This is a genomic window from Streptomyces specialis (genome assembly GCF_001493375.1).
In the GTDB taxonomy this organism is placed as follows: Bacteria; Actinomycetota; Actinomycetes; order Streptomycetales; family Streptomycetaceae; genus Streptomyces; species Streptomyces specialis.
Genome location: NZ_LN929894.1, coordinates 56,792 through 146,435 on the forward strand (window position 1 = coordinate 56,792; position 89,644 = coordinate 146,435).

78 protein-coding genes and 4 pseudogenes (1 of these 82 only partly in view) are annotated in these 89,644 nt (G+C 73.5%); 32 read left to right on the top strand and 50 right to left on the bottom strand.

The genetic code is table 11. From position 1 onward, the window contains the following. On the bottom strand, positions 1-270 hold the beginning of the coding sequence (locus tag BN2279_RS12315) for an acyl-CoA dehydrogenase family protein (RefSeq protein WP_059008852.1). The gene continues 903 nt to the left of window position 1, outside the view; 270 of the gene's 1,173 nt are visible here — the first part of the coding sequence; the start codon lies at positions 268-270; the stop codon falls past the left edge of the window. Positions 271-331: 61 nt separating this feature from the next. Further along, complete coding sequence (locus BN2279_RS12320; protein ID WP_234347799.1) at positions 332-862, bottom strand: flavin reductase family protein; 531 nt, start codon at positions 860-862, stop codon at positions 332-334. A 121-nt stretch (positions 863-983) separates the two neighbouring features. On the opposite strand from BN2279_RS12320, the gene BN2279_RS12325 reads away from it, so the two are divergent. Together BN2279_RS12325 and BN2279_RS12330 are read left to right on the top strand one after the other, a co-directional pair. Further along, a complete protein-coding gene (locus BN2279_RS12325; RefSeq protein WP_234347801.1) occupies positions 984-1,775 on the top strand; it encodes a FadR/GntR family transcriptional regulator in 792 nt (263 codons plus the stop codon). A 177-nt stretch (positions 1,776-1,952) separates the two neighbouring features. Continuing rightward, the gene (locus BN2279_RS12330; protein WP_059008855.1) at positions 1,953-4,028 is read left to right on the top strand and encodes a phosphocholine-specific phospholipase C; all 2,076 of its coding nucleotides are present in this window, start codon (positions 1,953-1,955) and stop codon (positions 4,026-4,028) included. Positions 4,029-4,144: 116 nt separating this feature from the next. Here BN2279_RS12330 and BN2279_RS12335 read toward each other — a convergent pair whose 3' ends face one another. Continuing rightward, a complete protein-coding gene (locus tag BN2279_RS12335) occupies positions 4,145-5,128 on the bottom strand; it encodes a BtrH N-terminal domain-containing protein (protein WP_059008857.1) in 984 nt (327 codons plus the stop codon). 153 nt (positions 5,129-5,281) lie between these two features. On the opposite strand from BN2279_RS12335, the gene BN2279_RS12340 reads away from it, so the two are divergent. Both BN2279_RS12340 and BN2279_RS12345 read left to right on the top strand, forming a co-directional pair. Then, a complete protein-coding gene (locus tag BN2279_RS12340; protein ID WP_059008858.1) occupies positions 5,282-5,602 on the top strand; it encodes a hypothetical protein in 321 nt (106 codons plus the stop codon). Positions 5,603-5,734: 132 nt separating this feature from the next. Beyond that, positions 5,735-6,499, top strand: coding sequence for a PRC and DUF2382 domain-containing protein (locus BN2279_RS12345; RefSeq protein ID WP_059008861.1), 765 nt, complete (start codon positions 5,735-5,737; stop codon positions 6,497-6,499). 116 nt (positions 6,500-6,615) lie between these two features. On the opposite strand, the gene BN2279_RS12350 is transcribed toward BN2279_RS12345, so the two are convergent. Together BN2279_RS12350 and BN2279_RS12355 are read right to left on the bottom strand one after the other, a co-directional pair. Then, complete coding sequence (locus tag BN2279_RS12350; RefSeq protein ID WP_059008863.1) at positions 6,616-7,590, bottom strand: alpha/beta hydrolase; 975 nt, start codon at positions 7,588-7,590, stop codon at positions 6,616-6,618. Positions 7,591-7,607: 17 nt separating this feature from the next. Further along, positions 7,608-9,392: a glycoside hydrolase family 3 protein gene (locus BN2279_RS12355; protein ID WP_059008865.1), complete on the bottom strand. Its 1,785-nt coding sequence runs from the start codon at positions 9,390-9,392 to the stop codon at positions 7,608-7,610. Positions 9,393-9,643: 251 nt separating this feature from the next. On the opposite strand from BN2279_RS12355, the gene BN2279_RS12360 reads away from it, so the two are divergent. From BN2279_RS12360 to BN2279_RS27645, 4 genes and pseudogenes are all read left to right on the top strand, one after another. After that, positions 9,644-11,134, top strand: coding sequence for an MFS transporter (locus BN2279_RS12360; RefSeq protein ID WP_159037205.1), 1,491 nt, complete (start codon positions 9,644-9,646; stop codon positions 11,132-11,134). A 110-nt stretch (positions 11,135-11,244) separates the two neighbouring features. Beyond that, positions 11,245-11,856, top strand: coding sequence for a TetR/AcrR family transcriptional regulator (locus BN2279_RS31190; RefSeq protein WP_059008869.1), 612 nt, complete (start codon positions 11,245-11,247; stop codon positions 11,854-11,856). Between the two features lie 138 nt (positions 11,857-11,994). Further along, entirely contained in the window at positions 11,995-12,669 is a 675-nt protein-coding gene (locus BN2279_RS12370; RefSeq protein WP_059008871.1) for an ArsR/SmtB family transcription factor, read from the top strand. Positions 12,670-12,736: 67 nt separating this feature from the next. Then, positions 12,737-14,076 (top strand): annotated as a pseudogene (locus BN2279_RS27645) (MFS transporter). Positions 14,077-14,139: 63 nt separating this feature from the next. On the opposite strand, the gene BN2279_RS12385 reads toward BN2279_RS27645, so the two are convergent. The 8 genes from BN2279_RS12385 to BN2279_RS12420 form a co-directional block, all read right to left on the bottom strand. Further along, the gene (locus BN2279_RS12385) at positions 14,140-14,787 is read right to left on the bottom strand and encodes a dihydrofolate reductase family protein (protein WP_059008876.1); all 648 of its coding nucleotides are present in this window, start codon (positions 14,785-14,787) and stop codon (positions 14,140-14,142) included. Between the two features lie 103 nt (positions 14,788-14,890). Continuing rightward, positions 14,891-17,041 carry an RNA polymerase recycling motor ATPase HelR gene (gene helR, locus BN2279_RS12390; RefSeq protein ID WP_059008878.1) on the bottom strand — a complete coding sequence of 717 codons (2,151 nt, stop codon included), beginning with the start codon at positions 17,039-17,041 and terminating at the stop codon, positions 14,891-14,893. 247 nt (positions 17,042-17,288) lie between these two features. Continuing rightward, positions 17,289-17,927, bottom strand: a complete 639-nt coding sequence (locus BN2279_RS12395; RefSeq protein ID WP_059008880.1) for a class I SAM-dependent methyltransferase — start codon at positions 17,925-17,927, stop codon at positions 17,289-17,291. Between the two features lie 55 nt (positions 17,928-17,982). Then, positions 17,983-18,636, bottom strand: coding sequence for an ABC transporter ATP-binding protein (locus BN2279_RS12400; protein WP_059008882.1), 654 nt, complete (start codon positions 18,634-18,636; stop codon positions 17,983-17,985). Then, positions 18,629-19,540: an ABC transporter ATP-binding protein gene (locus BN2279_RS12405; RefSeq protein ID WP_079032164.1), complete on the bottom strand. Its 912-nt coding sequence runs from the start codon at positions 19,538-19,540 to the stop codon at positions 18,629-18,631. Before BN2279_RS12405 ends, BN2279_RS12400 begins: the two co-directional genes overlap by 8 nt. Positions 19,541-19,632: 92 nt before the next feature. Further along, positions 19,633-20,571 (bottom strand): ABC transporter permease, encoded by a 939-nt coding sequence (locus tag BN2279_RS12410; RefSeq protein ID WP_059008886.1) that lies wholly within the window; start codon positions 20,569-20,571, stop codon positions 19,633-19,635. A gap of 22 nt (positions 20,572-20,593) precedes the next feature. Continuing rightward, positions 20,594-21,562, bottom strand: coding sequence for an ABC transporter permease (locus BN2279_RS12415; RefSeq protein ID WP_059009617.1), 969 nt, complete (start codon positions 21,560-21,562; stop codon positions 20,594-20,596). Between the two features lie 17 nt (positions 21,563-21,579). Beyond that, positions 21,580-23,184: an ABC transporter substrate-binding protein gene (locus BN2279_RS12420; protein WP_059008888.1), complete on the bottom strand. Its 1,605-nt coding sequence runs from the start codon at positions 23,182-23,184 to the stop codon at positions 21,580-21,582. A 700-nt stretch (positions 23,185-23,884) separates the two neighbouring features. On the opposite strand from BN2279_RS12420, the gene BN2279_RS29335 reads away from it, so the two are divergent. From BN2279_RS29335 to BN2279_RS12435, 4 genes are all read left to right on the top strand, one after another. Further along, on the top strand, positions 23,885-24,034 hold the full coding sequence (locus BN2279_RS29335) for a hypothetical protein (protein ID WP_159037206.1): 150 nt from the start codon (positions 23,885-23,887) through the stop codon (positions 24,032-24,034). A 150-nt stretch (positions 24,035-24,184) separates the two neighbouring features. Next, entirely contained in the window at positions 24,185-25,330 is a 1,146-nt protein-coding gene (locus tag BN2279_RS12425; protein ID WP_159037207.1) for a helix-turn-helix domain-containing protein, read from the top strand. Positions 25,331-25,374: 44 nt separating this feature from the next. After that, positions 25,375-25,872: a hypothetical protein gene (locus BN2279_RS12430; protein WP_059008891.1), complete on the top strand. Its 498-nt coding sequence runs from the start codon at positions 25,375-25,377 to the stop codon at positions 25,870-25,872. Positions 25,873-26,083: 211 nt separating this feature from the next. Then, on the top strand, positions 26,084-26,896 hold the full coding sequence (locus tag BN2279_RS12435) for an SAM-dependent methyltransferase (protein ID WP_059008893.1): 813 nt from the start codon (positions 26,084-26,086) through the stop codon (positions 26,894-26,896). 56 nt (positions 26,897-26,952) lie between these two features. Here BN2279_RS12435 and BN2279_RS12440 read toward each other — a convergent pair whose 3' ends face one another. Beyond that, positions 26,953-27,879 carry a helix-turn-helix domain-containing protein gene (locus BN2279_RS12440; protein WP_079032105.1) on the bottom strand — a complete coding sequence of 309 codons (927 nt, stop codon included), beginning with the start codon at positions 27,877-27,879 and terminating at the stop codon, positions 26,953-26,955. A gap of 97 nt (positions 27,880-27,976) precedes the next feature. Beyond that, positions 27,977-28,213, bottom strand: a complete 237-nt coding sequence (locus BN2279_RS12445) for a DUF397 domain-containing protein (RefSeq protein WP_059008897.1) — start codon at positions 28,211-28,213, stop codon at positions 27,977-27,979. Positions 28,214-28,509: 296 nt separating this feature from the next. Here BN2279_RS12445 and BN2279_RS12450 point away from each other — a divergent pair, with 296 nt between their 5' ends. After that, entirely contained in the window at positions 28,510-28,893 is a 384-nt protein-coding gene (locus BN2279_RS12450; protein WP_059008899.1) for a hypothetical protein, read from the top strand. Between the two features lie 347 nt (positions 28,894-29,240). Here BN2279_RS12450 and BN2279_RS12455 read toward each other — a convergent pair whose 3' ends face one another. Further along, positions 29,241-30,512 (bottom strand): methyltransferase domain-containing protein, encoded by a 1,272-nt coding sequence (locus tag BN2279_RS12455; protein WP_059008901.1) that lies wholly within the window; start codon positions 30,510-30,512, stop codon positions 29,241-29,243. Between the two features lie 456 nt (positions 30,513-30,968). Between BN2279_RS12455 and BN2279_RS12460 the strand changes: the two genes are divergently transcribed. Both BN2279_RS12460 and BN2279_RS12465 read left to right on the top strand, forming a co-directional pair. After that, positions 30,969-31,499 (top strand): hypothetical protein, encoded by a 531-nt coding sequence (locus BN2279_RS12460; RefSeq protein WP_059008903.1) that lies wholly within the window; start codon positions 30,969-30,971, stop codon positions 31,497-31,499. Between the two features lie 72 nt (positions 31,500-31,571). Continuing rightward, positions 31,572-32,429 (top strand): oxidoreductase, encoded by an 858-nt coding sequence (locus BN2279_RS12465; RefSeq protein ID WP_234347805.1) that lies wholly within the window; start codon positions 31,572-31,574, stop codon positions 32,427-32,429. A gap of 17 nt (positions 32,430-32,446) precedes the next feature. Here the strand turns inward: BN2279_RS12465 and BN2279_RS12470 are convergent, their stop codons facing one another. From BN2279_RS12470 to BN2279_RS12480, 3 genes are read right to left on the bottom strand one after another with little or no spacing between them, the layout of a single operon-like run. Next, the gene (locus BN2279_RS12470; RefSeq protein WP_059008905.1) at positions 32,447-33,226 is read right to left on the bottom strand and encodes an ABC transporter ATP-binding protein; all 780 of its coding nucleotides are present in this window, start codon (positions 33,224-33,226) and stop codon (positions 32,447-32,449) included. Then, entirely contained in the window at positions 33,223-34,350 is a 1,128-nt protein-coding gene (locus tag BN2279_RS12475) for a FecCD family ABC transporter permease (protein WP_079032107.1), read from the bottom strand. Before BN2279_RS12475 ends, BN2279_RS12470 begins: the two co-directional genes overlap by 4 nt. Further along, on the bottom strand, positions 34,340-35,341 hold the full coding sequence (locus BN2279_RS12480) for an ABC transporter substrate-binding protein (RefSeq protein ID WP_059008907.1): 1,002 nt from the start codon (positions 35,339-35,341) through the stop codon (positions 34,340-34,342). The genes BN2279_RS12475 and BN2279_RS12480 overlap by 11 nt, the downstream gene beginning before the upstream one ends. Positions 35,342-35,448: 107 nt before the next feature. Between BN2279_RS12480 and BN2279_RS12485 the strand changes: the two genes are divergently transcribed. Further along, a complete protein-coding gene (locus BN2279_RS12485; RefSeq protein WP_079032108.1) occupies positions 35,449-37,224 on the top strand; it encodes an MFS transporter in 1,776 nt (591 codons plus the stop codon). A gap of 15 nt (positions 37,225-37,239) precedes the next feature. Here the strand turns inward: BN2279_RS12485 and BN2279_RS12495 are convergent, their stop codons facing one another. Both BN2279_RS12495 and BN2279_RS31195 read right to left on the bottom strand, forming a co-directional pair. Further along, positions 37,240-38,382, bottom strand: coding sequence for an MFS transporter (locus BN2279_RS12495; protein WP_059008911.1), 1,143 nt, complete (start codon positions 38,380-38,382; stop codon positions 37,240-37,242). Next, positions 38,298-38,969 (bottom strand): MerR family transcriptional regulator, encoded by a 672-nt coding sequence (locus BN2279_RS31195; protein WP_079032109.1) that lies wholly within the window; start codon positions 38,967-38,969, stop codon positions 38,298-38,300. The genes BN2279_RS12495 and BN2279_RS31195 overlap by 85 nt, the downstream gene beginning before the upstream one ends. A gap of 98 nt (positions 38,970-39,067) precedes the next feature. Here BN2279_RS31195 and BN2279_RS12505 point away from each other — a divergent pair, with 98 nt between their 5' ends. Further along, on the top strand, positions 39,068-40,066 hold the full coding sequence (locus BN2279_RS12505; RefSeq protein WP_059008913.1) for an alpha/beta hydrolase: 999 nt from the start codon (positions 39,068-39,070) through the stop codon (positions 40,064-40,066). A 151-nt stretch (positions 40,067-40,217) separates the two neighbouring features. Then, positions 40,218-43,223, top strand: a complete 3,006-nt coding sequence (locus BN2279_RS12510) for a bifunctional [glutamine synthetase] adenylyltransferase/[glutamine synthetase]-adenylyl-L-tyrosine phosphorylase (RefSeq protein WP_059008916.1) — start codon at positions 40,218-40,220, stop codon at positions 43,221-43,223. Here the strand turns inward: BN2279_RS12510 and BN2279_RS12515 are convergent. Beyond that, positions 43,211-44,086 (bottom strand): phosphatase PAP2 family protein, encoded by an 876-nt coding sequence (locus BN2279_RS12515; RefSeq protein WP_079032111.1) that lies wholly within the window; start codon positions 44,084-44,086, stop codon positions 43,211-43,213. The two genes, BN2279_RS12510 and BN2279_RS12515, sit on opposite strands and share 13 nt — an antisense overlap. A gap of 333 nt (positions 44,087-44,419) precedes the next feature. Continuing rightward, positions 44,420-45,448: a LacI family DNA-binding transcriptional regulator gene (locus tag BN2279_RS12520; RefSeq protein WP_059008919.1), complete on the bottom strand. Its 1,029-nt coding sequence runs from the start codon at positions 45,446-45,448 to the stop codon at positions 44,420-44,422. Between the two features lie 282 nt (positions 45,449-45,730). Here BN2279_RS12520 and BN2279_RS12525 point away from each other — a divergent pair, with 282 nt between their 5' ends. Genes BN2279_RS12525 through BN2279_RS12540 form a run of 4 tightly spaced genes read left to right on the top strand, consistent with a single transcriptional unit; the run spans position 45,731 to position 50,671 of the window. Further along, on the top strand, positions 45,731-46,990 hold the full coding sequence (locus BN2279_RS12525; RefSeq protein WP_059008921.1) for an extracellular solute-binding protein: 1,260 nt from the start codon (positions 45,731-45,733) through the stop codon (positions 46,988-46,990). Between the two features lie 38 nt (positions 46,991-47,028). Continuing rightward, positions 47,029-48,000, top strand: coding sequence for a carbohydrate ABC transporter permease (locus BN2279_RS12530; RefSeq protein WP_059008922.1), 972 nt, complete (start codon positions 47,029-47,031; stop codon positions 47,998-48,000). Between the two features lie 2 nt (positions 48,001-48,002). Next, entirely contained in the window at positions 48,003-48,950 is a 948-nt protein-coding gene (locus BN2279_RS12535) for a sugar ABC transporter permease (RefSeq protein ID WP_079032112.1), read from the top strand. A gap of 44 nt (positions 48,951-48,994) precedes the next feature. Next, the gene (locus BN2279_RS12540) at positions 48,995-50,671 is read left to right on the top strand and encodes a glycoside hydrolase family 13 protein (protein ID WP_059008924.1); all 1,677 of its coding nucleotides are present in this window, start codon (positions 48,995-48,997) and stop codon (positions 50,669-50,671) included. A 52-nt stretch (positions 50,672-50,723) separates the two neighbouring features. Here BN2279_RS12540 and BN2279_RS12545 read toward each other — a convergent pair whose 3' ends face one another. From BN2279_RS12545 to glnII, 7 genes are all read right to left on the bottom strand, one after another. After that, on the bottom strand, positions 50,724-51,467 hold the full coding sequence (locus BN2279_RS12545) for a peptidoglycan recognition protein family protein (protein WP_059008926.1): 744 nt from the start codon (positions 51,465-51,467) through the stop codon (positions 50,724-50,726). Then, entirely contained in the window at positions 51,467-51,712 is a 246-nt protein-coding gene (locus BN2279_RS12550) for a hypothetical protein (protein WP_104531017.1), read from the bottom strand. Before BN2279_RS12550 ends, BN2279_RS12545 begins: the two co-directional genes overlap by 1 nt. A gap of 183 nt (positions 51,713-51,895) precedes the next feature. Beyond that, a complete protein-coding gene (locus tag BN2279_RS29340) occupies positions 51,896-52,951 on the bottom strand; it encodes a hypothetical protein (RefSeq protein WP_059008927.1) in 1,056 nt (351 codons plus the stop codon). After that, on the bottom strand, positions 52,888-54,030 hold the full coding sequence (locus tag BN2279_RS12560; RefSeq protein ID WP_059008929.1) for a hypothetical protein: 1,143 nt from the start codon (positions 54,028-54,030) through the stop codon (positions 52,888-52,890). The genes BN2279_RS29340 and BN2279_RS12560 overlap by 64 nt, the downstream gene beginning before the upstream one ends. A gap of 77 nt (positions 54,031-54,107) precedes the next feature. Continuing rightward, the gene (locus tag BN2279_RS12565) at positions 54,108-54,770 is read right to left on the bottom strand and encodes a response regulator transcription factor (RefSeq protein ID WP_059008931.1); all 663 of its coding nucleotides are present in this window, start codon (positions 54,768-54,770) and stop codon (positions 54,108-54,110) included. A gap of 61 nt (positions 54,771-54,831) precedes the next feature. After that, positions 54,832-56,121 (bottom strand): sensor histidine kinase, encoded by a 1,290-nt coding sequence (locus BN2279_RS12570; protein WP_059009628.1) that lies wholly within the window; start codon positions 56,119-56,121, stop codon positions 54,832-54,834. A 210-nt stretch (positions 56,122-56,331) separates the two neighbouring features. Continuing rightward, positions 56,332-57,354: a glutamine synthetase gene (gene glnII / locus BN2279_RS12575; RefSeq protein ID WP_059008934.1), complete on the bottom strand. Its 1,023-nt coding sequence runs from the start codon at positions 57,352-57,354 to the stop codon at positions 56,332-56,334. A 181-nt stretch (positions 57,355-57,535) separates the two neighbouring features. Between glnII and BN2279_RS12580 the strand changes: the two genes are divergently transcribed. Then, positions 57,536-58,423 (top strand): Gfo/Idh/MocA family protein, encoded by an 888-nt coding sequence (locus BN2279_RS12580; RefSeq protein ID WP_059008935.1) that lies wholly within the window; start codon positions 57,536-57,538, stop codon positions 58,421-58,423. A gap of 97 nt (positions 58,424-58,520) precedes the next feature. Here the strand turns inward: BN2279_RS12580 and BN2279_RS12585 are convergent, their stop codons facing one another. From BN2279_RS12585 to BN2279_RS12595, 3 genes are all read right to left on the bottom strand, one after another. Further along, positions 58,521-58,919 (bottom strand): DUF2795 domain-containing protein, encoded by a 399-nt coding sequence (locus BN2279_RS12585; RefSeq protein WP_059008937.1) that lies wholly within the window; start codon positions 58,917-58,919, stop codon positions 58,521-58,523. A gap of 172 nt (positions 58,920-59,091) precedes the next feature. Beyond that, a complete protein-coding gene (locus BN2279_RS12590) occupies positions 59,092-59,751 on the bottom strand; it encodes a TetR/AcrR family transcriptional regulator (RefSeq protein WP_059008939.1) in 660 nt (219 codons plus the stop codon). A 95-nt stretch (positions 59,752-59,846) separates the two neighbouring features. Further along, on the bottom strand, positions 59,847-60,383 hold the full coding sequence (locus BN2279_RS12595) for a hypothetical protein (protein WP_059008941.1): 537 nt from the start codon (positions 60,381-60,383) through the stop codon (positions 59,847-59,849). Between the two features lie 111 nt (positions 60,384-60,494). On the opposite strand from BN2279_RS12595, the gene BN2279_RS12600 reads away from it, so the two are divergent. Next, on the top strand, positions 60,495-60,959 hold the full coding sequence (locus BN2279_RS12600; protein ID WP_059008943.1) for an SPW repeat protein: 465 nt from the start codon (positions 60,495-60,497) through the stop codon (positions 60,957-60,959). Positions 60,960-61,022: 63 nt separating this feature from the next. Here BN2279_RS12600 and rsgA read toward each other — a convergent pair whose 3' ends face one another. Then, positions 61,023-62,099 carry a ribosome small subunit-dependent GTPase A gene (gene rsgA / locus BN2279_RS12605; RefSeq protein ID WP_059008945.1) on the bottom strand — a complete coding sequence of 359 codons (1,077 nt, stop codon included), beginning with the start codon at positions 62,097-62,099 and terminating at the stop codon, positions 61,023-61,025. A gap of 206 nt (positions 62,100-62,305) precedes the next feature. After that, positions 62,306-63,568, bottom strand: a complete 1,263-nt coding sequence (locus BN2279_RS12610; protein ID WP_059008948.1) for a PucR family transcriptional regulator — start codon at positions 63,566-63,568, stop codon at positions 62,306-62,308. Positions 63,569-63,697: 129 nt separating this feature from the next. Between BN2279_RS12610 and BN2279_RS12615 the strand changes: the two genes are divergently transcribed. From BN2279_RS12615 to BN2279_RS12630, 3 genes and pseudogenes are all read left to right on the top strand, one after another. Further along, positions 63,698-65,311 carry an aldehyde dehydrogenase family protein gene (locus BN2279_RS12615; RefSeq protein WP_059008950.1) on the top strand — a complete coding sequence of 538 codons (1,614 nt, stop codon included), beginning with the start codon at positions 63,698-63,700 and terminating at the stop codon, positions 65,309-65,311. 767 nt (positions 65,312-66,078) lie between these two features. After that, positions 66,079-66,927, top strand: a pseudogene (locus BN2279_RS12625) (FAD-dependent oxidoreductase); the annotation flags it as partial. A 49-nt stretch (positions 66,928-66,976) separates the two neighbouring features. Then, positions 66,977-68,152 carry a carboxylesterase family protein gene (locus BN2279_RS12630; RefSeq protein ID WP_059008955.1) on the top strand — a complete coding sequence of 392 codons (1,176 nt, stop codon included), beginning with the start codon at positions 66,977-66,979 and terminating at the stop codon, positions 68,150-68,152. A gap of 124 nt (positions 68,153-68,276) precedes the next feature. Here BN2279_RS12630 and BN2279_RS12635 read toward each other — a convergent pair whose 3' ends face one another. After that, positions 68,277-69,104, bottom strand: coding sequence for a DUF1206 domain-containing protein (locus BN2279_RS12635; protein WP_104531018.1), 828 nt, complete (start codon positions 69,102-69,104; stop codon positions 68,277-68,279). A 148-nt stretch (positions 69,105-69,252) separates the two neighbouring features. Here BN2279_RS12635 and BN2279_RS12640 point away from each other — a divergent pair, with 148 nt between their 5' ends. Together BN2279_RS12640 and BN2279_RS12645 are read left to right on the top strand one after the other, a co-directional pair. Continuing rightward, the gene (locus BN2279_RS12640; RefSeq protein WP_159037208.1) at positions 69,253-69,687 is read left to right on the top strand and encodes a hypothetical protein; all 435 of its coding nucleotides are present in this window, start codon (positions 69,253-69,255) and stop codon (positions 69,685-69,687) included. Positions 69,688-69,946: 259 nt separating this feature from the next. Further along, complete coding sequence (locus BN2279_RS12645; protein WP_059008960.1) at positions 69,947-71,044, top strand: DUF6801 domain-containing protein; 1,098 nt, start codon at positions 69,947-69,949, stop codon at positions 71,042-71,044. A gap of 93 nt (positions 71,045-71,137) precedes the next feature. Here the strand turns inward: BN2279_RS12645 and glnA are convergent, their stop codons facing one another. Continuing rightward, a complete protein-coding gene (gene glnA / locus BN2279_RS12650; RefSeq protein WP_059008963.1) occupies positions 71,138-72,553 on the bottom strand; it encodes a type I glutamate--ammonia ligase in 1,416 nt (471 codons plus the stop codon). Between the two features lie 200 nt (positions 72,554-72,753). Between glnA and BN2279_RS12655 the strand changes: the two genes are divergently transcribed. Further along, positions 72,754-73,221 carry an RDD family protein gene (locus BN2279_RS12655; protein WP_079032115.1) on the top strand — a complete coding sequence of 156 codons (468 nt, stop codon included), beginning with the start codon at positions 72,754-72,756 and terminating at the stop codon, positions 73,219-73,221. A gap of 101 nt (positions 73,222-73,322) precedes the next feature. On the opposite strand, the gene BN2279_RS12660 is transcribed toward BN2279_RS12655, so the two are convergent. The 4 genes from BN2279_RS12660 to lipB form a co-directional block, all read right to left on the bottom strand. Then, positions 73,323-74,027 (bottom strand): DUF4191 domain-containing protein, encoded by a 705-nt coding sequence (locus BN2279_RS12660; RefSeq protein WP_059008967.1) that lies wholly within the window; start codon positions 74,025-74,027, stop codon positions 73,323-73,325. A gap of 9 nt (positions 74,028-74,036) precedes the next feature. Then, positions 74,037-74,258: a hypothetical protein gene (locus BN2279_RS12665; RefSeq protein ID WP_059008970.1), complete on the bottom strand. Its 222-nt coding sequence runs from the start codon at positions 74,256-74,258 to the stop codon at positions 74,037-74,039. Positions 74,259-74,325: 67 nt separating this feature from the next. Next, a complete protein-coding gene (gene lipA / locus BN2279_RS12670) occupies positions 74,326-75,303 on the bottom strand; it encodes a lipoyl synthase (RefSeq protein WP_059008971.1) in 978 nt (325 codons plus the stop codon). A gap of 125 nt (positions 75,304-75,428) precedes the next feature. After that, positions 75,429-76,217, bottom strand: coding sequence for a lipoyl(octanoyl) transferase LipB (gene lipB / locus BN2279_RS12675; RefSeq protein WP_059008973.1), 789 nt, complete (start codon positions 76,215-76,217; stop codon positions 75,429-75,431). A 200-nt stretch (positions 76,218-76,417) separates the two neighbouring features. On the opposite strand from lipB, the pseudogene BN2279_RS30590 reads away from it, so the two are divergent. Continuing rightward, a pseudogene (locus tag BN2279_RS30590) lies at positions 76,418-78,169 on the top strand (regulator). Between the two features lie 15 nt (positions 78,170-78,184). Here BN2279_RS30590 and BN2279_RS12685 read toward each other — a convergent pair. The 3 genes from BN2279_RS12685 to BN2279_RS12695 all read right to left on the bottom strand — a co-directional run bounded on the left by BN2279_RS12685 (position 78,185) and on the right by BN2279_RS12695 (position 81,213). Next, positions 78,185-79,480: an FAD-dependent oxidoreductase gene (locus BN2279_RS12685; RefSeq protein WP_059008975.1), complete on the bottom strand. Its 1,296-nt coding sequence runs from the start codon at positions 79,478-79,480 to the stop codon at positions 78,185-78,187. Positions 79,481-79,684: 204 nt separating this feature from the next. Next, positions 79,685-80,644 (bottom strand): TIGR01777 family oxidoreductase, encoded by a 960-nt coding sequence (locus BN2279_RS12690; RefSeq protein ID WP_059009630.1) that lies wholly within the window; start codon positions 80,642-80,644, stop codon positions 79,685-79,687. Positions 80,645-80,661: 17 nt separating this feature from the next. Continuing rightward, positions 80,662-81,213 (bottom strand): DUF4240 domain-containing protein, encoded by a 552-nt coding sequence (locus BN2279_RS12695; RefSeq protein WP_104531019.1) that lies wholly within the window; start codon positions 81,211-81,213, stop codon positions 80,662-80,664. A 99-nt stretch (positions 81,214-81,312) separates the two neighbouring features. Between BN2279_RS12695 and BN2279_RS12700 the strand changes: the two genes are divergently transcribed. Then, entirely contained in the window at positions 81,313-82,242 is a 930-nt protein-coding gene (locus tag BN2279_RS12700) for an SDR family oxidoreductase (protein WP_059008979.1), read from the top strand. 55 nt (positions 82,243-82,297) lie between these two features. On the opposite strand, the gene BN2279_RS12705 is transcribed toward BN2279_RS12700, so the two are convergent. The 6 genes and pseudogenes from BN2279_RS12705 to BN2279_RS12730 form a co-directional block, all read right to left on the bottom strand. After that, entirely contained in the window at positions 82,298-83,266 is a 969-nt protein-coding gene (locus tag BN2279_RS12705; protein ID WP_059008981.1) for a helix-turn-helix transcriptional regulator, read from the bottom strand. Between the two features lie 250 nt (positions 83,267-83,516). Further along, complete coding sequence (locus BN2279_RS12710; protein ID WP_059008983.1) at positions 83,517-84,140, bottom strand: GntR family transcriptional regulator; 624 nt, start codon at positions 84,138-84,140, stop codon at positions 83,517-83,519. Positions 84,141-84,252: 112 nt separating this feature from the next. Next, positions 84,253-85,994 (bottom strand): annotated as a pseudogene (gene sucB / locus BN2279_RS28565) (2-oxoglutarate dehydrogenase, E2 component, dihydrolipoamide succinyltransferase). Between the two features lie 63 nt (positions 85,995-86,057). Then, positions 86,058-87,446: a dihydrolipoyl dehydrogenase gene (gene lpdA, locus BN2279_RS12720; protein WP_059008986.1), complete on the bottom strand. Its 1,389-nt coding sequence runs from the start codon at positions 87,444-87,446 to the stop codon at positions 86,058-86,060. Positions 87,447-87,630: 184 nt separating this feature from the next. Then, complete coding sequence (locus BN2279_RS12725; RefSeq protein WP_059008987.1) at positions 87,631-89,160, bottom strand: leucyl aminopeptidase; 1,530 nt, start codon at positions 89,158-89,160, stop codon at positions 87,631-87,633. An 83-nt stretch (positions 89,161-89,243) separates the two neighbouring features. Then, positions 89,244-89,501 (bottom strand): adenosylcobinamide-GDP ribazoletransferase, encoded by a 258-nt coding sequence (locus BN2279_RS12730; protein WP_059008988.1) that lies wholly within the window; start codon positions 89,499-89,501, stop codon positions 89,244-89,246. Between the last annotated feature and the right edge of the window lie 143 nt (positions 89,502-89,644).

Here is an 89,644-nt window from a genome sequence, read left to right on the forward strand (position 1 = left end):
GAGCCAGTTGCACACGTTGACCAGGGTGACCACCCAGGAGGTGGAGCCGTCGCCCTCCGCCAGCGCGGACGACACGTCGAGCATCGTGCGCATGGACGTCTGGTGACCGCCGTACCGTCGCGGGGTGGCGAGCTTGAACAGTCCGGCTTCGGCGATCGCGTCGATCACCGTGTCCGGCACCCGGCGCTCGTTCTCCGTGGTCGCCGCGTGCTCGCGCAGCAGCGGCTGCAGGGCCTCGGCACGAGCGACGAGCTCGTCATGGGTCGTCATCGTGGTGCGTTCCTTCTGTTCGGCCGTCGGGCGGCGATCCTGGGGTGGGTGAGAGGCCGGGTCAGCGTGCGCAGGCGGCCACCTGGTCGCCGATGGTCCGGGACGGGCGGCGCGCGTAGGCCGAGTGCGTTCCGAACGTGCGGAACCCGTAGACGAGCGGTGGGGCGAGGGTGGCCCGGCCATGGGCCACCGTGCCGAGGAGCAGCAGGTGGTCGCCGCCCTCCACGACGTCGGCCACGTCGCACACCAGCCATCCGGGGGCGGCGCCGAGGCGGGGCAGACCGTGATCGAAGTGCCAGTCGGTTCCCGTGAACCGGTCGGCTCCGCGCCGCGCGAAGAGCACGGCGAGATCGTCCTGTCCCCGGCCGAGGACGTTGACCCCGAAGCGCCGGGTCGCGGTGATGCGGGACAGAACCGCCGAACCGCGGTCGAGGGCCACGGTGATCATCGGAGGGCGCAGCGACAGTGACGCGAAGGAGCTGACCGTCGCGCCGAACGGCAGGTGCTCCGCCGTGGCCGTGACGATCGTGACCGGGGCGCAGACTCCGGCCATGAGATCGCGGAACGCCTGCTCGCCAAGGACCGGGGCCACAGGATCTCCATTCGTCATGATGATTATGGGGATGCTGCACCGGGGTTTTCCGGGCTGTCAAGAGGTGCGAAGCTATTCATCATGATGAATCCGGGACGTGTGGCGGGGAGGCGGAGGGACCGTGGCGGTGTGGGGCGAGGACGCGTGGCGCGCGACGCGGGACATGGCCGGCGACAGGAACGCCGATCCCCCCGCGTTGCGGCGCGCGGAGTGGGGGCGGACAGGAGGCGGCTCACGGGCGGAGGAGGCGGCCGACGTGGTGGCCCGCCTCGCGGCCGGTGTCGAGCCGGGCACCCGCCTGGGCACCAAGGACGAACTCCGGGCCCACTGCGGGGTGTCGGTCGGCACGTTCAACGAGTCGCTCCGGCTGCTGCTGACCCGGGGCGTCGTCACGGTGCACCGCGGGCCGCGGGGTGGGCTGTTCGCCGCCGAGCAGAGCCCCATGGCGAGACTCGCGCAGACGGTCCTGGCGCTGGACGGTGGCCAGGCGGACGTGAACGACGCGCTGCGGATCCGCAGCGCGCTGGAACCCCTGCTGTGGCAGGACGCGTTGCGGCACGGCTCCCCGGCCGACGTGGAGAACCTTCGCGACGTCCTGGCGCGCATGAGGGAGGCCGCGCGGGACGGCGACGCCGACGCGTTCGCGCGAGCCGGCCGGCACCTGCACGGAAGAGTCGCCGGCATCACCCCGAACGCGCTGCTCGGCTCGCTCTACGAGAGCCTGCTCCGGCTCGTCGAACGGCACGCGCCCGGAGTGCGGCCACGCGCCGGGATCTCGCTCGGACAGCACCTCGATGATCGCTACGCGTTGCACGTGGCGCTCGTCGATGCCCTGGACGAGCGGGACCGGGCCGGCCTCGTGCGGCTTGCCGTGCGGCACGACACGACGGGAAGTGTGAACGCGGAGGGGTAGGCGAGGACGGGTACGGCGTTCGTGGGCCGCGTCGGGACGGACCCGGGACTCGCGGCGGCGGCCGGCGCCGGCCGCCGCGGAGCAACGTTCACTGATCGTTCGTGAGCGGCACCCCGGCGGGTCTCGTTCCGGGACTAGCTTCCTGGTCCGCACCATTCAGGCACACAGGAGACTCACATGACCCCGGACATTTCCCGAAGAGGACTGATCGGCGGCGCCGCCGCCGCGGCCGTCGCGGGATCGCTGCTTCCCCCGTCGCTCCAGACGGCCCTGGCCTCCGAGCCGCCGGCCGGCGGCCTGGACGCCATCCGGCATGTCGTGATCCTCGTGCAGGAGAACCGGTCGTTCGACAACTACTTCGGAACCCTGCGCGGGGTCCGCGGCTTCGGCGACCGCAACGCCATCGAACTGCCCACCGGCCGCCCGGTGTTCGAGCAGCCGGCCATCGGCCGCACCGTGCTGCCCTTCCCGGTCCGGGAGGCGGCCGAGGCGCAGCGCCGGGACCTGCAGTACATCGGCGACCTCGACCACAGTTGGAACGGCGGCGCCGCGGCCTGGCGCGACGGCTGGATGGACAACTGGGTGGCCGCCAAGTCCCCCGCGACCATGGCCTACTACGACCGCCGGGACCTGCCGCTGCACTACGAACTGGCGGACACCTTCACTGTCTGCGACGCCTACCACTCCTCCGTCCACACCTCCACCAGCCCCAACCGCAACCACCTGGTCAGCGGCTGGACCGGCTTCGAGGCCGACGGCCGGCGCGCCGTCACCAACGACGCCTACGCCGAGGGCACTCACCCCGGCTACCCGTGGACCACCTACGCCGAGCGCCTGGAGCGTGCGGGCCGCAGTTGGAAGACGTTCCAGGAGTGGGAGAACTTCACCGACAACAACCTCGAATTCTTCGCGTCCTTCAAGGCCGTGGCCCGCAAGGCCCTCGCCCGCGCCGGGGACTTCACCTACATGGAGGCGTTCTACGCCCGGGTGCGCGACGCGGACCCGGCCGAGCGGCAGCGACTGCTCGGCCTCCTCGACGAGGGCGTCGCCCCCCTCACCGACGCGGAGCGCAGCCTCTTCGAACGGGCCCTGCGCCGTGGCGAAACCGGCCGCCTGGCCGCCGACTTCCGCGCGGACGTCGCCGCCGGACGGCTGCCCGAGGTGTCGTGGATCGTGCCCTCGGCCGTCGACTCCGAGCATCCGGGCGCCTCTTCGCCGATCGCCAGCGCTCACCTGGTCTACGACCTCCTCGACGCCCTGGCCTCCCACCCCGACGTCTGGCGGCGCACCGCCTTCTTCCTCACCTACGACGAGAACGACGGCTTCTTCGACCACGTTCCGCCGCCCGTCCCGGCCCCCGACGGCCCCGGCGGCGCGGACGAGATCTGGGAAGGCCGGCCGGTCGGCCTCGGAATCCGCGTCCCGATGCTGGTCATCTCGCCGTGGTCGGTGGGCGGTTACGTCTGCTCCGAGGTCTTCGACCACACCTCCGTCGTGCGCTTCATGGAGCGCTGGCTGGGCATCGCGGAGCCGAACATCACCGACTGGCGGCGCCAGGCCGTCGGCGACCTCACCTCCGCCTTCGACTTCCACCGCGCCCGCCGCGCCCCCGAGGTGGAACAGCCGGGGCCCGTCCCGCCCTTCACCGGCCGCTGGCGTCCCGAGCCGCCGGCCGAGCAGGAGATGCCGGCGCAGGAGCCCGGCACGCGCCCGGCGCGCCCGCTGCCGTACCAGCCCGACGCCCACGGCCGCCTGGACGGCGACACGCTCCGGCTCTCGCTCGCCAACGCGGGCAGCTCCAGCGTGCACTTCGCGCTCTACCCCTACGCCGGCGAGTTCGCCGTCCCCCAGCACCGGGACGTACGCCGCACCGGCACGTGGGAGGTGCCGGTGCGCGGCGGTGCCTACCGCTTCCCCGTCACCGGCCCCAACGGCTTCCGCCGTGAGTTCGCCGGTACCGCCGCCGACCGCGCCGAGGTCACCTCCCGCGTGGACGGGCGCACCCGCGAGATCCGCCTCGCCCTGGTCAACACCGGCAGGACCGGCACCCTCACCTTCACCGTCCGCCCACTGGCCTACACCGGCCGCCCGCGGGAGATCGAGGTCCGCCCGGGCGGCAGCGCGACGTTCACCCACCACACCGCCGACGCCCACGGCTGGTACGACCTGGAGGTGACCGCCACCGGATCCGGCTCGTTCCGCCGCCGTCTGATGGGCCACATCGAGAACGGCCGCCCGAGCGTCTCGGGCTGACCACCGCCGGGCGGGCGGCCGGTGTGTCCCGGCCGCCCGCCGCGGCACGGGCCGCTCGCGGCCCTTCCTCGTGCCGAGAGCGCCGCGACCGCTGCTGCGACGCGGAGCACGGGCCCTCAGAGCATGCTGAGCGCCCGCATCGCGTCGTGTTCGACGCGGTGCAGGTCGTGGAGGAGGGAGCCGGCCCGCGTGAGGGGTTCCGGGTCGCCGGTTTCGCCCGCTGTCGTGATGAGTTCGGCCACCTGGGTCCAGAGGACGGCGGCCTCGGCGTACAGGCGGTGGCCGGTGCGCAGGTGGCCGCTGTCGATCAGTCGGGCGGACTCGGCGAGGAAGTCCCGGTAGAGGTTGCGGAACAGGGCGCCGCCGGTGCCGGCCTTCTCCATGAGGGCGGCGGCCCGTGGCAGGTCCTCCCGCGGATCGGCGGCGCGTCGCAGCCACTTCGGCACCTGCTGGGCGGTCTTCTCGATGCCCCGGTGGCCCAGGTTCACGATGGGCGGGTTCAGGAAGGCGTCGGCGCACGCCTTGATCGCGGGGATGATCCGGTCCCGTGGTGACGGCGGGCCGCTGGGCGCCGTGAGGGTGAAGGAGCGGTGCCTGGCGGTCATGGGGCCGCGCTCGGCCCTGGCCCTGGCCAGGGCGGCGAGGCTGGTCGTGACGGCTCCGCCCTGCGGGGCGGTGTCCACGAGGTAGGCGTGCTGGTCGTCGTAGCCGTACATGGCCACGACGTGTCCGCCGAAGTGCGCCTTGGTGCCGAAGTAGTCCAGGTGGTAGCTGTCGAGCTGGAGGCCGACCGGCCGGCCGGCGTCGAGGGGCGCCGCCACGTTCTGCCATGCCTTGCGCGGGGAGGTGGTCTCCTCGACCCGCAGTTCGAGCCCGAGCGCGGCGGCCAGGTTCCTGGTGAGCTCGAACGGCTTGACCCGGCCTCCGAGGAAGGGGAAGCCCATGTTCTTGCTGTCCCAGTAGATGAAGGACAGTCCGGAGCCGAGCCCGAACAGCATGGGCTCGGACAGGTCGAGTCCCTCGTGCCGCAGCAGCACACCCAGCGCCGTCGTCTCGCAGTGCCGCGTATCGCGGACATCGATGTCCTTCACCATGGCCATGCCACTCATTCTCCGCCCTCACCGGGACGGCCCGCCGGTACGGGACCCCCGTCCGGTGGCCCGCGCGCAGCCCGTTGTGGGGGGCGAGGGCGCCGCCGTAGGGTCGGCGGCATGTCTTTGCGTCTTCGTATGCGTCAAGCACTGCCGGAGGCGATGCGCGCCGGTGACAAGGCCGCGGTGAGCGCCCTGCGCGCGACACTCGCCGCGCTGGACAACGCCGAGGCGGTGCCCGTGGACGAGGCCGGGCTTCGCGGCGTGGCCCTTGAGCACGCGCCGGTCGGTGTCGGTGCCACCGAAGTGGCGCGGCGCGAGGTGAGTGAGCGCGGGGTGGAGGACATCGTGCGCGCCGAGGCCGCCGAGCGGCTGGAGGTCGCGGCGCGGCTGACCGCGCCCGCGCACGCCGGCCGGGCCGCGCGGCTGCGCGCCGAGGCCGCCGTGCTGCTGCGCTTCCTCGACGGCCCCGGCACCGAGTAGCCGGGCTGCCCGCGCCGGTCCGGCCGGTGGTGGGGCGAGATTTCCGGTTTTGTGCTGTTTCGTCTTCCTGGGGGACTGGTTACCCGCACCGCGAGCCCGCAAGGCAGGACCACAGGACAAGGAGACAGCACCATGATCACCAGGGAGCAGATACCCACCGTGATGAACCATCCCGTCCACGGCGCGGGTGGCAGCAAGATCGGCAAGGCCGAGCACGTCTTCATCGACGACGTGACCGGAAGGCCCGAATGGGTCGGCGTGAAGACCGCCATGTTCGGCGGCGGCGACACGCTCGTGCCCATCCGGGACGCGACCGTGGTCGGGGACCACCTGGAGGTTCCCTACCCCAAGGACAAGATCAAGGACGCGCCGCAGGTGGACGTCGATTCCACCGGCCACCTCTCCGAGCAGGGCGAGCACCGCCTGTACGACTACTACGGCATCGACCGGAGCGCGTCCGGGCAGCGTGCCGGCAGGCCGGCCCCCGGTCCCGCTCCGGCGGCCCGGAACACCGACGACGCCATGACGCGCTCCGAGGAGCACCTGCGCGTGGGCACCGAGCGCCGCGCCTCCGGCCGCGCCAGGCTGCACAAGTACGTGGTCACCGAGGAGGAGCAGCAGACCATCCCGCTCCGCCACGAAGAGGCACGTGTCGTGCGCGAGCCCGTCACCGAGGCCAACCGGGGCCCGGCCGAGGCCGGACCCGAGATCTCCGAGGCCGAGCACGAACTGACCCTGCACGCCGAGCGCCCGGTCGTGGAGACCAGGGCCGAGCCCGTGGAACGGGTCCGCCTGACCACGGAGGAGCGCACGGAGCAGCAGACCGTCAAGGGCAAGGCGCGCAAGGAGCGCATCGAGGCCGACATCGAGGAGGAGGGCAAGGGCCGCCGGGCCTGATCAGCCCCCGCTCCCACCGCACGGTCCCACCGGCGGGCGCGCCCGCGCCCCCCGGGGCCGGCGGGGGGCACCCCCGCACCCCCGCCCCGCCGCACCACTGCGCCGCCGCACCCGGGTCACCGCTTCGCGGCCGGTCCGCTCCGGGCGTCGCCGACGACGGTGGCGATCACGTCGAGCGCCGCGTCGACGGGGGGCAGGCCCGCGCCGTGGTGGAGGAAGCCGTGCAGGACTCCGGGAACGGTGAGCTGCCGCACGTCGACACCGGCCAGGGCCAGGGCGGCGGTGAAGGATTCGCCGGAGGGGCGGAGGTCGTCGTACTCGGCGTTGAGGACCAGGGTCGGGCAGAGACCGGCCAGGGCCGCGTGCCCCGGCATCGCGTAGCCGTCCGCGCCGCTCGGCGGGCCGCCGAGGTAGTTGACGACGCACCCCTCGATGTCCTCCGGGGTGAAACGCGCGATGGGTGGCGCCTGTGTCATCAGTCGGATCAACGCCGGCGAGGCCGGAGGGAGGTCGGCGTGGAGCAGCGGGTAGGCCACCACCAGACGCGCCGGCAGCCAGGCGTCCTCGTCGCGCAGCCGCAGCGCGGCCCCGGCCGCGAGGTTCGCTCCCGCGCTGGCCCCGCCCAGGGCGGTCGCCGCCGGATCGGTGCCCAGCCCGGCGGCCCGGTCCCGCGCCCAGCGCACGGCCGCCACGACATCGTCGAGCGGCACCGGGTAGCTGACCTCTCCGACGGCCAGCCGGTAGTCGACGCTGACCACCACGGCGCCCGCCCGGGTGACGATCTCACGGGCGACCCAGTCGGCCTCCGCGATGTCGAGGTCGCCCGCGACGAAGCCGCCGCCGTGCAGCCAGACGAGACACGGCCGCCCGGTGCCGTGCTCCTCGGGTTCGTACACGCGCACCGGCACCGGCCCGTGCGGGCCCGGCGCGTACTCCATCCGGCTCGGGACGGCGGGCGGCTCGACGACGGAGGTCGCGCGGTGGTAGGCCAGGACCCGGCCGAGGATCTCCGGGTCGTGTTCGGCGTCCGCGAACGAGCGCACCCCGTCCAGGAGGTGCAGGTTCTCGGTGAGCAGGGGGTGGAGGGGCATGTCGGACGGCTCCTTTGTCAGGGAAGGGCGGGCAGCCGCAGCCCGGCGGCATGGGGGAACGCCGGGTTCCGGGCGTCGAAGGGGACGTCCTCCCGCTGGCGGCGGACGTCGTCCATGGACGCGGGCAGCTCGAACGGCAACCGGCCACCGGCCGGGGCGCGGCCGAAGAGGACGTCGAGCACGGCGCGGTCCCCGGCGCCGAAGTCCCCGACGAGGGCGGCGACCCGGTCGGTGAAGGGGCTGACGATGGCCGGGCGGTCCAGGAACACGACCAGGACGACGAGCAGGCGCTCCGCGAGGCGCAGGATCCGGTCCCGCTCCTCGCCGGGGAACTCCAGGGACCCGGCGTGGAAGAACGTTTCGAAGCCCTCGGTGCGCGGCTCGAAGGGCGCGCCGACGCGCAGCAGGGCGACGTCGGCGTCGTCCGGGTCCCCGGTCACGTCGGCGTAGGCGGCGGCGACCTCGGTGTCGACGCCCTCGACGTAGAGCCGGCAGCCGTTCCGGAGCGGGACGACGGGCCCGTCGGCGCGCGGGCCGGGGCCGTTGGTGAGGACGACGAGCGAGCGCCGCTGGGCGTCCACGCCGGCGGCGACCGCCGCCGGTGAGCCGACCAGGTCGTCGACGGCGTCGACATCGACCGTGCGCCGTTCGAACAGGCCGAGCCGGAACTTCTCGGCCAGGATCCGGCGGACGGAGTCGTCGAGGCGCTCCTCGGTGATCCGGCCGGCGCGGACGAGTTCCACGACGAGTTCGGGCGCGTACTCGCCGCCGAGCTGGTCGCAGCCGGCGTTCAGGATGCGCTCGACCCGGGCGAGCCGGTCCAGGTGCTCGACGCCCCAGGCCCGGGCCGGCATGGGGCTGCCCAGGATGGTGCCGTCGGTGACCAGTCCCCAGTCGGTGCAGACGATGCCGTCGAAGCCGAGCTTGCCGCGCAGCAGCCCGGTGATGATGTCGTGGTTGAAGCCGAAGCCGACCTCCTCGACGTCGTCGAGGCCGACCGGCATGCCGTAGTAGGGCATGATCTGCGTGGCTCCGGCGGCTATCGCCCGGGCGAACGGTTCGAGGTGCAGGTCGAACCGGCCGCCCGGGTAGACCTGTTCCCGGCCGTAGGGGAAGTGGGCGTCCTCGCCGTCCTTCTGCGGCCCCGCGCCGGGGAAGTGCTTGACCATCGCCGCGACCGACGTCGGGCCGGGCCTGAGCCCTCCGAGCCCTTCCAGGTAGGCGACGGTGAGTCTGCCGGCCAACTCGGCGTCGGCGCCGAACGTTCCGGCCGCGCGGGCCCAGCGGGGGTCGCTGGCCAGGTCGGCCATCGGGCCCAGCAGCACCCGGATGCCCACCGAGGTGAACTCGCGCCGCACGACATCGGCGTGCGCGCGGACGAGGTCCACGTCGCGGGCGGCGGCCAGCCCGAGCGGCTCGGGCCACTGGGAGAACCGCCCGGCGGCGGCGCTGGTGGCCGGGTTGTCGACGAAGCCGTGCCGGGGGTCGGAGGAGAGGGTGACCGGGATGCCCAGCCGCGTCTCGCGGGCCAGTTCCTGAAGGGTGTTGTGCCAGACCGCGATGTCGCGCGGCGTGGCTTCGCCGACCACGTTGAAGTGGGAGATCCGCTGGTCGGTGATCTGTTCGGCGATCCGCTCGACCGGCAGTCCGGCCCCCTGGCCGGGCCCGACGAGCCCGCCGCCGGGGCCGACCGCGGCCAGGCTGTGGAAGAGCAGGCCGGCCTTCTCCTCCAGGGTCATGCGGGGGAGCAGGTCTCCCACCCGCGCGGGCACGGGCAGGGCGGGGTCCTCGTAGGGGTGCACGTTCGGTCTCCCGGTGGCAGGCGAGGCGGCTCAATGCTGAACGGCTGTTTCAGATTAGGGCGCCGAACGTAACCGGTCCGGCGCCGGTTGTCCAGCGCTTCGGCGTCCCCATGGTGAGTGATGAGCCGATTCGGATGTGGTTCTGGACACACCGGGACCGCGCGGCTACCGTCTCCAGCCAATCCCGAACGGCCGTTCAGCATTGGCCTTCGGCTGGACCGGACGGCGACGTCCTGACACTGGAGTCAGCGATGACCACTTCCTCCCTTCCCGACCCCGCCCCGGCCGCCGCTCCACCGCGCACGCCGGAGGCACGACCGGCCGGGTCGGTGGGCACGGCCCGGTTCGCCGTGATCCTGCTGGCCCTGATCTGGCCCGCGCAGCTCCTCACCGCGGCGGGCGTGGCCACCGGGATGACGACGGCGGGCATCACCCAGGCGTTCGCCACGACGCGGGTGGCCTGGTTCGCCCTCGCCTACACGCTGGTCGCGACCCTGCTGATCCCCGTGGCGGCCCGGCTCGGGGATGTCTACGGCAAGAAGCGGGTCATGCTCGTGGGCGCCACCATAGGTCTGGTCGGCGACCTGCTGGTGGTCCTGGCCCCGTCGTTCTCCCTGGTGATCGCGGGCCGGGCGCTGGCCGGCTTCTACGGCCCGATCGGCGCCCTGGTGTACTCCGCGGCACGCGACGTCTTCCCGCCCCGGCACGTGGGGATGGCCAGCAGCCTCATCGGCAGCAGCGTCGGCCTCGTCACCCTGTTCGCCCCCCTGGTCTCCGGGCAGCTCCTGGACCACTTCGGCTTCCGCGGCCCGCTGTGGTTCGTCGTCTTCGGGACCGTGGTGGCCATCGGGCTGCTGTTGCTGCTGCCGGAGACGCCGCGCCGGGCCTCGACGGCGCGCTTCGACCTGCCGGGTTCGGTGCTGCTGGGGCTGGCCACGGCCGCGCTGGTCTGCGGCGTCAGCCAGGGCGAGGAATGGGGCTGGACCGGCGCCCGCGTCCTGGGCCTGTTCGCGTTGACGACCGTCGCCGCCGTCGCGTTCGTCCTCGTCGAACGCCGCCGGCCCGAGCCGTTGATCGACATCCGGTGGGCGCGGCGCCGCGGCGTCGCCACCGTGCTCACCGCGACCGCGCTCCTCCAGGGGACGGTCTACTCGATCGCGCTGCTCGTGACGCTGCTGACCCTGTCCCCGCCCATCCCGGGGGTCTCGGCGGGCCTCGGCTGGACCGGTACGAAGACCGCCCTGGTCATCGCGGCCGGCCAGGTGCTGGTGTTCCTCGGCGGCTTCCTCGTGGGCCGGATGAGCACGCGGTGGGACCCCCGCCGTCCGTGGCTGGCCGGCTCGGCCGTCACCGTGCTCGGCCTGGTCTCCTACGCGTATCTCCATGGCAACGAGTGGGAGGTCGCCTTCTCCGCGATCGTGTTCGGCGTCGGCGTCGGGCTCGTCGCGGGCAGCGTGCCGTTGCTGATCCTGGGCACGGTGAGCCATGAGGAGCAGGGGATGGCCAACGGCACGCAGATTCTGCTCGTCGGGGTGGTCAACGCGGTGACCACGGCGGTGTTCTTCGTGGTGCTGGCCGCCTCCGGTGTCGTGGCCGAGGGCACGCTGTTCTACAGCGACGAGGGCTACCGCGACGCCTACCTGCTGGCCGCCGCCATCGTGGCCGCCTCCCTGCTCATCTCCTGCGCCATCCCCAGGGTGCTGAGAACCCACGAGATCCGCTCGGGCGGAGTGCCGATCTGACGTTCCCCGCCCCCCGCCGGCCCGCCCGGCCCGTCCGCGCGACGGGGCCGGAAGGGCCGGCGCGGCGGCTCCCTATGATGGGGTCCCCGGCGCAGGGACGGAGGAACGACATGGCCGCAGCCGCTTCGCGGGGGCCCCGTGGTCCGTACGCCGCCGGCCGGGAGGCCCAGCGGTGCATCGTCGACGCCGCCCGCGAGGTGTTCGCCGAACGCGGCTACCGCGGCGGCTCGTTGCGGGACGTCGCCGAGCGCGCCGGGGTCAGCGCGGCCAACATCGTCCACCACTTCGGGTCGAAGGAAGGGCTGCTCGTCGCCGTCCTGGAGGCGCGCGACGCGAACACCGACCTCATCGAACGGGGCCGGCGCGGCGACATCGTCGAGGGCATGCGCCTGCTGGTCCGCACCAACCAGACCCAGCGTTCCATCGTGGGCCTGTACGCGGTGCTCTCCGCCGAGGCCACCGACCCCGCCCACCCCGCGCACGACTACTTCCGCGAGCGCTACGCCAGGGTGCTGCGCATCGCGGTCACCGCGGTGGAGGCGGCCCGGGCCAAGGGCAACCTGCCCGCCGGCCCGCCCGCCGAGCAGGTGGCCGCGGGGCTGCTGGCCGTCATGGACGGGTTGCAGAACCAGTGGCTCTTCGACCCGGAGTTCGACATGGCCGCGGCGTTCGACGCCCACCTGCGGATGATCGGCGCCCGCTTCACCTCCGACGACGCCTGAGCCTCGACGCCCCCGCCGGACCGGCGAATCGGACCTGGCCGCGCCGCGCGGAAACGCCCGCGCGGCCTTTTCGTCGTGGTCGCTGGTCACCGCGCCCGGTGTCCTTTACGCTATTCCATGGATTAATGGAGGATGCTCATGGTGGACCCGGAAGCCGAAGCCAAGGCACGGCTGTACGACGCGTTCGCGGCCAGTGGCAAGGCGCTGGCCAGCGGGAAGCGACTGGAGTTGCTCGATCTGCTCGCGCAGGGCGAGCGGACCGTCGACGCCCTGGCCAAGGCGGCCGGGCTGAACCTGACCACCGCCTCGGCGCACCTGCAGACGCTCAAGCAGACCGGGTTCGTCGCGACCCGCCGGGAGGGGGTGCGGATCCACTACCGGCTCGCCGGTGACGACGTCGCCCACCTGTTCACGCTGCTGCGCAAGGTCGCGGAGCGGCACCGGGCCGCCGTGCCCGTGGCCCGCGACGCCTACCTCGGCCGGGACGCCGCCGCCGAGATCACCCGTGAGGAGTTGCTCGCCCGCGTCGAGGCCGGGGGCGTGGTGGTGCTGGACGTGCGGCCGGCGGAGGAGTACACCGCCGGGCACATCCCCGGCGCCGTCTCCATCCCCGTCGACGAACTAGCCGACCGTATCGGCGAGTTGCCCGAGGACACCGAGATCGTCGTGTACTGCCGCGGCGAGTACTGCGTCTTCGCCCACGACGCGGTCCGTCTGCTCACCGACCGCGGACGGCGCGCGATCCGCCTCACCGACGGCATGCTCGAGTGGCGCCTCGCGCGGATGCCCGTCGTGGCGGGGGGCCCGGAGTGACCGGCCTCTCGCTTCCCGACCGTTTCCTCCCCCCGGCTCCGGCCGCGGCACGCCGGGGAAGACGCCCGTGACGAGCACCGCGCCGGCCGCGACCGCCGGCATATCGCCGCCGCCCGCCGTCCAGCGCCGCGTCCTGGCCGTTCTGGTCATCTCCCAGGTCCTCAGCGGGGCCGGGCTCGCCGCGGGCATCACCGTCGGGGCGCTGCTCGCCCAGGACATGCTCGGCTCCACCGACCTCGCCGGGCTGCCCAGCGCCCTGTTCACCGCCGGCTCCGCGCTCGCCGCGGTCGCCGTCGGCCGCCTCTCGCAGACCCGGGGGCGCCGCCCCGGGCTGGCCGCCGGATACCTCGCCGGGGCCGTGGGCAGCGCCGGGGTCATCGCCGCCGCGGTCGCCGACAGCGCCCTCCTGCTGTTCATCGCGCTGTTCGTCTACGGCTCCGGGACCGCCACCAACCTCCAGGCCCGCTACGCCGGGGCCGACCTCGCCGCCCCCGCCCACCGGGCCCGCGCCGTCTCGACCGTTCTGGTCGCCACCGAGACGGCGCGGGCCCGGTGGAGGTCATGCCCGCCGCATCCGCCGACAGCCCCCTCCGCCTGCGCGTCGCGCCGTTCGTCGCCGGCTCCGGGCCCGCCACCAGCCTCCAGGCCCGCTCCGCCGGGGCCGTCCTCGCCGACGCCCTCGGCATCCCCACGCTCGCCGGGCCCTTCCTCCTCGCCGGCGCCGCCTACGCGCTGGCCGCCCTCATCCTGGCCCTCTGGCTGCGCCCCGACCCCCTGCTGCTCGCCCGCGATCTCGACCGGAGGCAACGGACGGCGCCCGCCGAGCACGGCCCCGCGCCCGCCCCCGTCCGCACGCGCGGCCCGGGGCTGATGCCCGGCGCGCTGACCATGATCCTCACCCAGCTCGTCATGGTCGCCGTGATGACGATGACCCCCGTCCACATGCACGACCACGGCCACGGCACGACCGCCTCCGGCCTGGTCATCGCCATCCACGTCGGCGCCATGTACCTGCCCTCGCCGCTGACCGGCCGGCTCGTCGACCACCACGGCCCCACCGTCATCGCCGCCGCCTCCGGCCTCACCCTCCTCGCCGCGGGCATCACCGCCGCAGCGGCCCCCGCCGACTCCGTCGCCCTCCTCGCCTTCGCCCTCGCCCTGCTCGGCATCGGCTGGAACTTCGGGCTCGTCTCCGGCACCGCCATGATCACCGACGCCGTACCGCTCGCCACGCGTGCCAAGACCCAGGGCATGGTCGACGTCTCCATCGCCCTCGCCGGCGCCACCGGCGGCCTCGCCTCCGGCGTCGTCGTCTCCACGGCCGGCTACCCCGTTCTCGCCCTCACCGGCGGCGTCCTGGCCATGGCCGTCCTCCCCGTCATCGCGGCGACCGCACACGGCCGGTGAACGAGCCGGCCCCCCGGCGCCGCCCTGACCGTCGGCGCGGCGGTCAGGGGACGGGCCGGTCGGTCACTTCCGCCAGAACAGATGGTGGGTCACGCCGCTCGGGCTGGGCACGACCTCCAGGTGGAACCGGTCGAGCAGTTCCTCGGGCGACTCCCACAGGCGCAGCCCGGACCCCAACTCCACCGGGGACACCGCCACATGCATGGTGTCCACGAGGTCGGCGTCCAGGAACTGCCGGATGGTGCTGACCCCGCCGCCCAGCCGGACGTCCTTGCCCCGCGCCGCCTCCCGCGCCTGCTCCAGGACCGTGGCCGGGTCGCCGTCGACGAAGTGGAACGTGGTGTCGGAGAGCGTGAACGAAGGCCGCTTGTGGTGGGTCATGACGAACACCGGCGTGTGGAAGGGCGGTTCGTCGCCCCACCAGCCGCGCCACTCGTGGTCGTGCCAGGGCCCGCGCTGGGGCCCGAACTTGTTGCGGCCCATGATCTCGGCGCCGATGCCGTGCGCGAAGTCCCGCGTGAAGTAGTCGTCCAGGCCCCTGCTCCCTCCGGGCTCGGTGCGGTTGGGCCAGCTCGCCGTGGCCCCGGCCCACGCGAACAGCCTGGCCGGGTCGACGGCCCGGCCGAACGGCCTTTCAAGGCTCTGGTCCTCACCGGCACCGATCCCGTCGCTTGAAACGCTGAAGTTCTGGACTCTCACCAACTGAGCCACGTGTTCCTCCCGGTGTGGTCGACAACAGTGATGAGACCCCCCGGACCACGAAAACTCATCGCCACCTCCCGGACCGACCAGAACGCGGAGCGGCCCGGTGGGGTCAGGGCGTGGTGAGGATGACCAGTTGCTGGGTTGCCCGGGTCATCGCGACGTAGCGGTCGACCGCTCCTTCGGTGCCTGCGCCGAAGTTCTCCGGGTCGATGAGGATGACCAGGTCGAACTCCAGGCCCTTCGACAGTTCCGGGGTCAGTGACCGGACGCGGGGGGTCGGGCGGAAGGTGGGGTCGCCGATGACGCAGGCGATGCCGTCGGCGTGGGTGGTGAGCCAGGTGTCGAGGATCGTGTCCAGGTCCGTGACGGACCCGTGCACGACGGGGAGGCCGCTGCTGCGGACGGAGGTCGGCACGTTGGCGTCCGGGAGCACCGTCCGGATGACCTGCTCGGCCTCCGTCATGACCTCTTCCGGCGTGCGGTAGTTGATGCTCAGGGAGGCGACGGTGGCCCGGTCGAGGCCGACCCGTTCGAGCCGTTCCGTCCACGACTCCGTGAACCCGTGCCGGGCCTGGGCGCGGTCGCCGACGATGGTGAAGCTCCGCGACGGGCAGCGCAGCAGCAGCATCTGCCACTCCGCGTCGGTCAGTTCCTGGGCCTCGTCCACGACGACGTGCGCGAACGGGCCGGCCAGGGGTTCCGGGTCGATGGCGGGCAGCGCGCTCTCGTCGACCAGGCTCTCCCGCAGGTCCTCACCGCGCAGCATCGTCACCGCGCCCTCGCCGTCGGCGTCGGCCTGGAGCAGGTTGTCGATGACGCCGGCCATGCGCTCGCGCTCGGCGGCGAGGGAGGCGTTGTGCCGGCGCTTGCGCAGCGCCGTTCTCGGGTCGCCGAGCCGCTGCCGGGCCGCGTCCAGGAGCGGCAGGTCGGACACCGTCCACGCCTGGCCCTCCGCGCGCCGCAGGGCCCGGACCTCGTCGGGGGTGAGCCAGGGGGCGCACATCCGCAGATAGGCGGGGACCGACCACAAGTCGCTGACGAGGTCGGCCGCTTCGAGCAGCGGCCACGCGCGGTTGAGGGTCGTGGTCAGCTCCCGGTCCAGCCTCAGCGCCCTTCGGAACAGGTCGGGCGGGACGTCGGCGTCCAGCTTGTCCCGCAGGATCGTGAGCAATTCCTCCCAGATCTGCTCGCGCGCCTCGTTGTGCGGCGTGCCCGGTTCCACCGCCTCGAACGCCTCGGCCCAGTCGTCGGGGCTCAGCCAGATGTCGGACCAGTCGGTCGTGACCGTCATCCCCTCGGCGGGCGGCTCCTCGTAGAACCTGACGGCCGTCTCGATCGCCTTCACCATCCGGGCGGACGACTTCAGGCGGGCCACCTCCGGGTCGGTCTCGACCGCCGCGTCGGCGCCCTCGGCGACGAGATCCCGCAGGGTGCAGGTCTGCACGCCCTCCTCCCCGAGGCTGGGGAGGACGTCCGCGACGTAGGCCAGATAGGGCTGGTGCGGGCCGACGAACAGGACGCCGCCCCGGCGGTGGCCGAGGCGCGGGTCGGAGTACAGGAGGTAGGCGGAGCGGTGCAGGGCGACGACGGTCTTGCCGGTGCCCGGGCCGCCGTCCACGACGAGCGCGCCCCGCGATCCCGCCCGGATGATGGCGTCCTGGTCGGCCTGGATGGTGGCGAGCACGTCCCGCATCCGGTCCGACCGGTTGCCGCCCAGGCTCGCGATGAACGCGGACTGGTCGTCCAGCGCGGCGTGCCCCTCCAGCCCGTCGGTGGTGAACACCTCGTCCCAGTAGTCACTGATCCGGCCGCGTGCCCAGCGGTACCGGCGGCGGCTGGCCAGACCCATCGGGTTGGCGTGGGTCGCCGCGAAGAACGGCTCGGCCGCGGGGGAGCGCCAGTCGATCAGCAGCCGGCGCCCGGTGCTGTCGGTGAGGCCGAGCCGTCCGATGTAGAGGGGCTCGGGGTCGTCCGCGCCGACCATGTGCCCGAGGCACAGGTCGAGACCGAAACGGCGCAGGGCGCGCAGGCGGCCGGACAGCCGGTGGATCTCCGCGTCCCGGTCCATCGCTCCCCGCCCGACGCCGCCGGGCGCCTTGCGTTCGGCGTCGAGGCGGTCGGACAGTTCGGCGATCGTCTGGTCGAGGGTCTCCGCGATGGCCGCGAAGTGCCGCTCGTCGTCCGCGATCAGCGCCGGATCGGCCTTGGCGGAGAGGCGGTCGGGGAGGTCGAACGCACTGGTGATCTTCCGGGAGTTCATGATCGACGGCTCCGATCCGGGGCCGTTCCCGCCACCGGCGCGACCGCGCCCCGCGAACCATGAACCGACAACAACGTACACACTTCGTGAATCTCCCATTTCCGCAGCTTCTGGCCTCGGCCAGTGATTCTGCGGCACGACCCGGGCCTTGCCGCAAGCCCCCCGGTGCGCTATACGTTGAGAGTGGAAAGGAGTGGGCGCTCCTCCTTTCCCCTCTGATCCCCTTCGCAGCCCCCCGGACGACCGGCTAGCGGGCGCGCAGGAGCAGGTGGCCCCGGCGGAATCGTTCGTCCTTTTCGGGTTCGCGCAGCATCCGGCCGATCTCGGTGAAGCCGGCCTCGTGGGCCAGTGCGGCGAGGTCGTCGATCGGCCAGCGGTAGGCCGTCACCACCTTGTGGTCGAACGGGGTCACCGGCCCGCCCTCGGCCTCGAAGAAGGCCAGCAGGAGCGTGCCGCCGGCGGCCATGACCCGGCGGAACTCGGCGAGGTACAGCGGGAGTTCCGGCGGCGGGACATGGATGACCGAGTACCAGGACACGATGCCGCCCAGCGTGCCGTCGGCCAGGTCCAGGGCGTCCATCGAGCCGGTCTCGAACCGCAGGTCCGGGTGGGCCGCGCGGGCCAGGCCGATCATCACCGGCGACAGGTCGACGCCGAAGACGTCCAGCCCCAAGTCCCGCAGGTGCGCCGTCACATACCCGGGGCCGCAGCCCAACTCGGCGACCGGCCCGGCACCGGCCGCGCGCGCGAGGTCGGCGAAGGCGGCGAGCACCGCGCGGTCCAGGGGAAGCCGGTCGAGCGCGTCGTGGAAGAGCTCGGCGTAGAGAACGGCGACGGCGTCGTAGGCGTCCGCCGTCACGGCCAGGTGCGGGGGGAGTCCGGTCACGGGGACGACACTAGAACGCGACCGGCCACCCCCGCCGACCGGTCCCCGCGCGCCGTCACGGTGTGGTGGGGAACTCCCGGACGCTGTCGCACCAGCGGTTCAGCAGGACCCGGTCGTGGCCGACGGCCAGCAGGGCGGCGTCGTGTTCGCGTCGGTAGTCCTCGACGACGGCGACGAGGGCGGCGGTGGTGGAGGCGTCCAGCATCGCGGTCATCTCGTCGCAGATCAGCAGCCGGGGGCGGAGCAGCAGGGCGCGGGCCAGGCAGGCGCGCTGGAGTTGGCCGTCGCTGACCTCGGGGGGGCGGCGGCGGAGCAGGTCGCCACCGAGGCCGACGGCGTCGGCCAAGGCGTCGGCGCGATCGGCCAGTTCGGTGAACCGCCCGGTGGCGCGGGCGGGGTCGGCGATCAGGGCGCGCAGGGTGAGCCGGGGGTCGGCGGCGAGACGCGGCTGCTGGAAGACGACACCGACGAGGGTGCGGCGCGCCCGGGGCGCCCGGAAGCGGAAACCGCGCACGGGCTCGCCCGCCAGGACGACGGTGCCGGCGTAGGGGCGGTGCAGCAGGGCGGCGACCCGGGCGAGCGTGGACTTGCCGCAGCCGCTGGGGCCCAGCAGCCCGAGCGCCTCGCCGTCCGCGACGGTGAGCGAGAGGTCGCGGACGACGGGGGCGCGGGGGGTGTATCCGGCGGTGATGTGGCTGAGTTCAAGCATGGGCGGCCTTCGGGGCGTGGTGGCAGGCGACGCCGCCGGTGAGGTCGGGCAGTACGGCGCAGCGGTCGGTCGCGCGGTCGCAGCGGGGGGCGAAGGCGCAGCCGTCGGGGAGGGCGTCCAGTTCGGGCGGGAGCCCGGGGATGGGCGCGAAGTCGCGTTCGGGCAGCGCCGCGAGCAGACCGCGCGCATAGGGGTGCCGGGGGCCGGGGGAGCCGAAGAACGGCGCCGCGTCGGTCAGTTCGACGATGCGGCCCGCGTACATGACGGCGATCCGGTCGGCGACGCGTTCGGCGGCGGCCAGGTCGTGGGTGATGACGAGCAGGCCGTGGCCGTTGTCCGCGTGCCGGCGCAACTCGCCGACGGTGCGGTCCACGAGGTCCCGGTCGAGGCCGGTGGTCGGTTCGTCGGCGATGAGCAGCGGCGCGTCGGCGACGAGGGCGAGTGCGGTGGCGGCGCGCTGGGCGAGGCCGCCGGAGAGCTGGTGCGGGTAACGGTCGAGGTGGTCGGTGGGGAACGCGGCCCGCGCGGCGGCGGCTTCGGCGGCGGCCCGCAGTGCGGCCCGTCCGGTGCCGCGCAGTTCGCGGACGGTTTCCTCCAGTTGCGCGCGCACGGTACGGACCGGGGTCAGGTGGGCGGCGGGGCTCTGCGGGATCAGCCCGACGCGGCGCCCGCGCACGGTGCGGGCCAGGGTGGCCTCCCCGGCGGTGAGCACGTCCAGGCGGTCCCCGGCCGGTCCGAGCCACGCGGCGCCCCGGGTCCGCGCGTTGCCCGGCAGCAGCCCGAGCAGCGCGGCGGCCAGCACGGACTTGCCGCAGCCGCTCTCCCCGACCAGGGCCAGGCATTCCCCGGCCGCCAGGTCGAAGGAGACGCCGTTGACGGCGGCGACGTGGCGCCCGCCCGGCATCAGGAACCGTACGGACAACTCCCGGACCGACAGCAGCGGTTCCGGGGCCGCGGTCTCGTGTCCGGCGGTGTTCGCGGCACGTCGGGGGTCGTTCACAGCACCAGCTCCGATCGGCGGCGGGGGTTGATCCGTTCGCGCCAGGCGCCCGCGAGGCCCGCCAGCGCCAGGGTGGGCACGACGATGAAGAGGCCGGGGAACAGCGTGGGCCACCACTCGCCGGTCACCAGCGAGCCGCGGGCGCCGTTGATCATGGTGCCCAGGCTGGCCTCGTGGGCGGGGATGCCCAGGCCCAGGAAGGACAGCGCCGACTCGTGCCAGATGGCGTGCGGGACCATCAGCACGGCGGCCAGGCCGGCTTGCGGGAGCACGCCCGGCACCAGATGCCGGGCGGCGACCCGCAGCCGGGAGGCACCGCCGGAGATCGCGGCGTCGACGAAGGGACGCGCGCGCAGCGACAGCACCTCGGCGCGGACGATGCGGGCGGTGGACACCCAGTGGGTGAGCCCGACCGAGGCGATGACGGGCCAGATCCCGGGACGGAACATGGCCACGATGAAGATGCCCATCAGCAGGTGCGGCACGGCGGTGAACGTGTCCACCAGCCGCATTGTCAGCCGGTCCGCCCGGCCGCCCAGGGCGCCCGCCGCGCAGCCGACGGCCAGGCCGATGCCGCTGGCCACCAGCGCGGCGACGACCCCGACGAGCAGCGAGACGCGCATCCCGTAGACGCAGCGCAGCAGCACGTCCCTGCCGACCTCGTCGGTGCCGAACGGGTGGGCCCAGGAAGGCGGTTCGAGTTTGGCGGTCAGATCGACGGCCTGCTGGTCCAGCGGGAACAGCGGGGGCACCAGCAGCACCGCCAGCACGGTGGCGCCGATGAGGGCGCCCGAGACGGCGACCCGCACGGCGCGGGTGCGGCGGCCGTCGCCGCCGGGGGCGTGCCAGGGCCGGTCAACGGCGGGCCGGGGCGCGGCCGTTCCGTTCCCCGGTGCCGTCTCCACGGTCGCGTCCCCGCCTTCCGGCTTGCCCATGTCGTTTCTCACGTCTCGTCTTTCACATCTCGTCGTGGTCGACGCGCGGGTCGGCCAGCCCGTACAGCAGGTCGGCGAGCAGGTTGCCGGCCAGGACCGCGAGGGCGGAGAGCACGGTCAGCGCGGCGAGCAGCGGGAAGTCGGTGGCGGTCGCGGCCCGGACGGTGGCCGAGGCGATGCCGGGCCAACTGAACACCGTCTCGACGAGCAGGGCGCCGGTGATCAACTCCGGGACGCGGGTGCCGATCAGGGTGAGGACGGGCAGCAGTCCGGAGCGCAGGGCGTGGCCGAGGAGGACGGTCCGCTCGCGCAGTCCCCGGGCGCGGGCGCCCCGCACGGGGTCCTCGTGGAGCGCGTCGGAGACGCCCTGGCGCACGTACAGGACGAACCACGGCAGTTGGGAGATCGCCAGCACACCCGCGGGCAGCGCCAGGTGGCGGATCACGGAGCCCGCGGTGACGGTGTCGCTGCCGGTGTCGGTGAGCCCGCCCGCCGGGAGGACGTCCAGGCGCAGCGCGAACAGCCAGATGGCGAGCAGGGCGAGCCAGAACGGCGGCGCGGCCTGGAGGGTGTAGCTGACCGAGGTCACGACGCGGTCGAGCACGCCGCCCGGTCGCCGGGCGGCCAGCACGCCGAGGGCGGTGCCCAGCAGGATCGCGACCACGAAGGCGACCGAGCACAACAGGACGGACCAGCCGAGGCGTTCACCGATGACCTGGCCGACGGGCTGGCGCAGGGCGAGCGACTGGCCGAGGTCGCCGCCGGCGGCGGAGCGCAGCCAGGCCCACCACTGCTCCACGAAGGTGCCGCTGGTGCCCAGGTTCTCGCGGAGGGTGTCCAGGGTCTCCTGGGAGGCGCCGAGGCCGTCGGAGCCGATGTACTGCCGTACGGGGTCGAACGGTGAGGCGGCGGCGACGGCGAACATGCCGAGGGTGACCAGGGCCAGCACCGGGACGGCGGCCAGCAGCCGCCGCCCGGCGAGCCGGGCCATCCCGGCCCAGGGGGCGGTCACGAGCGGATCCGCCAATCCTCCACGTTCCACCAGGGACCGTGACCGAGGCCGTGGTCGTGCGGCTCGATCTGGGTGGTGACGCCGTCCCAGTGGTCGGCCATGACGTAGACGTGGTCGATGTGGGTGAGGAAGGTGTAGCCGGGGTCCTCGGCGAGTTCGCGCTGCACCGCTTCGTAGGCGGCCTCCCGCTCGGCCGGGTCGCCGCTGCGCCGGCCGGTCTCCAACTGCTCGTCCACGGCCGGGTTGTCGTAGTGGCCCATGTTGTTCCAGCCGTCGCCCGCGAGTTCGGAGTGGAGCAGGCCGTAGAGGTCGAAGTCGGGGTCGGCGGGGTTGCCGCCGCCGCTGAGGACCGCGTCCTGGGCGAGGCGGCCCTCGATGACCTCCCAGGAGCCGGACTCGACGGTGGCGTCGATGCCGATGTCCCGGGCATCGGAGGCGTAGGCGAGGGCGTGTTCCTGCCGCAGCCGGTCCCCGGCCGGGTACCAGAGGGTGAACTCCGCGCGCCTGCCGTCCTTGACGCGGACGCCGTCCTCGCCGGTCACCCAGCCGGCTTCGTCCAGCAGCGCGCGGGCGGCGTCCGGGTCGTGGGGCCGCTCGGTGCCCTCGGCGAACCAGGGGCTGGCGGTCGGCACCGGGCCGTAGGCGGCGTGCCCGGCGCCCTCCAGGATGCTGTCGACCATCAACTCCCGGTCCACGGCCAGGTCCAGGGCCAGGCGGATGTCCTGGTCGCCGGTGACGGGGTGGCCGGTGGGGAGGGTGACGGCGCGGAAGTCGGCGCTCTCGGCGGTATGGGTGACCAACCCCTCCTCGCCGGCGAAGGAGTTGGCGAGGTTGGGCGGCAGCACGGCGGCGTCCAGGTCGCCGGAGCGGAGCCGGGTCGCGCGCACGTCGTCGTCGGGGATGACGGCCATGGTCAGCCGCCGCACCTCGGGCTCGCCGCCCCAGTAGCCGGGGTTGGCCTCGAAGGTGAGCCGTTCGCCCCGGGTCCAGCCGGTGACGACGTAGGGACCGGTGCCGATCGGTTCGGTGTTGTACGGGCCGGTGTTGACGTCCTGGCCGCCGGCGGCGTCGGCGGAGGCGATGGGCAGCACGGTGCGTTCGGCGAAGGGGGCGTAGGGATAGGCCAGGGTGAACACCACGGTGTGGTCGCCCTCGGCGCGGACGCTCTCGACGGCGGCCAGGTCGTCCTTGGCCGGGTTGTTGGTGTCCTCGTCGAGGATGGTCTCGTAGGTGAAGACGACGTCCCGCGCGGTGAACGGCGTTCCGTCGCTGAACTCGACTCCTTCGCGCAGGGCGTAGGTGTACGTCAGCCCGTCGTCGCTGATCTCCGGCAGCGCGGTGGCGAGCGCGGGCTGGAGCTCCAGGTCCTCGTCGTGGCGCAACAGGCCGTCGAAGATCTTCGAGTTGCCGTCCTTGCCGTAGCCGAGGAGCGGGCTCAGCGTCTCCGGCTCGTTGGCTATGCCGACGACGAGTTCGTCGTATCCGCCGTCGCCGCCGCCCTCCTCGCCGGGGGCGGAGCAGGCGGTGGCCGTCAGCAGTGCGGCGGTCACCGCCGTCGCGGCGATCCCTGTCCATGTCCGGGCGGTGATCCGGGCCGTCATCGGGCACACTCCTGCCGGGTATCGTACGTAATTGCGAAGCGCTCGCAATTAAACAGTAGAGGCGACAAGCTTCCTCCAGGGGGCCCGGTCGCGGGCCCCACGGCCCGGTGGCGGCGGTAGGGCGGCCCCGGGGTGACCGAGGGGACGGCCCCGGCCGCGCACCCGGCTCCCGGCGGTGACGAGGGCGGCGTCCGGCGTGGACCGGGCCGGGCGCGGCGACCGGGCGCGGGTTCTACCGGGCGGTTCGCGATACCGCCATGCCTTCCGGCCGCTTTTCTTCGCTCGCATGAGCGAATTGATCGCTTCGGGGCGGAGTGTGGCAGGAATCCGTGGGGAAGGCCCGATCATTCGTGGTCATGAAACGGTCGGAAATAACCACGGATTCGGGCGCGGCGCTCAGCGGGCGACATCCCCACCCCCGCCCCAACGCGACAATCCCGCCTGCGGATTGGCCGACTTTGATATCTGCGGTTCCGGTGATTAGCGGTGGGGTAGGTGGCGCGCTACCGTGCCCATGCGCAAGGCCCCGGCGGTTGTCAGCCAGAAACCGGGGCCCCGCTGGAACGGTTCGAGAACGAAGGAGATTCGCATGCCCGAACACTTTTCCGTGCCATGCCCCGGAGGGGCTGGCACGGTTCATGACAGTAGCAGGGAGCGGGAATCCGGCGCGGGTTTCAGTGCTGTCTCTGTCATCGTGCCGGTGGGGCTGGTGCTGGTGCTGCCGGTGCTCACTGCCGTGGTGATCTGCGGCGCGCGGCCCGCGCTCGCCGACTGGCTGCTGATCGCCGGCCTGGTCGGGGGACTGCCGTCCGGGCACTGCTCCTACCAGCGGATTCGCCGGACCGGGTGATGCCCACGCCGGCCGGCGGAAACGCGACTTCCGCCGGCCGGCGCGCGGGCGCGGCGCCCAGGAAAGAGAGCGGAGGCGGCTCTTCCATTTCTGTCGTCGGGTGCGCGGAACGGAGCGGACACCGGGTGAGAAATAGCGGAGGGGATTCCGATGCCGTCTGACGGTCCAGCCGTCGAGCCTCCCGTCGAGCCGTGCCGCGTCTGCGGTCGCCCGGTACCGCAGCAGCGGCGGGGCCGGACCAAGCTGTACTGCGACCCCGGATGCCGGCGGCGGGCACAGCGCGAACGCGCCGTCTGCGTGGAGAAGGACCCCCTGCCGGCCGCGCGGCGGGCCGAATCCGTCGCGGAGGACCTGCACCTGCTCACCGGGCGCCTGGTGGCGGCCGAGGAGGGGGAGCGGGACCTGGAGGTGCTGCTGGAGTGCGCCCGGCGGCTCGCCCGCGGCGTCGACGTGTACATCGCGGCGGCGGTGAACGACGCCCGCAACGCCAAGATGACGTGGGAAGCGGTGGGGCAGGCGGCGGTCACGACCGCGGCGGCGGCCCGTTCCCGGTGGCACGCGCCGGAGGTGGAACGCAAGCTGGCCCGGTGGGAGGAGGAGAGCGGCGCCTTCCTCCCGCCCCGGCGGAGAAAGCGGGCCGCCGTCCCGGAGGCGGAGGTCGCCACCGAGACGGAGACGGGCGAGAACGGCCGGTCGCGCGCCGCGGGCTATCTGGCGGCGGCGCTCACCCAGATGTACAAGATCAGCGGCCAGTCCCACCGCGAACTCGCCGCCGCCCTCGGGGTGTCGCAGTCCTACGTCACGCGCATCCTCGCCGGCCACCGGGTGCCGGCCTGGCACGCGGTGTGCACGCTGGTGGAGGCCCTGAAGGGCGAGCCGGGGGAACTGCGGGTCCTGTGGGAGATCGCCTGGGGCTTCAACCCCCCGCCGAGGTGGCCCCGGGACGAGGCCGTGGACCGGCTGCACGCCGTGCTGCGGGGCCTGCACATCGCCGCCGGGTGGCCCCCGGCGTCCGTCATCCGCCGGAAGACCGCGAGCGAGGCGGGGATCGAGGTGGACGAGGCGTCCATCGACCGGATGCTCAACGGCCGGGAGGTCCCGGACTGGGAGACGCTCGCCGCCCTGGTCCTCGCCCTCGACGGCCGCGCGGAGGACTTCGTCGGCCTGTGGCAGGACGTGGACTACGCCTACCTGATCGCCACCGATGGCGGCGGCAACGGCGGCACCGAACGCCCGGTGACCAGCCCACGCGCCCGGCGGGGCCGCCGCCCGGTGGGCAAACGCCGAAGGCGCTGACGCACATGACCGAACCCGTACGCGTCTTCCAGGGGAGGCTTCGCATGATTCCGCCGCAGCCCGATCCCGGCCCGTTCCGCACCGGGCCCGCCGGAGCACCCGAGGTCATCGGGGTGGGTTCTCCGCCCGTACGGCTGCGCCTGCCCGTGGAGTTCGCCGCCTTCTGCGCGCTGCACCACGGCCGCTACCTGCGGTACTGCCGGCTCCGGCTGCCCGGGACGGCCGTCGCGGAAGCGGTCGTGGAGAGCGCGCTGGGCGAACTGGCCACCCGCTGGGCCGCCGCCCTCGCCACCAGCCCGGCCGCGCTGGCCTGGCACCTGCTCGGCCGGCGGGTGGACGCCGAGGCCCGGGCGGCCGGCCAAGGCGACGTCCTGCACCGCCTGTTGCCGGCACCGCAGGCCGACGCGGTGCTCCTGCGGCGGCGCCTGCGGATGAGCCTGGCCGAGACCGCCGAGGTGATGGGGCTCGCCCCGCGCGACGTCACCTGGCATCTGCTGCTGGCCGAACGGCGTCTCGCGCCGGGGCTGACCGGCCCGGCCTGAGACGGCGCCCCGCGTTCCGGCGCTTTCACGTACTCCGTGTCGCCCGTGCGCGCGCCCTCGGTGCGCATCCCCGCCGTGTGCGCCGGAGCACACACGTCCCCTCCCGGCCGATCTCACGATTCTCCGCCAACCCGCCTGGCAGCGCTTTACGATGGGCGTTTTCGTATACCGATAATGCCCACTTCAACGATCAGGCGAGGCCCCCCACTGCATGGACGATGACACCCTGCCCCTTTCTCCCCCCGACGTAGGCGTACCGACCATCGCGCGCATGGACAACTACCTGCTGGGCGGCAAGGATCACTACGAGGCCGAACGGCAGGCATCCCACCGCCTCCTGACGATGGTCCCCACCGCGCGGACCGTGGCGGTCCACCGCCGCAGATTCCTCGAACGCGTCGTGCGCACCCTCGCCCGGGAACTCGGCATCCGCCAGTTCATCGACCACGGATGCGGCCTGCCCGCCCTGGACAACGTCCACGAGATCGCCCAGCGCGTCCACCCGCACGCGCGCACCGTCTACGTGGACGACGATCCGGTGGTGGCCAGTTACGGCCAGGCGTACCTGGAACGCGACGAGCGGACCGCCTTCCTGCGCGCCGACATCCGCGAACCGGCGGCCGTGCTGGATCATCCCCGGGTCCGCGAACTGTTCGACCCGCGCGAGCCCGTCGCCGCCCTCTTCGTCTCCGTGCTCCACTGCGTTCCCGACCAGGACGACCCCGCCGGGATCATCGGCACGGTTGCCTCCCGGCTCCCGTCCGGCAGCGCCGTGGTCATCAGCCATCTGGTGAGCGACGAGGAGGACGTCCGCGAGCGGGTCACGGACTTCATGCGGCGCCGCACGCGGGGGAGTTGGGGGCGGGTGAGATCCCGGCAGGAGGTGGAACGTTGCTTCGCGCCGCTGGAGATCCTCCACCCGGGAGTCGTCGACGTCTGTGCCTGGCGCCCCGATTCGGAGCTGGCCCGGGTGGTGGGAAGCGGCCGGTGGATGGAGTACGGCGGCGTCGGCCGCGTGCGCTGAGGGAACGGCGTGTCCTGGGCCGGACGCGGGAAGGACGCGGCCGGCCCGGGGCAGCGTCAGTGATACCGCCAGGCCGCTCGCTTCAGCATGGCCAGGCTCTCCTGCTTCGACTCGGCGCCGCGGCTGATGTCCTCCATGATGCGGAGGTACTCCTCGGTGCGCCGGGGCTCCTCCAGGTACAGCGCGTCCGCCGCCTGCTCCAGGTAGATGATGTCCGGCAGATGCGGCGCCGGGAACCTCAAGTGGGTGATCGGGCCCCCCGCGTGCCCGGGGCCACCGAAGTCGAACGGCACGACCTGGAGCACCACGTTGGGCAACTCGGTCATGGCGATCAGATGGTCGAACTGCTCGGCCATCTCCGCGTTGGTGCCCATCCTGCGCTGGAGGACCCCCTCGTCGAGGATCGCCCACAGGTGCAGCGGATCCCGCTGCCGGGTCAGCAGGTCCTGGCGCGCCAGGCGCAACTCCACCCGGCGCTGCACCTCTTCCCGCGTGACCCGTCGCCTCAGACGCGACAGACCCGCCCAGGTCACGGTCCGCGCGTACCGCTCGGTCTGCAGCAGGCCGGGCACGTGGTGCGCGTCGTACACGCGGATCTGGGAGGCCGCGGACTCCAGGCCGAGGAAGGTCTCGAACCACTCCGGCGTCAGGTCCGCGTAAGCGTGCCACCAGCCCGGCGCGTTGGCGCGCCGGACCAGCTCCCTGACATCGTCCAGCAGCCGCCGGTCCTTCCGGCCGTAGAGGGCCAGGAGGCTGGCCACCTCCTGCCCCGACAACTGGGACTGGCCGTGCGCCGTTTCCATACGGCTGATCTTGGATTCCGAGCAGCCCAGGTGCCTGGCGGCCGCGCGTGCGGATATCCCCCGCTGCTCACGCCAGTTGCGCAGCATGATGCCGAGGGCGACCCGCAGCACCGTTGGCGTATTCGCCGGCCGGCCGAGAAGGTCCACCATCGACGGCACACGGGCTGGCTCGCTCGCCATGCACGTCTCTCCCTTACGTCGTGAGACTCCAACAGTCCCTGGATGTCGCTACATTGAGACACAACAGGAACACAGAGTCCCACGAACCCGGGGGTTTTCAAAGAAGGTCGTCAAATTCCCCCAGCTTCACCCCCTGCACGAAAGCGGCGATCTCCCCGGGCGTGTAAATCAGCGCCGGACCCTGCGGATCACGCGAGTTCCTCACGGCCGCGCCTCCGCCGGGCAGGGCCGCCACCTCCACGCAGTTGCCCAGCGCGCTGCTCGCCCGGCTCTTGCGCCATACCACGCCTTCGATCATGTCCGCGGACACGCCGTTGCTGTATCGCTCACCCATATCTCTCTCCACCGTGCTGAACTCCCAGCCGCTACTGGGTAGTAATTGAACAGATGGTCGCTCTACCGCACCCCCACACGGGTTTATGTACCCGCACTTGCAGCCCGCACGCACGATCCGGAATAGTGGCCCGACACCCTTTCCCCTCTCTCCGCCCCCGGGAGCCGACCTGTGACGGCGCACCCGCATGCCGCCGCGAGCCGCATCTCCGGCTCTCCTCATCGCTTTTCCGTGAGCCGGGCGCGGCGGGCGAAGTGAATATGCCTTCGGAATCCGCTCATCGGTTCACCGCACGCATGTTCGCCGCGTTACCCGTCGACCTCTCGTCCGCCCGGCATTTCACCACCGTCACCCTGCAACGGTGGCGCCTGTTCACCACGGTGGACGACGCCGCGTCCGTCGTCTCCGAACTCATGGCCTGGGCCATGGCCGACCCCGCCTACGACAATGTCTGGCTCGGACTCGCCCACCATCAGGCGCTGTTGTGCGTCGTCATCCCCGGCACGGTCCCCGGCGCCGCCGTGAGCGGCCCGCGCACGGGAACCGTCCACCACCTCGCGGCGGGCACCCGCCACCGGCGCCGCATCATCGACGCGCTCACCGACGAGTGGGGCCGGACCCGCGACACACACAGCACGATCCTCTGGGCCCGCGTCCCCACCCGCCCCCCCACCCCGTGAGCCCGTTCCGTGCCGTCACGGCGGTGTTCCGGGTGGGGCTCGGGCCGGTTTTCCGGATGGTGTGTCCCGGTGGTCGTCGATGACTTGCCGTGGGGCCCGGTGTCTACCCGAGGGCGGGGGCGAGCGTAGGCACGGGCGGTGCCGGGAGGCGCGGTGAGGGGCGTACGATAACGGGGAGGAGAAGGGCAAGAAAGTGGACGGGGGATGGGATGGGGAGAGGAGGAGGGGTATAGGAGACAGGGGGCGTGGGCAAGCTGCGGTACTCGTCGCGGTGCCGGCGGCCGGTCGGGCCCGCGGTCCCCGGCGGCCAGGGCCGCCGCGGACGGCGGGCGATGTCCCTGCCCGCGCTACAGGACGGTGTCCCACAGGGCGAGCAGATGCTGGTCGGCGGAGGTGGTGACGCTGAAGTCCTCCAGGCCGGGGGAGCCGTCGGCCTGCCAGCGGATGATCTGGTCCTCGATGCGGTCCCACAGGGGGTACGCGGACTGGCGGACCGTCCACTTCTCGGCGTGCTCGCGCAGCGCGGCCCACACCTGGGCCTCGGGGTCCCAGTACAGATGCCCGTCGGGCAGCCCGATGTCCTGGATCCACGGGGCCGCCGCCTGGGCGACGAACCGGGCCGTGGGGTCGTTCAGGTCGATGGGCGTGATCAGGGCGGGGCGTTCCCCGGAGCGGCTGGTGTCCGGGGGGTGTCCCTTATACACATCTGACGCTGCCGACGAAGGGGGTAGGGGGGAGGTCGGGGGGTGAGGAATGCTGAAAAAAAAAACGAGGAGAAGCGAGAAGGACTGGTAAGAGCGTGGACGTGCCTGAGTAACAGGATGAGGCAGAGGCGGCGGCTTGTGGGGCTGGGCGAGTTCGAGTCCGGCGCCCGCGGGGCTGATCAGCCGGCCCACGGCCGCGGCGGGCTCGCTCAGGGTGCCGCCCTCCTCGCCGGTGAGCCGCGCGCGCGCGGTCGCGCCGAGCCAGCCGCCGAGGGGGGCGATGATCTCGCCGCCGGGCCGGAGGAGGGCGAACCAGAGCCAGGGGATGGTGATGACGGCGCAGGTGGAGATGATGCGGTCCCACTGGCCCAGGGCCCCGGGCCATCCCGTCACGCCGTCGCCGTCGATCACGCGGGGGTGGTGACCGGCGGCGGCCAGGGACTGGCGGGGGCGGCGCGCGATGTCGGTGTTGATCTCGACGGTGGTGACGAGGTCGTCGCCCAGCCGGTGGCTGAGCAGGGCGGTGGTGTAGCCGGTGCCGGTGCCGATGAGCAGGACGCGCATGCCGTCCTCGATGCCGGCTTCCTCCAGGATCCGCACCGCCTCGCCCGGGGCGAGGCCGGTGTGGGTGGGTTCGCGGTGGATCACGCTCCCGATCTCGTCGGGGCGGATGCCGGCGACCCGGGTGACGGCGGGCTCGTCGCGGTAGCAGAGCGCCTGCCAGTCGGGATGCGCGGGGGTGATCGGCTCCCAGCCGGCGCCTCGGCGGCGGAAGACGCCGTCACGCAGGAAGAGGTGCCTCGGGACGGTGCGCACGGCTTGGCGCCAGGCTTCGGTGCGCAGATGTCCGGAGGCGGTGAGCGTGTCGGTCAGCTCGGTGCGCAGGGCCTGTTCGCGATCGTCGTCGGCTGTCATGGTTCGTCTCCGTGGTCCAGCGGCCCGGGACCGGGGCGTCCGCCCGGTCGGTGAGTGGTGCGGGGTGGAGCGGCGAGGTGCGTCTGCCACCCGTTCGGGCGGGGCGAGGGTACGACGTCACCCGAATCGCATGGTGGTCCGAAAGCCCGGTCATGTCGATGGCCCCGGCACCGTTCGGGGCGGGTGTCTACGCGGCGGGGAGGTGGATGTGCGGGCTGGACACCCGGTCCGTCGCGTCCCGGCTGCCCGTGGGTGCCGTACCCACGGGGTGTCGGCCGCACGCGTGGGACGGCCGGGGGCGTAGGCTGTCTCTTATACCCGTCTGACGCTGCCGGCGAAGGGTGTACGTGAGGGGTCTGTCGGACGCCGCGTGTTGAGTCAACACAGACTGTGGGGAGGAAGAGTGAAAGAGATAGACCAGGGGAGCCGGAGCCGTCGCGGAGCCGGAAGGAGCCGGTGTTCCCGGAGCCCACGCCGTGGCCGGAGACCCGCGACGGCGACGAGGCGTGCGGGGGCGACCCGTTCGATCCGGACGCGGTGGTCGCCTACTCCCCGGACGGCCCGGCCTACGAGGGGACCGGCCCGCACCCGGCCGTTCTGCACAAGGTGGGCGTCGTTCCGGAGGTCGATCTGCCGCTCCTGCCCACCGCGTGGGCGCCGTCCCCCTACAGCGGGTTCACGGAGCTGCTCGTCTGCCAGTACACGGACCGGGAGTTCACGGGCGAGAAGGTCGGTGACTGCGCCTACCTCGGGGGCACGCTCGGCGACGCGAACCCCGAGGTGTGGTCCGCGCGGTACGTGTACCGGGTGTTCGAGGCCAGGACCGGGGAGCTGGTCGGCGAGTTCGCCCTGGACGGCACCACCACCCCCGACGAGACCTGCCCGGAGACGTCGTACGCGCCGCCCTCGACGTACCGGCAGTTGGTGGAGAGCGACGCGCTGGAGGAGGAGCTGCGTCCCCTGGTCGAGGGTCCCGCGCCCGGCTGAGGGGCGGGCGGCGGGCGGAGGCGGCGGAAATCCGTTCCCCCCGCCGGTGACCGGTTCCCTAGGGTGACGTCCGTGGACAACGGACGAGGGGACATGATGAGCGGGGACCGGGTCTGGTTCGTCACCGGGACGAGTTCCGGCTTCGGCCGGGAGCTCGCGCGGGCGGTCGTCGCCCGCGGCGGGCGGGTGGTGGCGACCGCCAGGGACGTGGAGGCGATCGCGGATCTGGCGGCGCTCGCGCCGGACCGGGTGCGGGCCGTACGGCTGGACGTGACCGACGAGGCGTCGGTGCGGTCGGCCGTCGCCGGGGCCGAGGAGACCTTCGGCCGGATCGATGTGCTGGTGAACAACGCGGCGTTCGGGCTGCTGGGCGCGTTCGAGGAGCTGACCGACGAGGAGTTGCGCGGCGCGTTCGAGACGAACCTCTTCGGCGCGCTGGCCGTCACCCGCGCCGTCCTGCCGGGGATGCGGCACCGGCGGGCCGGCCGGATCGTGCAGATGTCGTCGGTGAACGGTGTGGTGCCCGGGCCGGGCGGAACGGCGTACGTCGGGACGAAGTTCGCGCTGGAGGGGATCTCCGAGGCGCTCGCGGCCGAGGTCGCGCACCTCGGGATCCGCGTCATGATCGTCGAACCCGGCCCGTTCCGCACGGACTTCGGCGGCCGGTCGCTCCGCTGGGGTGAGCCGATGCGGGACTACGCCACGATCATCGCGCCCGCGCGGGAGGCGTTCGAGGCCACGCACGGCACCCAGCCGGGCGACCCGCGCCGAGGTGCCGAGGCGATCATCGAGGCGGTCGGCCTGGACGAGCCGCCGCTGCGACTCCCGCTGGGAGCGGAGGCGTTCGGCTGGCTGCGCTCCTATCTCCGGTCCCGGGTGGACCAGTTGGACGGCGTCGAGGCGCTGGGCGCGGACACCGCGTTCCGCTGACGGCCGGCGCCGCACGGTCAGTCCGGTCCGGCGGCGGCGACGCCCCGGCAGGTGAGGGCGAGGTGGCCGGCCGGGTCGGGGGCGAGGGCGGCGTCGATGCCGAAGACGTCGCGCAGCCTGCCGGGTGTCAGCACGTCCTCGGGGGCGCCGGTGGCGACGAGGGTGCCGTCGCACATCAGCAGCAGCCGGTCGCAGTAGCGGGCCGCCAGCGACAGGTCGTGCAGGGAGACCAGCACGGTCTGGTCCGTTGCCGCGAGCAGCTCCATCAGCGCCAACTGGTGCTTGATGTCGAGGTGGTTGGTCGGCTCGTCCAGCAGGATGCCCCAGGGCTGCTGGGCCAGGGCGCGGGCGAGGTGGGCGCGTTGGCGTTCGCCGCCGGACAGGCTCCGCCAGGTGCGGGTGGCCAGGGCGGTGAGTCCGGCGTGCCGCAGGGCGGCGTCCACGACGGCCCGGTCGGTGGCGTCCGGCCCCCGCCACCGGCCGCGGAACGGGGTGCGGCCGAGCGCGACGACGTCGGCGACCCGCAGATCGCTGTCGGCGTCGGCGGACTGCTCCACGAACGCGATCCGGCGCGCGACGCGGCGGGCGTCCCAGCCTCGGATGTCCTCGCCGTCGTAGCGGACCGTGCCGGTGGTGGGGGCGCGCAGGCCCGCGACGCAGCGCAGCAGCGAGGACTTGCCGGAGCCGTTGGGGCCGATCAGGCCGACGGTCTCGCCGGGCAGGATCTCGGCGTGGACGTCGCGCACGACGGTGGTGCCGCGCGCCGACCAGCTCAGGTTCTCGACCGTGATTCTCACAACTCGCCCCGTTTCCGCAGGATGAGGAGGAACAGCGGCACGCCGAGCAGCGCGGTGAACACCCCGACCGGCACCTCCCGGGGCGTGAACGCGATCCGCGCCAGCGCGTCCGCCCACACCAGGAACACCGCGCCGGCCAGCGCGGTGAACGGCAGCAGCACCCGGTGCGTCGGCCCGACCAGGAACCGCACGCCGTGCGGCACGATCAGGCCGACGAAGCCGATCGCGCCGACCGACGCCACCGCCACCGACGTCATCAGCGCGGTCACGACCAGCAGCGTCGCGCGGGTGGCGCGCACCCCGACGCCCAGCGACGCGGCCGTGTCCGCGCCGAACGCGAAACCGTCCAGGGCGCCCGCGCACGCCCACGTCACGGCCAGCCCGACCACGGTGGTGACCGCGCCGATGACGACGACGTCCCAGCGCGCCGATGCCATGGACCCCAGCAGCCAGTGCGTGATCGCCCGGGTGGTGTCGGCGTCGCCGGACGCCATCAGGATCAGCGCCGTGACGGCGGCGAAGAACTCGCCGACGATCACCCCGGTCAGCACGATCCGCAGCGAGTCCAGGCCGCCGCGCCGCAGCAGGATCAGCAGCAGCCCGAACGACAGCAGGGCGCCGGTGAACGCGCCGCCGGTGACGCCGAGAGAGCCGGCGCCGATGCCGAGGACCACGACGACGACCGCGCCGGTCGAGGCGCCCGAGGAGACGCCCAGCAGGTAGGGCTCGGCCAGCGCGTTGCGGGTGACGGCCTGGAGCACCGCGCCGCAGACGGCCAGCGCGGCGCCGACCAGGGCGGCCAGCAGCACGCGCGGCAGCCGCAGGTCCCAGATCAGGCTGTCGAGCAGCGGCGGCAGCGGCTCGACGGCCAGGCCGAGCCGCCCGCCGAGGGCGCGGCCCAGCTCGCCGTAGCCGACGTCGGCGGAGCCGATCCGCACCGACGCGGCGACCGAGAGCAGCAGGGCCGCGGTCCCGAGCAGGCCGAGCGCCGTACGGGACAGCCTGCCGCCCGTCGCCACCGGCGGTGGCGTGACCGGCTGTGGCCCGGGCAGCGCGCGGGCCGAGGGGTGCAGCACGCCCAGCAGGTCGCGCCCGGACCCGGCGGGGGCGCGGCTAACCGGCATAGCCCAGGTCCCGCAGGCCCTCGGCGACCAGGCGCAGGGTGTTCACGCTGCGCACCGAGGGGTCCATCTCGATGCCGGGCACCTCGATGATCCTGGTCTCCCGGACCGCGTCGAGCCGGGAGACGACGGGGTGGTCGCGCAGCATCGTGAGCTTCTCCTCGGCGCTGTCACCGGGCGCCCCGCGTTCGGACAGGTCGCCGATGACCAGCAGGTCGGGGTCCCGTTCGGCGATCTCCTCCCAGGTGACCTCCGGCCACTGCTCGTCCACGTCGTCGAACGCGTTGACCACGCCGAGGCGTTGGCTGATGTCGCTGGGTATGCCGCCGTTCCCGGCCACGTACGGCAGGCCGTTGAACACCGAGTACAGCCACACCACGGTCGGCGGGTCCGTGACCGTCTCACGGGTCTCCTCGGCCTCCTCGACCACCTGCCGCTGCTCGGCGATCAGTTCGGCGGCACGGTCCTCGACGCCGAAGATCCGGCCGAGGTTCTCGTAGTCCACGAAGAGCCGGTCGAACGGGGTCAGCCCGGCCTCGTTGTCCTCCGGGCAGTCCACCGCGCTGACGTACGAGGGCAGTCCGAGTTCCGCCAGCTCCTCGCGGGTCCCGGCGCGGTCCCTGCTGTACAGCGCGGCGAACGAGGCGACCGTCACATCCGGTGTCGCCTCGCGCAGTTGCTCGCCGGTGAGGATGTCGGGGCTGAGCACGGGCACCTGTTCGTACGCCTCCCGGTACCGCGGCGCGATGTCCGTCACCAGATGGGCCGTTCCCACCATGCGGTCCTCAAGGCCCAGCTCCAGCAGCATTTCCGTGGCGCCCTGGTCGAGGGCGACGGCCCGTTCCGGTGCGCGGTCGAACGACAGGTCCCGGCCGCAACTGGCGACCGTCACCGCCCCGTTGGAACCGGACCTGTCCTGCCCGCCGGAGTCGGCGCAGCCCGCGGCGACCAGGGCGAGGGCGAACACGAGGCCGGCGCGGGCGCGTTGCGGCATGGAGGTACCTCCGGACGGGCGGGGAGCGGTCGAACCGGCCGGAAACGCGCGGTCCTCCACGCTCATGCGATAGTGACGCAGATGCTAGTCATATGCAGGAAGCCTCGATGAGGCGGCCACCCCGAACGCCGGACACGGCCCTGGGCGCCGCCCGGGCGGACCCGTCCCTCCTGCGGGACGGGCCGTTTCTGCGCCTGTGGTCGGGCACCACCGCCTCCGGACTGGCGACGTGGGCCATGCCGTTCGTCCTCGGGCTCGCCGTACTGGACCGCTCCCTGTCCGCCGGGGGGCTCGGCCTGGTGCTGGCCGCCCGCACCGCCGGGTTCCTCGTCGCCGTGCCGGTCGGCGGCGTGCTGGCCGACCGGCACGCGCGCCGGGGCGTGGTGCGGGGCGCGGCCCTGGCCGCCGCCGCGGCGACCCCGGTGGTCGCGGCGGGACTGGGCCGCTCGGTGGCGGTGATGGCCGTCGCGGCCGTGGTGGTCGGCGCCGGACAGGGCGCGTGCCGGCCCGCGTTCCAGGCGCTCCCCGCCGAGGTCGTCGCCGCGCCGCGCCGCCGCCGCGCCAACGCGGCCATGTCGCTGGCGGTGCGGGTCACCACCCTCGTCGCCCCCGCCGGGGCGGCCCTGCTCGCCGTCGTCCTGAGCCCCGCCGCGCTGCTGCTGGGCACCGGCCTGCTGTGGCTGGCCCCCGCCCTCCTCCCGCCCCCGGGAACGGGCACCCCGCGCGCCGACCCGGCGGCCGAACGGGTCCCGTTCCACGCGGAGTTCGCCGAGGGGGTCCGCGAGGCCGGGCGGCACCCGTGGTTCCTCGCCGGGCTGGCGGCGCTGACGACCGTCATCGCCACCGGCTACTCCGCCACCGGCGTCATCCTGCCGCTGGTCAGCCGCGACCGGTACGGCAGCGAGGCCGTGCTCGCGGCGGCCCTCACCGCGTACACCGTCGGCGCGCTCGCCGGGGCCCTGCTCGTCGCCCGCCGGCCGGCCCGCGCCGAGGGCTGGGCCGCGCTGGCCGGTCTGGCCTGCTACGGCTTCGCGCCGCTGGGGCTGCTGCTCCCCGGGCCCGCCGCCCTGGTCGTCGTCGGCTACTTCCTCGCCGGGGCGGGCATCGAACTGTTCAACGTGCCCTGGTTCACCGCCACTCAGCGGGAGGTGGCGCCCGACCGGCTGGCCCGGGTGTCGTCGCTGGACTTCCTGCTCTCCTACGGGCTGGCCCCGGTCGGCCTCGCGCTCATCGCCCCGGCGGCCGACACGTTCGGCACCGGGCCGGTCCTGGGCGTCTGCGCCCGGCTGCGGCAGCTCTTCCCGACGCGGCTGCGGCACTCCCGCGACGGGAAGCCGGTGCACCTGCACGCCGACAGCTTCGACGTCGTCGTGGACACCGGCGGCGCGCCGGTCCGCCGCCGCGACCCCGACGAGGACCACGTGCTGGTCCAGTGCGTCACCGCGGCGCCCTCCGGCGGCGGGTCGTTCGTCCTGGACGCCTACCGGTTCGTGGACGAACTCGCCGAGACCGACCCGGAGCTGTGGGAGTTCCTCACCACCGCCGACGTCGATCTGTACGGGGCCTGGGCCGACCTGCGCGGCGTGCCCGCCGTGCCCCGCGTGGGCCGGCACGTCGAGTACACCCGCGCCGGGCGGCGCGTCGTCCGCCGCCCCGACGGCGCCGCCCCGCTGCACCGGGACCCGGACGAGGACCATATCCGGGCGATGCTGGCCCGGTTCGGGGAACGCGTCCACGCCCTCGAGCCCCGCCTGCCCCGTTTCACGCTCGCCCCGGGCGAGGTGCTGCTGCTGGACAACTACCGTTGCTGGCACGGCCGCGACGCCCACACCGGTGACCGTGTGGTCCGCATCCTCACCCTGCGCACCGACGAGGCCCGCTGAGCCGGGCGGCCCCGGTCAGACCCGTTCCGCCGGGGGGAAGCCGTGGCGCCGGGCCACGGCGGCCGTCAGCAGCGAGACCGCCAGCAGCGCGCACGCCGTCCACGGCAGCGCGCCCGTGCCCGCGCCCGCCAGAACGGCCCCGCCGAGGAGGGAACCACCGGCCATCCCGACGTTCCAGCCCGTGACCCACAGGGAGTTGGCCGTGTCGGCGTCCCGGGGAGCCGCCCGTACCCCGGCGGTCTGCATGAGCGTCGGGATGCCGCCGTGCGTCACCCCCCACAGCGCCGCGGCCGGCACCACCACCGCCGTGACGTGCCCGCACGCACCGAAGGCCGCCAGGCACAGCGCGGCCAGCCCGAGCAGCCCGAGGAGCGCGGCGCGCGGCCGGCGGTCGGCCGTGGCCCCGGCCAGCCAGACCCCGCCCATGGAGCCGAGTCCGAAGACGAACAGCAGCGTCCCGGTGCCGACGCCGATCCCGGCCCGTTCCACGAACGGCGCGATGTACGTGTACAGCACGTAGAAGCCCAGCACCATCGCGAGCGACGCGGCGTTGACCGACACGATCCCGGGCGTCCTGACCGTCCTCATCAGCCCCGCGCCGTGCCCGGCCGCCTCGCCCGGCAGAGGCGGCAGGTACCGGAGCGCGAGGGCGGCCAGCGCGGCGGCGAGCGCGGTGAGGAGCCAGAACGTGGCCCGCCAGCCGACGAGTCCGCTCAGCGCCGTCCCGGCCGGGATGCCGAGGGACAGCCCGGCCGTCATCCCGGCCAGCGCCGTGGCGATGGCCTTGCCGGCCGCGTGCGGCGCCAGCCGCGCGGCGTAGGCGGGGACCATCGCCCACAGCAGCCCGGCGCACACCCCGGACAGCACCCGTGCCACCAGCGTCACCGCGAAGGCGCCGGACACCGCCGTCACCGCGTTGGTGGCCGCGAAGCCGAGCAGCAGCGCCACCAGCAGCGCCCGGCGGGGCAGGGCCAGGGTCCAGGCGGTCATCGGGATCGCGGTACCGGCCGCCGCCAGCGCGTACACGGTGATCAGCAGCCCGGCGCGGGACTCGGTCACGCCGAGTCCGGCGCTCATCGCGGGCAGCCCGCCCGCCGGGAGCGCCTCGGTGAGGATGGTGACGAAGGCGGCGGCGGCCAGGACGAGCAGCCCGCGCAGCGGCCACCCCGGCGAGGCGGTGGCGGCCGGGGCGTGGGGGGCGGGGGCTCGCGTTTACTCACAGCCTCTGCCCCCCACCGGACGGGTCCGGCTGGTGTAGGGGGGGGCAGCGGCGTGTCGCGCCTCCTCATTTTTATTTTCACACAGCGCGGCGCCCTCCAAGCCCGCGCGTGGGAGGAGAGAGAGGAGTGTAAGAGAGATATAAGAGACACCCCCGGCGCGGTCCCCGCCGCCGTGCGCGCCGCGCCGAGGTAGGCGTCGATGGCGTCGCGGTTGCGGATCAGGCACCGGATCCGCCGGTCGAGCTGCTCCCGCTCCCGCGCCACCTGATCGAGCATCTCCGCGCACGGCACCCTCGGCAGCAGCTCCGCCGGGCCGTCGAGGTACGGGAGGATGTCGCGGATGATCCGGGTCGGCAGGCCGCAGTCGATCAGGCCCCGGATCTGCCGCACGACCTCGTCGGCGCCGTCGCAGTAGTCGCGGTACCCGTTGCCGCCGCGCGCGGGGCGGATCAGCCCCTCCTCCTCGTAGTAGCGCAGCGCCCGGACGCTCACGCCCGTCATCCGCGACAGCTCGCCGATCCTCATGTGACGCACCTCATGGGTCCTCGGATTGACCCTCACGTTGACGTGAGGCTTTTACGTTAACGCTCCTCAGCCGCACCGAGGAAGACGGAGGGCACATCGTGCGAACCGACCCGGGCGTCACCGGCCGCATCGACCCGGACGTGCGCGAGGGCCTCAAGGCCCTGCACGCGCTGACCGGGCCCGGTGGCCTGGTGAACCACGCCATCCCGCGCCAGCGCGAACTCTACGAGGAGATGAACCGGGCGGCCCTCGCCGCCCAGCCGCCCGACGACCGGGTCGAGCACGAGGACCTCACCGTCCCCGGGCCGCCCGGCGCGCCCGCCGTGGCGGTACGGGTCTACCGGCCCGCCGGGAGCGCGGGCGGCGACCCGCTCCCCGGCATCCTCTACATCCACGGCGGCGGCATGATCACCGGCAGCGTCGACACCGACCACCGGCAGGTGCTGCCGCTGGTCACGGGCGTCCACGCGGTCGTCGTCTCCGTCGGATACCGCCTGGCGCCCGAACACCCGGACCCCGCACCGGTCGAGGACTGCTACGCGGCGTTCGTGTGGCTGGCCCGCGAAGCCGGCCGGCTCGGCGTGGACCCCCGGCGGCTGGCGCTCTACGGCGGCAGCGCGGGCGGCGGCCTGGCCGCCGGCGTCGCGCTCCTCGCCCGCGACCGGGGAACACCCGGGGCGGCCTTCGTGATGCTGCCCTACCCGATGCTCGACGACCGCAACACGACACCCTCCAGCCACCAGATCACCGACGTCGGGATCTGGGACCGCGCGGCCAACCTCCAGGGCTGGCGGGCGCTGCTCGGCGACCGCGCCGGCACCGCGGACGTCAGCCCCTACGCCGCCCCGGCCCGCGCCGAGGACCTCCGCGGCCTGCCGCCCACCTACCTGGACGTCGGCGACCTCGACCTGTTCCGCGACGAGGACATCGACTTCGCGGCACGGCTGGCGCGCGCCGGGGTCCCGGTGGAGCTGCACGTCTACCCCGGAGGCGTCCACGCGAGCGAACTCCTCGCCCCCGGCTCCGAACTCGGCACCCGCGTCACCGGCTACCGCCTGGCCGCCCTCAACCGGGCCCTGAACCCCCCGGCCCGGTGACACCCGCGCCCTGACGGCACCGCGTTCCCGTCGTCAGGATCGCGTATACCGGGCGGTCACCGGCCCGGGGATGTGGTTACGCTTCTTGGGGACCCCGGCCCGGCCGGGGCCCCTGGGACAAGGGCGACCAGGAGCGCAGAGGGGACGAGCCGTGCCGGTGGGCGGGCGACGTGACAGCCGTTTCGGACAACTGCTGCGCCGGGGCTTCACCGACCCCAGAACCGCCGAACGGCTCCTCGACGACCCCGTGCTGCGGCCGGTCGCGCACGATCCCGTGCTGCTCGACGGGCTCGGCGCCACGGCCGACCCGGACCTCGCGCTGCGGGCCCTGGTCCGGCTCGTCGAGGCGCAGCCCGAGGCACGGCGGGCCGACCTGCTGGACACGCTGATCGCCGCCGAACCGCTGCGGGCCCGGCTGCTCGGCGTGCTCGGCGCCTCCGAGGGGCTCGGCGACCAGCTCGCCCGCCACCCCGGGCAGTGGCAGGCCCTGATCGCCTTCGACACCGAGGCCGACCCGCACCCCGGCGTCGAGGAGTTCGAAGCCGCCCTGGCCTCCGCCCACGACCCCGACGCGCTGCGCGTCGGCTACCACCGGGTGCTGATGACCATCGCCGCCCGCGACATCACCGGCTCCCTCGGCTTCGCGGAGACCGCCGCCGAGCTGGCCGACCTGGCCACCGCCACCCTCCGCGCCGCCCTGCGGATCGCCTCGGGCGAGGCGCCGCAGGACGCGGAACGGTGTCGGCTCGCCGTCCTCGGCATGGGCGAGTGCGGCGGCCGGGAGCTGAACTACGTCTCCGATGTGGACGTGATCTTCGTCGGCGACCCCGCCGAGGGCGTCGAGGAGGGCCCCGCCCTCCAGGCCGCGACCCGGCTCGCCGCCCGGATGATGCGGATCTGCTCCGACACCACCGCCGAGGGCACCATCTGGCCCGTCGACGCCAACCTCCGCCCCGAGGGGCGCAACGGCCCGCTGGTCCGCACCCTCAGCAGCCACCTCGCCTACTACCGGCGGTGGGCCAAGACCTGGGAGTTCCAGGCGCTGCTCAAGGCCCGCCCGGTCGCGGGCGACCTCACCCTCGGCGGCGACTACTGCGCCGCCGTCGCCCCCCTGGTGTGGCAGGTCTCCGAGCGGGAGAACTTCGTCGCCGACGTGCAGCAGATGCGCCGCCGCGTCGAGGAGTCCCTGCCCGCCAAACAGGCCGAGCGCGAGCTGAAACTCGGCCCCGGCGGCCTGCGCGACGTCGAGTTCGCCGTCCAGCTCCTGCAACTCGTCCACGGCCGCACCGACCCCGAGCTGCGCCACGCCACCACCCTCGACGCGCTGGCCGCCCTCGCCGCCGGCGGCTACGTCGGCCGCCAGGACGCCGCCTCGCTCGACGCGTCCTACCGTTTCCTGCGCTCCGCCGAGCACCGCATCCAGTTGCACCGGCTGCGCCGCACCCACCTGATGCCGACCGAGGAGGCCGAGCTGCGCAGACTCGGCCGCTCGCTGGGCTTCATGGGCGAGCCCGTCCAGGAGCTGACCGCCGTCTGGCGCCGCCCCACCGCGGGCGTGCGCCGCCTGCACGAGAAGCTGTTCTCCCGGCCGCTGCTGGACGCCGCCGCCCGCCTCGACGGACAGATGCGCCTGGGCGAGTCCGCCGCCAAGGAGCGCCTGGAGGCCCTCGGCTACGCCGACCCCGCCGCCGCGCTCCGCCACCTGTCCGCGCTGGCGTCCGGCGTGTCCCGCAAGGCCGCCATCCAGCGCACGCTGCTGCCGGTGCTGCTGGCCCGTTTCGCGGACTCCGCCGACCCCGACTCCGGGCTGCTCGGCTTCCGCAAGGTCTCCGACGCGCTGGGCACCAGCCCCTGGTACCTGCGGCTGCTGCGCGACGAGGGCGCCGCCGCCGAGAACCTCGCCCGGGTGCTGTCCGCCGGACGTCTCGCCCCCGACCTGCTGCTCCGCGCCCCCGAGGCCGTCGCCCTGCTCGGCGACCCGGCCGGGCTGCGCCCGCGGACCCGGCGCGCCCTCACCCAGGAGGTGCAGGCCGCCGTCGGCCGCGCCGACTCGCCGGAGGCGGCCGTCACGGCGGCGCGCGGCGTGCGGCGGCGCGAACTGTTCCGCACGGCGGCGGCCGACATAGTCGGCGCCTACGTCACGCCCGAGGTGACCGGCGCGGACGCGGCCGAGCCCGCCGAGGAACCCGGAGCTGTCCTCGACCGGGTCGGCGACGCGCTCACCGACATCAACGCCGCCCCCCTCGCCGGCGCCCTGCACGCCGCCACCGCCTCCTACGGCGCCGACGGCCTGCCCACCCGGCTGGCCGTCATCGCCATGGGCCGGTTCGGCGGCCACGAGCTGAACTACGGCTCGGACGCCGATGTGATCTTCGTCCACGAGCCGATGGACGGCGCCGGTGACCGAGAGGCCGCCGAGGCCGCCTTCGCCGTGGCCAACGAGATGATCCGGCTGCTCCAGCTCCCCAGCATCGACCCGCCCCTCCTCGTCGACGCCGACCTGCGGCCCGAGGGCAGGAACGGCCCGCTCGTCCGCACCCTCAGCAGCTTCGCCGCCTACTACCGCCGCTGGTCGCTGGTCTGGGAGAGCCAGGCCCTGCTCCGCGCCGAGCCGGTGGTCGGCGACCCGGGCCTGGGGGAGCGGTTCATCGAGCTGATCGACCCGCTGCGCTACCCGGCCGGCGGACTGTCCGACGCGTCGGTGCGCGAGATCAGGCGCCTGAAGGCCCGGATGGAGGCGGAACGGCTGCCGCGCGGCGCGGACCGGACCACCCACACCAAGCTGGGCCGCGGCGGCCTGTCCGACATCGAGTGGACCGCGCAGCTCCTCCAGCTCCAGCACGCCGGTACCGAGCCGGCGCTGCGCACCACCCGCACCCGGCGGGCGCTGGCCGCCGCGGCCGGACTGGGCCTGCTGGACGCCGGGGACGCGGCGGTGCTGGACGAGGCGTGGGTGCTGGCCTCGCGGGTGCGGAACGCGGTGATGCTGGTGCGCGGCCGGCCGCTCGACACGTTCCCCACGGACCCGCGCGAGTCGGCGGCGGTGGCGCGTTTCCTCGGCTACGGGCCGGGCGAGGTCGGCCGGATGCTGGACGACTACCGGCGCACCACGCGGCGGGCCAGGGCCGTGGTGGAGCGGCTGTTCTACGAGAGCTGAGGCCGCCGTCGCGGCGGCGGCGCGTCCGCGACCCGCCGGGGCAGCCGGTAGCACAGGCGCCCGTACCAGAGGCGGGCGACGAGATACCCGAAGGCCAGGCAGATCATGCCGCCGACGGCGTCGAGCCAGAAGGGGTTGGCCGTCGCCACGATGACCAGCAGGGTCAGCGCCGGGTAGAGCGCGCCGAGCAGTTTCAGCCACCAGGGACGGGCCAGCACGGCGAGGGTGAGGCCGCACCACAGGGACCAGCCGATGTGCATGGACGGCATCGCGGCGTACTGGTTCGACACGGAGGCCATCTTGGTGCCCTCGGCGGAGAGGGAGCCCCAGGTGTGGTGCACGGACGCGGTGTCGATGAAGTCCATGCCCTCCATCAGCCGGGGCGGCGCGAGGGGATAGAAGTAGTAGCCGATCAGGGCGACGGCGGTGGTGGCGAACAGCACCGTGCGGGTCGCGCCGTACCGGCCGGGGTGGCTGTGGAACAGCCAGACCAGGACGGCGATGGTCACCACGAAGTGCAGGGTGGCGTAGTAGTAGTTCATCGACACGATCAGCCAGGTCACACCCGCCACGGCGTGGTTGACGGACCGTTCGAAGGCGAGGCCGATCGAGTCCTGGAAGTCCCAGATCCAGCGGGCGTGGCTCTGTGCCTGGTCGACGCGGGTCGGGGCGGCGTTGCGGATCACCGAGTAGACGCCGTAGCTGACGGCGATGAGCAGCAGCTCGAACCAGAGCCGGGGGCGCCGGGGTGTCCGCAGCGAGTCCAGCGGTCGCGCGGGGGCGGCTGTCTCCTGATCCCGATCGGTCACGAGCCCTGCCGTATCCACTCGCTCTTCTTCCGGCCTGACGCTTGTTGCCCCCATGGGCCCACAGTCTGCCAGAGGACTGACGCCGACCCGATCATCCTCCGGTCTGCTCTTCACTCCGGCATCTTCCCCCACGCCCCATCCCCCCCGTCCCTCATATCAATCCGACGCTGCCGCCGACGAGGTAAACGTACAACTTAGTCGCCACCGTACGCTCCTCTTAATCACTGTACTCCAGGGGGGCGACCCCCGTGCCCCCGGCCGCGCGTCGTGGTGGTCAGGCTTGCTGTATGACGGGCGCGGTCGCCGTGGAACCCCGGACCACCAGCTCCGGCATGCTGCGTTCTTCCGGGGGGCGACCCCCGTGCCCCCGGCCGCGCGTCGTGGTGGTCAGGCTTGCTGTATGACGGGCGCGGTCGCCGTGGAACCCCGGACCACCAGCTCCGGCATGAAGACGAACTCGCTGTGCGGGGCCGGTGTGCCGCCGACTTCCTCCAGGAGGGCGCGGACCGCTGCCTGGCCCATCGCGAAGACGGGCTGGCGGATCGTCGTCAGGGGCGGGTCGGTGAAGGCGATCAGGGGCGAGTCGTCGTAGCCGATCACCGAGCAGTGCTCCGGCACGGACAGGCCGCGCTGCCGTGCCGCGCGGATCGCGCCGAGGGCCATCATGTCGCTGGCGCAGACGATCGCCGTGCAGTCCCGGGCGAGCAGGGCCAGGGCCGCCGCCTGGCCGCCCTCCAGGGTGTAGAGCGAGTGCTCGATCAGCCGCCGGGCGTCGCCGGAGACCATGCCGAGCTCCTCCTCCATGGCCCGCAGGAAGCCCTCGATCTTCCGCTGGACCGGCACGAACCGCTCCGGCCCCAGGGCCAGGCCTATCCGCCGGTGGCCGAGGGAGGCCAGGTGGGTGACGGACAGCCGCATCGCGGCGCGGTCGTCGGGGGAGACGAACGGTGCCCGCACCTTCGGCGAGAAACCGTTGATCAGCACGTAGGGGACGCCGCCCGCGCGCAGCCGCTCGTAGCGCTCCATGTCGGCGCTGGTGTCGGCGTGCAGGCCCGAGATGAAGATGATGCCCGCCACGCCACGCTCGACCAGCATCCCGGTCAGCTCGTCCTCGGTGGACCCGCCTGGGGTCTGCGTGGCCAGCACCGGCGTGTAGCCCTGGCGGGTGAGCGCCTGGCAGATCACCTGCGCGAAGGCGGGGAATATCGGGTTCTCCAGCTCCGGCGTGATCAGGCCGACCAGGCCCTCGCTGCGCTTCTGGAGCCGCACCGGCCGCTCGTACCCCAGCAGGTCGAGAGCGGCCAGAACGGATTCGCGGGTGGCGGTCGCGACGCCGGGCTTGCCGTTCAGGACCCGGCTGACCGTTGCCTCGCTGACGCCCGCCTGGGCTGCGATGTCGGCTAGCCGTGCGGTCACAGTTCGGGACTGTACCCGCCAGGGATCGACCTGCCCACTGTCGAGGGAAAACTGTACCGGAATGTATGAATTTGGGTGCTTGCATTCTGGTTGAGACGTGTTCCCAGCGCCTCAGAAGCCACCCGAACGGCCCCGCGTAACGTCCTTGCTGAAAATTGCCGCAAGCTCTTTCCAAAGTTTTTCGCCACTGTTACGTTCCTGCTCGGCCCGGCGCGGCGGAGGCGCGGCGCATAGGGTGGACATAGCCCCCTTAACCCGGGCGTAACGCTTGGAGGAGTTCACATGCGGCGCAGCATAGGAACGACGGCCGTCGTTGCGGCTCTGGCACTTGCGGCAACGGCTTGCGGAGACGACGGCGGGAGCGGGGGGGGAGGGGGCGCGGGCGCGGACGGCGAGCTGTCCGGCACGGTCACCTTCTGGGACACATCGAACGAGACCGAGGCCGAGGTCTTCGAGGCGGTCGCCCGGGACTTCGAGGACCAGCACCCGGACGTCACCGTCGACTACGTCAACATCGGCTTCGACGACGCCCAGAACCGTTTCAAGAACGCCGCCGGCGCCAACGAGGCCCCCGACGTCATGCGCACCGAGGTCGCCTGGGTCGCCGACTTCGCCAACCTCGGCTACCTCTACCCGCTCGACGGCACCGCCGCGCTGGACAACCAGGAGGACTTCCTCCCGACGGCCTGGGCCAGCACCCAGTTCGAGGGCGAGACCTACGCGGTGCCGCAGGTCACCGACACCCTGGCCCTCTTCTACAACAAGTCCCTCCTGCGGGAGGCCGGCGTCGAGGTGCCCACGTCGCTGGACGAGATACGCGACTCCACCGAGGCGTTCGAGGACATCGGCACCACGCCGCTGTACGCGCGCGGCGACGACGCGTACTGGTTCCTGCCGTACCTCTACGGCGAGGGCGGCGACCTGGTGGACGCCGAGGCGCGCGAGGTCACCATCGACGATCGGTCCGGCGTCGCGGCCTTCGAGCAGTTGAAGGACCTGATCGACTCCGGCGCCGCCACCACGGACACCAGCGACGGCTGGGAGAACATGATGTCCTCCTTCGCCGACGGCGACGTCGCCATGATGATCAACGGCCCCTGGGCCCTCGCGGACGCCACCGCCGCCCTCGGTGACGACCTGGGCGTCGCCCCGGTCCCGGCCGGTTCGCAGGCGCAGGGCGCCCCGCTCGGCGGCTGGAACTACGGCGTGTACGCGGGCACCGCCGACGCCGACGCCTCGTTCGCCTTCGTCCAGTACATGAGCTCCGCCGCGACACAGCAGCGGATCACCGAGGAACTGGGGCTGCTCCCCACCCGGCAGTCCGTCTACGAGGTGCCGGCCGTCGCCGACAACGAGATGGTGCAGTTCTTCAAGCCGGCCGTGGACGTGGCCCACGAGCGGCCGTGGATCCCGGAGGCCCAGTCGCTCTTCGAGCCGCTGCTGACCTCCCTGGAGGCCATGCTGACCGGATCCGCCTCCCCCGAGCAGGCGGCGTCCGACACCGGGGACGCGTACCGCGACCTCCTCGAGGACTGGAACTGAGCGGCGCGGACCGAGGCGAGGGATGAAGGGGCGAGACCATGGCTGACGCTGTGAACCCCCGCGCGACGGCGGCCCCGGCCGCCCCCGGGCGGCTGCGCCGGAGCCTGACCGCGCACTGGTACGCCTGGGCCATGATCGCGCCGGTGGTCGGCGTGATCACCGCCATCATCGGCTGGCCGCTGGTGCGGGGCGTCTACCTGTCGCTGACCGACGCCGACGAGGCGAACGTCGAGCGGCAGATCGGTGTGAACAAGATCCCGGCCACCTACGACTTCGTCGGCCTGGACAACTACACCGCCATCCTGAAGGACGAGGTCTTCTGGGACCGCCTGGGCTGGACCGTGCTGTGGACCGTGGCGTGCGTGAGCGTCACGTTCCTGCTCGGCCTGGGCCTGGCGAACATGCTCAACCGCTCCTTCCGCGGCCGGACCGTCTACCGCATGGCGCTGATCCTGCCCTGGGCCATTCCGGCGTTCGTGTCGGTCTTCGCCTGGCGGATGCTCTACAACGAGCGCAACGGCCTGCTCAACAGCCTGCTGGACGGCGGTGGCGTCGAGGGCGTCTCCTGGCTGTCGGACCCGACCATGGCGAAGGTCTCCGTCATCGCCGTCAACGTCTGGCTCGGCGTGCCGTTCATGCTGATCGCGATGCTCGGCGCCCTCCAGTCGATCCCCGCCGAGCAGTACGAGGCGGCGGAGATGGACGGCGCCAACGCCTGGCAGCGGTTCTGGAACATCACGCTGCCCGGCGTCAGGTCCGTGTCCATGACGGTGGTGCTGCTGAGCACCATCTGGACCTTCAACATGTTCCCGGTGATCTTCCTGCTCACCCGAGGCGGGCCGGCGGGATCCACCGACATCCTGGTGACCGAGGCGTTCCGGCTGGCGTTCGTCAGCAGCCCCCGGGACTTCGCGAACTCCGCGGCGTGGGGCGTGCTGATCCTGCTCCTGCTGGCCCTGTTCGCGGTCGCCTACCGCAGGGCACTGCGCAAGCAGGGAGAGGTGTGGTGACGATGGCTACCGACACGACGCCGGTGAGCGGACCGGCCGAGCAGGCCCCGCGTCCGGCGCCGGCCTCCGTGCCCGGCGCGGGGCTGCGCGCGACCGCCCGGCCGCCGGGGAAGAAGGTCCGGCGGCGCGGCGAACGGAGCCGGGCCGCCTCCATCGGCCTGCACGCGGCCCTGCTGACCGCCGCCGTGATCGCGGTCTTCCCGCCGTTCTGGCTGCTGGTCACCTCGTTCAAGCCGAAGACCGACACGTTCACCCGGTCACTGGTCTCGGGCTTCACGCTCGACAACTACGACCACGTGCTCAACGACACCGAGTTCCTCACCTGGTTCGGCAACTCGGTGCTGATCGTGGTGACGACGACCATCATCGGCGTGCTCATCTCCTCCACCACCGGGTACGCGCTCAGCCGCTTCCGGTTCCCCGGCATGCGCCCGCTGATGTGGGTCCTGCTCATCACCCAGATGTTCCCGGTGGCCGTGCTGATCGTGCCGCTGTACAACCTCATGTCGCGCTACGGGCTGCTGAACCAGCCGGTGTCGCTGATCGTCACCTATCTGACGATCGCGGTGCCGTTCTGCGCCTGGATGATGAAGGGGTTCTTCGACACCATCCCGGTGTCGATCGACGAGTCCGGGCGGGTCGACGGCCTCAACCCGTTCGGCACGTTCTGGCGGTTGATCATGCCGCTGGCCCGGCCCGGCATCGCGGTGACCGGGTTCTACACGTTCGTCACCGCGTGGGCCGAAGTCGCCTACGCCACGGCGTTCATGACCGGCGAGGAGAACCTCACCCTCGCCGGCGGTCTCCAGACCTTCGTCAACCAGCACACCCAGGACTGGCACTTGATGACCGCCGCCGCGGTGCTCATCGCCGTGCCCGCCACACTGGTCTTCGGATACGCCCAACGGCACCTCCAGTCGGGACTCACGGCCGGCGCGACCAAGGCATGACTTCGGGCTCCTACGTTTCCACGCCTCAGAATTCCAGGGACGACATGACGCAGCATCTCGCTGACCGCACCCACCCGAGCGGCGAACCCTCCGGGACGGCCGGCGGCGGCCGGCCGGACTGGTGGCGCCACGCGGTCATCTACCAGGTCTATCCGCGCTCGTTCGCCGACGGCAACGGCGACGGCATGGGCGATCTGCCCGGCATCCGCGCCCGGCTCCCGTACCTGGCCGAACTCGGCGTGGACGCGGTGTGGCTGAGCCCGTTCTACGCCTCCCCACAGGCCGACGCGGGCTACGACGTGGCGGACTACCGCGCCATCGACCCGATGTTCGGGGACCTGCACGACGCCGACGCCCTGATCCGCGACGCCCACGACCTGGGCCTGCGGATCATCGTGGACCTGGTGCCGAACCACTCCTCCGACCAGCACGAGTGGTTCCAGCGGGCGTTGCGGCAAGGCCCAGGCACCCCGCTGCGGGACCGCTACCACTTCCGCCCCGGCAAGGGCGAGCACGGTGAACTGCCGCCCAACGACTGGGAGTCCATCTTCGGCGGGTCCGCCTGGACCCGGGTGGCCAACCCCGACGGCTCCCCCGGCGAGTGGTATCTGCACCTGTTCGCGCCCCAGCAGCCGGACTTCAACTGGAACAACCAGGCCGTCCGCGACGAGTTCCGCTCGCTGCTGCGCTTCTGGCTCGACATGGGGGTGGACGGTTTCCGTATCGATGTCGCCCACGGCATGGTCAAGGCCGAGGGCCTGCCCGACATGGGCTCCACCGGGCAACTCCGGCTGCTGGGCGCCCAGGTGCTGCCGTTCTTCGACCAGGACGGGGTGCACGAGATCTACCGCTCCTGGCGCCGCATCCTCGACGAGTACCCGGGGCAGCGCATCGGCGTGGCCGAGGCGTGGACACCCACCGCGGACCGCACCGCGCTGTACGTGCGCCCCGACGAGCTGCACCAGGCGTTCAACTTCCACTACCTGAACACCCCGTGGGACGCGGACGCGCTGCGCCGCGTCATCGACGGCTCGCTCGACTCGATGCGGCCGGTCGGCGCCCCCTCCACCTGGGTGCTGTCCAACCACGACGTGGTACGCCACCTCACCCGCCTCGGCGGCGGCCTGGCCCGCGCCCGCGCCGCGACCCTGCTGATGCTGGCCCTGCCCGGCTCCGCCTACATCTACCAGGGCGAGGAGCTGGGCCTGCCGGAGGTCACCGACCTGCCCGACGAGGTTCGGCAGGACCCGGCGTTCTTCCGGCGCGGCACCGGCGACGACGCGGCGGACGGCCAGGAAGGGCTGCGCGACGGCTGCCGGGTGCCGATCCCGTGGACGGCCGAGGGCGCCTCCTTCGGCTTCGGCGACAACGGGAGCTGGCTGCCGCAACCCCCCGGCTGGGGCAAGCTGTCGGTCGCCGAGCAGACCGGCGACCCGTCCTCCACGCTCGCGCTGTACCGCGCCGCGCTGGCCGCGCGCCGCGCGCACCCCGCGCTCGGGGCGGGCGACAGCGTCACATGGCTGCCGGCTCCGGCGGGCGTGCTCGCGTTCCGCCGGGAAGGCGCGGACGGTTCCTGGGTGATCTGCGCGGTCAACACCACGGACACGCCGGTGGCCGTCGCGGACCTGCTTCCGCGCACGGGACAACTCCTGCTCGCCAGCACCCACTTCGCCGGGGGCGACGTCCTGCCCGCCGACACCACGGTGTGGTGGCGCGACTGACCGGCCCCGCGCCCGCCGTCCCCCGGCGAAAGCCGGGGACGGCGGGCCCCGGCTAGACGTCCCAGGACGCGCGCCAGGTCGCCGGGCCGACGGCGCCGTCCACGGTCAGGCTCCTGATCCGCTGGAACTCCTGGCACACGGCCTTCGACTCCGGCCCGTACCGCCCGTCCACGCCGATCGTCCAGCCGATGGCCCGCATCCGCTGCTGCCAGGTGGTCACGCTCGCGTGGGTGGTGACGGGCGGATACACGAAGGTGACCCCGGGCCAGGCGGGCGCGTTGCCCGTCGCCGGTTCCAGGGCGCCGCTCGTGACATACGCCGAGAGCTGCCCCGGGCAGGCGGTGGGCAGATGGTCCAGATGCCGGTTGACGCCGGTGCCCGCGCCGCCCGACCGGCGCAGGTTCCAGACGGACCAGCGGAACGCGTCGAGGAGTTGAGCGGTCACCGCGTCGTACGTGCCGGACGCGCCGCCGACCAGGCCGCACACGGCGTACCAGTCCTGGTTGCCGGAGGTGGTGCCGTTGGCGGCCGTCCGGATGCCGGGGCCGCGGCCCTCGAAGACATGACCGTGCCCGCACGTCAGGTACGTGTAGGCGATGTCGTCCCAGCCGTTGGTGTCCATGTGGTGGTTCTGGATGCCGCGCACCTGGCCCGCGCAGTCGGCGTGGTCGGCCCGGGCCACCGGGACGCCGTCCACGTAGTGGACCGTCACCCCGCCGTTCTGCGGTGTGATGCTGGTGCTGCGGGCCCGGGGCGCGCGGGCGCCCCACTGGGAGCGGGAGACGAAGAGGGCCATCAGGCCCCTCCCCGCGGCAGGCCGCACGCCACGCTCGCGTTGAGCGGCTCGCCGGACCGGCCGGAGCCGAACTCGGCGCCGGGGTGCTCGGGGAACGTCACGACGGGAAGCTCGCGGGGCGGGCCGGTGGCCGAGGCCCGGCCGGAGCAGATGACGGGCAGCGCGGCGGCGCCACCGGCCGCCGCCACCAGGAAGCCGCGCCGGGACGGCGGGTCGCCCGCCGGATTCGCTGACGAGAGGGACAAGACTCCTCCTGCGCGTCGCTGTGGGGGACAGGCGAACCGACCCTTCGCCCCCACAGGCTCCCCGGCCGGGCACCGCGCCAAACTACGCGCGTCACCCCAAGAGGCGCCCGGCGCACGGCCGTTGAGTGCACCGCCGTCGAGCACACGGCCGCTGAGCACACGGCCGCGCGGCCCGGCGCCCGCTCAGCCGAGCATCGCCAGCCCGCCGCCGCCCGCCGGCCCCGCCGTGAGGCCCGCCTCGGCGCCCCCCTCGGCGGGCAGGGCCGCCGTGCTGCCCCCCGCCCCCCCGGTGACACCGCCGGACGCGGTGATCCCGGCGACGTGCTCGCTGCCGGCCGCCCGCAGATACCAGGAGTCGGCCGGTGACCGCCACCTCACGCCGCTGAGCACCGCGGGGAAGCGGAGACCGCACGACGGGTTGTCCTCGGCGGTCGCCGTCACCACGCCCGGCTCGTCCGGCGTCGTCGGCGGCGGCAGGAACTGCGTCATCGTGCGGCTGCCCGCGCCCCGCCAGGTCTCGGTCCTGGTGCACATCCACTCGGCGGTGCCCGCGCCGTCCGGCAGGCTCTGCTCGGCGAAGTTCCAGGCGTTCACGGCCCGTACCCCGCCGCCGCCGACCGCGGGCAGGTGGCAGGCGATCCGCGCCCACCGGTCCCGCGCCTCGGTCGCCCCCGCGATGCCCGCCCGGTCGCCGGGCTCGCCGTGCGTCAGCAGCGCGGGCGTCAACTCGCCCAGATCGGCCAGCAGATACGGCCGGTCCGCGCCCTGCGCGGTGATCTCCAGCGCCTGGAACTCCGCGCACTCCTCGGCACCCGCCGTGGTCCGCACCGCGTCCGTCACACCGTCCTCGCCCACCCCGAGGGCGACCGCCTCCGCGTCCGGGTCGGTCAGGTCGGACGTGGCCGCCCCGCTCACCCACGGCGCCGTCAGGAAACGGGTGTTGCCGTCGCCCCGCGCGATCACCACGGCCGAGGCGCCGATCAGGACCGCGCCGTCCACCCGGGCGAAGTCCAGCACCACCTCGCCGCCCCCGGCCCCGGACGGCTCGGCGTACCGCACCAGCCGCAGCCCGTCGTACAGCAGCACCACCGACGCGCCGCCCGCCTCCCCGGCGAACAGCAACTGCGCCGGGCCCGGGGCCGGTCCGCTCTGCGTGCCGGGCGTCGCGGAGACCGTCACGTCCTCGCCCGGCCTGGCCCAGACCGCCAGCGCCCGGCGCAGCAGCGCGGTGTCGTCCACGGCGGAACCGCGGGCGGGCCAGACGGAGAAGTCGGTGCGCGACGACTGCCGTACTGGCGGCGCCGCAGCAGGTCGGTCGGGTGGGCTCGAAGGTCGCAGGGGTCCGGCAGCGGGGCGGCGCCGGTCACCGTGGCGGCGGCCCGCAGCGCGGCCCGGACGTGCCGCGCGTGCCGCCCCGCCGCGCCGCGGGCAGCGCGGGGGGCGGCGGTGACCAGCGCCTGCCGCCACACGTCGGCGGGGATGCGCCGCAGGCCCTGCGGGTCGAGGGCCGCCTCGGCGGCGGCGTTCTCCGCATAGGGCGGCGCGGCGGCGCCGTCCGGGCCCCAGCCGACGGGCAGGAACGCCAGCGCCCCGGCGGCGACCGCCAGCGCCACCGAGCCGAACAGCGCGGTCCTGCCGTACTGGCGGCGCCGCAGCAGGTCGGGCGGGTGGGCTCGAAGGTCGCAGGGGTCCGGCAGCGGGGCGGTGCCGGTCACCGTGTCGGCGGCCCGCAGCGCGGCCCGGACGTGCCGCTCGGACACCCCGGCCGTGGTGAGGACGCGGCGGATGACGGCGTTGTCCAGCCCGTCGAGGCGGCGCAGCGCGTACACGGCGCGGGCGGGCGCGGTGAGCCCGGACAGCTCCTTCTCCAGGGCGAGTTCGTCGGAACCGGCGGCCCGGGGGAGCAGCCGCAGCCCCAGCACGCGCGGCAGCAGCGGGGAGGTCCGGCGCAGCCGGGTCAGCTCCCGGCCGGCGAGGCGCGGCGGCCGGCCCGCCTCCAGCGCCCCGGCCACCACGCGCTGCCGCAGATAGGCGTAGCCGGAGTCGGGGACCTCGCCGTCCGGGCGCCGGTCGCCGCGCTGAGCGGGCAGTCCGGAGCCGTTCCGCTCCGCTTTCCGGCCGGGCAGGGCCCGTTGGGCGACGGCGTGTGCGCCGAGCACGCGGCGGTGGCGGCCGAGGGCGGGCGGAAGCACCACATAGGCGAGCCGGACCAGTCGCGCGTAGTGCTCGACGAGCGCCGCCTCGGCCTGATCGAGACCCGGGGTCCGGGGCTCCGAGGCCGGCTTCGCATGACGGGAGGAGACTTCGCTGGGAGACACATCCGGCAAAACGAGCCCTGCTCCGCCGGGTTACGCGCACCCGCGCGTGACCCGGCGCGGCGCGGGGGGTGCGGGGATCAGCGTTCGAGGTACGCCAGCACGGCCAGCACGCGGCGGTTGTCGTCGTCGGACGGCGGCAGGCCGAGCTTGGCGAAGATGTTGGAGGGGTGCTTGGCGACGGCCCGCTCGGTGACGACGAGCCGCTCGGCGATGGCCGCGTTCGAACGGCCCTGCGCCATCAGCTCGATCCCCTCCAGCTCGCGCGGGGTGAGCCGCTCCAGCGGCGAGTCGTGGGTGCGGCGGGCCAGGAGCTGCTGGAGGACCTGCGGGTCCATGGCGGTGCCGCCCGCCGCCACGCGCCGCACCGCGTCCACGAACTGCCCGGCGTCGAACACCCGGTCCTTCAGCAGATAGCCGACGCCGCCGGTGCCGTCCGCCAGCAGCTCGTGGGCGTAGAGGCGTTCGACGTGCTGGGAGAGCACCAGGACGGGCAGGCCCGGCCGTTCGCGGCGCGCGGTCAGGGCGCACTGGAGGCCCTCGTCGGTGAACGACGGCGGCAGCCGGACATCCACGACGGCGACGTCCGGCCGCAACTCGGCCAGGGCCTTGGACAGTTCGGGCCCGTTCTCCACGGCGGCGGCGATCTCGAAGTCGTGGGCGGCCAGCAGCCGCACCAGGCCGTCGCGCAGCAGGAACAGGTCTTCGGCGACGACGACGCGCGGGCGCCGGGGCTCGGTCATGGCGCCAGGGTAGGCCAGCCCGGCACGGCCGGCCGTCCGGTCCCGCGTGCCGGGTGTCGTCTCAGCGGGCGGGCGCCGGTGAGCAGGGGATCTCGATGGTGACGAGCGTGGGTCCGCCGGGCGGGCTGCTGACGGCGAGCACGCCGTCGAACGAGCCGAGCCTGCGTTCCAGACCCCGCAGCCCGCTGCCGGCCTCGGGGTCCGCGCCGCCGCGTCCGTTGTCGGTGATCGCGACGCGCAGGGTCCGGTCCTGGTGGCTGTAGTAGACGTCCAGCCACGCCTGACCGGCGGCGGAGTGCTTGGCGGCGTTGGTGAGGACCTCGCTGATCGCGAAGTACGCGGCGGACTCCACCGCCTCGTCCAGCCGCCCCGGCAGGTCGACGTCCACCTCGACCGGCAGCCGCATCCGCAGCGCCAGCGCGCGGACCGCGTCGCCCAGGCCGCGTTCGGCCAGCACCGGCGGGTGGATGCCGCGCACCAGATCGCGCAGCTCCGCCAGGGCCTCGGCCGAACTCTCCCGCGCCTGGGCCAGCAGCTTCTTCGCCTGCGCCGGGTCCTTCTCGATCAGCGCCTCGACGGCACCCAGGTTCATGCCCATGGCGACCAGCCGCGCCTGCGCGCCGTCGTGCAGGTCGCGTTCGATGCGCCGCAGTTCGGCCGCGGAGTCGTCCAGCGCGTCGTGCCGGGTCTCGGTCAGCCGGGCGACGCGCTGGGCCAGCAGTTCCTTCTCCGAGGCGCCGATCAGGACGCGCGCCAGCAGGAAGTGGACGCGGATCAGCCACGGGTTGACGGCCAGCGCGAGGACGGCGAAGCCGACGCCGGTCAGGGCGGCGAGGAAGGCGGTGGTCCAGTCCTGGACGGGGACGAAGGCGAACCAGTACGTCCCGCCCGCGTCCACGATCGGCCGCCAGACGCCGGCCGCCAGGACCAGCCCGAAGAGGAAGTAGCCGGGCAGGGCCCAGGGGAGCAGCGCCAGGACGAACCCGGCGACGGCGTCGGTGAGCAGCCACAGCAGGTCCCGCCAGGTCGCCGGGTCCTTCAGGAGGTGCACGCAGCGCTCGACCTGGCCCGCGATGCCGGGCCGCCGCGCGCCGGCGGCCGGGTACGGGCGGTAGCCGGCCGGGATGGCCATGCCCGCCCACTGCCGGGCGTAGAACCGGCGCTGGCCGGCGTGGGTGCGGACCGCGTCGGTGACGACGGGCGTGGTGAAGAGGCCGACGCCGATGGGGACGAGGCAGAGGGAGACCACGAGGAGGACGAACAGGACGAGCGAGATGCCCAGGGAGAGCAGCGAGAGCAGCAGCCCGCGGGCCGCCGCCAGCCCGGCGTCCCGTACACGGTGTCCGATCATGCGGCCCACTTCCACCCGTACCGTCCTTGCCCTCACAGTCTGCTGTGCGGACCAACCGCGCGTCACGGGGGCGGGCCGCCCGGTGGCGGTGTACCCAGGTACACCGAGGGCGCCCGGCCGGTCGCGGCACGGGCGCCCTCGGTGTCTCCCCGGAACGACGCCCGAGCTGCACCGGCCGTGGGCCGGGGAGACGATCGGACGGGGGCCGGGTCAGACCAGGCCGGCCGCTTCCAGCTTGGCGCAACAGGTGTCCACCAGCAGGCGGGTCACGACGTACGGGTCGCAGTTGGCGTTGGGGCGGCGGTCCTCGATGTACCCCTTCTTCTCCCGCTCGACCTGCCACGGGATGCGGACGGAGGCACCCCGGTTGGACACGCCGTAGCTGTACTGGTCCCAGGGCGCGGTCTCGTGGGCGCCGGTGAGGCGGTCCTCGACGCCCATGCCGTAGTTCTTGATGTGCTCCAGCGGCTTGCCCTCGTCGCCGAGCGCGTCGCAGGCGGTGATGATCGCGTCGTAGCCCTCGCGCATCGCCCTGGTGGAGAAGTTGGTGTGCGCGCCCGCGCCGTTCCAGTCGCCCTTGGCGGGCTTGGGGTCCAGGGTGGCGGAGATGCCGAAGTCCTCGGCGGTGCGGTACAGCAGCCAGCGAGCGATCCAGAGCTGGTCGGAGACCTCCAGCGGGGACAGCGGGCCGACCTGGAACTCCCACTGGCCGGGCATGACCTCGGCGTTGATGCCGGAGATGCCGAGACCGGCCTTCAGACAGTTGTCGAGGTGCGCCTCGACGACGTCGCGGCCGTAGATCTCGTCGGCGCCGACGCCGCAGTAGTAGCCGCCCTGCGGAGCCGGGAAGCCGTTCTCGGGGAAGCCGAGGGGGCGGGACCCCTTGAAGAAGGTGTACTCCTGCTCGATGCCGAAGATCGGCTCCTGGGCGGCGAAGCGCTCGGCCACCGGGCGCAGCAGGGCGCGGGTGTTGGAGACGTGCGGGGTGTCGTCGGCGACGTTGTAGACCTCGTTGAGGACCAGGATGTTGTCCCCGCCGCGGATCGGGTCCTTGAAGGAGGCGACCGGCTTGAGCACGCAGTCCGAGGCGTGGCCCTCGGCCTGGTTGGTGCTGGAACCGTCGAAGCCCCAGGTGGGCAGCTCGGTGGCGTCCGAGAGGATCTTGGTCTTCGAGCGCAGCTTGGCGGTGGGCTCGGTGCCGTCGATCCAGATGTACTCGGCCTTGATGGTCACGGTCGTGCTCCTCCAGGAGTCTTCGCGGGTGCGTGCGAACGCTGTCGTCACCCTCGCGACCAGCAGTTTCCCGCCCATTGCCCGTCTGTTAAGGCCCTGTGAACTACGTTTGGCGCCGAACCGTAGGCTGTTGTGCGGCGGCACGGCGTGACATCGGCAAGCGGCAGAGAGGCGACCGGCCATGAGAATCGGCCTGCTGGGAACCGGCCCCTGGGCCCGGCTCACCCACGGCCCGGCCCTGGTGGAGCACCCGGAGACGGAGCTGGCCGGCGTCTGGGGCCGGCGCCCCGAGGCGGCGGCGGAGCTGGCCGGACGGCTGAACACCCGGGTGTACGACGACGCCGACGCGCTGTTCGCGGATTGCGAGGCGGTGGCGTTCGCGCTGCCGCCGGACGTGCAGGCGCCGCTGGCGGCGCGGGCGGCGGCGGCCGGGGGCCATCTGCTGCTGGACAAGCCGGTCGCCACGTCGGTGCCGGCGGCCCGCGCGCTGGCGGACGCGGTGTCGGCGGCGGGGGGGGGGTCGGTGGTGTTCTTCACGCTGCGCTTCGCCCCCGAGTCGGCGGCGGGGGTGGCGGCGCAGAGCGCCACGGACGGCTGGGTGACGGGGCGGGCCGACTGGTTCTCGCCGGTCTTCGGCGGCTCCGCCAGCCGGTACCAGGACTCCCCGTGGCGGCGGGAGCGCGGCGCCCTGTGGGACCTCGGCCCTCACACGCTGTCCCTGATGCTGCCGCCCCTGGGCGACGTCGCCTCCGTCACGGCGGCGCGCGGCCCCGGTGACATGGTGCACCTGGCGCTGCGCCACGCGTCGGGGGCGTCGAGCACGATGACGCTGACGCACACGGTGCCGCCGCAGGCGTCGTCGGTGACGGCGGAGCTGCGCGGCGCGGCGGGCGTCACGACCCTGCCGGAGCGCGGCGAGGGCGGCGCGGTGGGCTCCCTGCTGCGCGCGCTGGACGCCCTGGTGGCCTCGGTCCGCACGGGCGAGCCCCACCCGTGCGACGTGCGGTTCGGCGTGCGCGTGACGGAGATCCTGGCCGCGGCGGAGGCCGCTCTCCCCGCGCCGGACTGACGGCGGCCGGCCGCCGTATACGACCCGCTCGCGCCCGTGACGGCGCACGCGCGGGGGCGGCGACCCGGTGTGGAAGGTCGCCGCCCCCGGGGCGGTGTCAGGCGCGCGGTTTGCGGCCGAGCGCGTCGGCCACCTCCTGCACGTTGGCGTAGGCGTGTCCGGGCGGCAGTTCCTCGACGGTTTCGACCAGCCGGTCGGGGGCGTGGGTCTCCGACAGGACGCTCAGCAGTTCCCCGCGCTCGGCGGGGAAGACGCTGCGCCGCAGGTGGCGGGCGAGCTCGAAGCGGAACGCCTCGTTCTCGGCCTCCTCCGTGGTCGTCGCGCCGCGCGGCGGGACCGGGCCGTCGACCAGATCGGGGTCGTCCTCGGCGGGCGGCTCCTGGTCGCGCCACTCCTCCGCCCGCGTCGGGTGATCACCGCGCAGCATGCCTTGCAGCTCGTGCTTCATGACGTCGTCGCGGTGGACGTTGAGACGGTCGCTGCCCCGCTGTTGCATGGCTTCCTCCTCGCGTCGGGAGCCTGTCGGGTACCCGCCCGGGCCGTGCCGACACGAGTGTGAGCGGTGACACGTTCGGAGTGTTCCTGTTTCGCTCCCGGGCCTCGGGGCACCCGCGTCTTCGGCCGAGCGAGCGGCCTCGCGGGGACGCGACGGCTCCGGGCGAGGGAAATCAGGGGTCCCGTCCCGGAGCCGGTCCTTTTCCGGAGCCGGCACCGGTATCGGTGCCGGCTCCGGAGTCCGCGTCCGGCCGGTGGGTGCCGATGAGCGAGTCGATGACCGAGTCCAGGTAGCGCCGGTCGTCCTCGCCGTGGGGCAGCAGGTCGGGGACGCTGTGCGCGAGGTGCGCCCGTCCCAGGTAGCCGGAGTACGCCTGGAGGCCGCGGTACCGGGCCTCCGTCTCGGACAGTCCCAGGTCGCGGAAGAGGCGGGACAGGCAGTCGAGCCGGTGGGTCGTGACCCGTTTGATCACCGCCGCCACCCGCGGGTGGTCGGCGTGGGCGAGCAGCGCCAGTTCGGTCGGGTCCCGCGCCGCGTCCCGGGTCACGCGGTGGTACAGCTCCCGGATCCGCGCCCGCGGGTCCGGCTCCGGGCCGACGGCGGCGGCGACCTCCTCGGTGCGCAGCCGTTCCCAGCGGGCGAGCGCGGCCTCGACGAGCGCCTCGCGGTTGGCGAAGTGCCAGTAGAAGCTGCCCTTGGTGGCTCCCAGGCGGGTGGCGATCGGCTCGATGGCGATGGCGTTGAGGCCGCCCCCTTCGCGCATGGCGGCGAGCGCGGCCTCGGCCCAGTCCGAGGCCGTCAACCGGCTCCGGGAACCCCGCTGTTGTGGCATGCCAGAACGCTAACGCACGGTATCCCCGTACGACGGCGTACGGACATGCCACGGGCACGTTCCGTAGCCGGATCTCCGGGCCGCCGCCCCGCCGTTCAGTCGTCGCGGGCGGCGGCGTCCGGTCCCTGGGAGCGCACGCGCTCCACCTGGGCGAGGGAGTCCCGCAGCTCGGTCAGCCAGTCGTCGGCGTTCCGGCGCACGAGGCGGACGCACCAGGCCAGCGCGTCGCTGCGGCTGCGGGCCACCCCGCCCGCGATGAGGGTGTCCAGGACCTGGCGCTCCGGCTGGCGCAGCCGGGTCATCACCGGGGCGGCGACATGGGTGAACAACGTCCGCTCCCCGCCGCACTCCACGCCCCAGGACACCTTCCGGCGGAAGCGGCGTTCGGCGGAGCGCGCCACGTGCGAGCGCTCGTCGCGGGTGCGGGAGCGGAACTCGGCGACCCGGCCCTCGCGGGCCGCCTCGCGTTCGACGGCGGAGGCGCCGGGGCTGACCTGGGGGTCGGGAATCCGCCCGATGACGGTGATCTCCTCGCGGTCGGCCGTCACCTCCACCAGCTCGGTGAAGAGCCCGTCGGGGAGCCGCCCGGCGACCCAGCCGCGCAGCTCGTCTCTTTCTCTCTCAGTAAGCATGTAATGAAGATTACCAGTTGATCGGAGTTACTTTCCGGCGAAATACCCAAATGGGTCATAAAGGTGCATAGTGGAAAGTGCCCATGAACAGATCTAAGGAGGCAAGTCGCAATGACCGAGGTCTCACACCGCCGACGGGCGGACCTCGCTGGTCACCCCGATGAGATGGAGATGCGCGAGCGCTACTCGCGGATCCTGGGCGGGCGCGACGTGGTGTTCGTCGACGGACCGTTGTTCCTGGCCGGCCTGTGGGCCGCCATCTCTCCGTGGGCCGTGCACTTCCACGACAACCGCCCGGACCTCACCGTCAGCAATCTGATCGTGGGCATCGCCGTGGCCCTGCTCGCCCTGGGCTTCAGCCGCGCGCCCGAGCGCATGTACGGCATGAGCCACGCGCTGTGGGTGATGGGTGCCTGGCTCGCGGTCTCGCCGTGGGTCGTCGCCGACGATCCGGGCGCCCGGCTGATCGCCAGCAACCTCATCACCGGAGGTCTGATCTTCCTCCTCGGTCTCGCGGGAGCCCTGACCGCGATGAAGGCGGCCAAGAAGGCCAAGGGAGCCACACACAAGGCATGACGGCATGACCCCGTGACAGGTGAGGGGGCACCCGGCCCGGCCGGGTGCCCCCTCACCGCTGTCTCACCGCTGGCGTTCGCGGAAGCGGTACGTCGCCCGCTGGTGGCGGTGGATGGCCTTCCACCGTTCCGTGCGTTCGGCCCGGAGCCTGGCGTCGGTCCTGGCCGCCGCCCAGGCGTTCTCGCGCAGCAGCTTGCGGTAGCTCGTCAGCCGGCGCTCGGGCAGCTCGCCCGACGCGATCGCCGCCAGCACCGCGCAGCCCGGCTCCGCCTCGTGGGCGCAGTCCGCGAACCGGCAGTCACCGGCCAGTTCCTCGATCTCGGCGAACACCTGCTCGATGCCGTCCGCCGCGTCGTGCAGTCCGACGCCGCGCAGCCCGGGGGTGTCGATGAGGACGCCCCCGCCCGGCAGCGGGAGCAGTTCGCGCCGCACGGTGGTGTGCCGGCCCTTGCCGTCCCGGTCGCGGACCTCGCCGGTGGCGAGGGTCCCGCCGCCGAGCAGCGCGTTGCCGAGGGTCGACTTCCCCGCGCCCGACGCGCCGAGCAGCACGACGGTGCCGGTGAGCAGGGCGGCGAGCGCGTCCATGCCCTCGCCGGTGACCGCGCTGGTGGCCACCACCTCGACGCCGGGAGCCGCCGCGGCGGCCTCGGCGATCGCCTCGGCCGGATCGGCCGCCTGGTCGGTCTTGGTCAGCACCACGACGGGACGGGCACCGCTCTCCCAGGCGAGGGCGAGCAGCCGTTCCAGCCGCCCGGCGTCGAGCGGCACGGCCAGCGAGACGGCGACCACGACGGTGTCCACGTTGGCCGCGAGGACCTGGCCGTGGGAGTCCCGGGCGGCGCTGGAACGGACGATCGCCGTGCGGCGCGGCAGCAGCGCCACCAGCCGCGGTTCGCGCCCCGCCGTACCGGGGTCGAGGGCGGCCCAGTCGCCGGTGCACGCGGCGAGCCCGGCGGTCGCGGCCCGCAGCGGGCCGTCGTCGGTGACCGCGTCGCACAGACCGCGGTCCACGCCCGTGATCCGGGCCGGTACGAGGCCGGCGGCGCGGTGGGGAGCGAACTCGCTCTCCAGGACGTCGTCCCAGCCGTGGACGGACAGCGGAGAGGAAGAAGAAGAGGGGGATGAAGACGGAGAACTCAAGGTGAGAGACCCTTTGGGAAAAGGGGCCCCGAGAACAGGACGTGGAGTGTCAGACCGGGGCCCGGGACGTGAGGATGGTCCGGGCGCTGCGCGAGGCAGCGGTCTTCTCGACAGCCATCAAACTCACCTCCTGGGTCTCAACCGGCGGCCCTGTGCCACACGTTCGGCCCACCCTACCACGCACGGCCCCACCCGCTCCCAGGCGGTCACCCCCGGTCCGCCGGGCCCGGCGGCGGCAGCGCGCGGTCGCCGAGGCGGTGGACCAGCTCCAGCGCCAGGGACAGCGCCAGGCGCCGCTCGGCGACCGGATGGCCGAGCAGCGCCTCGGCCCGCGCGACGCGATGCAGCACCGTGTTCCGGTGGGTGAGCAGCCGCTGCGCCGCGCGCGGCGCGTTGCCGCCCTCCTCCAGGTACACCCGGACGGTGTCCCGCAGCGGCCCCAGCGCCGGGTCCTGGCCGCTGAGCGGGCCGAGCGCGGAGGCGACGAACTCCCGCATCTGCTCCTCGTCCCGGCCGACCAGCGCGGCCACCTCGACCTCGTGATGGGCCGTCAGCCGCTGCCCGCCCGGCACGCCCGCCAGCAGCCGCTGGGCCGCCACCGCGGCGGCGTGGCTGCGGCGGAAGCCCGCGATCCCGGCGCGCGGCGGGCCGAGCACCACCCGGACCTCCGGCGGCGCCGCCTCCTCCAGCGCGGCGCGCAGCGCCGCCCAGTCCGGGTCCTCGCGGACCGCGATCCACGCCCACAGCGCCGACGCCCCGGCGGGCAGCATCAGCGGGCGCCGCGCGTGCGCGGCGACGGCCAGCGCGGTCGCGGCCTGCTCCAGGACGCCGTGCGCGTCGCCGGGCGGCTCGGTCCACAGCACCGCCGCGAGGTGGCGGGCCGCGAGGTCGTGGTCCAGCCGCCGCCCGGCCCGTTCGGCGCTGATGGGCGCGCCGTCCAGGAGCAGCCGCACGGTCTCGGCGCGCCGCGCCAGCGCGCCGGTCAGCAGCCCCGCCCGCTCCTCCTCCATCCGGGCCAGCACCGCGCCCAGCATGTCGTCCACATAGCCGAACATCAGCGCGGACGACGCCTGGAGCAGGTCCACCAGCGCCCCCCGGTCCTCCACGGTGGCCACCGCGACGTCCATCCACTGCCGCCACGCCACATACACCCCGGCCCGGTACGACTGGACCAGCGCCTGAAGATCGACCCCGCGCCGCAGCAGCGTCCGCGCCAGGTCCAGGGTCTCCGGCAGCGGGTCGTCGGACGGCTGCTCGCCGGGGTGGCGCCGCATCGCGGTCAGCCAGCGCAGCACGTTGGCCCGGCTGCTGGCCCGGCTCTCCGCCGCCAGCGTCGGATCGTCGGCCAGCACCGGCGCGACCTTGAAGATCGCCCGGTCGATCTCGGGCAGCAGGGCGTCCACGTCGTCGAGGATCTGACCGGCGACGCGCTCGATCAGCACGGCCGTCGCCGGAGCCGTCGGCTCCATGCCCGAACGGTACGGCCGCGCCTTCCCGCCCGCACAACGGGCCCCCCGCTTCCTGGGCGACCGCCCATCGCGCGACCGGACCACCTGGCTCTACCGTTACGGCATTCTCCGGCGGACAAGGGAGTTGCCGTGACCGATCTGGACGTGCTCGACCTGGACCTCACCGTGCTGCGGGCCCACGCCCGTGACTGGATCACCACCCCGACGGCCGACAAGCGGCGGCTGCTGCGCACTGTGTACGAGGCCACCGCCGAGGTCGCCGAGGAGTGGGTGGCCGCCTCCTGCCGGGGCAAGGGCATCGACCCCGGCAGCCCGGCGGCGGGGGAGGAGTGGATGAGCGGGCCGTACGCGCTGCTCGCCGCCGTCGCCGCGCTGGAGCAGACGCTGTTCCGGCTGGAGACCGGCCGCAGCCCGCTGGACGACGCCAAGCTCCGCCAACTCCCCGACGGGCGGGTCGCGGTGCGCGTCTTCCCGTTCACCGCACGGGACTTGACGCTGCTCGGCTACAGCGGCGAGGTGTGGCTGCGGCCCGGCGTCACCGCCGAACAGGCCGCCGGGGCGGCCGGCGCCGCGCTGCGCGACCGGGGCCGGGCCGGCGAGGTGGGGCTCGTGCTGGGCGCGGGCAACGTCAACTCCATCCCCCCGCTGGACGCGCTGGCCAAGCTGTACCAGGACGGCGCGGTCGTGATGATCAAGCTCAACCCGGTCAACGACTACCTCGCGCCGATCCTCGCCCGCGTCTTCGCGGCCTTCACCGAACGCGGGTTCGTCCGCATCACCACGGGCGGCGCGGAGACCGGCGCCCGCCTCGTCGGCCACCCGGACGTGGACACCATCCACATCACCGGCAGCCGCCAGACGCACGACGCGATCGTCTTCGGCCCCGGCACCCCGGAGCCGGGCACGCCCCGGACCCCGCTGATCGACAAGCCCATCACCAGCGAACTCGGCGGCGTCGGCCCGGTCGTCGTCCTGCCCGGCCGGTGGAGCGACGCCACGCTGCGGCGGCAGGCGCGGCACGTGGCGACCCAGCGGCTGCACAACTCCGGCTTCAACTGCATCGCCTCCCAGATCCTGGTCCTGCCCGAACGGTGGCCGCAGGCCGACCGGTTCCTCGACCACCTGCGCCACGCGCTGCGCGACGCCCCCGCCCGGCCCGGCTACTACCCCGGGGCCGCCGACCGGCAGCGCGCCGCCGTCGAAACCCACCCCGGCGCCGAGCTGTTCGGCGGCGACCCGGCCGTGCGCCGGACCCTGCTGCCCCGCCTGGACGCCACCGACCCGGACGAACCGGCGTTCTCCACCGAGTACTTCGGCCCGGTGCTCGGCGTCACCCGGCTGCCCGGCGCCACCGCCGGCGAATTCCTCGACAACGCCGTGGACTTCTGCAACGACCGGCTCTACGGCACTCTGGGCGCCGGGCTCATCGCCGACCCCGCCACGCTCCGTTCGCTGGGCAGCGGCCTCGACGCGGCCGTCTCCCGCCTGCGGTACGGCACCGTCGCCGTCAACTGCTGGGTCGGCGTGGGCTATGCCCTGCCCCGCGCCACCTGGGGCGCCTACCCTGGCCACGACATCCACGACGTCGGCAGCGGCATCGGCGTCGTCCACAACGCCCTGCTGCTCGACCCCGAGCAGGTCGAACGCACCGTCGTGCGGGGCCCGTTCCACCCCCTGCCCCGCGCGACTGCGACATACGGCTTCTACACTCTCCTCCTCGGCGTCGGCACCAGATGGGTATAAGAAACCCCAACCCCACCTCGATCCCCGCCGCCCAGGACGCCGCGAAGGCACTGGCCGCGTCGGTCGGCGGCTACCCGTTCAGCTTCCTCAGCGAGGTCGCCGACATCCCGGTGACCGCCCACTTCCTCGGCGGCTGCGTCATCGGCGACAGCCCCGAGCACGGCGTCGTCGATCCCTACCACCGCCTCTACGGCCACCCCGGCATCAGCGTCGTGGACGGCGCCGCCGTCTCCGCCAACCTCGGCGTCAACCCCGCCCTCACCATCACCGCGCAGGCCGAACGCGCCATGGCGATGTGGCCCAACAAGGGCGAGCCCGACCCGCGCCCCGCGCAACACCAGCCGTACCGCCGCGTCCCGGCCGTGCCGCCGGCCCACCCCGCCGTCCCGGCCACCGCCTTCGGCGCGCTGCGCCTGCCGCTGCTGCCCGTCCCGGCGGTTCCCCCCGTCCCGGGCCCGCGCCCGGCCGAGCCGGGACCCGTCCCGGCTCTTATACACCTCTCCGAGCCCACGAGACAGGCAGAAATCTCGTATGCCGTCTTCTTCTTGAAAAAAAAAAAAAAACAAATGAGGCGGATATGACCCACCACACACCCAGTAATCGAGACACTCAGTCACCAGGTGTATAAGAGCCAGCGCCTGGTCCGTGGCCAACCGCACCGCCCACACCACCGGCGCCCACATCACCCGCTTCGCGGCCGAACCCTCCCTGGCCAGGGCCCTGCCGCACGGCATGGCCGCCCTCGTCTCGTCCCTGCGGGGCTGACGATGAGCGCGGCGGACAGGGCGTACGACTACGACGTCGTGGTGGTCGGTTCGGGATTCGGCGGGGCGGTCACCGCGCTGCGGCTCACCGAGAAGGGATACCGGGTCGCGGTGCTGGAGGCCGGACGCCGCTTCCGCCGCGACGAACTGCCCCAGGACTCCTGGGACATACGGAACTACCTGTGGGCACCGGCCCTCGGGCTCTACGGCGTCCAGCGCGTCCACGTGCTCCCCGACGCGGTCGTCCTGGCCGGCGCGGGCGTCGGCGGCGGCTCGCTCACCTACGGCAACTCGCTGTACGTGCCGCCGGACGCGTTCTTCCGCAACCGCCAATGGGGGCACATCACCGACTGGCGGGAGGAACTCGCCCCGTTCTACGACCAGGCGCGGCGGATGCTCGGGGTGCGCGCCAACCCGGCCGTCGAGGCGGCCGACGCCCACCTCAAGGACGCGGCGGACAAGCTGGGTTACGGCGGCACGTTCCGCCCCGCCCCGGTCGGCGTCTTCTTCGGCGACGGCCGGGACGCCGACGGCACCGTCCCCGCGGCGCCGGGACCCCCGGCGCCCGACCCGTCCTTGGGGGGCGCGGGCCCGTCCCGCCACGCCCGCTCCGAGTGCGGCGCGTGCCTGACCGGCTGCCGCCCCGGCGCCAAGAACACCCTCAACGAGAACTACCTCCACCTCGCCGAACGCGGCGGCGCCGAGATCCACCCCCTCACCACCGTCACCGCCGTCCGCCCCCTCGGCGACGGCTTCGCCGTGGACGGCCCACACCGCCCAGTGCCCCGCCACCCTCTGCGTCGGCAGCGTAAGTGGTGTATAAGAGCCAGAACCGCCCCCGCCGTCCGAGGACTGCCTGTACCTCAACGTCACGGCCCCGGCCGGGGCTTCGGGGCGGCCGGTGCTGCTGTGGGTGCACGGCGGCGGCTACCAGAGCGGCAGCGGCACCGACATGGCCGGTGACGGCGCGGCGTTCGCCCGGGACCACGGCCTCGTCGTCGTCACCTTCAACTACCGTCTCGGGGCACTGGGGTTCCTCGCCGTGGAGGGCGAGGAGCACACCGGCGCCCACGGCCTGCACGACCAGGCCGCCGCACTGCGCTGGGTACGCGAGAACATCGCCGGTTCCGGCGGCGACCCCGACCGGATCACCGTCTACGGCCTGTCGGCGGGCGCCAAGGCCGTCGCCAACCCCCTCGCCTCCCCGCTGCCCCGGGGCATGATCCACCGCGCCGCCTCCTCCAGCGGCGGCGCCGACCACGTCGCCCCCCCGGAACAGGCCGCCCGCCTGGCCCGCCGGCTCCTGCGCCACCTGGGCACCACCCCCGACCGCCTCCGCGCGGTGCCCGCCACCGACATCCTCGCCGCCCAGACGGCCATCGGCAGCGGCCTGCGCGCTTCCTGGATCTGGCGCCCGGCCATCGACGGCCTCGCCCTCACCACCCACCCGCTGCGCGCCATCGCCGCCGGCTCCGCGGCCGGCGTCCCGCTCCTCGCCCAGAGCTGCGCCGACGAGTCGGCCCTCTACCAACTCGCCGTCCCGGACGCGGACGAGCAGACCGACCGGGTCCTCACCGAGTACTTCGGGCCCACCGGCCGCGACGAGATCCTCGCCGCCTACGCCGCGCCCCGCCCCGACCCCACGGCCCTGCGCCTGGCCGTGATGTCCGACGAACGCTACGGCGTCCCCACCACCCGCCTGGCCGACGCGCAGTCCGCCCACGCCCCGGTCTGGCGCTCCCGCTACGACGGCCCGTTCACCGGCCTGGCCCCCGGGTTCGACTTCCTCGCCGGCCAACTCCACGCCGCCCACGGCTCGGACGGCACCGCGATCTGGCAGGGCGGCACCGGCCTCGCCGCCCTGCTCCACGAGGCGTTCGGCGCCTTCGCCACCGGCCACCCCCCGGCCGCCGACGGCCTCCCCGACTGGCCCGGCTACATGACCGGCGCCCGCACCACGATGATCCTCACCCCCGACGACCCCCACCCGGCCGACGACCCCGGCCGCGCGGAGCGCGAGGCGTGGACGGGCCGGAACTGGCAGTCGGGCACCTGGTGGCAGTTCGACGGGATCTGACCCCCGGGCCGCGCGACTACGGGGCGGCGACGCCGAGTTCGGCCGCCCATCGCCCGGCTCATCGACCCGGCCCCCGTCGCGGAGGGCGGAGAACACCGTGCCGGGCAGCGACTCGGCCGCCGGGTCACACCTCGCGCCAGCGGGCCTCCACGAAGGAGAAGAGGCCGAACAGCGCCAGTCCGACGGCGATCGCCACCAGCAGCCACGGGCCCGCCGGGGTCTCGGCGAAGGAGCGCAGCGTGTCGTCCATGCCCTTGGCCCGGTCCGGGTCGTAGTCCACCGCCGCCGCCACCGCGAAGCCGCCCGCCGCGGCGAAGAAGACGCCGCGCGCCACGCCGCCCCCGACGCCCAGGACATCGACCCCGCGCCGGACCCCGCGCGGCATCGCGGACAGCCGCAGATGCTTGCGGTACTTGCGCAGCACCGCCCGCAGGGCGATCCACACCCCGGTCCCGGCGATCACCAGCCCGCCGGCCGCCACCAGCCACTGCCCGCCCGGCATGCCCAGCACCTCGGCCGTCACGTCCTCGGACTGCTTGTCACTGGACCCGCTGCCGCTGCCCTGCTCACCCGCCGCGTACGACAGCACCGAGTACGCGACGACGCCGTAGAACACGCACCGCCCCGCCGACAGGAGCCGCTTGCGCGCCTTGTGCCCGTCCGGCCCCGCCGCGCCGAACAGCGCCTCCGACAGCCGCCACAGGGCCATTCCCACCAGCCCGATCGCCACGGCCCAGATCAGGAAGCTCCCCAGCGGCTTGTCCGACAGCCCGCGCAGCGCGCCACCCCGGTCGGCCTGCTCGCCGCTGCCGAACGCGACCTGGAGCGCCAGCAGCCCGACGAGCAGGTAGAGCACGCCGCGCGCCGCCAGCCCCGAACGGGCCGCCGCGCCCATGGCACCGCTGTTCGCCGCCCGCCGGGCGGCTCCCCGCCCCGCGGTCCGGCCTCTCATACCGCGTATCGCCGCCGATGCGCCCATGTCCGCTCCCGCCTCCGTCCCAGCCCGGTGTCCCCGACTCGGCTGCCCCGGCTCGGCGGGAGGAAACGGACGCTCGACCGCCCGGAGCGGGACTGTCAGACCCCCCGGCGAAGATGTGACCATGACTGGCACGCCCCCGAACGACCGGCAGCTTCCCGCCTGGGCCCCCACCGTGGGCCCCGGCTGGGCCACCCTGCTGGAAAGGCTTCATCAGCGGCTTCTCGCCCTCGCCCCGGACTACCGGGTCGAGTCCTGCGAGCGGAACCTCGGGGGGCTGCGGATCTGTGTCGCCGACCGCTTCGACGAGCAGGGCTACTTCGACGGGCACTGGGCGGACGCCGCCGCCCTGCTCACCGACGAGGCGGAGATAGCCTCCGGCCGGACCTGCGAGATGTGCGGGGCGCCCGGCCGCCCCCGCTTCCGCGGCGGCCAGCACGGCTCGTGGATCACCGCGCTGTGCGACCCCTGCTCCGCCGACGCCAGAACCCACGCCGCCCCGCCACCGGCCCGACCGCGCCAGGAGGACAGCGACCTGGAGACGCCGTTCTCCGCCTGACGACGCGCCCGGCCACGACCCGCCAACGGCCCGGCCCCGGGGGGAAATTACTCACCGAGGCCGCATCCCGCCGCGCCACCGGCTCCGTTCGGGAGAATCGGCGGATCATGCCTTGACCACCGCAAACGGCGCACCTAGCTTCGCCTGGGAAACGGGGGGTGGGGACCGCGTGCGTTTCATTGTCTTCCGCTCTCCTCCGGTCGAGAGAGAGGGACAGCACGTGGACGTCGGCGCGAAGAGAACGAGACGGCGGAGAGCGGTGACGGTGGTCGCCGGCACCGCCCTGCTGGGCGGTGCCCTGGTGGCCGGGACGAGCACCCCGGCCTCCGCCGATCCGGTGGCCCTGACGCTGGACTACGTCTGCGATGTGCCCCGGGTGGGGGAGCGCACCGTCGAGGTGGAGTTCACCACCGATCTGCCGCCGACGGTCCCGGTCGGTCAGCAGATCCGGTCCTTCGAGGTCGCGACCCACTGGACGTTCGACGCGGCCACCCGGCAGGCGCTGCGCGACGCCGTCGTCGGCGGGTTCGGGGAGGGAGCCGGCACCGGAGACCTCGCCTTCACCGCGCCCGGCCTGACGCTCCCCCTGTCGTTGCCGTACACGGTCGACGCGTCGACGGACGACTTCTCCTTCGACGCCGCCGCCTGGTCACCGAGCCTCTCGGTGACCCAAGCGGGCGAGTACACGATCACCGCCGAGGACTTCGCCCTGTCCCTGCCGCTGCTCGACACCGGCGGCTACCCGATCGCGGGCGACCCGGCCCCGCTGGCCTGCTCCGTCGCGCCCGGCCAGGACAACCGGCTGGCGCACTGGGAGCTCGGCCCGGCCGAGCCCGGCACCTACAGCTACGCCCTGGAGGGCGCCGTCCACCTCCGCCCCGGCGAGGAGGGCGAGACGGTCACCGGGGACATCGAGCTGCGCTTCGACGACGCCACGGGCACCGTCCAGGGCGAGTCGACGCTGCTCCCGACGACCGCCACCCTCACGGCGTTCGGCGTCCTGCCGGTCACGGCCCAAGCCGAGTTCGACACCGGCACGACCACCGGCACCTTCGCGGACGGGCGCCTCGCCGGCACCACGCCGACGGAGATCCGCATCCCCCGGATCGAGATCCGCGGCATCGTCGTCGGCGGCGGCCCCGACTGCCGGGCGTCGGAGCCCACGATCATCGACCTGTGGTCCCCCGAGGACCAGCCGTTCGTCCCGGAGACCGGCGGCCACCTGAGCGGCACGTACGACATCGCCCCCCTGGAGAACTGCGGCCCGCTGACCTCCCTGATCAGCTCCTTCGCCACCGGCGAGGACTTCGGCATCGAACTCGACCTCGACGCCGGCCCCCCGGATGACATGGACTGACCACCCCGCACGGCACGGAGCCCCGCCGCTCTCCCGGTGCGGGAGGGCGGCGGGGCTCAGGTCATCCGTGACGACGCTCGTGACGGCGCCGGCTCACACGTCGAAGTACAGCTCGAACTCGTGCGGGTGCGGCCGGAGCTGCATCGGGGCGATCTCCTTCTCCCGCTTGAAGTCGATCCACGTCTCGATCAGGTCGGACGTGAAGACGCCACCGGCCTGGAGGTACTCGTTGTCCTGCTCCAGCGCCTCCAGGACGGCCGGCAGGGAGGTCGGGACCTGCGGCAGCTCGGCGTGCTCCTCGGGGGCCAGCTCGTACAGGTCCTTGTCGATCGGCTCGGCCGGCTCGATCTTGTTCTTGATGCCGTCCAGACCGGCCAACAGCAGCGCAGCGAACGCCAGGTACGGGTTCGAGGACGGGTCCGGGGCGCGGAACTCGACGCGCTTGGCCTTCGGGTTCGAGCCGGTGATCGGGATACGCATGGCCGCCGAGCGGTTCCGCTGCGAGTAGACCAGGTTGACCGGGGCCTCGAAGCCGGGGACCAGGCGGTGGTACGAGTTCACCGTCGGGTTGGTGAACGCCAGCAGCGACGGCGCGTGCTTGAGGATGCCGCCGATGTAGTAGCGGGCGGTGTCCGACAGCCCGGCGTAGCCCTGCTCGTCGTAGAAGAGCGGCGTGCCGCCCTGCCACAGCGACTGGTGGACGTGCATGCCGGAGCCGTTGTCACCGAAGATCGGCTTGGGCATGAAGGTGGCGGTCTTGCCGTTGCGCCACGCGACGTTCTTGATGATGTACTTGAACAGCATCAGGTCGTCGGCGGCGGCGAGCAGCGTGTTGTACCGGTAGTTGATCTCGGCCTGGCCGGCCGTGCCGACCTCGTGGTGCTGCCGCTCGACGTGCAGACCGGCCGCGCTCAGCTCCAGGGACATCTCGGCGCGCAGGTCGGCGAAGTGGTCCACCGGCGGGGCGGGGAAGTAGCCGCCCTTGTAGCGGACCTTGTAGCCGCGGTTGCCGCCCTCCTCGATGGCGCCGGTGTTCCAGGCGCCCGCGACGGAGTCGATGTAGTAGTAGCCCGCGTTGGACTTCGTCTCGAAGCGCACGTCGTCGAAGACGTAGAACTCGGCCTCGGGCCCGAAGTAGGCGGTGTCCGCGATGCCGGAGGAGGCGAGGTACGCCTCGGCCTTCTTCGCCACGTTCCGCGGGTCACGGCTGTACGCCTCACCCGTGATCGGGTCGTGGATGAAGAAGTTGATGTTGATGGTCTTGTCCTTGCGGAACGGGTCCACCCGCGAGGTGGACAGGTCCGGGACGAGCGCCATGTCGGACTCGTGGATGGCCTGGAAGCCACGGATCGACGAGCCGTCGAACATCAGGCTCTCGGCCGGGTCGAAGCTCTCGGCCGGCACGGTGACGTGCTGCATGATGCCCGGCAGGTCGCAGAACCGGACGTCGATGAACTTGACGTCGTTGTCCGCGATGTACTGACTGATCTCGTCGGCGTTCTGGAACATCCGATCGTCCTCCTAGTCCCGACCCGTGCGGGGGCGGGAAGCGCAGCTCGGGAACGGCCCACCAGTGCGTGGGCCTGCCGGGGCCGACCCTAAAGAGGTGCCATTTCTCAAGCGTGACCCACTTGTTTCGCTGATGTTAACCGGACTTCTCATCTGATACCGGTGAGGGGCCGGGCGGGTGACCGCGATACCGTGGGAGCGTGGACATGCGGCAGGCAATCGGTTCGTGGCTCTCGGGTCCCCGCGCGGCGGCCGAAGAAATGGGGGTGGACTTCGGCTATCGGGGCGAACGCCTCGGTCTGCCGGAGGAAGGACCCGGCTCGATCGCGCCGTTCGGCCGACGTGTCGCCGCGATCTTCCTCGACTGGGGCATGTGCTCGCTGATCGCATACGGTCTGCTCGCTCAAGGCCGGGCGGCCGACGTCCCGAACTGGACCCTGCTGGTCTTCACCGTCATGGTGGCCCTCACGGTCGGCACCGTGGGGATGACCCCGGGCAAGCGGATCTTCGGCATCCGCGTGGTGCACCTCAGCGGCCGTCGCCTCAGCTTCCCCCGCGCGGTGCTGCGGACGCTCCTGATCGCCCTGCTGCTGCCGCCCCTGATCTGGGACCGCGACAGCCGCGGTCTGCACGACCGCTTCAGCGGCGCGGTGCAGGTCCGCGCCTGACGCGCCGCCCTGCGAACGCCGCCGCCCGCCCTCCCCGGGCGGGGACGGGCGGGCGGTGCGGCGTTCTGGTGCTTCCAAGCGCGGCGGCGGGGGAGCCGTGGTCAGCGGCCCCGGCGCTGGGCCTTCGGCATCCGCAGTCCCTTCGGCATCGGGCCCTTCGGGAGCGGCAGGTTGTTCATCAGGTCGCCCATCGCCCGGAGCCGGTCGTTGACCTCGGTCACCCGCGCGCCCGGCAGGACCCGGGGGAGCTTCAGGATCTTCGAGCGGAGCTTCTTGAGCTCCACCTGACCCTCGCCGTTCCCGATGATCATGTCGTGGACCGGGACGTCCGACACCACCCGGTTCATCCGCCGCTTCTCGGCGGCCATCAGGGTCCGCAGCCGGTTCGGGTTGCCCTCACCGATCAGCACCACGCCGTACTTGCCGACCGCGCGGTGCACCACGTCCTGGTTGCGGTTGATCGCCACCGCCGGGGTGAACGCCACGCCCCGGCGCATGTTCTCCAGGACCGCCGCGGCGGCGCCCGGCTGGCCCTCCATCTGGCTGAACGCCGCGCGCTCGGCACGGCGGCCGAAGACGATCGCCGTCGTCAGCAGGGCGACCAGCACCCCAAGGATGCCCAGATAGACCGGGTGCCCGATCGCGAAACCGATGGCGAGGACCACACCGAACGTGCCCAGGCCGACTGCCGAGAGGACCCACCCGATCCAGCGGTCGCCCCGCCGGGTCATCTTGTAGGTCAGGGCGATCTGCTTGAGCCGCCCCGGGTTCTCGGAATCCTGTTCCTTTTTTTCCTTCCTCGCCATGCGGCAAGTCTACGGGGCGGTGGAGCCCCGCCTCGCACCGGCCGGAGCCCCCGGGCCCACCGCCAGCAGCGCCCGTTCGGCCTCGGCGCGGCTCTCCGCGCGGGCGCGGTCCTCCTGGACCGCGGCCCACGCGTTCCGCACGGCCGTACGGTGACCCCGCCGCAGCAACGCCTCTTCCAGAGCCCGCAGCGTGCCGGTCACGGTCGGACGTGCCGGACTGACGAACTGCATGGCCAGCCCCCTCCCCAGGCGGGTCGACCGCGATCGGACGACGTGCCCTTATCGTTGTCGAACGGTATTACCGGCCGATGACCTGACGGTCAAAACCGGTGGAAGTTCCCGGCTCCCCGGCCGCCCGCCGCTCGACGGCCTGCTGGTACAGCCGGCCCGCCCGGTACGACGAACGGACCAGCGGCCCCGACAGCACGCCCGCGAAGCCGATTTCCTCGGCCTCCTCGCGCAGCTCCACGAACTCCTCCGGCTTCACCCACCGCTCCACCGGGTGGTGCCGGGGCGTCGGCCGCAGGTACTGGGTGATCGTGATCAGCTCGCACCCCGCGCCGTGCAGGTCGCGCAGCGCCTCGCTGACCTCCTCGCGGGTCTCGCCCAGGCCCAGGATCAGGTTCGACTTGGTGACCAGGCCCTCCTCACGGGCCAGCGTCAGCACCCGCAGCGACCGCTCGTACCGGAACGCCGGGCGGATCCGCTTGAAGATCCGGGGCACCGTCTCCACGTTGTGCGCCAGCACCTCCGGCCGGGACGAGAAGACCTCCGCGAGCTGCTCCGGCACCGCGTTGAAGTCGGGGATCAGCAGCTCCACCCCGGTGCCCGGCATCAGGTCGTGGATCCGGCGGACGGTCTCCGCGTACAGCCACGCGCCACCGTCCGCGAGGTCGTCGCGCGCCACGCCCGTGATCGTCGCGTACCGCAGCTCCATCTGCCGCACCGACTCCGCCACCCGGCGCGGCTCGTCGCGGTCGAACGCGGCGGGCCTGCCCGTGTCGATCTGGCAGAAGTCGCAGCGCCGGGTGCACTGCTCGCCGCCGATGAGGAACGTGGCCTCCCGGTCCTCCCAGCACTCGAAGATGTTGGGACAGCCGGCCTCCTGGCAGACGGTGTGCAGACCCTCCCGCTTCACCAGGCCCTGCAACGCCTGGTACTCCGGGCCCATCTTCGCCCGCGTCTTGATCCACTCGGGCTTGCGCTCGATCGGGGTCTGGCTGTTCCGGACCTCAAGACGAAGCATCTTGCGGCCGTCTGGCGCGACAGCGGACACGTCCGGCTCCCTACCTACCACTTGCGAATCCTCGGCGAACCCCAGCGTACGCCTCTGTTTGCGAGCCCGGGACGGGCCTCGGCCTCACGCCCGGCCCCTCACGCCCGGCCCCTCACACCCGGGTCTCATACCGCGCGCGGCAGCGGCACCGACGCGCCCAGCACCTCGCCCAGGTGCCTCTCCACCGCCGGCAGCACCTCCGCGACCGTCACCCTCCGGCCCAGCTCCTGGGAGAGCGACGTGACGCCCGCGTCCCGGATCCCGCAGGGCACGATGCGGTCGAACCACGTGTTGTCCGGATCGCAGTTGAGCGAGAAGCCGTGCATCGTGACGCCCTTGGCCACCCGGATGCCGATCGCGCACAGCTTGCGGTCCTCGCCGCGCTGCCCGGCGTTCGACGGGGCGTACTCCGGGCCGCTCATCCGGGGGTCGAACTCCTCGTCGTGCAGCCGGGGATCGAAGTCGAGCGCCAGACCGCCGAAGGTGCCCCGGTCACCGCCGTCGGCGCTCTCCCCCAGCACCCACACGCCGCTGCGCCCCTCGACCCGCGTCGTCGCGAGCCCCAGCTCGGCACAGACGCGGATGATCGCGTCCTCCAGCCGGCGCACGTGCGCCACCACATCCACCGGACGGGGGAGTTTCACGATGGGATACCCGACGAGCTGCCCCGGACCGTGCCAGGTGATCTTCCCGCCCCGGTCCACATCGATGACCGGGGTGCCGTCCAAGGGACGCTCGCTGTCCTCCGTCCGGCGACCGGCCGTGTAGACCGGCTGGTGCTCCAGCAGCAGACACGTGTCCGGGATCTCGTCCGCGAACCGGGCCGTGTGGACCCGCCGCTGCTCCTGCCACGCCTCGTGGTACTCCACGGCCTCAGCGCCGAACCCCAGATGCACAAACCGCAGCTCGCTCACGCGACTGCTCCTTCTTTTCGCACAAACGCTCTGTACCGAGTGTCGCCCCCACTCTAAGCCCGCGGTCCGCCAATCCTCCGGTGCCCCCGACCTCACACATATGGATGAATCCTTCGTCCAGGGGCCGACGAAACCGGGCAGGACCGTTACATTCGCGCCGTTCCAGCCGCACAGCCGTAAGGCAGGAGACCGCATCGCCGATGTCCACGGAACGACCCGGAGGCCCGGCCTCCGCCACGCAGTCCCCCCCTCCGCGCACCCCGAACCGCCAGCTCGCCGCCCTCATCGCCGAAGCGGGTTTCTCCCACGCCGGGCTGGCCAGGCGCGTCGATCAGCTCGGCCTCGAACACGGCCTCGACCTCCGGTACGACAAGACGTCGGTCACCCGCTGGCTGCGCGGTCAGCGCCCGCGCGGCACCACCCCGGCCCTCATCGCCGAAGTGTTCACCCGGCGCCTCGGCCGCCGGCTCTCCGCGCAGGACCTCGGCCTGGAGGCGTGCGCCCCGGTGTACGCGGGCCTGGAGTTCGCCGCCAGCCCGGCGGAGGCGGTGGACATCGTGGCCGGGCTGTGGCGCAAGGACTCCGGGAGCTACGCGGAGCTGCGGAAGATCGCGTTCACCCCGGCCGGACTCGTCGTCCCCAGCCGGGACTGGCTCATCGGGCGGCCCGACGAGCGCGTCGCGCGCGGCGACCCCGCCGAGGGCGGCGACGGGCCGCCCGGGCCTCCGGCCCCGGGCCACCCCGTTCCGCACACCACCGCGCACCCCGCTCCGGCCCATGTCGCGGCCCACGCGCCCCCCGGCCACTGATCCACGACCGGAGCCGACTACGAAAAGGATAAGACGCGACTCATCATTAGAGACCGTCAAAACACCAGAAGCAAGTGTAACAGCTATAAATTCACTCAGTATATGTCCTGCAAGAAAAAGACGGCTTACGAGATTTCTGGCGGTCTCGTGGGCTCGGAGATGTTTATAAAGAGACAGCCCCGCCCCGGCCCGCTGCCCGCCAGGGCGGGCCAGCTCGACCGCGTCGAACGCGGACCGGGACAGCGCGTCACCTCCAGCGACATCGCGGCGCTCCGCTCGGTCGCCGACCTCTTCCGCACCCTCGACCAGGCGTACGGCGGCGGCCATGCCCGCCAGGCGCTGGTGCGCTACCTGGAGCACGAGCTGGAGCCGATGCTGCGCGGCAGCTACGGCGAGCAGACCGGCCGCCGGCTGTTCGCCGCAGCCGCCGACCTCACCCGGCTCGCCGGGTGGACGGCGTACGACATCGCCGCGCACGGCCTGGCCCAGCGCTATTTCGTGCAGGCGCTGCGGCTGGCCCAGGCGGCCGGCGACCGCGGCTACGGCAGCTATGTGCTGGTCTCCATGAGCCGGCAGGCGGTCTACCTGGGGCACGGCCGGGAAGCCGTGCAGCTCGCCCGCGTCGCCCAGCAGGGCATGGCCAGCTCGGTCGCGCCCGTCGTCCAGGCCCTGCTGCACGCCGTCGAGGCACGCGGCCACGGTCTGCTCGGGGAGGTCCGTTCCTGTACCGCCGCTCTCGCCAGGGCCGAGCGCGCCCTGGAGTCCGCGCGGCCGGGCGAGGACGCGCCGCCGTGGGCCAGGTTCTTCGACGAGGCGCAGCTCGCCGACGAGTTCGGGCACTGCCACCGCGACCTCCAGCAGTACCGCGCGGCGGCCCGGCACGCGGAGCGCTCGCTCCAGCTCCGCAGCCCGGCGCACGCCCGCAGCAGGCTGTTCTGCCGGGTGGTCCTGGCCTGCGCGAGGCTCGGTCTCGGCGACGTCGACCAGGCGTGCGCGCTCGCCGCGGAGGCCGCGCAGCAGGCCACCGAGATGCGCTCGGTCCGCGCCCACGAGTATCTCCAGGACTTCGAACGGCGCCTGGAGCCGTTCCGCGACGCGGCGGCCGTGCGCGCGTACCGGGAGAAGGTCGCCGCCCTCGCGTGACGACGACCCCGCCCGTTACCGGGCCGCCGGGGCGGCCGGACGGATCCGCGCGTCGGCCAGCAGCGCCGCCGCGGCCCGCCGGGCCGAGGCCAGGTCGCCCGCCGGCCCCGGCGTGTCCCGGTGGTCGCCGCAGATGTAGAGCCCGTCCAGCAGCCGCACCGGACGGACCCCCGCGTACGGCGGCGGCACGGCCGGCACCGCGTGGGGATCGTGGTGCGCGGCCAGCAGCTCCCAGTCGTCGGCCGCCGTGTCGTACATCTCGCTCAGCTGCGGCCTGGCCGCCTTGTCCAGCAGCTCGGCCGGCTCGCCGGCCCGCGCGCCGAGCACCACCGACGTCACCAGCGTCCGCCCGGCGGGGGCCCGTGAGGGGTCGGCCGCCGACACCGCCAGGGTGTGCGAGACGGGCCCGCGCCCGGCCGCGTCCACGATCAGCGTGGCGCCGGGCGGCAGCGTGCCCTCGGCGGCGTGGTGCAGCACGGTGACCGGGCGGAAGCCGGGCACCCGCAGCCCCGGCAGCAGGTGCGCGGCGGCCTCGGCGCCGGTGGCCACGACCACGGCGCGGCAGCGGAACGTGCCGTGGTCCCGTGTCCGTACGGCCGTCGTCGCCACGGACTCCGCCCGCACGCCGGTACGGACCGAGCCCGGTGGCAGACCGGCCGCGAGCAGCTCGGGCAGCACGGCGGCACCCCCGGCGGGCAGGGACAGCCCGCACCGGGCGAACGCGCGCAGCGCGAGGTCCCCGACGTGGCTCGACGTGGCCAGCTCGGCGTCGTGGAGCAGCGCGGTGAGGAGGGGGCGCAGGGCCCCCTCGGCTATGCGGCGGGGGATCGCGCGGGCGGCGAGCGCCTCGGCGGCCGTCGGCTCGGGCCGGGAGCCCGGGCGCGCGTCGGGACATCGGCCGGGACCGGTCAGGCCGGCCCGCAGCCACCCGTGGTCGGCGGCCTGACCGTCCCCGGCTGCGGAACGTCCGGGGCGCCGGGGATGCCCGGCCACCTCGCCGATCCGCTGCGTGTGCCCGGCGCCGCGCAGCAGGACGCCGCCCGTGAGACGCCGCACGGGCAGCGGGCGCGGCAGCCGCCGCAGGTCCGGGGAGTCGGGCAGCGGGAGCTGGGCGGCGCGGTCGAGGCGGAAACCGTCGCGGTGGTCGGTGGCCATCCGGCCGCCGATCCGTTCCTCGGCCTCCAGGACGGTGACGGTGAGGCCGGCGCTGCTCAGGTGGAGGGCGGCGGCGAGCCCCGCCGGCCCGCCCCCGATGACGACGATGTCGGATTCCGGATCGGAGGACGCGCGGTGCGTCCGGCTGCTGAGCACGTGGCCTCCTGGTGAGGTGGTCGGTGCGTCGGAGCGGAGGGCGGGATCGTTGGCTACAGGTTGGCCTTGAGTGCTGATGCCCGCTGCGAAAGGGACAATTCCCGACCCGGCCGACCTTCTCACGCGGGCCGGGACACGGCAGAGCGCACGGACCCGGGCACGGGTGCGCGCGCAGGTCGCACGTCGGCGCGCCGGTCGCGGCCGTCAGGCGCCGTCGGCGAGCGCCGCCCGCACGGCGTCCTCCACGGTGGGGTGGGCGAAGGTGAAACCCGCGGTCAGCAGCCGGGCGGGCAGCACCCGCTGGCTGCTCAGCACGTCCTGCGCGAACTCGCCGAGCACCAGCCGCAGCACCGGCGCCGGGACGGCGAAGAACGCCGGCCGGCGCAGCGCGCGGCCCATCACCCGGGTCACCTCGCGGTTGGTCGCCGGTCGCGGGCCGGTGAAGTTGACCGGGCCGGACAGGGCGCTGGGGTCGTCCAGCAGGAAGCGGAGCGCGGCGAGGTGGTCGTGCAGCGAGATCGCGCTCCAGTACTGCCGGCCGTTGCCGAGCCGGCCGCCGATCCCGGCACGGAAGACGGGGAACAGCCGGGCCCAGGCCCCGCCGGACCGGGCCACGACCAGGCCGGTGCGGATGAACGCCGTGCGCACCCCGGCCCGCACGGCCGGCTCCGCCGCCGCCTCCCACTCCCGGGCCAGCTCCGCGAGGAAGCCCTCGCCGGGCGGCGCGTCCTCGTCCACGGCCCGGTCGCCGGTGTCGCCGTAGAAGCCGATCGCGCTGCCCGAGAGGAACACGCGCGGCGGCGAGGTCTGCGCGGCGATGGCGGTGGCGAGGGCCGCGGTGCCCAGCACGCGGCTGTCGCGCAGCTCCCGCTTGTACCGCTCGGTCCAGCGGTGCTCCGCGCCGCCCGCGCCCGCCATGTGCCCGACGGCGTCGCAGCCCCGGATCGCCGCCGCCGTCAGTTCGGGGTCCTTGCCGGCCGGGTCCCAGCGCGCCTCGTCCGGGGCGGCCGGCGGCCGGCGCACGAGCCGCACCACTTCGCGGCCCTCGGCGCGGAGCGCGGCGACCAGGGCGCCGCCGATCAGGCCGCCGGTACCGGTGACGGCGACACGTTGCGGGCGGCGCGGGCGTTGCGGGCGGGGCGGGTCATGCGGGGTCGGCTCCATGGAACCATCCTCGTGGGTCAGGACACCGCCCGGTCCGCCGGGGTCCCCGGCACCCGGAACCGCGCCCACAGGCGCGGGCAGGCCGCCGCGAGGGCGTCCGGGTCGTCGAGGTCGAGGGGGTCGCCCGCCGGCGCGTCCGGCGGCTCGGGCAGGCCGGGGGAGGGCAGCTCGGTGCCGGTGAGCTGCTCGTACGCGTCGTACGCCGTGTAGCCGATCTCCTCGGCCTCGCCGTCGGTCCGCGCGTCGAAGCCGGGGGGCAGCAGGCCGGCGAGCGCGTCCGGCTCGTGCAGGGTGCCTTCGAAGACGTGCCGGCCCTGGCCGATCAGCCAGCACCGGAAGTTCTCGAACGTGATGTCCCCGGCGCCGCCCAGCAGCACCCGGGCGGCGGCCCGGACGTCCCACCGGTCGGCGCGGTGGAAGCGGGCCTCGAAGTGCCGGGCGAAGTCGGTGACCCGCACCGGATCGAGGGCGGTGAGGCGTTCGACGATGAGGTCGGCCTGCGCGTCGGGATCGCCGCCGGCCGCCTCCCGGGCGCGGTCGACGATCTCCCAGAACTCCGTCTCGTCCATCACGGCACCAGCATCCGCGCTGGGCGGCCCGCCCGCACGCCGGGACGCGCCGGAAAAGCCGGACAGGGGTTGTCGGGTATGCCTGGCAGGGTCGGGGCCATGAGCACAGGAAGCGAGCTGAACGGCAGGATCGCCCTGGTCGCGGGCGCGACGCGGGGCGCGGGACGGGCCATGGCGGTGGCGCTGGGCGAGGCGGGCGCGACGGTGTACGTGACCGGCCGCACGACGCGGACCTCGGTGAGCGAGGTGGGCCGCGCCACCGAGACGATCGAGGAGACGGCGGAACTGGTCACGGCCGCGGGCGGCGAGGGCATCGCCGTCCCGACCGACCACCTTCAGCCGGACCAGGTCCGGGCCCTGACGGAACGGATCGACCGCGACCACGGGCGGCTGGACGTCCTGATCAATGACGTGTGGGGCGGGGACCACCTGCTGGACTTCCCGTTCAGCGGCAAGATGTGGGAGTACGACCTGGACCGGGGGCTGAGGATGCTGCGGCTCGGCGTCGAGACGCACATCGTGACCAGCCACTTCGCGCTGCCGCTGCTGACGCGCCGGCCGGGCGGCCTGGTGATCGAGGTGACGGACGGCACGGCGGAGGCGAGCCGGACGTACCGCGAGCACTTCTACTACGACCTCACGAAGACCGCCCCGATCCGGATGGCGTACGCGCTGGGCGAGGAGCTGAGGGAGCTGGGCTGCACGGCGGTCGCGCTCACCCCGGGCTGGCTGCGGTCGGAGGCGATGCTCGACACGTACTTCAAGGTGACGGAGGAGAACTGGCGCGACGGGATCGCCCAGGACCCGGGCTTCGCGATCTCCGAGTCCCCGGCCTACGTCGGCCGCGCGGCGGCCTGCCTGGCCGCCGACCCGGAGGTCGCCCGCTGGAACGGCCGGTCCCTGTCCAGCGGCGGGCTGGCGAGGGAGTACGGCTTCACCGACACCGACGGCTCCCAGCCGGACGCCTGGCGCTATCTGGCGGACGCCGCGAAGGAGGGCCCCAAACCCGACCCGGCGGACTACCGCTGAGCTTCCCGCCCGTCGTGTCCCGCCCGCCCCGCCGGTCCCGGAGGCGGGCGGGCGGTCAGCGGTACTGGTCCGCCATCCGGGCCGCCGCCGCGGACAGGCGGGCGCGCAGCGCGGGCGGCGACAGCACCTCGGCCTCCGGCCCCAGGGCCAGGAGCTGGGAGTACGCCACGTCCAGCGACTCCACCGCCAGCCGCACCGTCACCCGGCCCGTGTCGTCCGGCGCCTCCGCCGCCGCCAGGGCCTCCTCCGCCGCCGCGCGGTCCGTCAGGTGGCGCAGGAGGCGGGCGCCCTCCGGGGTGAGGCGGACCCGGACCTCCGCGCGCAGGATCGAGCGGGCGAACTCCGCCGCGCGGGACGTCCAGAACGCCGGGAGGTCGAACGTCTCGTCGCGCTCGAACCGGGTCCCGTCCGTCTCCGCCGTCTCGAACCGCGCGACCCGGTAGACCCGGTGGTCGTCCGCCGCCCGGGCCGCCAGGTACCAGACGCCGGCCTTCAGGACGAGGCCGTACGGCTCCAGGTCCCGTTCCACCGTCGTGCCGTCCCCGCGCCGGTACCTCACGCGCAGCCGCAGATCGTCCCAGACCGCCTCGGCGACCGAGGGCAGCAGGTCCGGGGCCTCCGGCGGCTGCCACCACCCCGGCGCGTCCAGGTGGAAGCGCTGGGCCGCGCTCGCGGGCGCGTCCCGCAACTCCGGCAGCAGCGCAGCCGACACCTTCAGCCGGGCCGCCGACGCCGCGTCGGCCAGGCCCATGTCACGCAGCGCGGACGGCACCCCGGACAGGAACAGCGCCTCGGCCTCGCCGCGCCCCAGGCCGGTGAGCCGGGTCCGGTAGCCGCCGATCAGCCGGTAACCGCCGGTCCGGCCCCGGTCCGCGTAGACGGGGACGCCGGCCTCGGAGAGCGCGAGGGCGTCGCGGGCGACGGTGCGTTCGGAGACTTCCAGCTCCGCCGCCAGCTCGGCGGCCGTCATCGCCCGCCTCGTCTGCAACAGCAGCACCATCTTGATCAGCCGGGCAGCGCGCATACCCTCATCATTACTACGATGAGCACACCCGTTGAGGGCCGGGTCCCGTCGTTGGCGCGACATTCGGGACCCGGGCCTCGGGGTGGGAACCGCGCCGCAGGGCAGGACAGGGGCTGTGCGGCGCGGTTCACTTACGTCTGCGACTGTATGCCCCTGATCGATGATCGATCAAAGCTTGGGAAGCAAAAAGTCGAGGAATCGAGAAAGTTGGCATCGGGTGCCAGGGCATACCGGGTGATAACCCCGGAGATCAGGCACTTGGTGCACAGTTCAGCACGTGCGCCTTGACCAGCTCACCGACCCGCGGGTCCCGCCGCGCGAAGGCGTCGATCAGCTCCTGGTGCTCCTCCGCGTACGACCGCTGGCGCGTCCCCAGCCACCGGATCGACAGGGCCGTCCAGACCTCGATGCCCAGCGACTCCCAGGTATGGAGCAGCACGCTGTTCCCCGACGCCTTCACCAGCTCGCGGTGGAACGCCACCGTGTGCCCGACCTGGCCCTCCGCGTCGCCCGACCGGTCGGCCTCCTGGAGCGCCGCGACCTCCGGCTCCAGCGCGGAGACGTCCTTCGCCAGCCGGTCGGCGGCCAGCTCGGCGGCGATCTGCTCCAGACCCGCCCGCACCGGGTAGATCTCCTCCAGGTCGGCGGCGGCCAGCGCCCGGACCCGGACACCCTTGTTGGGCACCGACTCGATCAGCCGCAGCGCCTCCAGCTCGCGCAGCGCCTCGCGCACCGGCGTCTGGCTGACCTTCAGCTCCGCCGCGATGCGGCGTTCCACGATCCGCTCGCCGGGCTGCCAGCGCCCGCTGACGATCCCCTCCACGATGTGCTCGCGGATCTGCTGGCGCAGTGAGTGGATGACGGGTGTGTTCATCGCACCCTCACCCTCCTGTCTGGTGGTGGCGACAGGCCGACGCCCCGCCCGGAAGGGGTCCGGGCGGGGCGCGCGGCCGGTTTCGGGTTGCTGCTCGCGACGACGGCCGTGCCTACAGGCCCAGCTCGCCCTCGAACTCCCCGGCTTCGAGACGGGCCTTCACGTCCGCCAGGTAGCGGGCGGCGTCCGCGCCGTCCACGATCTGGTGGTCGTAGGACAGGGTCAGGTAGACCATGTCCCGGATGGCGATGGTCTCGCCCAGCTCCGGGTGGTCCACGACCACCGGGCGGCGCACGGTGGCGCCGATGCCCAGCTCCGCGACCTGCGGGTAGTTCACGATGATGGTGTCGAACAGCGCGCCGCGCGAGCCGGTGTTGCTGATCGTGAACGTACCGCCGGTCATGTCGTCCGGCGCCAGCCCGCCGCTGCGAACCTTCTGCGCCAGCTCCGCGGTCTTCTTGGCGATCCCGGCGATGTTCAGATCGCCCGCGCCCTTGATGACCGGGACCATCAGGCCCTTCTCGGAGTCGACGGCGACGCCGACGTTCTCCGTGTCGTGGTACGTGATGGTGCCGTCGTCGTTGATCCGCGCGTTGATGACCGGGTGGGTCTTCAGCGCCTCGGCGGCGGCCTTCACGAAGAACGGCATCGGCGAGAGCTTCACGCCCTCACGGGCCGCGAACCCGTCCTTGGCCCGCGCCCGCAGCCGCATGATCCGCGTGACGTCCACCTCGACGACGGTCGAGAGCTGCGCCTGGCTGTGCAGCGCCTTCATCATGTTCTCGCCGATGAGCTTGCGGATGCGGCTCATCTTGACCGTCTGGCCCCGCAGCGGCGACGGCTGCGCCGGCGCCTTGGCGGGAGCCGCGGCGGCCTGCGCCGGGGCGGGCGCCGGGGTGGCGGCCCGGGCCGCCTCGGCGGCGGCGATGACGTCCTGCTTGCGGATCCGGCCGCCGACGCCGGAGCCCTTCACCTCGGCGAGGTCCACGCCGTTCTCCCCGGCCAGCTTGCGCACCAGCGGCGTCACGTACGCGCCGTCCGTGGCGGGAGCCGGGGCGGTGGCCCTCGGCGCGGGAGCCGGAGCGGCCTGAGCCGGTGCCGGTGCCGGGGTGGGCGCCGGCACCGGCTCAGGCTCCTCTCGTCTCCTTACCTCGTTGTACCTGTTTTTTTCAAACGTGGCGCGCCCCTCCGGTCCCCCTCCTCTCCTCTCCGCCGCCGGCTTCGGGTGTTTTTAGGAGACGGGCCGAGCTTCGCGCCGACCTCGGCCGTCTCGTCCTCGCCGACCGTGATCTCCAGCAGCGTCCCCGCCACGGGGGCCGGGATCTCGGTGTCGACCTTGTCGGTGGAGACCTCCAGCAGCGGCTCGTCGGCCTCGACCTCCTCGCCGACCTCCTTCAGCCAGCGGGTGACGGTGCCCTCGGTGACCGACTCGCCCAGCGCGGGCAGCACCACGTCGGTGCCCTCCGCGCCACCGGCCGGGGCCTGGGCGGCGGGCTCCGGCGCCGGCTCGGGCTCGGGCTGGGCCTGCGGCTGCTCCGGGGCGGCCTGCTCCGGAGCCTGGTCCTGAGCCGGAGCGGCCTCGGCGGCGGGTGCGGAGTCCGCCGCCGGGGCGCCCGAGCCGTCGTCGATGACGGCGAGTTCGGCGCCGACCTCGACGGTCTCGTCCTCGCCGACCTTGATGGACGACAGGACGCCCGCCGCCGGGGCCGGGATCTCGGTGTCGACCTTGTCGGTGGAGACCTCGAGCAGCGGCTCGTCGGCCTCCACGTGCTCACCCTCGGCCTTGAGCCAGCGGGTGATGGTGCCCTCGGTCACGCTCTCGCCGAGCGCCGGAAGGGTTACGGAAACCGCCATGGTTTCTGTTGCTCCTTACGAAAAGTTGGCGGATGGTGTCGCGCTCTGGGATAACGCGGCCGGTCAGTCGTGGGAGTGCAGCGGTTTGCCGGCGAGCGCCAGATGGGCCTCGCCGAGCGCCTCGTTCTGCGTCGGATGAGCGTGGATGAGCTGCGCCACCTCGGAGGGCAGCGCTTCCCAGTTGTAGATGAGCTGGGCCTCTCCGACCTGCTCGCCCATCCGGTCCCCGACCATGTGGACGCCGACCACGGCGCCGTCCCTGATCCGCACGAGCTTGATCTCGCCCGCCGTCTTCAGGATCTTGCTCCTGCCGTTCCCGGCGAGGTTGTACTTCAGCGTGACCACCTGGTCCGCGCCGTACAGCTCCTTGGCCTTCGCCTCGCTGACACCGACCGAGGCGACCTCGGGGTGGCAGTACGTGACGCGGGGCACGCCGTCGTAGTCGATCGGCACCGGCGTCAGGCCCGCCAGCCGCTCGGCGACGAGGATGCCCTCGGCGAAGCCGACGTGCGCGAGCTGGAGGGTGGGGATGAGGTCGCCGACGGCCGAGATGGTCGGCACGTTCGTCCGGCAGTACTCGTCGACCAGCACGAAGCCGCGGTCCATGGCGACCCCGGCCTCCTCGTACCCCAGGCCCTGGGAGACCGGGCTGCGGCCGATCGCGACGAGCAGCACCTCCGCCTCGAAGGTCTTGCCGTCGGCCAGGGTGACCCGCACCCCGTCCGCCGTGTACTCGGCGCTCTGGAAGAAGGTGCCGAGGTTGAACTTTATGCCGCGCTTGCGGAACGCCCGCTCCAGCAGCTTCGAGGTGTCCTCGTCCTCGGCCGGGACGAGGTGCTTGAGCCCCTCGACGATGGTGACGTCGGTGCCGAACGACGTCCACGCGGAGGCGAACTCCACCCCGATGACACCACCGCCCAGCACGATCGCGGACTTCGGCACCCGGCCCAGGACCAGCGCGTGGTCCGAGGAGATGATCCGGTCCCCGTCGATGGTCAGGCCGGGCAGTGACCTGGGCACCGAGCCGGTGGCGAGAAGGACGTGCCGGCCGGTGTAGCGGCGGCCGGCCACATCGACGGAGGTGGGGGAGGAGAGCCGGCCCTCGCCCTCCACATAGGTGATCTTGCGGGAAGCGACCAGGCCCTGGAGCCCCTTGTACAGGCCGGCGACGACGCCGTCCTTGTACTTGTGGACCCCGGCCATGTCGATGCCCTCGAAGGTGGTCTTCACCCCGAACTCGCCGCCCTCGCGGGCGGCGTCGGCGACCTCTCCGGCGTGCAGGAGGGCCTTGGTGGGGATACAACCGTTGTGCAGACAGGTGCCGCCCAGCTTGTTCTTCTCGATGAGCGCGACATCAAGGCCGAGCTGCGAGGCACGCAGGGCCGCGGCGTACCCACCGCTGCCGCCACCGAGAATCACTAGGTCGAAAACGGTGCTGGCGTCGTTCGCCACGTCACGTTCCTCCAAGGATGGGGTTCGCCGGCCGGGTCGACGCTGACCGGTCGGCGCTCTGTGTTCACCGCTGGTCGCGGCTTGCTGTGGCTCGCCTCGACGGCCGAGCCTGGCCCTGTCCTGCCGGAAACCCATCTTCGCACTTGCGCGGCGCCCGTGGGACGCCGGGCCGGATCCGCCACCGTCAGCCGGCCAGCTCGCCGGCCGCGGCGCGCTCGGCCAGACGCAGCAGCGTGCGCACGGCGGAGCCGGTGCCTCCCTTGGGGGTGTAGCCGAACGGCGAGCCGTCGTTGAACGCCGGGCCCGCGATGTCCAGGTGCGCCCATCGGGTGCCCTCGGCGACGAACTCCTTGAGGAACAGCCCGGCGGACAGCGCGCCGCCCATGCGTTCGCCCACATTCGCGATGTCCGCCACCGACGACTTCAGGCCCTCGGCCAGATGGGCGGGCATCGGCAGCGGCCACGCCGGCTCCCCGGCCTCGGCCGCGGTCTCGTGCAGCAGGTCGCGGAACGCGTCGTCGTTGCCCAGCACGCCGAACGTGCGGCTGCCGAGCGCCACCATCATCGCGCCGGTCAGCGTCGCCACGTCCACCACCGCGTCCGGCGACTCCTCGCAGGCGCGGGCCAGCGCGTCGGCCAGCACCAGGCGGCCCTCGGCGTCGGTGTTGAGCACCTCGACGGTCTTGCCGCTGTACATCGTCAGCACGTCGCCGGGGCGGACGGCCGAACCGGACGGCATGTTCTCGGCGAGGGCCAGCCAGCCGGTGACGTTCACCTTCAGGCCGAGCCGGGCGGCGGCCAGCACGGCGGAGAACACGGCGGCGGCGCCGCTCATGTCGCACTTCATCGTCTCGTTGTGGCCGACCGGCTTCAGCGACAGGCCGCCGGAGTCGTAGGTGATGCCCTTGCCGATCAGGGCGAGCGTCACGGACGCCTCGGGGTGCGTCCAGCCGACGCGGACCAGCCGGGGCGGGGACGCCGAGCCCTGGCCGACGCCGAGGATGCCGCCGTAGCCGCCGTCGGTGAGGGCCGTCTCGTCGAGGATCTCGGTGGTCACGCCGTACTCGGGGGCCGCGGCCTCCACGACGGCCGCGAAGTCGGCGGGGGCCAGCGCGTTGGGCGGGGTGTTGACCAGGTCCCGGGCGCGGGCCACCTCCTCGGCCAGCACCAGCGCCCGTTCCGCGGCGGCGGCGTGCTCCTCGTTCCCCGCGTCGGCGTCCAGGACGGTGACGCGGGCCAGCGGCGCGTTCGCCGCGCTCGCGCCCGCCCGGCCCCGGAAGGCGGTGAACGCGTAACTGCCCAGCAGCGCGCCCTCGGCGACGGCCGCCACGTCCCCGGCGCCCGACACCGGCAGCGCGAAGCTCGCCTCCTCGGAGCCGGCCAGGGCCCGCGCGGCGGACCCGGCGGCCCGGCGCAGCGTCTCCGCCGGGTATCCGTCGCCGTCCTCCGGCACGGGGCCGAGACCGACCGCCACCAGCAGCGGTACGGCCCAGCCGGCGGGGGCGGGGATCCGGGTGACCTCGTCCGCGGCGCCCTTGGCGCCGAGCGTGGCGAGAGTGGCGGCCAGGGTGCCGCCGAACGCCGCGTCGACGGCCGCCGCCGCCTCGGAGCCGGGGGCCGGGACCGGCCCGGACTCGCCCTTGGCGACGCCGATCACCACGGCGTCCGCGGGGACCGTCGTCGCGGGGAGATTGCTGAGGGTCAGTGCAGTCACGGTGAGAAGTTCCGTTCCGTCTTCGGTGTCTGGTCTGAGTCGTGGGGGCCGTCCCGATCCGGCAGCAGACTACGCCGCCACCGTCAGGTGGCGCCCACGGCCAGGACCAGCAGGGTCACGGTGGCCGCGGTCTCCGCCACGGCGCCCAGCACGTCGCCGGTGATCCCGCCGAACCGCCGCGCGCAGTGGCGCAGCAGCAGCTCGGCCGCGCTCAGCGCCAGCAGCACCGCGCAGCCCCCGACGACGACCCCGCCGAGCGCCGGATCCCCGGTCAGCGTGCCCGCTGCCCCCGCCGCCGAGGCGGCGGCCACGGCGGCGGCGAGCGCCGCCGGTACCGGCACCTCCCCCGCCCCGTCTCCTCAAGACAACTGACGCTGCAGACTAAGCGGATAGAGGAGAGCCACGTTGTCGCCGTATCGTTACATGTGTGATGTTAATGCTCACGGCGAACAGTGTAAAGCTATCAGATGTAGTGATAACAAGT

Coding starts and splice junctions, on each gene's coding strand:
- BN2279_RS12410 (WP_059008886.1), bottom strand. CDS start 20,571: ATGGGCAAGCCGGAAGGCGGGGACGCGACCGTGGAGACGGCACCGGGG.
- BN2279_RS12370 (WP_059008871.1), top strand. CDS start 11,995: ATGGTGGACCCGGAAGCCGAAGCCAAGGCACGGCTGTACGACGCGTTC.
- BN2279_RS12690 (WP_059009630.1), bottom strand. CDS start 80,644: ATGGAGCCGACCCCGCATGACCCGCCCCGCCCGCAACGCCCGCGCCGC.
- BN2279_RS12420 (WP_059008888.1), bottom strand. CDS start 23,184: ATGACGGCCCGGATCACCGCCCGGACATGGACAGGGATCGCCGCGACG.
- BN2279_RS12360 (WP_159037205.1), top strand. CDS start 9,644: ATGACCACTTCCTCCCTTCCCGACCCCGCCCCGGCCGCCGCTCCACCG.
- BN2279_RS12660 (WP_059008967.1), bottom strand. CDS start 74,027: ATGGCGAGGAAGGAAAAAAAGGAACAGGATTCCGAGAACCCGGGGCGG.
- BN2279_RS12455 (WP_059008901.1), bottom strand. CDS start 30,512: ATGACAGCCGACGACGATCGCGAACAGGCCCTGCGCACCGAGCTGACC.
- BN2279_RS12405 (WP_079032164.1), bottom strand. CDS start 19,540: ATGCCGGGCGGGCGCCACGTCGCCGCCGTCAACGGCGTCTCCTTCGAC.
- BN2279_RS12705 (WP_059008981.1), bottom strand. CDS start 83,266: ATGCGCGCTGCCCGGCTGATCAAGATGGTGCTGCTGTTGCAGACGAGG.
- BN2279_RS12440 (WP_079032105.1), bottom strand. CDS start 27,879: ATGGCGAGCGAGCCAGCCCGTGTGCCGTCGATGGTGGACCTTCTCGGC.
- BN2279_RS12400 (WP_059008882.1), bottom strand. CDS start 18,636: ATGCTTGAACTCAGCCACATCACCGCCGGATACACCCCCCGCGCCCCC.
- BN2279_RS12430 (WP_059008891.1), top strand. CDS start 25,375: ATGATTCCGCCGCAGCCCGATCCCGGCCCGTTCCGCACCGGGCCCGCC.
- BN2279_RS12540 (WP_059008924.1), top strand. CDS start 48,995: ATGACGCAGCATCTCGCTGACCGCACCCACCCGAGCGGCGAACCCTCC.
- BN2279_RS12435 (WP_059008893.1), top strand. CDS start 26,084: ATGGACGATGACACCCTGCCCCTTTCTCCCCCCGACGTAGGCGTACCG.
- glnA (WP_059008963.1), bottom strand. CDS start 72,553: ATGTTCCAGAACGCCGACGAGATCAGTCAGTACATCGCGGACAACGAC.
- BN2279_RS12345 (WP_059008861.1), top strand. CDS start 5,735: ATGATCACCAGGGAGCAGATACCCACCGTGATGAACCATCCCGTCCAC.
- BN2279_RS12475 (WP_079032107.1), bottom strand. CDS start 34,350: ATGCCGGTTAGCCGCGCCCCCGCCGGGTCCGGGCGCGACCTGCTGGGC.
- BN2279_RS12570 (WP_059009628.1), bottom strand. CDS start 56,121: ATGATCGGACACCGTGTACGGGACGCCGGGCTGGCGGCGGCCCGCGGG.
- BN2279_RS12530 (WP_059008922.1), top strand. CDS start 47,029: ATGGCTGACGCTGTGAACCCCCGCGCGACGGCGGCCCCGGCCGCCCCC.
- BN2279_RS12515 (WP_079032111.1), bottom strand. CDS start 44,086: ATGGGGGCAACAAGCGTCAGGCCGGAAGAAGAGCGAGTGGATACGGCA.
- BN2279_RS12710 (WP_059008983.1), bottom strand. CDS start 84,140: ATGAACACACCCGTCATCCACTCACTGCGCCAGCAGATCCGCGAGCAC.
- helR (WP_059008878.1), bottom strand. CDS start 17,041: ATGAACTCCCGGAAGATCACCAGTGCGTTCGACCTCCCCGACCGCCTC.
- BN2279_RS12595 (WP_059008941.1), bottom strand. CDS start 60,383: ATGCTTACTGAGAGAGAAAGAGACGAGCTGCGCGGCTGGGTCGCCGGG.
- BN2279_RS12665 (WP_059008970.1), bottom strand. CDS start 74,258: ATGCAGTTCGTCAGTCCGGCACGTCCGACCGTGACCGGCACGCTGCGG.
- BN2279_RS12610 (WP_059008948.1), bottom strand. CDS start 63,568: ATGGAGCCGACGGCTCCGGCGACGGCCGTGCTGATCGAGCGCGTCGCC.
- BN2279_RS12350 (WP_059008863.1), bottom strand. CDS start 7,590: ATGCCCCTCCACCCCCTGCTCACCGAGAACCTGCACCTCCTGGACGGG.
- BN2279_RS12415 (WP_059009617.1), bottom strand. CDS start 21,562: ATGGCCCGGCTCGCCGGGCGGCGGCTGCTGGCCGCCGTCCCGGTGCTG.
- BN2279_RS12635 (WP_104531018.1), bottom strand. CDS start 69,104: ATGAGAGGCCGGACCGCGGGGCGGGGAGCCGCCCGGCGGGCGGCGAAC.
- BN2279_RS12485 (WP_079032108.1), top strand. CDS start 35,449: ATGAGGCGGCCACCCCGAACGCCGGACACGGCCCTGGGCGCCGCCCGG.
- BN2279_RS12700 (WP_059008979.1), top strand. CDS start 81,313: ATGAGCACAGGAAGCGAGCTGAACGGCAGGATCGCCCTGGTCGCGGGC.
- BN2279_RS12480 (WP_059008907.1), bottom strand. CDS start 35,341: ATGCCGCAACGCGCCCGCGCCGGCCTCGTGTTCGCCCTCGCCCTGGTC.
- BN2279_RS12695 (WP_104531019.1), bottom strand. CDS start 81,213: ATGGACGAGACGGAGTTCTGGGAGATCGTCGACCGCGCCCGGGAGGCG.
- BN2279_RS31195 (WP_079032109.1), bottom strand. CDS start 38,969: ATGAGGATCGGCGAGCTGTCGCGGATGACGGGCGTGAGCGTCCGGGCG.
- BN2279_RS12330 (WP_059008855.1), top strand. CDS start 1,953: ATGACCCCGGACATTTCCCGAAGAGGACTGATCGGCGGCGCCGCCGCC.
- BN2279_RS12340 (WP_059008858.1), top strand. CDS start 5,282: ATGCGCGCCGGTGACAAGGCCGCGGTGAGCGCCCTGCGCGCGACACTC.
- BN2279_RS12585 (WP_059008937.1), bottom strand. CDS start 58,919: ATGCAACAGCGGGGCAGCGACCGTCTCAACGTCCACCGCGACGACGTC.
- BN2279_RS12450 (WP_059008899.1), top strand. CDS start 28,510: ATGTTCGCCGCGTTACCCGTCGACCTCTCGTCCGCCCGGCATTTCACC.
- BN2279_RS12600 (WP_059008943.1), top strand. CDS start 60,495: ATGACCGAGGTCTCACACCGCCGACGGGCGGACCTCGCTGGTCACCCC.
- BN2279_RS12335 (WP_059008857.1), bottom strand. CDS start 5,128: ATGGCCATGGTGAAGGACATCGATGTCCGCGATACGCGGCACTGCGAG.
- BN2279_RS12590 (WP_059008939.1), bottom strand. CDS start 59,751: ATGCCACAACAGCGGGGTTCCCGGAGCCGGTTGACGGCCTCGGACTGG.
- BN2279_RS12565 (WP_059008931.1), bottom strand. CDS start 54,770: ATGACCGAGCCCCGGCGCCCGCGCGTCGTCGTCGCCGAAGACCTGTTC.
- BN2279_RS12640 (WP_159037208.1), top strand. CDS start 69,253: ATGACTGGCACGCCCCCGAACGACCGGCAGCTTCCCGCCTGGGCCCCC.
- BN2279_RS12445 (WP_059008897.1), bottom strand. CDS start 28,213: ATGGGTGAGCGATACAGCAACGGCGTGTCCGCGGACATGATCGAAGGC.
- BN2279_RS12425 (WP_159037207.1), top strand. CDS start 24,185: ATGCCGTCTGACGGTCCAGCCGTCGAGCCTCCCGTCGAGCCGTGCCGC.
- BN2279_RS12525 (WP_059008921.1), top strand. CDS start 45,731: ATGCGGCGCAGCATAGGAACGACGGCCGTCGTTGCGGCTCTGGCACTT.
- BN2279_RS12580 (WP_059008935.1), top strand. CDS start 57,536: ATGAGAATCGGCCTGCTGGGAACCGGCCCCTGGGCCCGGCTCACCCAC.
- BN2279_RS31190 (WP_059008869.1), top strand. CDS start 11,245: ATGGCCGCAGCCGCTTCGCGGGGGCCCCGTGGTCCGTACGCCGCCGGC.
- BN2279_RS12535 (WP_079032112.1), top strand. CDS start 48,003: ATGGCTACCGACACGACGCCGGTGAGCGGACCGGCCGAGCAGGCCCCG.
- BN2279_RS12545 (WP_059008926.1), bottom strand. CDS start 51,467: ATGGCCCTCTTCGTCTCCCGCTCCCAGTGGGGCGCCCGCGCGCCCCGG.